The organism is Paracoccus acridae, from assembly GCF_014642735.1.
GTDB classification, from domain to species: Bacteria; Pseudomonadota; Alphaproteobacteria; order Rhodobacterales; family Rhodobacteraceae; genus Paracoccus; species Paracoccus acridae.
The window spans coordinates 282,184-393,080 of sequence record NZ_BMIV01000002.1 but is presented as its reverse complement, the minus strand read 5'-3'; the positions used below and the strand labels follow the sequence as shown (position 1 = coordinate 393,080).

116 protein-coding genes, 5 tRNA genes, 1 other RNA gene and 1 pseudogene (2 of these 123 only partly in view) are annotated in these 110,897 nt (G+C 65.7%); 63 read left to right on the top strand and 60 right to left on the bottom strand.

Annotated elements, in window-relative coordinates; genetic code table 11:
- A protein-coding gene (locus IEX25_RS05095) for a multidrug effflux MFS transporter (RefSeq protein ID WP_229665048.1) crosses the window boundary here: on the top strand, positions 1–162 show its final stretch. 1,053 nt of this gene lie to the left of the window's left edge; only the last 162 of its 1,215 coding nucleotides appear in the window; its start codon lies off the left edge, out of view; it ends in the stop codon at positions 160–162.
- On the opposite strand, the gene IEX25_RS05090 is transcribed toward IEX25_RS05095, so the two are convergent.
- The 4 genes from IEX25_RS05090 to IEX25_RS05075 form a co-directional block, all read right to left on the bottom strand.
- Entirely contained in the window at positions 121–723 is a 603-nt protein-coding gene (locus IEX25_RS05090) for a nucleoside/nucleotide kinase family protein (protein ID WP_188714274.1), read from the bottom strand. The genes IEX25_RS05095 and IEX25_RS05090 overlap by 42 nt on opposite strands.
- A gap of 77 nt (positions 724–800) precedes the next feature.
- Positions 801–1,574 carry an ATP-binding cassette domain-containing protein gene (locus IEX25_RS05085; RefSeq protein WP_229665047.1) on the bottom strand — a complete coding sequence of 258 codons (774 nt, stop codon included), beginning with the start codon at positions 1,572–1,574 and terminating at the stop codon, positions 801–803.
- The gene (locus tag IEX25_RS05080) at positions 1,571–2,626 is read right to left on the bottom strand and encodes an ABC transporter permease (protein WP_103172787.1); all 1,056 of its coding nucleotides are present in this window, start codon (positions 2,624–2,626) and stop codon (positions 1,571–1,573) included. The genes IEX25_RS05085 and IEX25_RS05080 overlap by 4 nt, the downstream gene beginning before the upstream one ends.
- 59 nt (positions 2,627–2,685) lie before the next feature.
- Entirely contained in the window at positions 2,686–3,714 is a 1,029-nt protein-coding gene (locus tag IEX25_RS05075; protein WP_188714273.1) for a sugar ABC transporter substrate-binding protein, read from the bottom strand.
- Positions 3,715–3,833: 119 nt separating this feature from the next.
- Here IEX25_RS05075 and IEX25_RS05070 point away from each other — a divergent pair, with 119 nt between their 5' ends.
- The 5 genes from IEX25_RS05070 (at position 3,834) to IEX25_RS05050 (ending at position 9,238) form a co-directional block, all read left to right on the top strand.
- Complete coding sequence (locus tag IEX25_RS05070; RefSeq protein ID WP_188714272.1) at positions 3,834–4,940, top strand: ROK family transcriptional regulator; 1,107 nt, start codon at positions 3,834–3,836, stop codon at positions 4,938–4,940.
- Between the two features lie 139 nt (positions 4,941–5,079).
- A complete protein-coding gene (gene rpsD, locus IEX25_RS05065) occupies positions 5,080–5,700 on the top strand; it encodes a 30S ribosomal protein S4 (RefSeq protein WP_103172790.1) in 621 nt (206 codons plus the stop codon).
- Between the two features lie 191 nt (positions 5,701–5,891).
- On the top strand, positions 5,892–7,130 hold the full coding sequence (locus tag IEX25_RS05060) for a Hint domain-containing protein (protein WP_188714271.1): 1,239 nt from the start codon (positions 5,892–5,894) through the stop codon (positions 7,128–7,130).
- A gap of 99 nt (positions 7,131–7,229) precedes the next feature.
- Complete coding sequence (gene hisC, locus IEX25_RS05055; RefSeq protein WP_188714270.1) at positions 7,230–8,321, top strand: histidinol-phosphate transaminase; 1,092 nt, start codon at positions 7,230–7,232, stop codon at positions 8,319–8,321.
- Complete coding sequence (locus IEX25_RS05050) at positions 8,318–9,238, top strand: prephenate/arogenate dehydrogenase family protein (protein ID WP_188714269.1); 921 nt, start codon at positions 8,318–8,320, stop codon at positions 9,236–9,238. The genes hisC and IEX25_RS05050 overlap by 4 nt, the downstream gene beginning before the upstream one ends.
- Here IEX25_RS05050 and IEX25_RS05045 read toward each other — a convergent pair.
- On the bottom strand, positions 9,222–10,184 hold the full coding sequence (locus tag IEX25_RS05045) for a DUF2125 domain-containing protein (protein ID WP_188714268.1): 963 nt from the start codon (positions 10,182–10,184) through the stop codon (positions 9,222–9,224). The two genes, IEX25_RS05050 and IEX25_RS05045, sit on opposite strands and share 17 nt — an antisense overlap.
- Before the next feature lie 81 nt (positions 10,185–10,265).
- Between IEX25_RS05045 and IEX25_RS05040 the strand changes: the two genes are divergently transcribed.
- From IEX25_RS05040 to IEX25_RS05030, 3 genes are all read left to right on the top strand, one after another.
- Complete coding sequence (locus tag IEX25_RS05040) at positions 10,266–10,823, top strand: gamma-glutamylcyclotransferase (RefSeq protein ID WP_188714267.1); 558 nt, start codon at positions 10,266–10,268, stop codon at positions 10,821–10,823.
- Positions 10,824–10,899: 76 nt separating this feature from the next.
- Positions 10,900–12,264, top strand: a complete 1,365-nt coding sequence (locus tag IEX25_RS05035) for a hypothetical protein (protein ID WP_188714266.1) — start codon at positions 10,900–10,902, stop codon at positions 12,262–12,264.
- A gap of 3 nt (positions 12,265–12,267) precedes the next feature.
- Entirely contained in the window at positions 12,268–13,947 is a 1,680-nt protein-coding gene (locus IEX25_RS05030; protein ID WP_188714265.1) for a peptidoglycan -binding protein, read from the top strand.
- Between the two features lie 10 nt (positions 13,948–13,957).
- Here IEX25_RS05030 and IEX25_RS05025 read toward each other — a convergent pair whose 3' ends face one another.
- On the bottom strand, positions 13,958–14,980 hold the full coding sequence (locus tag IEX25_RS05025; RefSeq protein ID WP_188714264.1) for a YihY/virulence factor BrkB family protein: 1,023 nt from the start codon (positions 14,978–14,980) through the stop codon (positions 13,958–13,960).
- A gap of 24 nt (positions 14,981–15,004) precedes the next feature.
- Entirely contained in the window at positions 15,005–15,718 is a 714-nt protein-coding gene (locus tag IEX25_RS05020) for a hypothetical protein (RefSeq protein WP_188714263.1), read from the bottom strand.
- A 145-nt stretch (positions 15,719–15,863) separates the two neighbouring features.
- On the opposite strand from IEX25_RS05020, the gene purB reads away from it, so the two are divergent.
- The 4 genes from purB to gap all read left to right on the top strand — a co-directional run bounded on the left by purB (position 15,864) and on the right by gap (position 19,549).
- Entirely contained in the window at positions 15,864–17,177 is a 1,314-nt protein-coding gene (purB, locus tag IEX25_RS05015) for an adenylosuccinate lyase (protein ID WP_188714262.1), read from the top strand.
- A gap of 69 nt (positions 17,178–17,246) precedes the next feature.
- Positions 17,247–18,257: a FliG C-terminal domain-containing protein gene (locus IEX25_RS05010; protein ID WP_188714261.1), complete on the top strand. Its 1,011-nt coding sequence runs from the start codon at positions 17,247–17,249 to the stop codon at positions 18,255–18,257.
- A 40-nt stretch (positions 18,258–18,297) separates the two neighbouring features.
- Positions 18,298–18,441: a hypothetical protein gene (locus IEX25_RS05005; protein ID WP_188714260.1), complete on the top strand. Its 144-nt coding sequence runs from the start codon at positions 18,298–18,300 to the stop codon at positions 18,439–18,441.
- Positions 18,442–18,529: 88 nt separating this feature from the next.
- Positions 18,530–19,549, top strand: coding sequence for a type I glyceraldehyde-3-phosphate dehydrogenase (gap, locus tag IEX25_RS05000; protein WP_103172801.1), 1,020 nt, complete (start codon positions 18,530–18,532; stop codon positions 19,547–19,549).
- 32 nt (positions 19,550–19,581) lie between these two features.
- Here the strand turns inward: gap and IEX25_RS04995 are convergent.
- Both IEX25_RS04995 and IEX25_RS04990 read right to left on the bottom strand, forming a co-directional pair.
- Positions 19,582–20,334, bottom strand: a pseudogene (locus tag IEX25_RS04995) (SDR family oxidoreductase).
- 54 nt (positions 20,335–20,388) lie between these two features.
- On the bottom strand, positions 20,389–20,688 hold the full coding sequence (locus IEX25_RS04990) for an antibiotic ABC transporter (RefSeq protein WP_103172803.1): 300 nt from the start codon (positions 20,686–20,688) through the stop codon (positions 20,389–20,391).
- Positions 20,689–20,822: 134 nt separating this feature from the next.
- Here IEX25_RS04990 and pyrC point away from each other — a divergent pair, with 134 nt between their 5' ends.
- The 4 genes from pyrC to IEX25_RS04970 all read left to right on the top strand — a co-directional run bounded on the left by pyrC (position 20,823) and on the right by IEX25_RS04970 (position 24,477).
- Positions 20,823–21,866 carry a dihydroorotase gene (gene pyrC, locus IEX25_RS04985; protein WP_188714259.1) on the top strand — a complete coding sequence of 348 codons (1,044 nt, stop codon included), beginning with the start codon at positions 20,823–20,825 and terminating at the stop codon, positions 21,864–21,866.
- Entirely contained in the window at positions 21,863–22,534 is a 672-nt protein-coding gene (locus IEX25_RS04980) for an orotate phosphoribosyltransferase (protein ID WP_188714258.1), read from the top strand. The genes pyrC and IEX25_RS04980 overlap by 4 nt, the downstream gene beginning before the upstream one ends.
- Positions 22,535–22,642: 108 nt before the next feature.
- Positions 22,643–24,130, top strand: a complete 1,488-nt coding sequence (locus tag IEX25_RS04975) for a replicative DNA helicase (RefSeq protein WP_103172806.1) — start codon at positions 22,643–22,645, stop codon at positions 24,128–24,130.
- Positions 24,121–24,477 carry a DMT family protein gene (locus tag IEX25_RS04970; RefSeq protein WP_188714257.1) on the top strand — a complete coding sequence of 119 codons (357 nt, stop codon included), beginning with the start codon at positions 24,121–24,123 and terminating at the stop codon, positions 24,475–24,477. The genes IEX25_RS04975 and IEX25_RS04970 overlap by 10 nt, the downstream gene beginning before the upstream one ends.
- A gap of 175 nt (positions 24,478–24,652) precedes the next feature.
- On the opposite strand, the gene IEX25_RS04965 is transcribed toward IEX25_RS04970, so the two are convergent.
- The gene (locus tag IEX25_RS04965) at positions 24,653–24,961 is read right to left on the bottom strand and encodes an ETC complex I subunit (protein WP_103172808.1); all 309 of its coding nucleotides are present in this window, start codon (positions 24,959–24,961) and stop codon (positions 24,653–24,655) included.
- 121 nt (positions 24,962–25,082) lie between these two features.
- Here IEX25_RS04965 and IEX25_RS04960 point away from each other — a divergent pair, with 121 nt between their 5' ends.
- Complete coding sequence (locus tag IEX25_RS04960; protein ID WP_188714256.1) at positions 25,083–25,607, top strand: superoxide dismutase family protein; 525 nt, start codon at positions 25,083–25,085, stop codon at positions 25,605–25,607.
- A gap of 1 nt (position 25,608) precedes the next feature.
- Here IEX25_RS04960 and IEX25_RS04955 read toward each other — a convergent pair whose 3' ends face one another.
- Positions 25,609–25,911, bottom strand: a complete 303-nt coding sequence (locus tag IEX25_RS04955) for a hypothetical protein (protein ID WP_188714255.1) — start codon at positions 25,909–25,911, stop codon at positions 25,609–25,611.
- Positions 25,912–25,984: 73 nt separating this feature from the next.
- Between IEX25_RS04955 and IEX25_RS04950 the strand changes: the two genes are divergently transcribed.
- On the top strand, positions 25,985–26,260 hold the full coding sequence (locus IEX25_RS04950; RefSeq protein ID WP_188714254.1) for an I78 family peptidase inhibitor: 276 nt from the start codon (positions 25,985–25,987) through the stop codon (positions 26,258–26,260).
- Positions 26,261–26,266: 6 nt separating this feature from the next.
- Here IEX25_RS04950 and IEX25_RS04945 read toward each other — a convergent pair whose 3' ends face one another.
- The 3 genes from IEX25_RS04945 to rpsB all read right to left on the bottom strand — a co-directional run bounded on the left by IEX25_RS04945 (position 26,267) and on the right by rpsB (position 28,754).
- A complete protein-coding gene (locus IEX25_RS04945) occupies positions 26,267–26,851 on the bottom strand; it encodes a (d)CMP kinase (RefSeq protein WP_188714253.1) in 585 nt (194 codons plus the stop codon).
- 121 nt (positions 26,852–26,972) lie between these two features.
- Entirely contained in the window at positions 26,973–27,884 is a 912-nt protein-coding gene (tsf, locus tag IEX25_RS04940; protein ID WP_103172812.1) for a translation elongation factor Ts, read from the bottom strand.
- An 84-nt stretch (positions 27,885–27,968) separates the two neighbouring features.
- Positions 27,969–28,754 (bottom strand): 30S ribosomal protein S2, encoded by a 786-nt coding sequence (gene rpsB / locus IEX25_RS04935; RefSeq protein ID WP_103172813.1) that lies wholly within the window; start codon positions 28,752–28,754, stop codon positions 27,969–27,971.
- 238 nt (positions 28,755–28,992) lie between these two features.
- On the opposite strand from rpsB, the gene trhA reads away from it, so the two are divergent.
- From trhA to IEX25_RS04920, 3 genes are all read left to right on the top strand, one after another.
- Positions 28,993–29,643, top strand: a complete 651-nt coding sequence (trhA, locus tag IEX25_RS04930; RefSeq protein WP_188714252.1) for a PAQR family membrane homeostasis protein TrhA — start codon at positions 28,993–28,995, stop codon at positions 29,641–29,643.
- 98 nt (positions 29,644–29,741) lie between these two features.
- On the top strand, positions 29,742–30,386 hold the full coding sequence (eda, locus tag IEX25_RS04925) for a bifunctional 4-hydroxy-2-oxoglutarate aldolase/2-dehydro-3-deoxy-phosphogluconate aldolase (protein ID WP_188714251.1): 645 nt from the start codon (positions 29,742–29,744) through the stop codon (positions 30,384–30,386).
- Between the two features lie 2 nt (positions 30,387–30,388).
- A complete protein-coding gene (locus tag IEX25_RS04920) occupies positions 30,389–31,591 on the top strand; it encodes an MFS transporter (RefSeq protein ID WP_229665046.1) in 1,203 nt (400 codons plus the stop codon).
- 74 nt (positions 31,592–31,665) lie between these two features.
- On the opposite strand, the gene xseA is transcribed toward IEX25_RS04920, so the two are convergent.
- Positions 31,666–33,228 (bottom strand): exodeoxyribonuclease VII large subunit, encoded by a 1,563-nt coding sequence (xseA, locus tag IEX25_RS04915; protein WP_188714250.1) that lies wholly within the window; start codon positions 33,226–33,228, stop codon positions 31,666–31,668.
- A 62-nt stretch (positions 33,229–33,290) separates the two neighbouring features.
- On the opposite strand from xseA, the gene purD reads away from it, so the two are divergent.
- On the top strand, positions 33,291–34,547 hold the full coding sequence (gene purD, locus IEX25_RS04910) for a phosphoribosylamine--glycine ligase (protein WP_188714249.1): 1,257 nt from the start codon (positions 33,291–33,293) through the stop codon (positions 34,545–34,547).
- 61 nt (positions 34,548–34,608) lie between these two features.
- Here the strand turns inward: purD and IEX25_RS04905 are convergent, their stop codons facing one another.
- Positions 34,609–35,628: a ribose-phosphate pyrophosphokinase gene (locus IEX25_RS04905; protein WP_229665045.1), complete on the bottom strand. Its 1,020-nt coding sequence runs from the start codon at positions 35,626–35,628 to the stop codon at positions 34,609–34,611.
- A gap of 87 nt (positions 35,629–35,715) precedes the next feature.
- Between IEX25_RS04905 and IEX25_RS04900 the strand changes: the two genes are divergently transcribed.
- On the top strand, positions 35,716–36,315 hold the full coding sequence (locus IEX25_RS04900) for a 2-hydroxychromene-2-carboxylate isomerase (protein ID WP_188714248.1): 600 nt from the start codon (positions 35,716–35,718) through the stop codon (positions 36,313–36,315).
- Positions 36,312–37,088: an alpha/beta fold hydrolase gene (locus IEX25_RS04895; protein WP_188714247.1), complete on the top strand. Its 777-nt coding sequence runs from the start codon at positions 36,312–36,314 to the stop codon at positions 37,086–37,088. Before IEX25_RS04900 ends, IEX25_RS04895 begins: the two co-directional genes overlap by 4 nt.
- A gap of 75 nt (positions 37,089–37,163) precedes the next feature.
- Here IEX25_RS04895 and IEX25_RS04890 read toward each other — a convergent pair whose 3' ends face one another.
- Complete coding sequence (locus IEX25_RS04890; RefSeq protein WP_229665044.1) at positions 37,164–37,514, bottom strand: YraN family protein; 351 nt, start codon at positions 37,512–37,514, stop codon at positions 37,164–37,166.
- A gap of 92 nt (positions 37,515–37,606) precedes the next feature.
- A complete protein-coding gene (gene rsmI, locus IEX25_RS04885; RefSeq protein ID WP_188714245.1) occupies positions 37,607–38,512 on the bottom strand; it encodes a 16S rRNA (cytidine(1402)-2'-O)-methyltransferase in 906 nt (301 codons plus the stop codon).
- 89 nt (positions 38,513–38,601) lie between these two features.
- Here rsmI and IEX25_RS04880 point away from each other — a divergent pair, with 89 nt between their 5' ends.
- Genes IEX25_RS04880 through murJ form a run of 3 tightly spaced genes read left to right on the top strand, consistent with a single transcriptional unit; the run spans position 38,602 to position 44,130 of the window.
- A complete protein-coding gene (locus IEX25_RS04880) occupies positions 38,602–39,810 on the top strand; it encodes a penicillin-binding protein activator (RefSeq protein ID WP_188714244.1) in 1,209 nt (402 codons plus the stop codon).
- Between the two features lie 29 nt (positions 39,811–39,839).
- Positions 39,840–42,596, top strand: coding sequence for a [protein-PII] uridylyltransferase (locus IEX25_RS04875; protein ID WP_370463834.1), 2,757 nt, complete (start codon positions 39,840–39,842; stop codon positions 42,594–42,596).
- A gap of 4 nt (positions 42,597–42,600) precedes the next feature.
- Complete coding sequence (murJ, locus tag IEX25_RS04870) at positions 42,601–44,130, top strand: murein biosynthesis integral membrane protein MurJ (RefSeq protein WP_188714243.1); 1,530 nt, start codon at positions 42,601–42,603, stop codon at positions 44,128–44,130.
- Here murJ and IEX25_RS04865 read toward each other — a convergent pair.
- Positions 44,127–44,828 (bottom strand): rhomboid family intramembrane serine protease, encoded by a 702-nt coding sequence (locus tag IEX25_RS04865; protein ID WP_188714242.1) that lies wholly within the window; start codon positions 44,826–44,828, stop codon positions 44,127–44,129. The genes murJ and IEX25_RS04865 overlap by 4 nt on opposite strands.
- A 75-nt stretch (positions 44,829–44,903) precedes the next feature.
- Between IEX25_RS04865 and trpS the strand changes: the two genes are divergently transcribed.
- The gene (trpS, locus tag IEX25_RS04860) at positions 44,904–45,938 is read left to right on the top strand and encodes a tryptophan--tRNA ligase (RefSeq protein WP_188714241.1); all 1,035 of its coding nucleotides are present in this window, start codon (positions 44,904–44,906) and stop codon (positions 45,936–45,938) included.
- A 72-nt stretch (positions 45,939–46,010) separates the two neighbouring features.
- Here trpS and IEX25_RS04855 read toward each other — a convergent pair whose 3' ends face one another.
- The 4 genes from IEX25_RS04855 to rplU all read right to left on the bottom strand — a co-directional run bounded on the left by IEX25_RS04855 (position 46,011) and on the right by rplU (position 48,447).
- Positions 46,011–46,991 (bottom strand): LLM class flavin-dependent oxidoreductase, encoded by a 981-nt coding sequence (locus IEX25_RS04855; RefSeq protein ID WP_188714240.1) that lies wholly within the window; start codon positions 46,989–46,991, stop codon positions 46,011–46,013.
- 146 nt (positions 46,992–47,137) lie between these two features.
- Positions 47,138–47,719, bottom strand: a complete 582-nt coding sequence (locus IEX25_RS04850) for a GNAT family N-acetyltransferase (protein WP_229665043.1) — start codon at positions 47,717–47,719, stop codon at positions 47,138–47,140.
- A gap of 80 nt (positions 47,720–47,799) precedes the next feature.
- A complete protein-coding gene (rpmA, locus tag IEX25_RS04845; protein WP_103172829.1) occupies positions 47,800–48,072 on the bottom strand; it encodes a 50S ribosomal protein L27 in 273 nt (90 codons plus the stop codon).
- A gap of 12 nt (positions 48,073–48,084) precedes the next feature.
- Positions 48,085–48,447, bottom strand: coding sequence for a 50S ribosomal protein L21 (gene rplU, locus IEX25_RS04840; RefSeq protein ID WP_103172830.1), 363 nt, complete (start codon positions 48,445–48,447; stop codon positions 48,085–48,087).
- A gap of 262 nt (positions 48,448–48,709) precedes the next feature.
- Between rplU and IEX25_RS04835 the strand changes: the two genes are divergently transcribed.
- A complete protein-coding gene (locus IEX25_RS04835) occupies positions 48,710–49,684 on the top strand; it encodes a zinc-binding metallopeptidase family protein (protein WP_188714239.1) in 975 nt (324 codons plus the stop codon).
- Here IEX25_RS04835 and IEX25_RS04830 read toward each other — a convergent pair.
- On the bottom strand, positions 49,681–51,489 hold the full coding sequence (locus IEX25_RS04830; protein ID WP_188714238.1) for an ABC-F family ATP-binding cassette domain-containing protein: 1,809 nt from the start codon (positions 51,487–51,489) through the stop codon (positions 49,681–49,683). The genes IEX25_RS04835 and IEX25_RS04830 overlap by 4 nt on opposite strands.
- Before the next feature lie 112 nt (positions 51,490–51,601).
- On the opposite strand from IEX25_RS04830, the gene IEX25_RS04825 reads away from it, so the two are divergent.
- On the top strand, positions 51,602–52,540 hold the full coding sequence (locus IEX25_RS04825) for a nucleoside hydrolase (protein ID WP_103172832.1): 939 nt from the start codon (positions 51,602–51,604) through the stop codon (positions 52,538–52,540).
- Here IEX25_RS04825 and IEX25_RS04820 read toward each other — a convergent pair.
- The 8 genes from IEX25_RS04820 to pyrH all read right to left on the bottom strand — a co-directional run bounded on the left by IEX25_RS04820 (position 52,512) and on the right by pyrH (position 61,082).
- Entirely contained in the window at positions 52,512–53,174 is a 663-nt protein-coding gene (locus IEX25_RS04820) for an OmpH/Skp family outer membrane protein (RefSeq protein ID WP_188714237.1), read from the bottom strand. The genes IEX25_RS04825 and IEX25_RS04820 overlap by 29 nt on opposite strands.
- Complete coding sequence (gene bamA / locus IEX25_RS04815) at positions 53,174–55,486, bottom strand: outer membrane protein assembly factor BamA (RefSeq protein WP_188714236.1); 2,313 nt, start codon at positions 55,484–55,486, stop codon at positions 53,174–53,176. Before bamA ends, IEX25_RS04820 begins: the two co-directional genes overlap by 1 nt.
- A 104-nt stretch (positions 55,487–55,590) precedes the next feature.
- Positions 55,591–56,922, bottom strand: a complete 1,332-nt coding sequence (gene rseP, locus IEX25_RS04810; RefSeq protein WP_188714235.1) for an RIP metalloprotease RseP — start codon at positions 56,920–56,922, stop codon at positions 55,591–55,593.
- On the bottom strand, positions 56,919–58,076 hold the full coding sequence (dxr, locus tag IEX25_RS04805; protein WP_188714234.1) for a 1-deoxy-D-xylulose-5-phosphate reductoisomerase: 1,158 nt from the start codon (positions 58,074–58,076) through the stop codon (positions 56,919–56,921). The genes rseP and dxr overlap by 4 nt, the downstream gene beginning before the upstream one ends.
- A gap of 3 nt (positions 58,077–58,079) precedes the next feature.
- Positions 58,080–58,925 carry a phosphatidate cytidylyltransferase gene (locus IEX25_RS04800; RefSeq protein WP_188714233.1) on the bottom strand — a complete coding sequence of 282 codons (846 nt, stop codon included), beginning with the start codon at positions 58,923–58,925 and terminating at the stop codon, positions 58,080–58,082.
- Positions 58,922–59,656, bottom strand: a complete 735-nt coding sequence (gene uppS / locus IEX25_RS04795; protein ID WP_103172838.1) for a polyprenyl diphosphate synthase — start codon at positions 59,654–59,656, stop codon at positions 58,922–58,924. Before uppS ends, IEX25_RS04800 begins: the two co-directional genes overlap by 4 nt.
- 9 nt (positions 59,657–59,665) lie before the next feature.
- Positions 59,666–60,229: a ribosome recycling factor gene (gene frr / locus IEX25_RS04790; protein WP_103172839.1), complete on the bottom strand. Its 564-nt coding sequence runs from the start codon at positions 60,227–60,229 to the stop codon at positions 59,666–59,668.
- Positions 60,230–60,347: 118 nt separating this feature from the next.
- Positions 60,348–61,082, bottom strand: coding sequence for a UMP kinase (pyrH, locus tag IEX25_RS04785; protein ID WP_188714232.1), 735 nt, complete (start codon positions 61,080–61,082; stop codon positions 60,348–60,350).
- Between the two features lie 92 nt (positions 61,083–61,174).
- Between pyrH and miaA the strand changes: the two genes are divergently transcribed.
- Both miaA and IEX25_RS04775 read left to right on the top strand, forming a co-directional pair.
- Positions 61,175–62,068, top strand: a complete 894-nt coding sequence (miaA, locus tag IEX25_RS04780) for a tRNA (adenosine(37)-N6)-dimethylallyltransferase MiaA (RefSeq protein WP_188714231.1) — start codon at positions 61,175–61,177, stop codon at positions 62,066–62,068.
- 78 nt (positions 62,069–62,146) lie between these two features.
- Positions 62,147–63,139: a helix-turn-helix domain-containing protein gene (locus IEX25_RS04775; protein WP_188714230.1), complete on the top strand. Its 993-nt coding sequence runs from the start codon at positions 62,147–62,149 to the stop codon at positions 63,137–63,139.
- Here the strand turns inward: IEX25_RS04775 and IEX25_RS04770 are convergent.
- Both IEX25_RS04770 and IEX25_RS04765 read right to left on the bottom strand, forming a co-directional pair.
- On the bottom strand, positions 63,127–63,870 hold the full coding sequence (locus IEX25_RS04770; protein WP_188714229.1) for an RlmE family RNA methyltransferase: 744 nt from the start codon (positions 63,868–63,870) through the stop codon (positions 63,127–63,129). The two genes, IEX25_RS04775 and IEX25_RS04770, sit on opposite strands and share 13 nt — an antisense overlap.
- A gap of 1 nt (position 63,871) precedes the next feature.
- Positions 63,872–64,993, bottom strand: coding sequence for a Ppx/GppA phosphatase family protein (locus IEX25_RS04765; protein WP_188714228.1), 1,122 nt, complete (start codon positions 64,991–64,993; stop codon positions 63,872–63,874).
- A 132-nt stretch (positions 64,994–65,125) separates the two neighbouring features.
- Here IEX25_RS04765 and IEX25_RS20050 point away from each other — a divergent pair, with 132 nt between their 5' ends.
- The 4 genes from IEX25_RS20050 (at position 65,126) to gnd (ending at position 68,571) form a co-directional block, all read left to right on the top strand.
- A complete protein-coding gene (locus IEX25_RS20050; protein WP_229665060.1) occupies positions 65,126–65,806 on the top strand; it encodes an MOSC domain-containing protein in 681 nt (226 codons plus the stop codon).
- Positions 65,803–66,639 carry a pyridoxal kinase gene (gene pdxY / locus IEX25_RS04760; protein WP_229665041.1) on the top strand — a complete coding sequence of 279 codons (837 nt, stop codon included), beginning with the start codon at positions 65,803–65,805 and terminating at the stop codon, positions 66,637–66,639. Before IEX25_RS20050 ends, pdxY begins: the two co-directional genes overlap by 4 nt.
- Before the next feature lie 12 nt (positions 66,640–66,651).
- On the top strand, positions 66,652–67,101 hold the full coding sequence (locus tag IEX25_RS04755; RefSeq protein ID WP_229665040.1) for a PaaI family thioesterase: 450 nt from the start codon (positions 66,652–66,654) through the stop codon (positions 67,099–67,101).
- A 69-nt stretch (positions 67,102–67,170) separates the two neighbouring features.
- A complete protein-coding gene (gene gnd, locus IEX25_RS04750; RefSeq protein WP_188714226.1) occupies positions 67,171–68,571 on the top strand; it encodes an NADP-dependent phosphogluconate dehydrogenase in 1,401 nt (466 codons plus the stop codon).
- A 49-nt stretch (positions 68,572–68,620) separates the two neighbouring features.
- Here the strand turns inward: gnd and IEX25_RS04745 are convergent, their stop codons facing one another.
- Positions 68,621–68,878, bottom strand: coding sequence for a PepSY domain-containing protein (locus tag IEX25_RS04745; RefSeq protein ID WP_103172848.1), 258 nt, complete (start codon positions 68,876–68,878; stop codon positions 68,621–68,623).
- 54 nt (positions 68,879–68,932) lie between these two features.
- Between IEX25_RS04745 and ssrA the strand changes: the two genes are divergently transcribed.
- Positions 68,933–69,287: a transfer-messenger RNA gene (ssrA, locus tag IEX25_RS04740) on the top strand.
- A gap of 131 nt (positions 69,288–69,418) precedes the next feature.
- Positions 69,419–69,886 carry an SspB family protein gene (locus IEX25_RS04735; RefSeq protein WP_103172849.1) on the top strand — a complete coding sequence of 156 codons (468 nt, stop codon included), beginning with the start codon at positions 69,419–69,421 and terminating at the stop codon, positions 69,884–69,886.
- A 29-nt stretch (positions 69,887–69,915) separates the two neighbouring features.
- On the opposite strand, the gene IEX25_RS04730 is transcribed toward IEX25_RS04735, so the two are convergent.
- Positions 69,916–71,511 carry a peptide chain release factor 3 gene (locus tag IEX25_RS04730; RefSeq protein ID WP_188714225.1) on the bottom strand — a complete coding sequence of 532 codons (1,596 nt, stop codon included), beginning with the start codon at positions 71,509–71,511 and terminating at the stop codon, positions 69,916–69,918.
- Between the two features lie 77 nt (positions 71,512–71,588).
- Positions 71,589–71,663, bottom strand: a tRNA-Thr gene (locus tag IEX25_RS04725).
- A gap of 123 nt (positions 71,664–71,786) precedes the next feature.
- Here IEX25_RS04725 and IEX25_RS04720 point away from each other — a divergent pair.
- From IEX25_RS04720 to IEX25_RS04695, 6 genes are read left to right on the top strand one after another with little or no spacing between them, the layout of a single operon-like run.
- Positions 71,787–71,951, top strand: coding sequence for a hypothetical protein (locus IEX25_RS04720; RefSeq protein WP_188714224.1), 165 nt, complete (start codon positions 71,787–71,789; stop codon positions 71,949–71,951).
- Positions 71,952–73,220, top strand: a complete 1,269-nt coding sequence (murA, locus tag IEX25_RS04715; RefSeq protein ID WP_188714223.1) for a UDP-N-acetylglucosamine 1-carboxyvinyltransferase — start codon at positions 71,952–71,954, stop codon at positions 73,218–73,220.
- A 3-nt stretch (positions 73,221–73,223) separates the two neighbouring features.
- Positions 73,224–73,700 (top strand): DUF2948 family protein, encoded by a 477-nt coding sequence (locus IEX25_RS04710; RefSeq protein ID WP_188714222.1) that lies wholly within the window; start codon positions 73,224–73,226, stop codon positions 73,698–73,700.
- 60 nt (positions 73,701–73,760) lie between these two features.
- On the top strand, positions 73,761–75,074 hold the full coding sequence (gene hisD, locus IEX25_RS04705) for a histidinol dehydrogenase (RefSeq protein WP_188714221.1): 1,314 nt from the start codon (positions 73,761–73,763) through the stop codon (positions 75,072–75,074).
- Entirely contained in the window at positions 75,071–75,550 is a 480-nt protein-coding gene (locus IEX25_RS04700; RefSeq protein ID WP_103172854.1) for a UPF0262 family protein, read from the top strand. Before hisD ends, IEX25_RS04700 begins: the two co-directional genes overlap by 4 nt.
- Before the next feature lie 2 nt (positions 75,551–75,552).
- Positions 75,553–76,038, top strand: coding sequence for an arsenate-mycothiol transferase ArsC (locus IEX25_RS04695; RefSeq protein WP_188714220.1), 486 nt, complete (start codon positions 75,553–75,555; stop codon positions 76,036–76,038).
- Between the two features lie 69 nt (positions 76,039–76,107).
- On the opposite strand, the gene IEX25_RS04690 is transcribed toward IEX25_RS04695, so the two are convergent.
- Positions 76,108–76,335: a DUF1127 domain-containing protein gene (locus IEX25_RS04690; RefSeq protein WP_188714219.1), complete on the bottom strand. Its 228-nt coding sequence runs from the start codon at positions 76,333–76,335 to the stop codon at positions 76,108–76,110.
- A gap of 134 nt (positions 76,336–76,469) precedes the next feature.
- Here IEX25_RS04690 and IEX25_RS04685 point away from each other — a divergent pair, with 134 nt between their 5' ends.
- The gene (locus IEX25_RS04685; protein WP_188714218.1) at positions 76,470–77,339 is read left to right on the top strand and encodes a LysR family transcriptional regulator; all 870 of its coding nucleotides are present in this window, start codon (positions 76,470–76,472) and stop codon (positions 77,337–77,339) included.
- Positions 77,340–77,376: 37 nt separating this feature from the next.
- Here IEX25_RS04685 and IEX25_RS04680 read toward each other — a convergent pair whose 3' ends face one another.
- Positions 77,377–77,907, bottom strand: coding sequence for an NF038132 family protein (locus IEX25_RS04680; protein ID WP_188714217.1), 531 nt, complete (start codon positions 77,905–77,907; stop codon positions 77,377–77,379).
- A 97-nt stretch (positions 77,908–78,004) separates the two neighbouring features.
- On the opposite strand from IEX25_RS04680, the gene trpA reads away from it, so the two are divergent.
- From trpA to recR, 6 genes are all read left to right on the top strand, one after another.
- A complete protein-coding gene (gene trpA / locus IEX25_RS04675; protein ID WP_188714216.1) occupies positions 78,005–78,802 on the top strand; it encodes a tryptophan synthase subunit alpha in 798 nt (265 codons plus the stop codon).
- On the top strand, positions 78,802–79,320 hold the full coding sequence (locus IEX25_RS04670) for a GNAT family N-acetyltransferase (protein WP_229665039.1): 519 nt from the start codon (positions 78,802–78,804) through the stop codon (positions 79,318–79,320). Before trpA ends, IEX25_RS04670 begins: the two co-directional genes overlap by 1 nt.
- Positions 79,321–79,364: 44 nt before the next feature.
- The gene (locus tag IEX25_RS04665; protein WP_229665038.1) at positions 79,365–80,090 is read left to right on the top strand and encodes a molecular chaperone DjiA; all 726 of its coding nucleotides are present in this window, start codon (positions 79,365–79,367) and stop codon (positions 80,088–80,090) included.
- A gap of 66 nt (positions 80,091–80,156) precedes the next feature.
- On the top strand, positions 80,157–81,926 hold the full coding sequence (locus tag IEX25_RS04660; protein WP_188714215.1) for a DNA polymerase III subunit gamma/tau: 1,770 nt from the start codon (positions 80,157–80,159) through the stop codon (positions 81,924–81,926).
- A gap of 4 nt (positions 81,927–81,930) precedes the next feature.
- The gene (locus tag IEX25_RS04655) at positions 81,931–82,275 is read left to right on the top strand and encodes a YbaB/EbfC family nucleoid-associated protein (RefSeq protein ID WP_188714214.1); all 345 of its coding nucleotides are present in this window, start codon (positions 81,931–81,933) and stop codon (positions 82,273–82,275) included.
- A gap of 2 nt (positions 82,276–82,277) precedes the next feature.
- Positions 82,278–82,877, top strand: coding sequence for a recombination mediator RecR (gene recR, locus IEX25_RS04650; RefSeq protein ID WP_103172861.1), 600 nt, complete (start codon positions 82,278–82,280; stop codon positions 82,875–82,877).
- On the opposite strand, the gene IEX25_RS04645 is transcribed toward recR, so the two are convergent.
- Entirely contained in the window at positions 82,874–84,457 is a 1,584-nt protein-coding gene (locus IEX25_RS04645) for a lysine--tRNA ligase (protein WP_188714333.1), read from the bottom strand. The genes recR and IEX25_RS04645 overlap by 4 nt on opposite strands.
- Positions 84,458–84,552: 95 nt before the next feature.
- On the opposite strand from IEX25_RS04645, the gene IEX25_RS04640 reads away from it, so the two are divergent.
- A complete protein-coding gene (locus tag IEX25_RS04640) occupies positions 84,553–84,975 on the top strand; it encodes a tellurite resistance TerB family protein (protein WP_103172863.1) in 423 nt (140 codons plus the stop codon).
- Here the strand turns inward: IEX25_RS04640 and dacB are convergent, their stop codons facing one another.
- The 5 genes from dacB to lgt are packed head-to-tail and all read right to left on the bottom strand — an operon-like array spanning position 84,976 to position 89,605.
- Entirely contained in the window at positions 84,976–86,337 is a 1,362-nt protein-coding gene (gene dacB, locus IEX25_RS04635; protein WP_188714213.1) for a D-alanyl-D-alanine carboxypeptidase/D-alanyl-D-alanine endopeptidase, read from the bottom strand.
- Positions 86,334–86,924, bottom strand: a complete 591-nt coding sequence (locus IEX25_RS04630; protein WP_188714332.1) for a nicotinate-nucleotide adenylyltransferase — start codon at positions 86,922–86,924, stop codon at positions 86,334–86,336. Before IEX25_RS04630 ends, dacB begins: the two co-directional genes overlap by 4 nt.
- Positions 86,924–87,688: a peptidoglycan editing factor PgeF gene (gene pgeF, locus IEX25_RS04625; RefSeq protein WP_188714212.1), complete on the bottom strand. Its 765-nt coding sequence runs from the start codon at positions 87,686–87,688 to the stop codon at positions 86,924–86,926. Before pgeF ends, IEX25_RS04630 begins: the two co-directional genes overlap by 1 nt.
- Complete coding sequence (locus IEX25_RS04620) at positions 87,672–88,730, bottom strand: class I SAM-dependent methyltransferase (protein WP_188714211.1); 1,059 nt, start codon at positions 88,728–88,730, stop codon at positions 87,672–87,674. The genes pgeF and IEX25_RS04620 overlap by 17 nt, the downstream gene beginning before the upstream one ends.
- A complete protein-coding gene (gene lgt, locus IEX25_RS04615; protein WP_188714210.1) occupies positions 88,727–89,605 on the bottom strand; it encodes a prolipoprotein diacylglyceryl transferase in 879 nt (292 codons plus the stop codon). The genes IEX25_RS04620 and lgt overlap by 4 nt, the downstream gene beginning before the upstream one ends.
- Positions 89,606–89,765: 160 nt before the next feature.
- Here lgt and IEX25_RS04610 point away from each other — a divergent pair, with 160 nt between their 5' ends.
- Entirely contained in the window at positions 89,766–90,014 is a 249-nt protein-coding gene (locus IEX25_RS04610; protein WP_103172868.1) for an accessory factor UbiK family protein, read from the top strand.
- On the opposite strand, the gene IEX25_RS04605 is transcribed toward IEX25_RS04610, so the two are convergent.
- Positions 90,005–90,310: a DUF6476 family protein gene (locus IEX25_RS04605; protein ID WP_188714209.1), complete on the bottom strand. Its 306-nt coding sequence runs from the start codon at positions 90,308–90,310 to the stop codon at positions 90,005–90,007. The genes IEX25_RS04610 and IEX25_RS04605 overlap by 10 nt on opposite strands.
- Between IEX25_RS04605 and IEX25_RS04600 the strand changes: the two genes are divergently transcribed.
- The 4 genes from IEX25_RS04600 to IEX25_RS04585 all read left to right on the top strand — a co-directional run bounded on the left by IEX25_RS04600 (position 90,309) and on the right by IEX25_RS04585 (position 93,629).
- On the top strand, positions 90,309–91,331 hold the full coding sequence (locus IEX25_RS04600; RefSeq protein ID WP_188714208.1) for an RluA family pseudouridine synthase: 1,023 nt from the start codon (positions 90,309–90,311) through the stop codon (positions 91,329–91,331). The two genes, IEX25_RS04605 and IEX25_RS04600, sit on opposite strands and share 2 nt — an antisense overlap.
- Positions 91,332–91,472: 141 nt before the next feature.
- A complete protein-coding gene (gene rpoH / locus IEX25_RS04595; protein ID WP_103172871.1) occupies positions 91,473–92,381 on the top strand; it encodes an RNA polymerase sigma factor RpoH in 909 nt (302 codons plus the stop codon).
- A gap of 89 nt (positions 92,382–92,470) precedes the next feature.
- Positions 92,471–93,493 carry a hypothetical protein gene (locus IEX25_RS04590; RefSeq protein ID WP_188714207.1) on the top strand — a complete coding sequence of 341 codons (1,023 nt, stop codon included), beginning with the start codon at positions 92,471–92,473 and terminating at the stop codon, positions 93,491–93,493.
- Between the two features lie 59 nt (positions 93,494–93,552).
- Positions 93,553–93,629 (top strand) — tRNA-Arg (locus tag IEX25_RS04585).
- A 374-nt stretch (positions 93,630–94,003) separates the two neighbouring features.
- Here IEX25_RS04585 and IEX25_RS04580 read toward each other — a convergent pair.
- The gene (locus IEX25_RS04580; RefSeq protein ID WP_188714206.1) at positions 94,004–94,294 is read right to left on the bottom strand and encodes a hypothetical protein; all 291 of its coding nucleotides are present in this window, start codon (positions 94,292–94,294) and stop codon (positions 94,004–94,006) included.
- Positions 94,295–94,444: 150 nt separating this feature from the next.
- Between IEX25_RS04580 and IEX25_RS04575 the strand changes: the two genes are divergently transcribed.
- Positions 94,445–94,522 (top strand) — tRNA-Arg (locus tag IEX25_RS04575).
- A 72-nt stretch (positions 94,523–94,594) separates the two neighbouring features.
- A complete protein-coding gene (ade, locus tag IEX25_RS04570; protein WP_188714205.1) occupies positions 94,595–96,289 on the top strand; it encodes an adenine deaminase in 1,695 nt (564 codons plus the stop codon).
- A 33-nt stretch (positions 96,290–96,322) separates the two neighbouring features.
- Here ade and IEX25_RS04565 read toward each other — a convergent pair.
- Positions 96,323–96,397, bottom strand: a tRNA-Gln gene (locus tag IEX25_RS04565).
- Between the two features lie 94 nt (positions 96,398–96,491).
- Between IEX25_RS04565 and IEX25_RS04560 the strand changes: the two genes are divergently transcribed.
- Positions 96,492–97,664 carry a BaiN/RdsA family NAD(P)/FAD-dependent oxidoreductase gene (locus tag IEX25_RS04560; protein ID WP_188714204.1) on the top strand — a complete coding sequence of 391 codons (1,173 nt, stop codon included), beginning with the start codon at positions 96,492–96,494 and terminating at the stop codon, positions 97,662–97,664.
- Here the strand turns inward: IEX25_RS04560 and kdsA are convergent.
- The 3 genes from kdsA to IEX25_RS04545 are packed head-to-tail and all read right to left on the bottom strand — an operon-like array spanning position 97,661 to position 100,861.
- A complete protein-coding gene (gene kdsA, locus IEX25_RS04555; protein WP_188714203.1) occupies positions 97,661–98,503 on the bottom strand; it encodes a 3-deoxy-8-phosphooctulonate synthase in 843 nt (280 codons plus the stop codon). The two genes, IEX25_RS04560 and kdsA, sit on opposite strands and share 4 nt — an antisense overlap.
- On the bottom strand, positions 98,500–100,224 hold the full coding sequence (locus IEX25_RS04550) for a KpsE/RkpR family capsule polysaccharide export protein (RefSeq protein WP_188714202.1): 1,725 nt from the start codon (positions 100,222–100,224) through the stop codon (positions 98,500–98,502). The genes kdsA and IEX25_RS04550 overlap by 4 nt, the downstream gene beginning before the upstream one ends.
- Positions 100,208–100,861: an ABC transporter ATP-binding protein gene (locus IEX25_RS04545; protein WP_188714201.1), complete on the bottom strand. Its 654-nt coding sequence runs from the start codon at positions 100,859–100,861 to the stop codon at positions 100,208–100,210. The genes IEX25_RS04550 and IEX25_RS04545 overlap by 17 nt, the downstream gene beginning before the upstream one ends.
- 138 nt (positions 100,862–100,999) lie before the next feature.
- On the opposite strand from IEX25_RS04545, the gene IEX25_RS04540 reads away from it, so the two are divergent.
- Together IEX25_RS04540 and IEX25_RS04535 are read left to right on the top strand one after the other, a co-directional pair.
- Positions 101,000–101,587 (top strand): uracil-DNA glycosylase family protein, encoded by a 588-nt coding sequence (locus IEX25_RS04540; RefSeq protein WP_188714200.1) that lies wholly within the window; start codon positions 101,000–101,002, stop codon positions 101,585–101,587.
- Between the two features lie 70 nt (positions 101,588–101,657).
- On the top strand, positions 101,658–103,328 hold the full coding sequence (locus IEX25_RS04535; protein ID WP_188714199.1) for a formate--tetrahydrofolate ligase: 1,671 nt from the start codon (positions 101,658–101,660) through the stop codon (positions 103,326–103,328).
- Here IEX25_RS04535 and IEX25_RS04530 read toward each other — a convergent pair.
- The 9 genes from IEX25_RS04530 to IEX25_RS04490 form a co-directional block, all read right to left on the bottom strand.
- Positions 103,325–103,906: a hypothetical protein gene (locus tag IEX25_RS04530; protein WP_188714198.1), complete on the bottom strand. Its 582-nt coding sequence runs from the start codon at positions 103,904–103,906 to the stop codon at positions 103,325–103,327. The two genes, IEX25_RS04535 and IEX25_RS04530, sit on opposite strands and share 4 nt — an antisense overlap.
- 525 nt (positions 103,907–104,431) lie before the next feature.
- Positions 104,432–104,521 (bottom strand) — tRNA-Ser (locus tag IEX25_RS04525).
- A gap of 66 nt (positions 104,522–104,587) precedes the next feature.
- A complete protein-coding gene (gene trmB / locus IEX25_RS04520) occupies positions 104,588–105,304 on the bottom strand; it encodes a tRNA (guanine(46)-N(7))-methyltransferase TrmB (protein ID WP_188714197.1) in 717 nt (238 codons plus the stop codon).
- 31 nt (positions 105,305–105,335) lie between these two features.
- On the bottom strand, positions 105,336–105,833 hold the full coding sequence (locus tag IEX25_RS04515; protein WP_188714196.1) for a metal-dependent hydrolase: 498 nt from the start codon (positions 105,831–105,833) through the stop codon (positions 105,336–105,338).
- Positions 105,834–105,839: 6 nt separating this feature from the next.
- On the bottom strand, positions 105,840–107,516 hold the full coding sequence (locus tag IEX25_RS04510) for a ribonuclease J (RefSeq protein ID WP_188714195.1): 1,677 nt from the start codon (positions 107,514–107,516) through the stop codon (positions 105,840–105,842).
- Positions 107,509–108,288, bottom strand: coding sequence for a type III pantothenate kinase (locus IEX25_RS04505; protein WP_103173173.1), 780 nt, complete (start codon positions 108,286–108,288; stop codon positions 107,509–107,511). The genes IEX25_RS04510 and IEX25_RS04505 overlap by 8 nt, the downstream gene beginning before the upstream one ends.
- A 3-nt stretch (positions 108,289–108,291) precedes the next feature.
- Positions 108,292–109,050, bottom strand: a complete 759-nt coding sequence (locus tag IEX25_RS04500; protein ID WP_188714331.1) for a biotin--[acetyl-CoA-carboxylase] ligase — start codon at positions 109,048–109,050, stop codon at positions 108,292–108,294.
- 10 nt (positions 109,051–109,060) lie between these two features.
- On the bottom strand, positions 109,061–110,566 hold the full coding sequence (gene nuoN / locus IEX25_RS04495; protein WP_188714194.1) for an NADH-quinone oxidoreductase subunit NuoN: 1,506 nt from the start codon (positions 110,564–110,566) through the stop codon (positions 109,061–109,063).
- A gap of 10 nt (positions 110,567–110,576) precedes the next feature.
- Positions 110,577–110,897 carry the final stretch of an NADH-quinone oxidoreductase subunit M gene (locus IEX25_RS04490; protein WP_188714193.1) on the bottom strand. The gene runs 1,248 nt beyond the window's last position, so the window shows 321 of its 1,569 coding nt (coding positions 1,249–1,569); its start codon lies off the right edge, out of view; it ends in the stop codon at positions 110,577–110,579.

Sequence of the window (110,897 nt, the reverse complement as noted above, 5' to 3'; positions counted from 1 at the left end):
GGCATGGCGGCCTCCATCATCGCCGCCCTTTCGACCATCGCGGCAACCCTGATCGCCGCGCCGGTCGGGCTGCTTTACAACGGCACCGCGATCCCGGCCATGACCGCGACGCTGGTCTGCTCAGCCCTCGCCTGGGTTCTGATGAAGCGCCTGCGGGATTGACAGGTCCGCCCATCTCGACTGGCGCTTAACAAAGCGGGCATTGGCAAGGTCGTTTTCCAGATGTGCCGCAATCTGGTCCGCATCCTTGTCAAAGCCCTGCCATCGCGCGGTCAGCCGCCGTTCCAGTTCCGGCACCGGCACGTCAAGCCAGACCCTCAGGTCGTAACGCAGCCCGTTCCAGGGCGCGCGGTCCAGCAGCAGGTAATTCCCCTCGACCACCACGATGCGGTGGCGGGGGGAAACGACCCCTGCGCCTGCCACGGCAATCTCTCGGCTGCGGTCGAATACGGGAAAGATGACCTCGCTGTTCGGCACCGCCAACCGCTGGACCAGAGAAGCAAAACCTTCCGCATCAAACGTCTCGACCGCACCCTTGCGCGCCAGAAGCCCCCGCGCGGACAACACCCGGTCGTCCAGGTGGAACCCGTCCATCGGCACCAGCACGGCATCCTCCAGCCTGCCGACCAAGGCTTCGGCCAGCGTGGATTTGCCCGACCCCGGAGCGCCTGCGACCGCAACCAGCACCCGCGCGCCATCCAGTGCGCGGATCCGGGCCAGCAATCCCTGTCCATCTTCTGTGTCGAAATATCCTGGGGGAAGTCCGAAGGACTGGGGGCGAAGCCCCCCTTCCCCGCCCGTCATGCCGCGACCCCTTCGGGCACGCGGGCCCCGGTCATATAGGCCACAGCATCGGACATCGTGTGTTCCTTCGGGTTGATCACGCACAGCCGACGCCCCAGCCGGTGGATGTGGATGCGGTCCGCGACCTCGAAGACATGGGGCATGTTGTGGCTGATCAGCACGATGGGGATGCCGCGCGACCGCACGTCCAGGATCAGATCCAGCACGCGGCGGCTTTCCTTGACGCCAAGCGCGGCGGTGGGTTCGTCCAGGATGATGACGCGGCTGCCGAAGGCCGCGGCGCGGGCTACGGCCACCCCCTGCCGCTGGCCGCCCGACAGCGTCTCGACCGGCTGGCCGATGTTCTGGATCGTCATCAGGCCCAGTTCCGACAGCTTCTGGCGGGCGAAGGCATCCATGGCAGGCTTGTCCAGCATCCCGAACCACTTGCCCATGATGCCACCGCGCCTGATCTCTCGACCCATGAACATGTTGTCGGAAATCGACAGGGCGGGCGACAGGGCAAGGGTCTGATAGACCGTCTCAATCCCCGCCCTGCGCGCCTCAAGCGGGCTTGCGAAGCTGACTGGCTGGCCGTCCAGGCGGATCTCGCCCTCGTCGGGCTGGACCGCGCCCGAGATTGCCTTGATCAGGCTGGATTTTCCCGCGCCGTTGTCGCCGATCACGGCCAGGATTTCCCCCGGATACAGATCGAAGTCGGCATGGTCCAGGGCGGTCACGCGGCCATAGCGCTTGACCAGGTTGCGGGCATACAGAAGCGGCTGGGTCATGACGAGATTTTCCTGATCCATTGATCGATGGCGACGGCGACGATGATCAGCCAGCCAGTCGCGAACAGCTGCCACAGCACATCGACGCCGGCCAGCCGCAGTCCCGAATTGAAGACGCCTACGATCAGCGCTCCGATCAGCGGCCCCAGGATCGACCCGCGCCCCCCGAACAGGGATATGCCGCCGATCACCACCGCCGTGATGGATTCCAGGTTCGCCTCGAAGAAGGATGTCGGGCTGACCGATCCCACCCGGCCGATCGACGACCAGGCGGCAAGCGCACAGATCGCGCCCGAGACGATATAGACCGACATCAGCACGCGCTTGGTCTGGATGCCCGCCAGGGCCGCGGCCTCGGGGTCGTCGCCCACGGCATAGACCCGGCGCCCCCAGGCGGTGTGGTTCAGCGCATACCACAGCACCGCGAAGACCAGGATCATCAGCACCACGCCATAGGTCAGCACCGCGCCGCCAAGGCTGAAGCGTTCGCCGAAGAACTTCAGCATCGGCGCCTCGGCGTCCAGGGTCTGGCTGCGGATCGTCTCGCGGTTCGACAGGTAATAATTCAACGCAAGGAAGATATTCCAGGTGCCCAGCGTCGTGATGAAGGGCGGCAGCTTCAGCCGCGTCACAAGCGCGCCGTTCAACGCGCCTGTCGCGCCGCCCACGGCCAGGCCGATCAGGATCGCGATGGGAACGGGGATGCCGAAGTCCACGGACAGCTTGCCCATGATGACCGACACCATCACCATGACGGCCCCCACCGACAGGTCGATGCCCGCCGTCAGGATCACCAGCGACTGCGCCGCCGCCAGCGTGCCCACGACCGCCACCTGCTGCAGGATCAGCGACAGGTTGAAGGCCGAAAAGAAGTTGGGCGATACCAGCCCGAAGACCGCCACCGACAAAAGCAGCACGATGACCGGGACCATCGTGGGAAAGCGGTGCAGGAAGTGCTGCACCCGGTCAAGCGCGCCACGCGAATGATGCTCGAAGCTCGCCACCGTCTCGGACGGGTTTCGCGCGACCACGGGATCGGGAGTGTCAGACATCGGGCCCTCCGAAGTTCAGGAAAGGGCGGCCGCAGGTGCAGCCGCCCGATTGCCGCCGGTCAACCCCAGCACTGGGCCAGGCCGTCCTCGACGCTGATCGAGGCCACGCCTTCGACCGGTTGGTCGGTCACCAGGTTCACGCCGGTGTCGGTGAAATCTAGGCCTTCGGTCGTCTGTGGCTTGGTGCCGTCCTTGGCGAAGGCGGCAATCGCCTCGATCCCCATGGAGGCCATCTTCAGGGGATACTGCTGAGAGGTCGCGCCGATCACGCCGGCCTTGACGTTCTCGACGCCGGGGCAGCCACCATCGACGGACACGATGGTCACGTTGCCTTCCATCCCAAAGGATTTCAGTGCCTCATAGGCCCCGGCAGCGGCAGGTTCGTTGATGGTATAGACCAGGTTGATGCCCGGATCCTTCTGCATCAGCGCCTCCATCGCCTCGCGGCCGCCTTCCTCGTTGCCCGAGGTGACGTCATGGCCGACGATGCGGGGGTCTTCCTCGTCACCGATCACGTTGTTGTCCTTCACGTCGATGCCGAAGCCTTCCAGGAAGCCCTGGTCGCGAAGAACATCGACCGACGGCGCACTGGCGGACAGATCCAGCATCGCGATCTTGGCGTTCTCGGCCTCGGCCCCCATCTTGCCCGCGGCCCAGGCGCCGATCAGGCGGCCCGCCTCGCGGTTGTCGGTGGCGAAGGTCGCGTCGGCCGCGTCGATGGGATCCAGTGGCGTGTCCAGCGCGATGACCAGGATACCTGCATCGCGTGCCTGCCCGACCGATTCCGTGATGGCCTTGGTGTCCGACGCGGTGATCAGGATGCCCTTCACGCCCGCGGCGATGCAGCTTTCCATGGCTTGCTGCTGGGTTTCGTGGTCGCCGTCGATCTTGCCGGCAAAGCTCATCAGCTCGATGCCCAGTTCCTGCGCCTTGGCGGTCGCGCCTTCCTTCATCTTGACGAAGAACGGGTTGATGTCCGTCTTGGTGATAAGGCAGGCCTTGACCGGATCCTGCGCGGCGGCAAAGCCCGCCGAAAGCGCCAGGACCGAAGCGGCCAGCGACAGGCGAAGCGAAGACTTGATGATCATACTGAATACTCCTCCGATTGGCGGCACCTCCTCCGCCTTGCCTTTTCAGAAAGCATGAAGCGTTTCCTCTTGTCAATAAGTCAATCATGTTGATTAATTCATTTCAGGAGGCGGTATCCATGCTGAATGACTCCCGGAACTGGCTGGATCTCAGCCGCAATGAACGGTTGATCCTGTCGCTGATCCGCAGGCGCGGGCCTTTGCCCCGCGCGGCCCTGGCCCAGGCGACCGGGCTGTCGGCGCAGGCGATCACGAACCAGACAAGAAAGCTGATCCAGAACGGTTTCCTGGACGAGGGCGCGGTCGTGCGCGGCAAGGTGGGTCAGCCGTCAACGCCGCTTTCCCTGGCCCCCGATGGGGCGTTGTTCCTGGGCCTGAAACTGGGCCGCCGGCTGGTTGAACTGGCCCTGGTGGATTTTACCGGGGCCATAAAGATCCACCGGCAAGAGATATATGCCCATCCGACCCCCGACCGGATCATCGCCTTTGCCCGCCATGGCATCGCCACGATCCTGTCCTCGGTGCCGGATCCGGGGCGAATCGCCGGGCTTGGCGTGGCCACCCCTTTCCGCCTGTGGGACTGGGGCGCCGAGATGGCGGACTGGCACGGCTTCGACCTGGCAGGCCGACTGGCCGAAGACCTGCGGTTTCCGGTTTTCCTGGAAAACGACGGCAGCACCGCTTGCGCGGCCGAGCTGATCTTCGGGCGGCTTTCGCTGCCGCTGGATTTCGTGCATCTTTATATTGCGCATTTCGCGGGCGGCGGCGTGGTCCTCGACGGCCGGCTGCGGGTCGGGCCCGCCCGCAATGCCGGGGCGCTTGGATCCATGCCGGTGCCGGGCGGGCGGCAACTGCTGGACGTGGCCTCGGTCTCGACCCTCGAAGCGCGCTTGGGCCATTCGCTGCCGCCGGACGATTCCGGCTGGGTGGTTCCCGCCGAGATCGAGGGACCCTGGATCGCGGAAGCCGCCAAGGCCCTTGCCTTTTCAGTCTTGGCCGCGACCGCGCTTCTGGATATCCCCGTGGCGGTGGTCGATGGCGCCGTGCCGGCGTCCACCCGCCGCCTGCTGGTCGATGCGACCCGGGCCGAGATTGCAACGCTTCCCGCAGCCGGCATCGACCGGCCGCTGATCCAAGAAGGCAGCTTGGCCCGCAGCGCCCGCATCCTAGGGGCCGCCGCCCTGCCCTTGGCGCATTTCTTCGAACCGGACGGATCCTTGACTTGACAGGGCCGCACCCGCGTTTATAAGCGCCGCTTCCATTGGTGTTGGTGGACCCCGCAAGGGGAAACCTGTCGGGCCCCGGACTGCAAGTCCCTGGCCAAAGGACAACGCCCTTCGAAGCATTGAATGAAGGAGATCAGCGGTGACGAAACGCACCTCTGCCAAGTACAAGATCGACCGTCGCATGGGCGAAAACATCTGGGGCCGTGCCAAATCCCCGGTCAACCGTCGCGAATACGGCCCCGGCCAGCACGGCCAGCGCCGCAAGAACAAGCTGTCGGACTTCGGCACCCAGCTGCGCGCCAAGCAGAAGCTCAAGGGCTATTACGGCGACCTGACCGAAAAGCAGTTCCGCCGCATCTATGCCGAAGCCGAGCGCGTCAAGGGCGACACCGGCGAGAACCTGATCGGCCTGCTGGAGCGCCGCCTGGACGCCGTCGTCTATCGCGCCAAGTTCGTGCCGACCATCTGGGCCGCCCGCCAGTTCGTGAACCACGGCCACATCACCGTGAACGGCCAGCGCGTCAACATCGCGTCTTATCGCGTCAAGGAAGGCGACGTGATCGCCATCCGCGAACGGTCGCGCCAGTTGGCCATCGTGCTGGAAGCCGTCGCCCTGACCGAGCGTGACGTCCCGGACTATCTGGAAGTCGACCACAACAAGATGACCGCCACCTTCGTGCGCACCCCGGCCCTGGGCGACGTGCCCTATGCCGTCGTGATGGAGCCGAACCTGGTCGTCGAATACTACGCCAAGAACTGATCCATCCGGTTCTGCACAAAGACATGGCCGCATCCTTCGGGATGCGGCCTTTTTCGTTTTCCGGCCGAAAATTCGTTTGCCAAGTCAGACTTGGTCAAGTTTATACAAATTGTACATTTCATCTGTCCGCATGTTTTCGCGCCCCCCTGATCGATTCGGCAAAGATGCCGGGTCTGCAATAGGAAGACGACATGCCCTATACAACACCGGTTCCCGGCAGCCTGATTGATCTGGAAGCCGCGACGCCAGTCCTGACACTCCCCCCCACCTTCGTGCTGAACAACCTGGGTTCCCCAACGCAATTCAACCAATACGATGTCGATGCCACCTCTGCGACCACGCTGGACCAGGGAGATGCCCTGACCCTGGTCAACCAGAACGGCGGCACCGTCGATACCGGCACCTTCGCCGGGACGGCGGAACTGTCCACGGCCTCCGTTGGTGCAACGGTACCTGGCCTCTTGCCGGGCATCCCGCTGGGAAGCCTGTCCCTCCGGCTGAACCCGATCGAAGTCGGGGTTTACGTCGATGAGAATGACCAGGCCTTTCTGCTGTCGGACAATCCTCTGACCGAGGATCACCTGAGCGTCATCATCGACTTCAGCTTGGTCGGGATCAGTTTGCCACCCTTGACGGTCCCCATCAGCGGCATTGCCGATGCCTTGGCGGATATTCCGCTTCTAGGAGGGATCGTGGGGCCGGTGACGGATGTTGCCACCGATCTGGCGCAGCAAGTTCTGGATACCGCTGTCCTGTCCCTCGACTATGATCCCGCAGGCACGCTGCCCTTGGACGCCGATGATGTCGTTCCTTGCTTCACGCGCGGCACGGTCATCCTTGCCGCCCACGGCGCTGTGGCGGTCGAGGATCTGGAAGTTGGCACAATGGTGGTGACCCGCGACAACGGCCATCAGCCGATCCGCTGGATCGGCCGGGTCACCCTGTCGGCGAAACGGCTGCGCGCCCAGCCGAACCTGCGCCCGATCCGGATCGCGGTTGGCGCCCTTGGCCCGAACCTTCCGGCGCAACCGCTGGTGGTGTCACCACAGCACCGGATCCTGATCCGGTCGGCCATCGCGCAGCGCATGTTCGGCGCGCCCGAGGTTCTGGTCGCCGCCAAGCAGCTGTTGCCGCTGAAGGGGATCGACATCGCGGACGACCTGGAAACGGTCGAGTATTTCCACATCCTGTTCGACCGGCACGAGATCGTCTTCGCCAACGGGACCGAGACCGAGTCGCTTTATACCGGACCGCAGGCGCTTCGGGGCGTCGGCCGCGCCGCCAAGGCAGAGATCTTCGCCCTGTTCCCGGAACTGGAACGCACGGCCAGCCTGCCGCCCTCGGCACGCGAACTGGCAAGCGGCCGCATGGGGCGCAAGCTGGCAATGCGCCACCTGCAGCACGGCAAGCCCTTGGTGGCGATGCACTGACCCGATGAGATCCGGCGGCCACGGCTGCCGGATTTCCCGCGCATGACACTTCCTCGGCGCGCCGCGATCGACTAGACGGGGCGCGCAAAGGATAGGAACATGACGCAGATCACCCCCAAACCCGGCATCATGGACATTGCGCTTTATGTCAGCGGCGAAAGCAGGCTGGCGGGGCGCGACACGGTGCTGAAGCTGTCCTCGAACGAAAACCCGCTGGGTTGCAGCGAAAAGGCGCGCACGGCCTATGCCGCGGCGGCGGCCGATCTGCATCGCTATCCGAACACCGACCACGCCCCCCTGCGCCGCGCCATCGGCGAGGTTCACGGCCTGGACCCCGACCGGATCATCTGCGGCGTGGGCTCGGACGAGGTCTTGCAGTTCGTGGTCCACGCCTTCGCGGGCGCGGGCGACGAGGTGATCACGACCGAGCACGGCTTTTCCATGTATCCGATCCTGGCGCGGATGGTCGGCGCGACCCCCGTCACCGTTCCCGAAGTCGATCGCCGCATCGACGTGAACGCCATCCTGGTCGCCGTGACGGAACGGACGCGCGTGGTCTTCATCGCCAATCCCGCCAACCCGACCGGCACGATGCTGACCCCGGAGGAGGTTCAGCGCCTTGTGGACGGGCTGCCGCAAACCGTGCTGCTGGTCCATGACGGCGCCTATACCGAATTCGCAGCCGGGGCCGATGGCGGCGCGACACTGGTGGACCGGCATCCGAACGTGATCATGACCCGCACATTCTCCAAGATCCACGGACTTGGCGGGCTGCGGATCGGGTGGGGCTATGCCAGCCGCCAGATCATCGACGTGCTGAACCGCATCCGGCAGCCCTTTAACCTTTCGAATGCCCAGATGGCCGCCGCCGAGGCCGCGATCCGCGACACCGCCTTTCGCGACCATTGCGCCGACCTGAACGCCCGGATGCGCGAACGGCTGCGCAATTCGCTGATCCAGATGGGAATCGGCTGCGACGAAAGCTTCGCGAATTTCGTGCTGGCCCGCTTTGCCGACGCACCCGAGGCCGAGGCCGCCGATGCGGCCCTGCGCGAGGACGGTATCCTCGTGCGCCGCGTGTCCAGCTATGGCCTGCCAGCGGCCTTGCGCATCACGGTCGGCGACGAGGACGGCGTGACCCGCGTGATCGACAGCCTGGGCCGCTTCATGGCGGATCGGAGGGGCGCATGACCGTCATCTATGACCGCGTGGCCCTGATCGGGCTGGGCCTGATCGCCGGGTCCATGTCCCATGCGATCCGCGAAAAGGGACTTGCACGCGAGGTGGTGGGCTTTGCCCGCAGCGCCGGGACGAGAGAGGTCGCCCGGGACATCGGCCTGTGCGACCGCATCACCGACTGCGCGCCTGATGCCGTGGCCGACGCCGATCTGGTGGTGCTGGCGGTGCCCGTGGGTGCGATGGGGCCGGTGGCGGCCGAGATCGCGCCGCATCTGAAACCCGGCGCGACCGTGACGGACGTGGGTTCCGTCAAGCAGTCGGTGATCGACGCGGTGGCGCCCCATATTCCGGCGGGTGTGCATTTCGTGCCCGGCCATCCCTTGGCGGGAACCGAACATTCCGGGCCGCGCGCGGGCTTTGCCAGCCTGTTCCAGAACCGCTGGTGGCTGCTGACCCCCCTGCCCGACACCGATCCCGCCGCCGCCGCCCGCCTGTCGGATCTGGTCCGTGCGATGGGTGCCAAGACCGACACCATGGAACCGGCGCATCACGACCTGGTTCTGGCCGTGACCAGCCATGCGCCGCACCTGATCGCCTATACGATGGTAGGCGTCGCCGACCACCTGCGCCGCGTCACGGACGAGGAAGTGATCCAGTATTCCGCCGCCGGTTTCCGCGATTTCACCCGGATCGCCGCCAGCGATCCGACCATGTGGCGCGACGTGTTCCTTCACAACAAGGAGGCCACGTTGGACATCCTGGGCCGCTTCACCGAGGAACTGTTCGTCCTGCAGCGTGCGATCCGCATGGGCGACGGGCAGCAGTTGTTCGACTATTTCACCCGCACCCGCGCCATCCGCCGCGGCATCATCGAGGCGGGCCAGGATACGGCGGCGCCCGACTTCGGCCGCGTCAGCCCTGCACGCTAGGGTCCGGCCAGACCGGCGCAGGGCCGATCTGGATCCCGCCCAGATACATCTGTCCGTCCCGCATCTCGACCGGGATGCGCAATTCTCCCTGCGGCGCTGCCGGCATCGGGGGCTGACCGGGAATGGGCGGGCCAGAGAAATCCGCCTGGCCGATGCGGTTCAGCATCGCCCTGACCAGCAGTCCGACCTGCGGAGGCAGTACCCCCTGCTCGGCCGCGCTTTCCAGCATGGCACCGGCATCGCTGGCATAGATCGCCAGCCGCCCCTCGACCCGGCCATCGGCCCCCTTGAGGATCAGCCCCACCACCCGCAGCCGAAAGCGGCGGGCATCGATGTCCAACCCTTCGGTCAACACGCGCTGCACCACCGGTTGCGCATCCGCATTGGACAGCCCGATCGGCCGGTCCAGCCAAAGGCGCAATCCGCCCGATAGCGCCGCAAGCTGTGGGAAGTGCAGATCGGGCAGGTCGGGATGGATGTTATAGGCCACGCCTTCTGCCCGGTCATCGGAAACGGCCTGCAGGGTGATCCCGCCTTGTCCCGACAAGGGCGTGCCATCCAGTCCGACGCCCGCGAACCGGGTTTCAAGATGCCGAAGGCGACCGCCGATCGGTGACAAGCGAAGGCTGGCCGTCGCGTCGGACAAGTCCAGCCGCTGTTGCCCATCTGTCGTGTCCAGCAAGGCCGTAGGGGGGAGGATCGCACGGGCGGTTAGGGGCGCCCAGGGGGCCACCCAAGCGTCCAGGCGCGGCAGCGTCAAAGCACCCGCCTGCACCGGCACCGTCAGGCCTTGCAGCGCCAGTCCCAGCCGCAACGGGCCTGGCTGCCCGTCCACAGTGTCCGCCTGCACATGCCTACGGGCTTGCGAGACCAGCAGAGGCTCGGCCACCAGCCACCCCCCGGCCAGCAGCAGCACGATCAGCATCGGCAGTCTTGCCCGTCCCATCAGCCCGCCATTTCGCCTGCGGCGCCCTTTTATCCTGATACACGCTATCCTAACCTGCGGTGAATGGACGGGTTCGAGCGGATGCGAAAGATTGATTGGGTCTTCGGCTACGGATCGCTGATCTGGGATCCGGGCTTTGCCCCGGCCGAGGCGGTGCGGGCCTGGACGACCGGCTATGCCCGCAGCTTCTGCCTGCGGTCGATCCAGCATCGCGGCACCAGGACACGGCCCGGCCTGGTGCTTGGCCTGGACGAACAACCAGATGCCGAATGCGGCGGCCTGGCCCTGCGCATCGCCGATCACGACCATGACGAGGTGTTGGCCTATCTTCGCGCGCGCGAACTGGTGACCGATGCCTATCAGGAAGCGATCCTGCCCCTGCGTCTGGAAGACGGCCGCCGGGTCGAGGGTCTGGCCTATGTCATGCGCCGCGACCACGTTCAGTATGCGGGCGGCCTGTCCCTGGCCGAACAGGCGCGGATCATCGCCCATGCGCATGGCGGGCGGGGTCCGAACGCCGAATACCTGTTCAATACCGCAGCCCATCTGACGCAGATCGGGCTTGGCGATGCGACGCTGGATCACCTGACGGGCGAAGTGCGCAAGCTGCTGGAAAGGGACGGAAACCGCAGCACCTGACGTTCGGATCGCTTGGCAAGCGAAAGGCCGCACCCTACACTTGGCCGAACAGTCTCGGCCATGGGAAGGCGACCAGTTGAGCGAACCATCCAGCAGCCATGGGCGCGACGCGTCCGGCCTTGGGCAACGGATCGGCCCGGCGCATCGTCGGATCACCGCCACGCGTTCCCACCATGCCGGGCCTTCCAATCCGCACTTCTCGCAGCCCATCCGCCAGATCGTGATGATGGTCACGGTTCTGGCCCTGGTGCTGGCAGGCGGCTGGGTCGCCTATGGCCGGATCCTTCCGATCTTCCAGGCGAACCTCTGGCTGAACGGGGTGATCCTGGGCGTCTTCGCGATCGGCGTGCTGGCCTGTTTCTGGCAGGTCGGCCAGTTGATCCGTTCGGTCAGCTGGATCGAACGCTTTGCCGAGCGCAGGCACCGCGCCGTCGAGAAAGGGATCGCCGCGCGGGGCGAGGCCGATACCAGCGACCAGCCGCCACGCCTTCTGGCACCGCTGGCCGCCCTGCTGGGCACGCGCGGCCCGGCGGGGGGGGTGATCTCGACCGGGGCGGCCACCTCGATCCTGGATTCCGTCGCGACGCGCATCGACGAACTTCGCGACATCACCCGATACCTGTCCAACCTGCTGATCTTCCTTGGCCTGCTTGGAACCTTCTATGGCCTTGCGACGACCATCCCGGCCGTCGTGGAAACCATCCGCAGCCTGGCCCCGCAGGAAGGCGAAAGCGGCATCCAGGTCTTCGACAAGCTGATGAGCGGGCTGGAAGCGCAGCTTGGCGGCATGGCCACGGCCTTTTCGTCATCGCTGCTGGGACTTGCCGGATCGCTGGTGGTGGGCCTGCTGGAGCTGTTCGCCACCCATGGCCAGAACCGTTTCTACCGCGAGCTTGAGGAATGGATGTCGGGCTTTACCCGCGTCGGCATGGCCGGGGCGGAAGGCGACGCGGTCGATCAGGCCGCCTTGGCCGGCTTCCTGGAACACATGGCGGGCCAGATGGACCGCCTGCAACAATTCCAGGCCGAACGGGATCTGCAGCGCGACGAAGCCGCCGCAATGGCAGACGAACGCGTGGTGGTGATGGCCCAGGCGGTCGAGGCCCTGATCCAGCGCGGCGAAACGGAACGCGAGTCGTCCTTGTCCCGCACCGCATCGTTGACCGAGGCGTTGTCGCGCCTTGCCGAAGGCCAAGACCGGTTGGTCGATCTGGCGCGGGCGCAGGCCGAACGCCCGGTGTCGCAGCCCCTCGACATGTCGGGGATCGAAGCTGCCCTGAACCGTCTTTCCGTCGATCTGACCGAAGGGCGCGATGAAATGGTGGCCGAACTGCGCTCCGATATCCTGGTCCTGACCCGCGCTGTCCGCGCCGCACGCTTCAACGATCCGTTCCGCGACGACCTGCTGCGCGATCCCCTGGTCTCTCGCGAGAGGAGTTGAGGCATGGCATTGCGCCGCGCCGCTACGGGGCACCGCTTCACCAGCAACATCTGGCCGGGTTTCGTGGACGCCCTGGCCACGCTGCTGATGGTGCTGGTCTTCGTGCTGACCATCTTCACGGTCATGCAATCGGTGCTGCGCGATCAGATCACCGACAAGGACGACACCATCACCGAACAGGGCGAGACCATCACGAAACAGGGCGCGGTGATTTCCAGCCAGGAACAGCGGCTGGAAGAACTGGGCCGGCAAGTCGCGGCCCTGGGTCAGGCCCTGACCGCGTCCGAGGATCGGGAAACCACCCTGCAAGACCGTCTGGACGATGCCGAAGCCGAAGCCCGCGACAGGGCGGCCCGGATCACCCGGCTGTCCACGCAACTGGAAACCAGCCAGGGCGAACTGGCACAGGCTCGGTCCCGCCTGACGGATTTCGAGGCCGAGGTGGCGGCCCTGATGGCCGCGCGCGTGGCCGACCGCGAACAGGCCGAGGCACGTCAGCGTCAGATGCAGACGCAACTGACGGAACAGCAGAACCGCGCCAGCGCCGCGGAACTGGCCGTGGCGGCGGCACGGCAGGAAATCGACGCCCAGGCCGAACAGGCCCGGCTGGCCGCCGCGAGGAGAGAGGCGCTGGAGGCGCTGACCGCCGACCTGCGCCGGCAAAACCAGGAGGCAACGACGCGGGCCGAGGCCTTGCAAGCCGAACTGACCGAAGCCGAGGCCATGCGCCTGACCGATGCCGAGGCGGCGCGCGCCTTGCGCGAACGTCTGGAACGCGCCGACGCCGAACTGACCGCGATGACCCTGTCGCTGGAAGAAAGCCGCAAGCGCGCCGAGGAAACCCTGACCCTGCTGGCCGCTGCCGAGGCGGCGCGCGATCAGGCGACCGCCCAGGCCCAGCAGAACCTGACCGAGGCACAGCGTCAGGCCGCCCTGCTTGCAACGGCACAGAAGGCGCTGAGCGACCAGACTGCCCTGTCCGAGGATGGGCAGCGTCGGGCCGCCCTGCTGAACGAGCAGGTGGCATCGCTGACGGCGCAACTGGGTTCCTTGCAGGCGCTTCTGGATGCTGCGGGCGACCAACAGCGACAAGCGGAACTGCGGGTCGAGGACCTGGGGCGGCAACTGAACGCCGCGCTGCTGGTGGCTGCTGAGGAAAAGGACCGCCGCCTGACGCTTGAGGAACAGGCCCGCCAAAAGGCCGAGGAGGAAGCGCGCGATCTGGCCCGCTATCGGTCCGAATTCTTCGGGCGCCTGTCCGAGATCCTGTCGGGGCGCGAAGGCGTGCAGGTTGTGGGCGACCGCTTCGTCTTCCAGTCCGAAGTCCTGTTCGCACCGGGCGAGGCCACGCTGTCACCGGCGGGCCAGGACCAGGTCGCCCGCGTGGCGCGGATGCTGTCCGAGATTGCGGATGAAATCCCCCCCGAGATCGACTGGATCATCCGCGTGGACGGCCATACCGACAGCACCCCGCTCTCAGGAGCAGGCCGGTATCGGGATAACTGGGAACTCAGCCAGGCGCGGGCACTGGCCGTGGTGCGCTATATGGTCGACCGGCTGGGCTTTCCGTCGAACAGGCTTGCGCCGGCAGGCTTTGCCGATACCCGCCCCATTTCTTCCGGGAACACGCCCGAGGCTCTGGCATCCAACCGCCGGATCGAACTGAAGCTGACCGAACGCTGAATCCGTCCCGTCAGGCGGGTTGCTTGTGCGCGGCAGGAACGCCCGCCAACCGCTTCATGTGGTGTTCGATTTCCGCATTCACCTCGGCCCCGACCAGGACGATGGTGGCCGCCAGCCAAAGCCACATCATCAAGCCCACGACCGCCCCCAGCGATCCGTAGGTTTCATTGTAGTTGGCGAAATTCGCCGCATACCAGCTGAACAAGACCGAGGTGATGACCAGCGTCACGGCCGCCAGCACCGCGCCGGGCGATATCCATCGCCAGCGGGGATCGGGTGCCGCAGGTCCCCAGCGATACAGTGCGGCAAGGGCCAGGATCAACACTCCGAACATGATGGGCCAGCGGATCAGTCCCACCCAGCTTCGTGTCGATTCGGACAAAGGCAGCATCTCCAACAGGATCGGGATCACCGCAATCGTGCCCAGCATCAGCACGACCATGATCAATCCTCCCAGGGTGAAGCCCATCGCAACGACGTTCAGGCGCAGGAATCCACGGGTTTCGGACTTGTAGAATGCCAGGTTCAGGGCCGACAGCATCGCCTTCATTCCGCCATTGGCGGAATAGAAGGCGATCAGCAGCCCCCCGATCCCGGCCAGCGACAAGGCCGTCCGGGGCGAGGACGTGATCGCATTGACCTGATCGCGGATGATGCCCAGTGCCTCTTGGGGCAGGAAGCTTTCCAGCATGTCCAGATGCCCGGCGATCGTCGCGGGATCGGCCACAAGGCCATAGATGGACACGAAGGCCGTCAATGCGGGAAACAGCGAAAGCAGGCAGAAGAAGGTTATCCCTCCTGCGACGGCCGTCACCCTGTCAACGCCGATCTGGGTCACCGTCGCTTTCGCAATCGCCACGACGTCGGCCCATTGCAGATCGCGCAGGCCGACATCCTTGCCCGCCAGCCGCGCGGCTGGCGGCTCGGGGACGGCCGTGTTCAGCGGGTCTCCCTTCATTCCGAAGCGCTGACGGGTCGGATCGTCCAAATCCCCGAACAACGCGTCAAGAACGCCGGGCGTATTACTTTGCATCACACACCCCGCCTTGTCAGGGGATCAGAGCCGGTGGGTCCGGTCGTCACCACCCGAATGCCGAGAATGACCGGGCTGTTCACCCCGCAAGGCAGACCGCAACTGATCGGCCGCACCGGCAAATTCATGGACGATCTCGGTCGCCTGGCCTGCCACGCCGCGGAAGCTCTCGACCGCGATGGACATGGATTTCGCAACGTTTTCGAGACTTTCGGACAGCTTTGTCGAGGTCTCGATCAGGCTTTCCGCGAAATTCTTCTTTCGCACCTTCGGCTTGGATGAGGACGGGGGAGACCGGCGCTGCGAGGCGTCTGCCCGCAGGCGGGCGATCTCTTGCCGGTCATCGCGTTCCTGGGCGCGGACCCGGCGGCGCATCGCCTCGCGCTCGTCCTCGTCCATGCGGGCGATATGCGGCGGGGTGTGGTGGCGCGTCTGGCCGGAGGATGAGTCGTCCGACATCGCCTCGGCGATCTTGCGGACGGCCAGCACGGCCGCGGCGGTCCCGCCTGCGACGCCAAGGGCGATTCCGCCCCAGACCGCGATCTTCGTTCCCGTCGCCGGGCTGGGATAGGCCGATCGCCCGTCCGGCGAAACGCGGCCCGACGGAATCACCCGGCGGGCATGAGCCGTCCCATGCGGCACATGATGGCCCTTGGGGACGGGACGCGGGCCAAAGCGGGTTTCGCTGGTGTGATCGGCTTCGGTCATGGGACGGTTGTCGTTATCGGTCGGGTGCATCGCTTCTCTCCGGTCTTGTCGGATTGATCTGTTCACCAACAGCCTGCACAGCGGGAATGTTCCCCGCCATGGCGCCAGGCCCATCGAAAACTTGCCCCCGCGTCATCAGCCCGCTATGCCCGCCCCAACCGGAAAAGAGGCCCTCATGATCCCCCGTTATGCCCGCCCCGAGATGACCGCCATCTGGTCCCCCGAGACCAAGTTCCGCATCTGGTATGAAATCGAGGCCCATGCCTGCGACGCCCAGGCCGACCTGGGCGTCATCCCGCGCGAAAGCGCCGAAGCCGTCTGGCGCGCCAAGGACGTGGAATTCGACGTGGCCCGCATCGACGAGATCGAGGCCGTCACCAAGCATGACGTGATCGCCTTCCTGACGCACCTGGCCGAGCATGTCGGCGCCGAGGAAGCGCGCTTCGTCCACCAGGGCATGACCAGCAGCGACGTTCTGGACACCACGCTGAACGTCCAGCTTGTCCGCGCCGCCGATATCCTGCTGGCCGACATGGACCGGGTGCTGGAAGCGCTGAAGCGCCGCGCCTATGAACACAAGGACACGGTCCGCATCGGCCGGAGCCATGGCATCCATGCCGAACCCACCACGATGGGCCTGACCTTTGCCCGCTTCTATGCGGAAATGGACCGCAACCGGACGCGGCTGGAACAGGCCCGGCAAGAGGTCGCGACCGGCGCGATTTCCGGCGCGGTCGGCACATTCGCCAATATCGACCCGGCGGTCGAGGAACATGTCTGCGCGAAACTGGGCCTGCGCCCGGAACCGATCAGCACGCAGGTCATCCCGCGCGACCGCCATGCGATGTTCTTCGCCACCCTGGGCGTCATCGCATCAAGCATCGAAAACATCGCCATCGAGATCCGCCACATGCAGCGGACCGAGGTGCTGGAGGCCGAGGAATTCTTCAGCCCCGGCCAGAAAGGGTCGTCCGCGATGCCCCACAAGCGCAACCCGGTCCTGACCGAGAACCTGACGGGCCTTGCCCGTCTGGTGCGCATGGCGGTCGTTCCGGCGATGGAGAACGTGGCGCTGTGGCACGAACGCGACATCAGCCATTCCTCGGTCGAACGCGGCATCGCCCCGGACGCGACGATCACGCTGGACTTCGCGCTGAACCGTTTGGCAGGGGTGATCGAGAAACTGGTCGTCTATCCCGAAAACATGCTGAAGAACATGAACAAGTTCAAGGGCCTGATCATGTCGCAGCGGGTTCTTCTGGCATTGACCCAGGCAGGGGTCTCGCGCGAGGACGCCTATCGTCTGGTACAAAGAAACGCCATGAAGGTCTGGGAACAAGGCGCTGATTTCAGGGAAGAACTGCTTGCCGACCCCGAAGTGACGCGCGCTCTTTCCCCCGCAGTGATCGAAGAACAATTCGACCTGGGCTATCACACCAAGCATGTGGACACGATCTTCCGGCGCGTGTTCGAAGACGGCCGGACCTAGGATCGCGTAAACCGGATATTAGGAAAGCCCTGCCAGATTGGCCGCATGGACGGTCGATCTGGTGGGACCATGACGATACATACGGGATTGAGCCAGCGGCAAAAGGCGGCGGTGATCGTGCGCCTGCTTCTGGACGACAACGAGGCATCCAGCCTGTCGCGGCTGGACAGCGAAAGCCAGACCCTTCTGGCCGAGGAAATGGCGGGGATGGAGCTGATCGACCGCCAGACGCGCGACGCCATCATCACCGAATTCTGCGACCGGCTGGAATCGGTCGGCGTGACCTTTCCGGGCGATCTGGACGGAACGCTTGCCATGCTGGGCGCGCAGTTGTCCGAGGACAGCACCGACCGCCTGCGGCGACGCGCGGCCGTGTCCGGGCGCGGCGATCCCTGGCCCCGGATCGCGGCCCTGCCCGCCCCGGCCATCGAAGCCCTGGCCAAGTCCGAAGCGGTCGAGATGGTGGCCCTGATGCTGTCGAAACTGCCGGTGGAGCGCGCCTCGGAACTGTTCGTGGGGCTGCCCCGCGAACGGGCGCGGGCCGTGGCGCAAGCCATGTCCATGACGGCGGGCGTGACGCCCGAATCGCTGCACCGCGTCGGTCTGATCCTGCTTCAGGCGGCCGAGGCCCTGCCGCGACCCGCAATCCCAACCCCGGCCACGGACCGCATGGGGGCGATCCTGAATTTCGCGACCGCTGACCTGCGCGACGACGTGCTGAACAGCCTCGACACTCATGATGCGGATTTCGCCGGCAATGTGCGCAAGGCGATCTTCATCTTCGCCCATATTCCCGCCCGCATCCTTCCCCGCGACGTTCCCCGGATCGTGCGCGAGGTCGAACAGCCGGTCCTGGTCCGCGCCCTGGCCGCACAGGACGAGGCCGACGCCGCAGCCGCCGAATTCATCCTGTCGAACCTGTCGCAGCGCATGTCCGACGGCCTGAGAGAAGAGCGCAACGATCTGGGCAAGCTGCGGGCATCGGATATCGAGGAAGCCATGACCGAGGTCGTCAGCGCCATCCGCCGTCTTGAGGAAGCCGGAGAGATCACGCTGATCCTGCCCCAGGATGAGGATTGAGTGCGCTTGCACGGATGCCCCGCCCGTCCGATAACAGGCCATGACCAATGCCATCGCCATCCTGATCGTGCTTGCGGTTCTGGGTCTGATCGTCGCCGATCATCTCTGGCTGCAGTGGCAGGTGCCCTTGGCGATGGCCAGGACGCTGGACGGGTTCATCGAATATCTCAGCTTCTGGCGCTAACACGAAGGCTTCATGCCGCAGGGCATTTGCATCAGCCGGAACTGCGCGATACGAGGGGCGCAACGTCACTTGGTCGGGAGAGAAAACCATGGCTGTCAAAGTTGCGATCAACGGTTTCGGGCGCATCGGGCGCAACGTGCTGCGCGCGATCATCGAATCCGGCCGCACCGATATCGAGGTCGTCGCGATCAACGATCTGGGTCCGGTCGAGACCAACGCGCATCTGCTGCGCTATGACAGCGTGCACGGCCGCTTCCCGGCCGAAGTCAAGGTCAACGGCGATTCCATCGACGTGGGCCAAGGCCCGATCAAGGTGACGGCGATCCGCAACCCGGCCGATCTGCCCTGGGGCGATGTGGACGTGGCCCTGGAATGCACCGGCATCTTCACCAGCGGTGACAAGGCCGCAGTCCACCTGCAAAACGGCTCGAAGCGCGTTCTGGTCTCGGCTCCCGTCTCGGGCGAATGGTCGACCGACCGTGCGCTGAAGACGATCGTCTATGGCGTGAACCACCAGACCCTGGAATCCGAGGATCACGTCGTCTCGAACGCGTCCTGCACGACGAACTGCCTGTCGCCCGTGGCGCAAGTGCTGAACCAGGCGATCGGCATCAATCGCGGCTTCATGACCACCATCCACAGCTATACCGGCGACCAGCCGACGCTGGACACGATGCACAAGGATCTGTACCGCGCCCGCGCCGCCGCCCTGTCGATGATCCCGACCTCGACCGGCGCGGCCAAGGCCGTGGGCCTGGTTCTGCCGGAACTCAAGGGCAAGCTGGACGGCGTGGCGATCCGCGTGCCCACGCCCAACGTCTCGGTCGTGGACCTGACCTTCGAGGCAAGCCGCGACACCTCGGTCGAGGAAATCAACGCCGCGATCAAGGCCGCCGCCGACGGTCCGATGAAGGGTATCCTGGGCTATACCGAGGAGAGCCTGGTTTCGTCGGACTTCAACCATGATCCGCATTCCTCGATCTTCCACATGGACCAGACCAAGGTCATGGAAGGCCGGCTGTGCCGCATCCTGACCTGGTACGACAACGAATGGGGCTTCTCGAACCGCATGTCGGATACGGCTGTGGCCATGGGCAAGCTGATCTGAACCTTCGGGCGGCGGGGACACCCCGCCGCCCGTCAGTCCGTATAGATCAACCGCGCGGCCATCCCGCCGTCGATGACAAAGCGTTGTCCGGTGATGAACCCCGCATCGTCCGACGCCAGAAAGGCAACCAGCCCCGCGATATCCTTTGGGTCGCCGATACGACCGACCGGGTGCTGAGCCTTTTCGGCTTCCGTATGCTTGGGGATGCTGCGGTTTTCCTTTTTCTGGTAAGCCGCCGTTTCGATCCACCCGGGCAGGATGCAGTTGACCCGGATGTCCGGGCCAAGGCTGACCGCCAGCGCATGGGACATAGCCAGCAGCGCCCCCTTCGACGCGGCATAGGCTTCCGTTTCCGGCTCGGACTGCAAGGCCCGGATCGAGGATATCAGCACGATCGACCCGGTCGCCTTGCGAAGCAAAGGCACACCTTCGCGCACCACAAGGAACGCGCCTGTCACATGGCTGTCCAGCATCCGCCGCCAGTCATGCAGTGAAAGATTTTCGATGGGACCGTTCTGCGGGTCGGCAATTCCGGCATTCGAGACAAGAAGATCAAGACCGCCGTCCCCCAGCTAGTCCTTCAACTGCTCGAAACCCTTGCGAACCGAACCCTCGTCCGAAACATCCACAACAGCCGCAAACAGCGCTGGATCGTCGGCCTTCGCTTCTGCCACGGCTTCCTTGTCCAGATCGAACAAGGCGACGCGCCAGCCATCCGCCCTCAGCCTTTGAACGATTCCCTTTCCGACACCCTGCGCCCCGCCCGTGATCAGCGCCGATTTCATCCCATGCTCCTGCCTTGACGGAGAACAACGGGGCTTTGGCCGGGATCGTTCCGCCTAGCGGACCTTGGTCAGGCGACGCGAGTTGGCGCGGGTCCGTTTGCCATAGGGGCGCAGGGCGGCCGACATCACGCGTTCGGCGCTTGCACCCCGGCCCGCAGCCTGGGCCATGGCGAAAAGCGATTCGGTGGCGGCAGCCTGCTTTTCCGCGACCATTCGGAAGGGTTCGCCCGGAGCTTGGGCCATCATGCCCATCATCCCCGCCGTGCGAAGGCCGATCACGGTCTGTGCTTCTATGGCCATCCGGGCGAACTGCGCCCACAATCGAACGGGGTTCTTGGGCATCATCGGAAACATGGGTTCATCCTTTGGATCGTTCGTTCAATCTGGGCTGACGCCCGCGTCAACACAAGTACGACCTTGATCCATGTGTCCGGTATTTTAGACATCGCCGCTTGGCAACCTTGCCTTGCCATGTATAGAGGCAGGCCATGACCGACCGCATCACCCTTCGCCGCCCCGACGACTGGCACCTGCACCTGCGCGACGGCGCGATGCTGGCGGCCATGGCGCCCCATTCCGCGGCTTTCGGCCGTGCGATCATCATGCCGAACCTTGTGCCGCCGGTGGTCACGGGCGCCCAAGCCGCGGCCTATCGCGACCGGATCCTGGCAGCCCTGCCCAAAGGCGCGGCGCTGCAGCCGCAGATGACGCTGTATCTGACCGACACAACCGATGCCGCCGACGTGGTGGGCGCGTTCCGCGCGGGCATCATCCGCGCCGTGAAGCTGTATCCCGCAGGCGCCACGACGAATTCGGCCAGCGGCGTCACCGATTTCGACCGCGTCCAGCCCGTGCTGGAGGCCATGGCCGAGGCGGGCGTCACGCTTTGCGTCCATGGTGAAGTCACCGATCCGGCGGTGGACATCTTCGACCGCGAGGCTGTCTTCATCGACCGCGTGCTGGATCCGCTGCGTCGCCGCACCCCCGGCCTGCGCGTGGTGATGGAACATATCACCACCAGCGAGGGCGTGGCCTATGCCCGTGTGGGGGGCGACGACTTGGCCGCCACGATCACCACGCATCACCTGGTCATCAACCGCAATGCGATTCTGGCTGGGGGCATCCGGCCCCACTACTATTGCCTGCCTGTCGCCAAGCGCGAATCGCACCGCCTGGCGCTGCGCGAGGCTGCGACCAGCGGCGAGGCGCGCTTCTTCCTTGGCACCGACAGCGCCCCCCATGCGGACAGCGCCAAGCTGCAACCCTGCGGCTGCGCGGGCTGTTTTACCGCGCCCAACACCATGTCGATCCTGGCTCAGGTATTCGAGGATGAGGGCGCCCTGGACCAACTGGAGGCATTCGCCAGCCTGAACGGCGCCGCCTTCTATCGCCTGCCCCCGAACGACGACCGGATCACACTGACCCGGCGCGACCAGCCTGCCGAATACCCGGCCCAGATCGCTGCGGGCGGCGAGACCGTCACCGTTTTCGACCCCGGCTTTCCCCTTTACTGGCACCTGGAGGACAAATGAGCCTGCCCTTCCCCGCGCGCGAGGAGATCGCCCGACTGTCCGCCCGGATGCTGCTGGAAATCAAGGCCGTGGACTTCAACGCGGCCCAGCCCTTCACCTATGCCTCGGGCCTCAAGGGGCCGACCTATGTGGACTGCCGCCGGATCATCAGCTTTCCGCGCGTGCGTGCGACCCTGATGGACTTCCTGGCCGCGACCGTGATGCGCGACGCGGGTTTCGAGGCCTTCGACAACGTGGCGGGTGGTGAAACCGCAGGTATCCCCTTCGCTGCCATGGTGGCCGAACGTCTTGGCCTGCCCATGACCTATGTGCGCAAGAAGCCCAAGGGTTATGGACGCAACGCCCGGATCGAAGGCGCCATGACCGAGGGTCAGCGGGTCCTGCTGGTCGAGGATCTGACGACCGACGGCGGCAGCAAGCTGTCCTTCGTGGATGCGATTCGCGACACCGGTGCGACCTGCGCCCATACCGCGGTGATCTTCTATTACGGCATTTTTCCCGAAACGACGCAGCGGCTGGGTGACCATGGTGTAACGCTGCATCACCTCTGCACCTGGTGGGACGTGCTGGCCGAGGCCCGCGCGCAGCAGGCATTCGATCAGCATACCCTGGCCGAGGTCGAGACGTTCCTGACCGACCCTCGTGCATGGCAGGCCGCGAACGCCTGACTTATCCACAGCCGATCCACAGATCGGCCCCCGGAAATCGCACGGCGCGCCGTTCCCCGCGCAGGGCTTCGGGTGTAGAACGGATCCGAAGACCAAAGGGGGCAGTCCATGACCAATCTGCGCGCCATCATTCCGGGCCAGCCCGTCAGCGCCGAGGAAACGCCCTCGATCCCCTTCTCGCTAGAGGCTGAGCAGCAGCTTCTGGGCGCGCTGCTGACCAACAACGACGTCTTCGACCGGGTCAGCCAGATCATCAAGCCGGACCACTTCTATCACCCGGTCCATGCCCGCATCTTCGAGATCTGCGCGGAACGGATCCGCAAGAACGCGCTTGCCAGCCCCGTCACCATCAAGGCCTTCCTGGAACATGACGAAGGACTGAAGGAACTGGGCGGACCCGCCTATCTGGCGCGGATGGCGGGTGCCGCCATCAGCGCCTATGCCGCGCGCGACTATGCCCAGATGATCCGCGAATTCGCCCTGCGCCGCGAACTGATCCAGTTGGGCCAGGACATCGCCGCCCGCGCCGCCACTGTCGAGGTGGGCGACGAGGCCGAGGAACAGATCAAGGCCGCCGAACAGACGCTGTACAAACTGGGCGAGGCTGGCACGGCCGAACGCGGCTTCCAGTCCTTCCTCAAGGCCGTGACAGGCGCCGTGCAGGCCGCCAACGCCGCCTATCAGCGCGACGGCAAGCTGTCGGGGATCTCGACGGGGCTGATCGACCTTGACGGCAAGATGGGCGGGCTGAACAACTCGGACCTCATCATCCTGGCGGGCCGTCCCTCGATGGGGAAAACCTCGCTTGCGACCAACATCGCCTTCAACATCGCCAAGGCGCACAAGACGGGCGAACGCCCTGATGGCACCATCGGCACGGTCGAAGGCGGCGTGGTGGGCTTTTTCAGCCTTGAGATGTCGGCCGAACAGCTTGCCGCCCGGATCCTGTCCGAAGCGGCCGAGGTGCCGTCCGAACGCATCCGCAGCGGCAACATGGACGAGGCCGAGTTCCGCCGCTTCGTCGAGGCCGCGCATGCGCTGCAGAACTGCCCGCTTTACATCGACGACACGCCCGCCCTGCCGATCAACCAGCTTGCCGCCCGCGCCCGCAAGCTGAAGCGGACGCATGGGCTGGACGTGCTGATGGTGGACTATCTTCAGCTTCTGAAGGCCGCATCCGCCAAGGACAGCCGCGTGAACGAGGTGTCCGAGATCACCCAGGGCCTCAAGGCCATCGCGAAGGAGTTGAACATCCCGGTGATCGCTCTGTCTCAGTTGTCGCGCCAGGTCGAAAACCGTGACGACAAGCGCCCACAGCTGTCGGACCTGCGCGAATCCGGGTCCATCGAACAGGACGCCGACATCGTGATGTTCGTGTTCCGCGAGGAATACTACAAGGAACGCGAGAAACCGTCCGACAGCGACCTGGATGCCATGGCCAAGTGGCAGCAGGTGATGGAACAATGCCATGGCAAGGCCGAGGTCATCCTGGGCAAGCAGCGCCATGGACCCATCGGCACGGTCGAGCTGTCCTTCGAGGGCCAGTTCACCCGCTTCGGCAACCTGGCGAAGGACCGGCAGTCGCAATGGGACTAGGGCTGCCTGTCCCCGTCGTCACCATCGGGTTGCTGATCGCCTCCAACGTGTTCATGACGGTGGCCTGGTATGGGCATCTGAAGTTCAAGACCGCGCCGCTGGTGACGGTCATCGCGATCAGCTGGTTCATCGCGCTGTTCGAATACATCCTGCAGGTGCCCGCCAACCGCATCGGCCACGGGCATTTCAGCGCAGCGCAGCTCAAGACCATCCAGGAAGTCATCAGCCTGTCGGTCTTTGCGCTGTTTTCCTGGCTTTATTTGGGTGAGCGCATCGGCTGGCAGCACGGCGTGGGCTTTGGCCTGATCTGCCTGGGCGCCTGGTTCATCTTTCACGACTTCGGCTAGCCGTCAGGCCTTGACCGCTTGGTCGGGCAAGGGCCTGCGTGCCGCGCCACCCTTCGCGACAAGACCAATCCCATGCCATGCACGACGCGGGCCTAGGCGGCAGCCGCACCTGTTGCGCTTGGTAGCCTCGGCTTTCCAGAAGCTTGAACCACAGGCACCGGACCTGCCCGGCTTGTCAGTGCGTCCAGGGCCCGCGGCGGTCCGTCGCGAAGTTTTCGCCGTAACCGCGGGGACGGATGTTGGCTGCACGGCGATGGGGCGGCTGGACGATGTAGTCCAGGCCATTCTCGCGGCAGTAATCCTCGGCCTGCTGCAGGGTGTCGAACCGCAGGCGGACCTGGCTTTGCGTGTCGTCGGCGCTGATCCAGCCCATCAGCGGGTCGATCTCGCGCCCGACGGGTGGGAATTCCAGCACCCATTTCCTGGTCCGAGCCGTGCCGGACTGCATGGCATTTCGGGCGGGTTGATAGATGCGAGCACGCATTCGAAACTACCTTTCAGGCGGATGTCGCGCGACTTATCGCCAATAGCGCGGCGCTGATCAAGGGTCGGAACGCCTTTGTGCCCCCGGCGTTGGGCGGGGACAACCATAAGGAGGATCTTAGATGGCATTCCGAACCGCCGCTGCCCTGGGGCTGCTGATGGCCCTGCCCGCTGCCGCCCAGGACGCCGCACCGTCCCAGGACCAAGCCTCGATGATCGCCGAGATCAAGACCGCCGAGGGCGAAAGCCTGGGCACCGCAACAGTCGCGGCCACGCCGTCAGGCATGATGCTGGTGACGCTGGAACTGCAAGGCGTTCCACCGGGCATCCACGGCGCGCATATCCATGAAACCGGCGAATGCGCGCCGCCCGACTTCGAATCGGCAGGCGGCCACCTGGCGGGGGACAAGGAACATGGCATCATGGCCGAGAACGGCCCCCATCCCGGCGATCTGCCCAATATCCATGTGCCGGACAGCGGCACGCTGATGGTGGAATATTTCGCCGCCGGTCTTACGCCGGAACTGATGAACGATGACGACGGATCGGCAATCATCATCCACGAACAGCCCGATGATTACGTGGGCCAGCCTTCGGGCCATGCCGGTGGCCGCATCGGCTGCGGCACCTTCGCCCAGACCCAGTAACCTATTCTGCCGGCGCGGCGTCCGCAAAGGGCGCCGTGATCTCTACAGCTTGGCTGCGCTTGTCGAAGATGCAGATCAGGCGGTCCTGGCCGTCTTTTCCACCAACCGTCACCAGTGCCGCCCCATAGCTTTCCGATCCGAAGGGATTGACCTCGACCGTCACGGAGGCAGTTTGCGGGGCCTCGACCGCCGCCTTGCAGGCACTTTCGACCGCGGCGCGGAAATCGTCCCAGGCTTCTTCGCTGGAGGCAAGGGCCGCCACGGGCAGGACAGTCAGGATGGCCGCAATAAGTCGTTGTTTCATCTGGCATCTCCGTCAACGGCAGGGAACACTTGGGCCCCCTGCATCGTTTGGTTCTAAACACAAAGGTGATCCGATGCCATCTTCGCTGCGCATGATCCTGCCTGTCGTCGCCCTGGTTCCCTTGGCGGCCTGTTCCACCGGCTATGCCCCCACGGTCTCGGCCACCCGCTGCGATCCCGCGCGGCATCAGGCATTGGTCGGCATGAACATCGGCGAGGTCTATCTGCCGCAGCAACTTCGCTATCGGGAAATCAGCCCGGGCCAGGTCGTGACGCAGGAATATCAGCCGGAACGGCTGAACATCTTCCTGGATCCGAAGGGATGGATCGCGCGGGTCAGTTGCGGCTGACGGGGTTCAACCGCGAACCTTGTTCACCTGCGCGATGGCCTGCGCAATCGCTTCGGGAATGCCCAGGTGGGTTGTGTCCAGAAGAACCGCGTCGGGCGCGGGTTTCAGGGGCGCAGCGGTCCGTTCGCTGTCGCGCCGGTCTCGTTCCTGCAACTGCGCCAACATTTCCTCAGGGTCGGCGCCAAGTTCGGCCGCCCTGCGCCGTGCCCGCACCTGATCCGAGGCCGTGACATACAGCTTGACCGCAGCATCGGGGCATATCACCGTGCCGATGTCGCGACCATCCAGAACGGCACCCGGTTCCTGCGCGGCGAAGCGGTGCTGGAAATCGACCAGAGCCGCACGCACTTCGGGAATGGCGGCGATGCGGCTGGCAGCCTGGCCCGCCTCGGCACTGCGCAGGTCGGCGCGGGCCAGGTCGCTGGCGTCCAGCGATAGCGCCGCCGTGACCGGGTCGCCACCCTTGGCCCCGGTGGCCCGATAAAGCAGGCCGGTATCCAGGTGATGAAAGCCGAAATGGGCAGCAAGCGCGCGGGCAATGGTGCCCTTGCCGGATGCGGCAGGACCGTCGATGGCAATGATGAATGGCATGGTCACGCCTCACTGGTTTCCCGCCACCCATTGCATGACAGGTGGCGCAAGGTCCACAGCATGGGACAATGAAAAACGCCGGACCTGAAGGGTCCGGCGTTCGACATTCCGAAAGAAAGGATCAGGCGTTGCCGAGGGTCTTGGCGACCTCTGCCGCGAAATCCTCTTCCTTCTTCTCGATCCCCTCGCCGACGGCGACGCGGGCATAGCCGGTGATCTCGACCCCGGCTTCCTTGGCGGCCTGTTCGACCGTCACGTCGGGATTGATCACGAAGGCCTGGCCCATCAGGGTATTTTCGGCCACGAACTTCTTCATCCGGCCGGGGATGATGTTGTTCTGGATCACGGCTTCGGGCTTGGGCTTGGCGGAAGAGGCGTTTTCTTCCAGGGCCTTGGCGGTCTGCACTTCCAGTTCGCGCGCCAGCATGGCCGGATCCAGCGTAGCTTCGGACAGCGAAACCGGGTTGGTCGCGGCGATGTGCATCGCGAACTGCTTGCCGATGGCCTGCGCCTTGTCCTTGTCGCCTTTCAGTGCGACCAGGACACCGATCCGGCCCATGCCTTCGCCTGCGGCGTTGTGGACATAGGACACGACAGTATCGCCTTCCAGCAGATGCATCCGGCGCAGGGTCATGTTTTCGCCGATGCGCGCGATGGCGTCGGTAAGGACCTCGGATACGGGCTTGCCGTTCAGGTGGGTGGACTTGAGAACCTCGACGTCGCCCGAGGTGCTGAGCGCGATGTCGGTGATGTCACGCACCAGCTGCTGGAAGTCGGCGTTCTTGGCAACGAAGTCGGTTTCCGAATTGATCTCGACGGCGACGCCGCGGCCATCGGTCACCTGCACGCCGACCAAGCCTTCGGCGGCGACGCGGTCGGCCTTCTTGGCGGCCTTGGCCAGACCCTTGGTGCGCAGCCAGTCGATGGCGGCGTCCATGTTGCCGTCGGTTTCCGTCAGCGCCTTCTTGGCGTCCATCATCCCTGCGCCGGTCGTCTCGCGCAGCTCTTTCACCATCGCGGCGGTGATTGCCATGATCCGTCTCCTCTTTGATCAACGCGTCAGGCGGGGCATACCCCCGCCTGACCACAGTTCCGTGAATGTCAGATGGCAGCCGGATCAGGCGTCTGCGGTTGCCTGTTCTTCGACAGCAGGTTCGTCCAGCAGCTCTTCCGGGGCTTCCGCCAGGGCGCCCACGTCGACGCCGGCGGCGCCCATCTGGGCCGACATGCCGTCAAGCGCGGCGCGGCTGGCCAGATCGCAATACAAGGCGATGGCGCGGGCGGCGTCGTCGTTGCCGGGGATGATGTAGTCCACGCCTTCGGGCGAGCAGTTGGTATCGACCACGGCCACGACCGGGATGCCAAGCTTCTTGGCTTCCAGGATCGCCAGGTCTTCCTTGTTCACGTCGATGACGAACAGCAGGTCCGGCAGGCCGCCCATGTCGCGGATGCCGCCCAGCGAGGCCTGCAGCTTCTGCTGCTCGCGCTCAAGCTGCAGACGCTCTTTCTTGGTCAGGCCCTCGGCCCCGCCGGCCATCGTCTCGTCGATGGCTTTCAGGCGGCTGATCGACTGGGACACGGTCTTCCAGTTGGTCAGCGTGCCGCCCAGCCAGCGATGGTTCATGTAGAACTGGGCCGACTTTTCGGCTGCGTCCGCGATCGGCTTCTGTGCCTGACGCTTGGTGCCGACGAACAGCACGCGGCCGCCCTTGGCAACGGTATCGCGCACGACCTGCAGCGCGGCGTCCAGCATCGGCAGGGTCTGGGTCAGATCAAGGATGTGGATGCCGTTGCGGTCCCCATAGATGAATTCCGCCATGCGCGGATTCCAGCGCTGCGTCTGGTGACCATAGTGAACGCCAGCTTCCAAGAGCTGACGCAGATTGAATTCGGGAAGCGCCATTCCATGTCCTTTCCGGTTTGCGCCTTGGCAGGGGATTCAGGGCAGATGCCCCAACCGGTGGACCTTTTGCGGATTTCTCCCGCAAGGGCCCGCCCCTGCCTGTGAAGTGTGGCGCAAATAGACCTGTTGCGCCCCATTTGCAAGACCCGGCACGCCAAGAGACCGATAAAAGCTGACGGAACTGTCAGTTGCCGGGTTGGGTCCGGTCAGGCAAGCTGAAATCAACACAGGGTTTGCCATGACTGACATCCGCTTCCGCTTTGGACGGCAATACGATTTCTACGAACTGCTTGCAGACGGGATCGTCCACGGGGTCGGCGTGGTCCTGGCTCTGATCGGGGTGACGGCCCTGATCTTCCATGCCTCGATTTCCGCCGGCGGGGCCGAGGTCGTGGCGGCGGTGATCTATGGCACCGGGCTGATCCTCGCGCTGGGGATGTCCTTTGCCTATAACATGCTGCCGCATTCGCCGTTGAAATGGTATCTGCGGCGGGCCGATCATTCGGCGATCTTCGTCCTGATCGCGGCGACCTATACGCCGTTCCTGCACAAGGCCTCGTCCGATCCGGTGGCCTTCGGCCTGCTGGTCTGCATCTGGACCGTGGCCGCGCTTGGCATTGCGCTGAAATGCCTGCTGCCGGGCCGGTACGACCGGCTGGCGATCCTGCTCTATGTTCTCATGGGGTGGAGCGGGCTTGTCGCCTTCCGTCCCATTGCGGAACACCTGCCCCCGTTGTCCGTCCTGCTGATCGTGGCGGGGGGCGTCGTCTATACGGCAGGCATCGTCTTTCATGTCTGGGAAAGGCTGCGCTTCCAGAACGCGATCTGGCACGGCTTCGTCGTGACAGCGGCGGCGATCCATTACATTGCGGTGCTGTCCGCGATCTAGTTAGCGATACCAGGATCTGCGCCCAAGGGCGGCAAACCGCTTGCATCGCCCTCCGCCAGCGGGCAGTTTGCCCGCAATCGCGGAACGGAAGGTGCGGCATGACCCCTGAAATCCAATCGCAAAAAACACGCGCGCTGTGCAGCCTTGCCCCGGTCATTCCGGTGATCGTGATCAAGAACGCCGAACGCGCGGCGGGACTGGCGCAGGCCCTGGTGTCGGGCGGGTTGCCGGTTCTGGAAATCACGCTGCGGTCGGATGCGGCCCTGGACGCCATCCGCGCGATGTCGGGTGTGTCGGGCGGCCATGTCGGGGCGGGAACGGTGCTGACGCCGGACGACGCGAAACGCGCCAAGGATGCGGGCGCGACCTTTGCCGTATCGCCGGGCTTGACCGATCGCCTGATCGCCGCCTGCGAGAACCTGGAGTTGCCCCTTCTGCCCGGCACCGCCACCGCGTCCGAAGTGATGCGCGCGGCGGATGCGGGCTATGACATGTTGAAGTTCTTTCCGGCCGAGGCGATCGGGGGCGCGCCTGCGCTGAAATCCCTGGCGGGTCCCTTGCCGAAGATCCGCTTTTGCCCAACGGGCGGCATCTCGACCGCGAATGCCGGTGACTATCTGTCCTTGCCGAATGTCGTCTGCGTGGGCGGAAGCTGGATCGCTACCGATGCGGATGTCAGCGCCGAAAATTGGGGCGCCATCCAGGAACGTGCCCATGCCGCCGCCCGGCTGAGCCGGGGCTGATCTTGCCCGCCGATCTGGCGCAGGCCCGGCGCAATGTGATCGTGCTGGTCGCGGCCCAGGCGATCCTGGGCGCGCAGATGTCGGTGATCTTCATCGTCGGCGGACTTGCGGGCCAGATCCTTGCGCCGAACCCCTGCATCGCCACCCTGCCCTTGTCGATGATCGTCCTGGGATCGGCCTTGACCGCGCGTCCCTTGGCGCGGTTCATGCAGCATCGCGGCAGGCAGGCGGGGTTCCTGCTGGCGGTCCTGGCGGGCGCCCTGGGTGCGGCCTTCGCAGCCTGGGGGCTGTGGTCGGGATCCTTCTTGCTGTTCATGGCCGGATCGCTGCTGACGGGCATCTATATGTCGGCCCAGGGGTTCTATCGCTTCGCAGCCACCGACCTGGCGCCCGAGGATTACGCCCCTCGCGCGATCAGTTGGGTCATGGCGGGCGGTCTGGCATCCGCGATCATCGGTCCAGCCGTGGTGCGTGCGACGGACGGGCTTACGGCGGTGCCGTTCCTGGCGACCTATCTGGCCGTGATCGGGCTGAACGCCCTGGGTCCTTTCCTGTTCGCTTTCCTGCACAGCCCCCCGCCCGCGCCGCTCCACGAAGACCGGCGCCCCGGACGCCCGGTGGCCGAACTGCTGCGCCAGCCGCAGATCGCGGTGGCGATGATCTGTGGAATGGTCGCCTATGCGTTGATGAACCTGGTGATGACCTCGACCCCTTTGGCGGTGGTGGGTTGCGGCTTTGCGCCGACGGACGCCGCCAACATCGTCAGCGCGCATGTGCTGGCGATGTTTGCGCCAAGTTTCTTTACCGGTCATCTGATCGCCCGGTTCGGTCCTGAACGGATCGTCGCGGTTGGGCTGTTCCTGCTGGCCATGGCCGGGGCTGCAGCCTTGTCAGGGGTGGAACTGACGCATTTCTTCGCGGCGCTGATCCTGCTGGGGATGGGCTGGAACTTCGGTTACATCGGGGCGACAACCATGCTGACGCGCGCGCATTCGCCCGAGGAAAGGGGCCGGGTCCAGGGCCTGAACGATGCTGTGGTCTTTGGCGGCGTGTTCCTGGCCTCGCTATCGTCGGGCGGGTTGATGAACTGCAGCGGCGGGTCCACCGTTGCGGGCTGGAATGCGGTCAACCTGGCCATGCTGCCCTTCCTGGTGCTGGCGGGCGGTGCGCTGATCTGGCTGATGCTGCGCCCGAGAGAGGCATAGAAGCGCGGCCTTGACCCCTCGCCGCTTGGTTCCCGAACCGACGGCGCACCCCGGGTTTTCGACCAGAATGAAGGTCAGAAAAGGGACTTCTGTTCCGGCTGGCGGGGCTTCCGACTTTGCCTGGGCGGGGCACCTTCGGGCCGAACCGGCAGTTTCTGATCATTGGCAAACTGAAGTTCCAGCCGGGCATGGTGCCGCGCATCTTCGATCGACGTGATAACGCTGTCTTCCGGTCCCCGGACGATCACGAAGCCACGCTTCAGGGTTTCCTCGTGGCCCAGCGACTGCCGCATCCGGTCCACGCGTTGCAGGGCATCGTTGCGGCTGCGGACGGCGCGCTGCACGGCCAGATCCAGCCGCCGCGACAAGTCGGCCAGCTTCTGGTCCTGGACGGTGATCGCCCGCCGGGTCGTCGCCATGACCCGCGCCAGCGAGGCATCCAGGCGTTCCTGCAGCGCTGTCATCCGGTCGCGCCGCCGTTCCAGGCGGCGCGTTGCCGCGGCGTCCAGCCGATGCTCCAGCCGGTGCAGCGTGTGGCCCTTGCCGTCCATGAAGCGGCGCAGCAGCGCGACCGGCATCGGCCGGACCGCCAGTTGATGCCGGCGCGCCCGGATCAGCCCCTGCAACGCCGGGTCCAGCCGCCCTGCCCACAGGTCCAGCCGCTGCCGTGCGCCTTCGGTCAGCGCGGCGGGCCGCCCAAGCGCCCGGGCAAGGTCGCGCAGACGTTGGCGGGGCCGTTCGACGTGAACCGTTGCGCAGCGCGTCAGCCGAGCCTGTGATTCTGCCAGCCGGGCGGCCAGGTCGGCCAGCACCGGGACAGCCATCTCGGCCGCCGCAGTCGGTGTCGGCGCCCGGCGGTCGGACGCGAAGTCGATCAGCGTCGTGTCCGTTTCATGCCCCACGGCGGAAATCAGTGGGATCCGGCTTTCGGCGGCGGCGCGAACCACCGCTTCCTCGTTGAAGCCCCACAGGTCTTCCAGGCTGCCGCCTCCGCGTGCGACGATCAGCAGATCCGGGCGCGGGATCGGCCCGCCCACGGCCAAGTCGTTGAAACCCCGGATCGCGGCGGCCACCTGGGGGGCGCACCCCTCGCCCTGGACGGCCACAGGCCAGATCAACACGCGGGTGGGAAAGCGGTCGCGCAGCCGGTGCAGGATGTCGCGGATCACCGCCCCGGAAGGCGAGGTCACGACCCCGATCACCCGCGGCAATGCCGGCAGCGGGCGCTTGCGCCCTTCGTCGAACAGCCCCTCGGCGGCAAGCGCCTGGCGGCGCTTTTCCAGCATCGCCATCAGCGCGCCAAGGCCCGCAGGCTCGATCTGGTCCACGATCAACTGGTATTTCGACTGGCCGGGAAAGGTGGTGATGCGGCCCGTGGCGATGACCTCCATCCCCTCCTCTGGGCGTTGCGCCAGCTTGGCCGCCTGTCCCTTCCAGGTCACTGCGGTCAGCACCGACCGGTCGTCCTTGAGGTCGAAATACAGGTGCCCCGAGGACGGCCGCGACACGCGCCCGATCTCTCCGCGCACGCGGACGCGGCCGAACTGATCCTCCAGGCTGCGCTTGACCGCCCCCGACAGTTCGGAAACCGTGAATTCATGGGCGTTGCTGCCCGGCGCGTCTTCCAGCAAATCCATGCGGCTTGTTCCCTTCGCCGCGCCACACTAGAACGCCGCGACCAGAAGCGAAAGGGCGGCCCATGAACATCCTGATCCTCGGCGGCGGCGGGCGCGAACATGCGTTGGCCTGGGCGATCCGGCAGAACCCGAAATGCGACCGCCTGATCGTCGCGCCGGGCAATGCGGGCATCGCCAATGTCGCCGAATGCGCCGACCTGGATATCCTGTCTCGCGCCGAAGTCCTGGAATTTTCGCAAGAAAACGCCATCGACTTCGTTGTGATCGGACCCGAGGCACCCCTGGCCGCCGGCGTGTCCGACGCCCTGCGCGATGCGGGCTTCCTGGTCTTCGGGCCCTCCCAGGCCGCCGCGCAACTGGAAGCCTCGAAGGCCTTCACCAAGGAAATCTGCGATGCCTGCGGGGCGCCCACGGCCGCATGGGCTCGCTTCACCGATGCAGCCAGCGCTCGCGATTACGTCACCGCCCAGGGCGCGCCCATCGTGGTCAAGGCCGACGGCCTGGCCGCTGGAAAGGGCGTCACCGTGGCCGAAACAGTCGACCAGGCGCATCAGGCCATCGACGCCATCTTCGACGGCGAATTCGGCGACATGTCGGTGGTCATCGAGGAATTCATGGCGGGCGAGGAAGCCAGCTTCTTCATCCTGTGCGACGGCACCGACTGCCTGCCCATCGGAACCGCGCAGGACCACAAGCGCGTGGGCGATGGCGACATAGGCCCGAACACCGGCGGCATGGGCGCCTATAGCCCCGCCCCCGTCCTGACCCAGGCGCTGCAGGACCAGGTGATGGCGCTGATCGTGCGCCCAACCGTCGCGGAAATGGAACGTCGCGGAATGCCCTTCCAGGGCGTCCTCTATGCCGGGCTGATGATCCGGGACGGGCAAGCACGGCTGGTCGAATACAATGTCCGCTTCGGCGATCCCGAATGTCAGGTCCTGATGATGCGGCTGGGCGCGCAGGTTCTGGACCTGCTTCTGGCCTGCGCCGAGGGGCGCCTGTCCGAAACATCGGTCAACTGGGCCGACGACCACGCGCTGACCGTGGTCATGGCGGCAGAGGGATATCCGGGCTCCTACCAGAAAGGCAGCACCATCAAGGGACTGGACAGCCTTTCCGAAACCAGCTTCGAGATGACCTTCCATGCAGGGACCGCCGCGAAGGACGGGCAGATCATCGCAACCGGCGGCCGCGTCCTGACCTGCACGGGGCGCGGCCCCACGCTTGCCGAAGCCCATCGCCGTGCCTATGCCCAGGTCGATGCGATCGACTGGCCGCAGGGTTTTTGCCGCCGCGACATTGGCTGGCGCGCGCTCTGACCCATCTTCTGTGCCCAAATATCCCCGCCGGAGGCATCCGACGGGGCAACAGGCGCCAGCCTCACAGACTGGAATACAGTCCTTCATAGATCGGCAGCAGGGTATCCGTCTCGAACAGGCTGCTGACCGACGTGCCGTTCCAGATGTTCAGGATGGCCTGCGTGAACATCGGTGCGGTCGGCACGATGCGGATGTTCGGTGCGGTTTTCACGGCATCGGTCGGCTGGATCGAATCGGTGATGACCAGCGATTTCATCACCGACTTGCTGACCCTCTCGACCGCGGGGCCGGACAGGACGCCATGGGTGATATAGGCGTGAACCTCGGTCGCGCCGCTGTCGGTCAGGGTCTGCGCGGCCTTCACCAGCGTGCCCGCCGTGTCGCAGATGTCGTCCACGATGATGCAGGCCTTGCCCTCCACGTCGCCGATCACGGTCATCTCGGCGACCTCGCCTGCCTTTTCCCGGCGTTTGTCCACGATCGCCAGCGGCGCTCCGATCCGGGTCGCCAGTTCGCGCGCACGCGCCACGCCGCCGACGTCGGGTGACACGACCATCAGGTCCCCCATCCGTCCCCGGAAATGATGCTGGACGTCCAGGGCAAAGACCGGCGCGGCATAAAGGTTGTCCACCGGGATGTCAAAGAAGCCCTGGATCTGGGCTGCGTGCAGATCCAGCGTCAGGACCCGGTCGATCCCGGCCTCGGTCAGCAGGTTCGCCACCAGCTTGGCGCTGATCGGCGTGCGGGCCTTGGCGCGGCGATCCTGCCGGGCATAGCCGAAATAGGGAATCACCGCCGTGATCCGCGCGGCCGAGGACCGGCGCAGCGCGTCGGCCATGACCATCAGCTCCATCAGGTTGTCGTTGGCCGGGTTCGAGGTGGGCTGGATGATGTACATGTCCTCGCCGCGGACGTTCTCATAAACCTCGACGAAGATTTCCTGGTCGTTGAACCGCTCGACCCGCGCATCGCAGAGGCTGACATTCATGCCCCGGTGCATCGACATCCGCCGCGCGATGGATGCGGCAAGGGTCCGGTTTGCATTGCCGGAAATCAGCTTGGGTTCGGTCATGACGGGCATGGATGGGGCCTTTTTCGGGGGATTCGCCAGATTGCGCCCGCCTTACCACCCGGTTAGCCTGCGGGCAAATCGCGAAGGACCGTCTTCATGGCCAATATCGACTACTATCTGGGGACGATCAGTCCCTTCGCCTATCTGGCGGGCGACCGGCTGGAGCGGATCGCTGAACGGCACGCCGCAACGATCACCTACAAGCCGCTGGACATCCTGCAACTGTTCGATCGCACGGGCGGGGTTCGCCCGGCCAATCGCCATGCCAGCCGTATGGAATACCGCGCCCAGGAACTGTCCCGCTGGTCAGACCATCTTGGAATGGCGCTGAACATCAAGCCCGCCTTCTGGCCGGTGAACATGGCGCCGTCATCCTATGCCATCATCGCGGCGCAGAAAACGGGCGGCGGCGATCTGGGCGGACTGGTGCAAGCCATCCTGCGCGCCGTCTGGGCCGAGGATCGGGACATCAGCGATGACGGCGTGCTTCGCGATATCCTGGGCCGGCACGGCTTCGATCCGGCCCTGGTCGACAAGGGCCTGTTCGTGGGCGCCGAAACCTATGGCCGCAACCTGGAACAGGCGGTGGAAGCCGGGGTCTTTGGTTCCCCCTTCTATGTCGTGCAGGAAAGCGGGCAGAAGTTCTGGGGACAGGACCGGCTGGATTTCCTTGATCGTCACCTGGCCGCACTATGACCGGCATTCACAAGCGGCACTGGTCCGGGGACAAGGATCGCCCGGCCTTGGCCTTGCATTGCATGATGGGCAACGCGGCCTATTGGGGACCGATCGCCAAGCGGCTTAACGGCCGTGTCGACCTGACGGGCTTCGACATGCCCGGCCACGGCCGCAGCGGTGCCTGGACGCCGCAGGCCGACGGCACCGATTTCCACACGGCCGTGACGCGGATTGCCGCCAGCTTCATCGACCGACCGCTGGATCTGATCGGCCACAGCCTGGGCGCGACGGTCGCCCTGCGCATCGCGGTCGCCGCGCCTGATGCCGTGCGCAGCTTGACGCTTATCGAACCCGTTCTGTTTGCCGCCGCCCCGGATGCCGAACAGGAAGCCCGTGACAATGTCATGTCCGATCACCTGATCCATGGGCGGGCCAGCGATGCCGCACGCGGCTTCATCGACATCTGGGGCGCCCAGCCCTTCGATACCCTTCCGCCCTCTGCGCAGCAGACCATGACCGAACAGATCGGTCTGGTGGTCGATACGGATGCGACTTTGGCCAAAGACCGGGCAGGCATTCTGCGCGAGGGTGGGCTGGAGTCCATCGATGCGCCGGTCTTGATCATTGCAGGCGAGAAATCCCCTGGGGTCATCCACCGCATCGCCGATGCCTTGGCCGCGCGATTTGCGGATGTCGGACGGGCGGTCGTGCCGGATGCAGGACACATGCTGCCCCTGACCCATCCCGATCAGACCGCCGGGCTGATCGGCTTGAACCTGGATCGCGCCTGAAGACGCCGACCTTGTGCATTGTTCCTGACCCACCGGACACCTTCGGCATCTTGGCGTTTCGGAACCCGTACTGCGTCAGGCAAAGCTTTCCTCGAAAGCACCCTCGATGATGTCCACGCGGCCCTGACCATCGACCAGTGCCGCATCGAAGCGCAGGTCCGGCAGCAAGTCCCAGCCCGCCTTGTCGCAGTACTCCAGTGCCGCACGCATGATGCGGCCCTGTTGCGCCGAACCCAGCCGCAGGGCAGCCTCCTCGTGAGTGGCCGACTGCTTGACTTCGACGAACACCAGGCAAGCCCCCTGGCTGGCGACAAGGTCGATTTCCCCCGCCTTGCCCCGCCAACGCCGCGCCAGAATCGTCATTCCCCGCCCTTCCAGCAGCCGCGCCACGCTGTCCTCGGCCATGACCCCAGACAGGTGTGCCATACGGCCCCTTGTCCTGCGCGCCGATGATACCTCTTGGGGCTGCACCGGCACTGTGCACGGCAAGTTCAGCGATCTGACGACATGACCCATCTTCAATCCCTGCCTTCGTCCAGGCCAAGCGCGATCTGATAGACATCGCGCCTTGCCATATCCAGTTCCGCCGCCACTTCCCGAACGGCATCCTTCACCGTCATCGCCCCAAGCCGCGCCTGCAGCGCCCGCCGCACCGCATCTTCGTCTGCGACGACCGCGCCGGGTCGATCGACCAGCATCACCACCTCGCCCTTCAGGGTGGCCATGCGGGGATCCTGCGCCAGTTCGGCGGCGGTTCCCCGGATCACCTCCTCGAACTTCTTGGTCAGTTCCCGCGCCACCACTGTAGGGCGATTCGCATCAACCTCGCACATCTCTCTCAATGTCTGGTTAACGCGCCTAGGGCTTTCGAACAGGATCAGCGTCGCATCGACCGCCATCCAGTCGCGCAGCCATGTCAGCCGCGCCCCCTTGGTCGATGGCGGAAAGCCCAGGAACAGGAAGCGGTCGCTGGGCAGCCCCGAGAGGCTGAGCGCGACCAGCGGGGCCGAGGGGCCGGGCAGCGCATGGACCCGGTGGCCTGCCTCGGCGGCCTCTCTGGCGAGGCGGTATCCCGGATCGGCCACCAGCGGCGTTCCCGCGTCCGAGGCATAGGCGATGCTGGCACCCTCGGCCAGGGCCGCCATCAGCCCCGGCCTGGCGCGTTCGCCGTTGTGGTCGTGATAGGGGATGATCCGCCTGCCCCGAAGCGGAATGCCGTGAATGTCCAGAAGGTGCCGTAGCACGCGCGTGTCCTCGGCCGCCAGCACATCGGCGGCGTTCAGCACATCCAGCGCGCGCAACGTGATGTCCCGCGCCGTGCCAATGGGCGTCGCCACCAGATAGAGACCGCCCTCCAGCCGCGGCGCCTCGACATGGGCCGAAAGACGATGGGCCGGCTGTGGATCGTCGCGTTTGTCGGTCATCGTCCTCTCCTTCCGACTGATTGCCAAGCAGGTCTATTGGTCCTAGGCTGCCGGCACCTCGCCGATACCTTACAGCAGGGAAGTTTCATATGGTCGTTTCCGCCACAACCCGGCCCGCCACCGGATTGCGCCGCGTCGTCACGGGTGCCGCCGCCATTCTCTCCGCCTTCGTTCTTGCGGCCTGCGACCCGGTCGGGGGATCGCAGCAGGCCAGCGGCCCGGCCATCGGCCCCCTGATCAATCCCGGAGAACCGGTCCGGGTTGCCCTGCTGGTGCCGGGCGGCAGCGGATCGGCCGATCTGGAATGGCTGGCGCGCAGCCTCAGGAACTCGGCACGGATGGCTGCGGCGGACGCACAGGGCGCCAGCGTCGATCTGCGGGTCTATGATACCGGCACCAGTACCGAACAGGCGGTGGCCCAGGCCAACTCCGCGGCGGACGCGGGAGCGCAGATCATCGTCGGCCCGCTGTTTGCCGAAGGCGCCAATGCCGTCGGCAACGCCATGCGGCCGCGCAACATCAACGTGCTGACCTTCTCGAACAACGCCGAGATCGCGGGCGGCAACGTCTTCATCCTGGGCAACAGCTTCGCCAACATTGCCGACCGGCTTGTCGGCTATGGGGTGCGCCAGGGCAAGCGCAACGTCTATGTCGTGGCCGAGGACGACATCGCGGGCCAGCTTGGCGGGCGGGCCATCGAAACCGCCGTCGCCCGCAATGGTGCGCGCATGGCCGGACGCATCAACCATCCCGTATCGGTCACCGGCATCGACGCCGTGGTTCCGCAGATCGCCAATGCGGCGCAGTCGGGACAGGTCGATGCGGTGTTCATGACCGCCAACAACCAGGCCGTCCTTCCCTATCTGACGGAAAAGCTGGCCGCTGCGGGCGTCCGGTCGCCGGTGACGCAGATGATGGGACTGACCCGCTGGGACCAGCCCCCGGCCCGTGCCAGCCTGCCGCAGTTGCAGGAAGGCTGGTTCGCGATCCCCGACCAGGGCCTGCGGGCACAGTTCGACGCACGCTATCGCAGCGCCCATGGCGAACAGCCGCATGAACTGGCAAGCCTTGCCTATGACGGGGTCGCAGCCATCGCGTCCCTGGTGCGCGGCGGACAGCGCAATGCCCTGACCACCACCGGCCTGACCCAGCGGGCGGGCTTCTCGGGCGTGGGCGGCGTCTTCCGGCTGCGGCCGGACGGCACCTCCGAACGCGCCCTGGCGGTGGCCACCCTGCGCGGCAACCGGCTGGTGATCCTGGATCCAGCACCGCGCGGCTTTGGCGGCGCCGGGTTCTGATCTTGGCCGACCGTTCCGATACGGCAGTCCTGCAAAGCGCCCCGGCCCTGTCCGGGGCGCATCCCATCTTTGACCCCCTTACGTTCCTGCCCATGCTGGACGCCGCGCTGCACGGGCTGACGGACCGCCGCGAAATCCGCGCCCGCGCTGTCACCGCCTTGTCCGAGGCCCGTGCCGAGGCCATGCGCGCGATCGAGGCGGGCCTGACCAGCCATCCCCGCGCCGCGCGCGAAACCGTCCGCGCGATCGCCACCTTGACCGACGGCATCGTCATTGCCACCCATCATGTCGCGACGGCCTGGCTGCACCCCCAGCAATCCCTGTCCGAGGCCGAGCGTCTGGCCGTGCTGGGCGTCGGCGGTTACGGCCGGGCCGAGATGGCGCCCGCGTCGGACGTGGATCTGCTGTTCCTGACGCCCTGGAAGATCACCGCCTGGGCCGAAAGCGTGGTCGAATCCATGCTGTACATCCTGTGGGATCTGAAGCTGAAGATCGGCCATTCGATCCGCAGCGTCGAGGATTGCATCCGCCTGGGCGCCGGCGACATGACCATCCGCACATCCTTGGTGGAACACCGGCTGGTCGCCGGGCACGCCCCCTTGGCCGAGGAACTGCGCGAACGGCTGTGGGTGGAACTGTTTTCGAAGACCGTGCCCGAATTCATCGAGGCCAAGCTGGAAGAACGCTCGGCCCGGCATCAGCGGCAGGGCGGGCAGCGATACGTCCTTGAACCCAATGTCAAGGAAGGCAAGGGCGGGTTGCGCGACCTGCAGACGCTGTACTGGATCGCGAAGTACATCCACCGGGTCGATCGCGCGGTGGAACTGGTCGATCTTGGCGTCTTCACGCGCGAGGAACACCTGGCCTTCTGGCAGGCCGAGGATTTCCTGTGGGCCGTGCGCTGCCACCTGCACCTGATCGCGGGGCGGCCCGTGGACGTGCTGTCCTTCGACATGCAGGTCGAGGTCGCGAGGCGCATGGACTATCGCGATACCTCGGCCCGGCGCGGCGTCGAATACTTCATGCAGGATTACTTCCGCCACGCCACCCATGTGGGCGAACTGACCCGGGTCTTTCTGACGGAACTTGAAGCGCGCCATGTCCGCAGCGCCCCGTTCCTGGGCCGCCTGTTCCGCCGCCGCCGCAAGGTAAGACCCGGCTTCACCGACAATCACGGCCGCCTTTGCATCGCGGATGATGCCGAATTCCTGGCCGACCCCCTGAACATCCTGCGCCTGTTCGAGGAAGCGCTGCGCACCGGCCTGCTGATCCATCCCGACGCGATGCGGCTGGTCGCGGCCAACCTGGACTTGATCGACGACAAGGTGCGATCCGACCCCGAGGCGAACCGCATCTTCATGGATCTGCTGCTGAAGCACGGCAATCCCGAACGGGGGCTGCGGCGCATGAACGAACTGGGCGTTCTGGCCGCCTTCATCCCCGAATTCGAACCCGTCGTGGCAATGATGCAGTTCAACATGTATCATCACTATACCGTCGACGAACATTCCATCCAATGCGTCGCCGCCCTGGCCGAGATCGAGCGAGGCGAGCATCCCGAGGATCTGCCCCTGTCCAGCGAGATCATGGAAAGCGGCGTCAACCGCCGCGTCCTGTATCTGGCAGTGCTGCTGCACGACATCGGCAAGGGCCGGCGCGAGGATCATTCGATTCTTGGCGCCCGCCTGGCGCGTCGGATCGCGGCCCGCTTCGGCTTTCCGCAGGACGACATCGACACGGTGGAATGGCTGGTCCGCAATCACCTGCTGATGTCGGACGTGGCGCAAAAGCGCGACATCGGCGACCCGCGCACCCTGCGCGACTTCGCCAAGGCGGTGAAGACCCGCAGGCGGCTGGACATGCTGCTGGTGCTGACCGTCTGCGACATACGCGGCGTCGGTCCCGGCACCTGGAACAACTGGAAGGCCGCGCTGCTGCGCAAGCTGCATACCGAAACCGCCCTGGTGCTTGAAAACGGGCTGGAGGAACTGAACCGCGACCGCCGCCAGAACGAGGCCAAGCGCAGCCTGCGCCACCTGCTGGTCGCCAAGGGGTGGGAGGCCAGGACGATCCGGGCGGAACTGGGCCGCCATTACGACAACTACTGGTCGGGCCTGCCCACGGAAACGCAGGCGACCTTCGCCGAACTGCTGGGCGACATCGGCCCGGACGAGATCCGCATCGACCTCTGCGCCGACCACGACCGCGATGCGACCCGCGCGGCCTTTGTCCTGGCCGACCATCCGGGCATCTTCTCGCGCCTTTGCGGGGCGCTGACCCTGATGGGTGCGAACGTGGTGGATGCGCGCACCTATACGACCCGCGACGGCTTTGCGACGGCGGTGTTCTGGGTGCAGGATCCCGACGGCCGCCCCTTCGCCGAGGATCGCCTGCCCAAGCTGCGCCAGACGATCCTGCGCACCCTGAAGGGCGAGATCGTCGCGCGAGAGGCCTTTGCCAGCCGCGACAAGCCCAAGAAGCGGACGCGCGAATTCAAGTTCCCCACCCATGTCACCTTCGACAACGAAGGCAGCGACATCTATACCATCATCGAGGTCGATACCCGCGACCGTCCCGGCCTGCTTTACGACCTGACGCGGACCATGGCTGCGAACCACATCCAGATCGTCAGCGCCGTGATCGCCACCTTCGGCGCGCAGGTGGTGGACAGCTTCTATGTCAAGGACATGTTCGGCCTGAAGCTGCACAGCGAGGCCAAGCGCGACGCCTTGGAAAAGAAGCTGCGCGCGGCTATTGCCGACGGGGCAAAACGGGCAGAGGCTTGAAATCATGAAATCGGGACTGGTGCGCGGATTCCTCTCGGTAGGGATCTGGACCTTCGTGTCGCGTTTGTCGGGATTCGTGCGCGACATCCTGATGGCCGCCTGGCTGGGCAGCGGGGCTGTCGCCGACGCCTTTTTCGTGGGGCTGTCGCTGCCCAACATGTTTCGCCGCTTCTTCGCGGAAGGCGCCTTCAACACGGCCTTCGTGCCGATGTTTTCCAAGAAGCTGGACGACCGCCCGGACGCGCAACGCTTTGCGTCAGAAGCGTTTTCGGGCCTTCTGATGACCGTGCTGCTGCTGTCTGCCGTCGCGATGGTGTTCATGCCGGTGCTGGTCTGGCTGATGGCAGCGGGATTTGCAGGGGACGAACGGTTTCCGCTGGCCGTGCAATACGGCCGGATCATGTTCCCCTATATCCTGCTGATCTCGCTGGCTTCGATGATCTCGGGCGTGCTGAACGCCAATGGCCGCTTCACGGCCGCCGCTGCCGCGCCGGTGCTGCTGAACCTGCTGTTCATCGCGGCCATGGCGATTGCCTGGTGGCGCGGCTGGGACGTGGGCCTGACGCTGGCCTGGGCCACGCCCATCACGGGCATCGCGCAGCTTGCGCTTGTCTGGTGGGACGCCCGTCGCACGGGCTGGTCCTTCCGACCGCAGCGCCCGCGCCTGACGCCTGACATGCGCCGGTTGCTGGCCGTGGCCCTGCCTGCCGCCTTCGCAGGAGGCGTCGTGCAGATCAACCTGCTGGTGGGCCGCCAAGTCGCCAGCCATTTCGAGGGCGCGATTTCCTGGCTGTCCTATTCCGACCGCCTTTATCAACTGCCCCTGGGGGTGGTGGGCGCAGCGGTGGCCGTGGTCCTGCTGCCGGAACTGGCGCGCCGGTTGCGGGCGGGCGATCACGCGGGCGGACAGTCGGCCTATTCCCGTGCGACAGAATTCGGGCTGTTCCTGACCCTGCCCGCCGCCTTCGCCATCGCGGTGATCGCCGAACCCATGGTCCGCACCCTGTTCGAACGCGGCGAATTCACCGCCTATGACACCACCCAGACCGCCCGCGCGCTGATCGTCTATGCCTTCGGCCTGCCCGCCTTCGTGCTGCAGAAGATCCTGCAACCGCTGTATTTCGCGCGCGAGGACACGAAGACCCCCTTCCGCTATGCCCTTTGGTCGATGGTGGTGAACGCGCTTGTCGCCTTTGGACTGATGCCCGTCCTGGGCTTTCTAGCAGCGGCCCTTGGCACCACCATTGCCGCCTGGATCATGGTCGCGCAACTGTGGTGGGGCACACGGGCCATGGGCGACGCGGCCCGCGCCGACGATCGCCTGCGCCGCAAGACGCCGCTGATCGTGCTGTCATCGGCGCTGATGGCGGGCGCGTTGTGGCTGATGACGGGCTGGCTGGATGATGCGGGCATCGGTCGCGTGCCGAGCCTGGCGATCCTGGTCTTCGGCGGGGCCGCGATCTACTTCGCGCTCAGCTTCGTGACGCGAGCCTATCGGCTGTCGGACCTGAAGGCCGCGGTCCGGCGCGGCTAGCGCGCCCGGATCTGGCGCAGCACCCGCTGCACGCCCCCGTCCACCAGCACGAAGCTGAGAAGGAAGCCCGCGCCAAAGCCCGCGATCTCGGCGATCCAGCCATAGCCCGCGCCGCCGAAGACGATCCCGAAGACAAGCTGGAAGGCCAGCAGCATCCCGATCAGCGTGAAGGCCCGCATCCGGTTGGCGTGGACCGCCCCCAGCCGCGACCACAGCAGGAAGGTGAAGGCCCCCACCAGCCCATAGACCGCCGGATAGCCGCCGATCAGCGGCCCCGGCCGCCCCGGCAGGACCGAGATCGCCGCCGTATAGACCAACGCGCCGCCGATCGCCGAACCCAGGAACAGCGCGACGACTGCCCAGGCGCGGAACTCTCGCGCGATCATGTTGCCAAGCGCAAGCGTGAAGACGACCACAAACAGCGCATGAGTGAAGGACGAGTTGACGAAGCTATAGGTCAGGATGCGATAAGCGTGGTCCCAATCCACCGCGCCAAGCTGCCACATGCGCTGCACCATCTCGGGAGCAAAGCGGGTCATCTGCATGGCCGACAACCGCAGGCCGACGCCCTGCGCCCCGCCGATCAGGCCCGTCTGGCCCAGCAGGAACACGATCTCGCCCGCGATGGCCGGCAGGGCCAGGGCCCAAAGCACGACGGGCAGCGGGTTGAGGGGCGAGGTGGGCATGGCCTGGCGCATCGGGATTCCTTCGCGGTTGCGGTCGCTTTGGGCAAGGGCTAAGCCACTGGCAGCAAAAATCCAAGCAGGCCCGACATGACCGAGACGACGAAAACCCGTTTCAAACCGCGCATCTTCTCGGGCATCCAGCCCTCGGGCGGGCTGACGCTGGGCAATTATCTTGGCGCCCTGAAACGCTTCGCGGCCCTTCAAGGGGGCGAGGCCGAGACGATCTATTGCCTTGTGGATCTGCACGCGATCACCGTCTGGCAGGAACCCGAGACCCTGCGCCGCAACATCCGCGAGGCGGCAGCGGCCTTCATGGCCGCAGGCGTCGATCCGCAACAGTCGGTCCTGTTCAACCAGAGCCAGGTTTCCGCCCATGCGGAAATGGCCTGGCTGTTCAACACCGTGGCGCGGGTCGGATGGATGTACCGGATGACCCAGTTCAAGGACAAGGCGGGAAAGAACACCGAAAACGTCAGCTTGGGCCTGCTGGCCTATCCGGCGCTGATGGCCGCCGACATCCTGACTTATCAGGCGACCGCGGTGCCAGTGGGCGAGGATCAGAAGCAGCACCTGGAACTGACCCGCGACATCGCCGCCAAGTTCAACCACGACTACGGCGTCGAGCAGTTCCCGATCACCGAACCCTTGATCGAGGGCGTGGCGACCCGCGTCATGTCGCTGCGCGACGGCAGCAAGAAGATGTCGAAGTCCGATCCTTCGGATGCCAGCCGGATCAACCTGACGGACGACGCGGACGCAATCGCCCAGAAAATCCGCAAGGCCCGCACGGACGCGGACCCCCTGCCGGGCACGACCGAAGGATTGAAGGACCGGCCCGAGGCGCGCAACCTGGTCAACATCTATGCCGCCCTGGCCGACCAGACCCCCGACGCTGTCCTGTCGCGGTTCGAGGGCCAGGGCTTCGGCGCCTTCAAGCCCGCGCTTGCCGATCTCGCCGTCTCCTCGCTGGAACCGATTACGAAGCGGATGAACGACTTCATGGCCGACCCTGCCGAGATCGACCGCATCCTTGGCGAAGGCGCGATCCGTGCGGACGAGATCGCGACCCCGATCCTGGAACGCACGAAAGAGATCATGGGCCTGCTGCGCACGCGCCCCTGACGCAAGAAGGCCGCCCCGTCGCATGATCGGGGCGGCCTTTCCTGGTCGACTTTTCCGGTGCAAGCCGGTCCGCTAGATCGCCTTCATCACATCGGCCGCAATCTCGAAGCTGCGCAGCCGGGCCTGCTGGTCATGGATCTGGCCGGTCAGGATCACCTCATCCGGGCGATAGGTGGCGATCAGGTCGCGCAACTGGACGCCAACGTCATCGGCATTGCCCACCGCGCTGATCTTCAAGGCCTCATCGACCATCCGGCGCATCTGCGGGCCGATCTCGGCATCCAGATCACGCACGGGACGCGGCAACTTGCCGGGCATCCCTGTCCGCAGGCGTGCGAAGGCCAATTGCATCGAGGTGCGCAGATACCGCGCTTCCTCGGCATCGTCGGCTGCGAAGACGTTGATCGCCAGCATCACCTGCGGCCGGTCGTTCCACGGCCCCGGCCGGAACCGCTCGCGATAGATCGCGATGGCGCGGTCCAGATCACCGGGTGCGAAATGGCTGGCAAAGGCATAGGGCAGGCCCAGATGCGCGGCCAGCTGCGCGCCGAACAGGCTGCTGCCCAAGATCCAGACCGGCACGTTCGTGCCCTCGCCCGGCAGTGCGCGGACGGCGGCGCCGGGGCGTTCCGGCCCAAGGTAATCCAGAAGTTCGACCACATCCTGCGGAAAGCTGTCCGCCATCGGGTCGCGCCGCAGGGCACGGATGACGGCACCATCTCCGCCCGGCGCCCGGCCCAGCCCCAGGTCGATCCGATCCGGGAAAGCGGTGGCCAGGGTACCGAAAGCCTCGGCCACGGTCAGGGGCGCATGGTTGGGCAACATGATCCCGCCCGCACCGACCCTGATCCGCGATGTCGCCTGTGCCACCAGCCCGATCAGCACCGCCGTCGCCGCACTGGCGATGCCCGGCATGTTGTGATGTTCCGCCAGCCAGAACCGGCGATAGCCCCAGCCCTCTGCCTTGACGGCAAGTTCCAGCGTGTTGCGGATGGCGTCGCGGGCTTCAGAACCCTCGGGCACCGGCGATAGATCGAGAAGGGAATACGGCATGCTCATGCAGCCGAATTATGCTCTCGTCGCATGAATGCAAGCGGGGCAGATGCAGATTCTGCAACCGGCTTCCTCTTCACGAAAATAACCTTGGGCGGTGAATGGCCCGCGGCACGCCACAAGGGGGCGCAAGCGCCCCCTGTGCTTCAGCCCATCTTGCGCAGATAGGTCCAGGTCGGAACACGGGCATTGCGGGCAACCGACCAGCTTTCGGCATCGCCGAGATAAACGAAACCGCAATTGGTCAGAACCCGTGCCGATCCGGGGTTGTCCTGGAACACCTCGGCGAACAGCGTGCGGGCCTTGTGGGGGTTGGCCTTGACCAGGGCATCCACAGCCTCGGTCGCGAAGCCGGTGTTCCAGAAGCCCGCGCCGATCCAGAAGCCCAGTTCGGACTGGTCGCCTTCCATCCGTGTCAGGGACACGACGCCCAGAAGTTCGGCCAGCTTGTTGGCGGACCCGTCGATGGCCCAGACATCCTCGGTCCGCTCGGCCGACAAGGCGCGGGCCACAAAGGCTTCGGACGCGCCGGGCGGCAAGGGATGGGGAATGGCGCGTGTGCCTTCGGCCACTCGCTTGTCGGCGGTGTAATGGGCGATCATCCCCGCATCCGAAGGACGCAGGGGGCGCAGGATGAACCGTTCCGTGGCGATGACGGGCTGGTTCAGCGCGGCCTCCGAAATCTTCAGGTCGTCCAAACGCGTCCCCTCCCGCATGGGTGCTGACATGACCATCTTCCCTCCCCGGAAAACAGGCGGGGGACCGGCTTTCGCCGATCCCCCTGTAACAGCGAAATGTTAAGCTCGGGTTACTCGGCCGCTTCAAGGGTCGCGGGGACCACCGAAATGAAGGTGCGGCCCTTCAGGCCCTTCTTGAAGGTGATCTGCCCATCGGTCAGAGCAAACAGGGTATGATCCTTGCCCATGCCGACATTGGTGCCAGCCCACCATTTCGTGCCGCGCTGGCGGACGATGATGTTGCCGGCGACGGCTTCCTGGCCGCCATACAGCTTGACGCCCAGACGGCGACCGGCCGAATCGCGACCGTTGCGGGACGAACCGCCTGCTTTCTTGTGTGCCATGGCTCAGTCTCCTTACGCGTTTTCTTTGGTGCGCGCGCCGACGGCGGTCTTCACGCCGGTCGATGCCGCGCCTTCGGCCAGGACGTCGGTCACACGCAGCAGGGTCAGTTGCTGGCGATGCCCGCGCGTGCGCTGCGAGCTGTGCTTGCGGCGGCGCTTGACATAGGTGATGACCTTGTCGGCCTTGATCTGGTCGATCACTTCGGCCTGCACGCAGGCGCCGTCCACCAGGGGCGCGCCCAGGGTCGAGCCGACCATCAGGATTTCGTTGAACTGGACCTTGTCGCCAGCCGCGGCATTCAGCTTTTCAACGCGCAGGACGTCGCCCGCCTGCACCTTGTATTGCTTGCCGCCCGTCTTCAGAACCGCGAACATCGCTTCTTTTCCTTCGTTGCCGCGTCCTTCGGCCCCGGATCAAGCCGGCGTTCGGGTTTCCCCGCCTTCGGACAGCGCATCCCCGGCAAGGGGATGTCATTGAAAATAACTCACCGGCCAAGGGCAGTCGCCCGGCCGGTTGGCGGGGATATGGCGGATTTCCCCCCACAAGTCAAGCATCGCACAGCCGCGAAATTCCCGTGGATGCATGGAACCTTGGACGATGATGCGGTTTTGTCCCCGGCCACCTAGGAAACACATCATGCAGAGTTTCACCTGCCCGGACTGCAACGCCCGCGTCTATTTCGAGAACCTGTTCTGCGCCTGCGGCGCCTCTCTCTATTACGAGCCCGAATCTCGGGCCATGCTGAACCAAGGGGAACCCTGCGCGAACCGCGACACCATCCAGTGCAACTGGGTCGCCGCGCCGGGCCAGGCGCTTTGCCGGTCCTGCGCCATGTCGGATGTGGTCCCCGCCTTGAATGTCGGCGACAACCAGCAGCTTCTTGAAAGGGCCGAGCGGGCGAAGCGGTGGGTGCTGGCCAATCTGTCGAACTGGCAATGGTTCACCGACGCGGATCAGGGGATGCGGCCCCGCTTCCAGATGCTGTCGGAAAACACCGGCGGCGGCCGGGCCGTGCAGATCATGATGGGCCACGACAACGGCGAGATCGTCATCAACGTGACCGAGGCGGATGAACTGATCCGCGTTCAGCGCCAGCAGCAGCTGGGCGAACAATACAGGTCGATGGTGGGGCATTTCCGGCACGAACTGGCGCATTTCCTGTTCGACCGCCTGACCGTCGCGCCGGGCTTCCAGGACGAATTCCGGCCCCTGTTCGGGGATGAAACCCAGGACTACAACGCCGCGCTCCAGGAACATTACGCCAATCCCAAGGATCCGGGCGAGGATTTCATCACCGCCTATGCGACCTCGCACCCGCACGAGGATTGGGCCGAAACCGTGGCGCATCTGCTGCACATGGTCGATTTCACCGACAGCTTCATCAACGCGGGATTGTTGATGAAGAACGTTCCCGACGGGTATCAGCCCTATGCCGAAACGGACGCAGACCATCTGCTGAACATCGCCGCCGAGGTCGCAATCGCCATCAACGACATCAACCGCGCGCTGGACAACTCGGACCTGTATCCCTTCATCCTGACGCCGAAGATCCGGGAAAAGATCAAGTTCGCGCATGGCTGGATCAGCAACCATGCCGCGCGGGGCGCCTAGGTCGAGGCCTTCTCCTCCAGCGCGAGCCATTCATCCTCGGCCTCTGACAAGGCCTGCTGCCGTTCGGCCAAGGCCTCGGTGGCCTTCTGGAACTTGGCGGGGGCGGTCGTGAACAGGTCGGGCTGGGCCAGGAATTCCGACAGCTTGGCGATCTCGGCCTCAAGACGCTCGATCACGGCGGGCAGCGCCTCAAGGCGATGTTGCTCGGTGAAGGACAGGCCCGATTTGGCAGGTTTCGGCCTGTCCGGCGCGGTCTCGGCCTTTCGGGGGGCGTTGTCCGTGACGGCAGGTGCGTCCTCGCCCCGCTGGGCGCGGTAATCGGACCAGCCGCCCGCATAGACGGTCGCGCGACCATCCCCTTCCATCGCCACGGTGGTGTCGGCCACGCGGTCGATGAAATCACGATCATGGCTGACCAGCAGGACGGTGCCATCGTATTCGCCCAGCAGATCCTGCAACAGATCCAGCGTTTCCACGTCCAGGTCGTTGGTCGGTTCGTCCAGCACCAGCATGTTCGAAGGCCGCGCCATCAGCCGCGCCAACAGCAGCCGCGCCTTTTCGCCGCCCGACAGGCTGCGGACAGGCGCACGGGCCTGCGCGTCGTCGAACAGGAAATCCTTGAGATAGGCCACCACATGCCGCGGCTGGCCCCGCACCATGACCTGATCGGCCCGCCCCGACACGCGCATGTCAGGATCGCCCGTCAGCGATTCCCACAGGGTCTGGTCCGGGTTCAGCGCCGAACGGGTCTGGTCGAAGACCGCCAGTTCCAGGTTGGTGCCCAGCGTCACCGTGCCCTGGTCCGGCGCGATTTCCCCGGTCAGCATCTTGATCAGCGTGGTCTTGCCCGCGCCGTTCGGCCCGACAAAGGCGATCCGGTCGCCCCTGTTCACCAGCAGGTCGAAGGGCCGGAGGATCTCGCGGCCGCCGAAGGACTTGGCGATGCCCTTGGCCTCGATCACCTTCTTGCCCGATTGCGGTCCCGAATCCAGCGCCATGGCGGCCGTCCCCTGCCGCCGGATCTGGGCACTGCGTTCGGCGCGCAAGGCGGCCAAGGCGCGCACGCGGCCCTGGTTGCGCTTGCGGCGCGCGCTGATCCCCTCGACGGCCCAGCGGGCCTCGGCCTTGATCTTGCGGTCCAGCTTGTGGCGGGCGTCATCCTCGGCCGCCCAGACGGATTCGCGCCAGTCCTCGAAGCCCTCGAAGCCCTTTTCCTGGCGGCGAACCTCGCCCCGGTCGATCCACAGGGTGGCGCGGGTCAGGCGACGCAGAAAGGCGCGGTCGTGGCTGATGATGACATAGGCCGCGCGGGTCTGTGACAGGTGATCCTCCAGCCAGCCGATCGCCTGGATGTCCAGGTGGTTGGTCGGCTCGTCCAGCAGCATCAGTTCCGGCGCCTGCGCCAGAAGACGAGCCAGGGCGGCGCGGCGGCGTTCCCCGCCCGATGCGGTGGCGACAGGACGGGCGGGATCGAACTTCAACCCCTCGGCCGCCATCTCGACACGGTAGGCTTCGGCCTCGGGCAGACCCGAGGCCGCGAATTCGCCCAGGGTCACAAAATCCGACAGGTCGGGATCCTGTTCCATATAGCCGGTGGTCACCCCCGCACCGGCCACGACTTCGCCCCGGTCAGGCTCGACCAGGCCTGCCATGACCTTCATCAGGGTTGATTTCCCCGACCCGTTGCGCCCCACCAGGGCCACGCGGTCGCCGGGCTGGATTGTCAGGGACAATCCGTCGAAAACGGGATTTCCGCCAAAGGTCAGCGAAATGTCGGACAGTTGAAGAAGGGGTGCGCGTGCCATGATGCGGCCCCTATCGCGGGGCGGGCGGCCGGTCAATGGATCCCCGCCCAATGGGGGGCTTGCACCGCCGGACATTCCCTTTCACAACGGCGCGACGCCGCAGGAGGTTCGCATGGCCCGCAAGATCATCATCGACACCGATCCCGGTCAGGACGACGCGGTGGCGATCCTTCTGGCCCTAGCCAGCCCCGAACTGGAGGTGCTGGGCCTGACAGCGGTTGCCGGCAACGTGCCCTTGGCGCTGACCGAACTGAACGCGCGCAAGATCCTGGAACTGGCAGGCCGGACCGACATCCCGGTCTTTGCCGGCTGCGACCGGCCGCTGGTCCGCCCCCTGGTCACGGCGGAACATGTCCACGGCAAGTCGGGCCTTGACGGCATCGAACTGCCCGCGCCCAGGATGGCGCTGCAGCCTGGGCACGCGGTCGACTTCATCATCGACACGCTGCGCCGCGAACCCGCCGGAACGGTGACGCTGGTTCCCATCGGCCCCCTGACCAACATCGCCCAAGCCTTCCGGCAGGCCCCGGACATCATCGGGCGCATCCAGGAAATCGTCCTGATGGGCGGCGCCTATTTCGAGGTGGGCAACATCACCCCTGCCGCCGAATTCAACATCTTCGTCGACCCCGAAGCCGCGGCCGAGGTTTTCGCGGCAGGCGCCCCCCTGGTGGTGATGCCCCTGGACGTGACGCACGAGGCGCTGACATCGCGCGACTGGATCGGCCGGATGCGCGCCCTGCCCGGCCGCTGCGGCCCCGCCATCGCAAGCTGGACGGATTTCTTCGAACGCTTCGACAAGGGAAAGTACGGAAGCGAGGGCGCCCCGTTGCACGATCCTTGCGCCATCGCCTGGCTGCTGCGCCCCGACCTGTTCACCGGGCGACACATCAATGTGGAAATCGAAACGGCAGGTCAGTTCACGACCGGGATGACGGTTGCGGACTGGTGGCGCGTGACGGACCGACCGGCGAATGCCACCTTCATCCGGCATGTGGACCGCGACAGTCTGTTCACGCTGCTCAGCGATCGCCTGGCGCGCCTGCCCTAGGCTGTTTTCCGTCAAGGACCGGCAGGGGCACGGTGCCAGAGCCGTCGCCCAGTTCCGCGTTCAGCCGCTTGACCAGATCCTGCGTCATGTCGATGGCATCCATGGACACGAACAGCGTGCGGCGGTCCAGAACGGCCACCGCATTGCGTTCCTGCATCATCTCGCCCATCAGGGGCAGCGCGGCGCGATAAAAGGCGGCACGGTCGGCTTCGGCCCAGGCGTTCAGATCCTGGACGACCTGTGCGCGCTGGCGGCGCACTTCGGTCGCGCGGGTATCGAAGGCCTCGGCCAGCCTGCGGAACTCGGCGGGATCCAGCGTGCCGCGCTGTTCGGTCAAGGTCGCTTCCTCGGCCGAAAGCTGGGCTGCAAGCCGCTGGTTCTCGGTCTCGATCTTGCTGCCTTCCTGTTCCAGCACGCGCTGCGTCCGGTTGCCCCAGTCGGACGTTGCAAAAAGGACATCCTGATCGACGGTCAGGATCGGCGCTGTCAGCGGCTTGGCATCGGCTGGCGTCTGGATCGTACGCGAGGGCAGTTCGGGCGCGGCCGGCTGTTCCTGTTCGGGAATTTGCTGGCTGATGGCGCCGCCTGGCAGGGCAAGCAGCGCGCATAGTCCGATCCAGCCGAGGATCCGCATCAGAACCGGGTCGAGATGGTCAGGTCGAAGTTCTGTTCCTCGTCATAGTCTTCCTTCTTGACCGCCTTCGAGAAGTTGAAGCGCAGCGGACCGATGGGCGTGGTCCAGAAGATCGAGGCCCCGACCGATGCGCGGATGGCCATGCTGTCGTCTATGTTGATCCTATCACCGGCATCATTCTCATAGCTTGTCGTATCCAGGCCCCAGATCGACCCGACATCGGCGAACAGACCGCCGGAAATGCCGTATTCCTCGGGCAGGCCGATGGGGAACTGCGCCTCGGTGCGGACCACCCAGAAATAGTTGCCGCCCAGGCCGTCGTCGTTCTCGGCCGCCAGGTCGCGCGGGCCGATGCCGTTGGGTTCGAACCCGCGGATGCGCGTGCCGCCGCGATAACGGTCCAGGATCCAGGTGGAATAATCGTCATAGGAATGGATCGCGCCCGCCTCGAATTCGGCGCGCAGGGTCACTTCCTCGCGCCAGGCATTGCTTTCCACCCCGGCAAGGCCGCTGGTCGTGACGGTCTTCGTGTCGCCGCCAAGACCCGCGAAATCCTGCGAGAAGCGCAGCTTGTAGCTGGTCAGCGGATCAAGCCCGGTGATGCGCGTGTCCCACAGATAGCTGTAACCCAGGGCCGAGGTGGTGCGCTGCCCTTCCTCGGCCTGGAGCAGCTGCGAGCTGTCCTCCTCGACCCCGCCCAGGGTTTCCTTGGATAGGCGATAGCGCAGTTCCAGCCGCCCGTTCTGCGAGATCGGGAATTCGATCGACGGCCGCACGCCCACGGACCGGGTATTGTAATCCGAATTCAGGCTTTCGGTGACGTTGTAATAGGTGTTGAAGCCGAAGCGCAGGTCGCGTCCCAGGAAATAAGGCTCGATAAAGGTCAGCGACGAGGACTGGTCGCCATCGGCGGTCGAGATCGACAGCCCGACCGTCTGGCCCCGGCCCAGGAAGTTGTTTTCCTGCAAGGACGCGTTCAGGCCCACGCCCGAGGCCACGCCATAGGACGCGCCGAAGGACAGCGACCCGGTCGGCTGTTCTTCCACGTTCACATCGACGATCACCTGTTCGTCGCTGCTGCCGGGGCGGCTTTCGACCTGCGCGTCGCTGAAATAGCCAAGCGCGCGGATACGTTCGGCTGCGTTGCGGATTTCGCGCGGGTTGAAGGGATCGCCCTCGACCGTGTTGAACTGGCGGCGGATCACCTGGTCCAGCGTGGTCGTGTTACCCTCGATGTCGATGCGTTCGACAAAGACGCGCGGGCCGCGCGTCAGGGCGAAGGTCAGGTCCAGCGTCTGGTTCTGCGGGTTGCGCGTCACGCGGGGCTCGATGTTGACGAAGTTCAGTCCCTGCTGCAGCGCAATGGTCTCCATCCGGCGGATGGTGTTGTCGATGGCGGCGGGGTTATAGACATCGCCCCGGCCCACGCGGTTCTGCGCGGCAAAGGGCGCCGCATCGACACCCGGGATTTCCGACACGGTGTTGACCTGCGCGAAACGATAGCGCGGGCCTTCCTGGATGTTGAAGGTGATATAGAAGGCGTCGCGTTCCCGCGCGATTTCCGGCGCCACCGCCTGCACCCGGAAATCCGCATAGCCGCGCGAGCGATAGAAGTCGGTCAGAAGCTGTTCGTCCAGTTGCAGCCGTTCCGGCGCGAAGGTGTCGCGGCGGATGAAGGTTCGCAGGATGCCCGCCTGCTTGGTGTCCAGCACGTTGCGCAACCGGCGGTCGCTGAAGGCGCGGTTGCCGGTAAAGCCGATGCGCTCGATCTCGGTCACGTTGCCTTCACGGACCTCGAACACCAGATCGACGCGGTTGTCGCTGCGGCGGATGATGCGCGGATCGACGCGGGCAGCCAGGCGGCCTTGCGCGGCATAGGCCTGGGCGATGTTGTTGGCGTCCTGGATGGCCTGGCTGGGCTGATAGACCCGGCGCGATTGGCTTTGCACGACCTGGGCAAGCTGTTCGTCGTTGATGCGGCGATTGCCCTCGAAGCTGATCTGGTTGATCGTGGGGTATTCGCTGACGCGGATCACCAGGACATTGCCCTGGGGCACGATCTCGACCGTCTCGAACAGGCCGGAATTCTGCAGCCGTTGCAGCGCATCGTTCAGCTCTCCCGCCGACACGTCCTGGCCGCGCGCGATGTTGGCATAGGACAGCACGGTCGCCGGTTCGACCCGCTGCGACCCCTCGATCCGCACGTCGTTGAACACATAGGCCGAAGCCGCCGCGGGGATCAGTGCCGCCGGGGCCGCAATCGTCAAGGCCGTCACCAGGGCGACCGCGCCCCTGCCCAGTTTCCGTGTCATTGCTGTCCCTCTTGTCGTCAGCCTGAAACGGCACCCTTTTCGGCGCCTTCTTTTGTGTCAAGCTTGTGCATCAATCCGCCTGCCCTGTCAAAACGCATCGCGCGTCAGGGGCAGAAAAGATCGTTGGTCAGGCCGAAAATCATCAGCGACAGCACCGCCGCCATGCCCATCGCGGTCAGCAGGTTCAGGGCCTTGTCCGAGGGCGGACGGCCGGTCACGGCCTCCCATGTGTAGAACATCAGGTGCCCGCCATCCAGGACCGGGATCGGCAACAGGTTCAGAAAGCCGATGGCCGCCGACAGGACGGCGATCCACCACAGGAAATTGCCGCCCCCCGCGCTTGCCGCCTGGCCCGTGCTTTCGGCGATGCTGATGGCGCCGCCAAGATTGCAGCTGTCGATCTGGCCCGAGATCATCGCCCACATCCCCGACAGGGACGAGGCGATGATCCCCCAGGTCTGCTGGACACCCAGCCACAGCGATTCCAGCGGCCCCGCGCTGCGGGTGGCGGGCGTGAAAAAGCTTTCGCCCCCGGTCACGCCGATCAGCCAGCGCCGTTCGTATCCGCCACCCTCGGCGGGCAGGTCCTGCATCTTGGGAACCAGCGTGTAATCCGCGACGCCCTGGCCGGGGCGCCAGACCTGCAAGGCAAGCGGCTGGCCCTCGGCCGCCTCGACCGCCTGGCGCATCTGGGTGAAGCGGCTGACCGGCTGGCCGTCGATGGCCATCACCACATCGCCCGCCCGCAGCCCGGCATCGGCCGCGGCGCTGCGCGGGGCCACGCCGCTGATCCGGGCGGGCATCGGGTCGGGACCGCGCACGGTCAACTCCGCGCCATCGCGCCGAACCGTCCAGTCCTGGTGGTCGGCAACCGGCAGGGTTTGAGCGATCCCGCCGATGTCGCGCCAGCTTTCGACCGGCTGGCCGCCCAGGGCCAGGATCCGGTCGCCCGGCTGCAATTCGTTGACCACGCCGGGCGGCGCCTCGGCGATGGTGCCGACCTGCGGCTCGTCCGTCGGAAGACCCTGGAACAGCGCGAAACCGCCGAAGACTAGGATCGACAGGATGAAATTGAAGACCGGTCCGGCCAGCAGCGTGGCGAAGCGTGCCCACAGCGGCGCGCCCGTCAGCGTCTGGCGCCGCAAGGCCGGATCGACCGCCCGGCCCGGCCCCGCGCTTGCGGCATTGGCATCGCCCAGGAACCGCACATATCCGCCCAGCGGGATCGCCGCCAATTGCCACAGCGTTCCCCGCCGGTCGCGGCGCGAGATCAGGCGCGGACCGAAGCCGACCGAGAAGACCTCGGCCCGGATGCCCGACAGCCTGCCGATATAGTAATGGCCGAATTCATGGACCGTCACGATCACCGCAAGGGCAATGAAGAACGCGGCCAGCGTCCACAGCGTGCCTCCGAATTGCGGGATCAGGTCGGTCATGCGGCGGCTTCCTTGCGTGCTTCGCGGTCCCAGTGAAGAACCGTTTCCAGATCGGCCGGATCATGGCCGAAACCATCCCGCGCCGACAGGGCCTGCAGGGTCATTTCCACGCGAGGCGCCATCTGCGTGAAGCCGATCCGCCCCGCGATGAAGTCGTCAAGCGCCTGTTCCTTGGCTGCATTGAACACGGCGCCTGCCATGCCGCCTGCCGCCATCACCTCTCGCGCCAGGCGCAGGGCGGGCCAGCGAACCTCGTCCGGGGCGCGGAAGGTCAGGCTGCCAAGCGCGGCCAGATCCAGGGGCGCGACCGGCAGGGGCGCACGATCGGGCCAATGCAGCGCGTAACCGATGGCGTGGCGCATGTCGGGTGCGCCCAGATGGGCGATGCTGCCCCCGTCCACATGGCTGACCATCGCATGAATGATGGATTCCGGGTGGACCAGAACCTTGATCTGGTCGGAACGGAGGCCAAAAAACTCCTTTGCCTCGATGACCTCCATCGCCTTGTTGAACATCGAGGCGCTATCGATGGTGATGCGCTGCCCCATAGCCCAATTGGGGTGGGTCGAAGCCTCTGCCACGGTCGCAGCGGCCAGCCGTTCCAGCGGCCAATCCCGAAAGGCGCCGCCCGATGCCGTAATGGTCACATCCTTGACGGATTCGAGCTTTTCAGAGCCAAGTGCCTGGAAAATCGCGGAATGTTCTGAATCGACCGGCAGGATTCTGGATCCGCTGGTCGTCGCGGCATGGCGCAGCAGCGGACCGGCGCAGACCAGCGATTCCTTGTTGGCAAGTGCCAGGATCCCGCCCTGAGCAAGCGCCGTCAGTCCCGGCATCAACCCTGCCGCGCCGACGATGGACGACAAGACCCAGTCCGCAGGACGACTCGCGGCTTCGACAAGGGCCTGCGGACCCGCCGCTGCCTCGACCCCGCTGCCCGCAAGGGCCGCACGCAGATCATCCAGCAGTTCGGGATGCGCCGTCACCGCGATCTCGGCGCGCAGATCGCGAGCCATCTGCGCAAGACGCCCGATGTTGCGCCCGCCGGTCAGCGCGACCGTGTGATAGGCGTCAGGCCCCCCCGCGCGGCGGATCAGGTCAACGCCGTTCGCGCCCACGGACCCGGTGGCCCCGAAAATCGAAATCCGCCGCATGGGTCAGTTCACCGAAGGTAATGCCGTCAGCAGCCCGATCAGCATGGTTGCCAGCACCGCGCCCGTCACGGCGTCAAAACGATCCATGAAGCCGCCATGGCCGGGGATCAGGTTGGAGCTGTCCTTGACCCCTGCCCGGCGTTTCAGCCAGCTTTCGGCAATGTCGCCCATCTGCCCCGCAAGGCAGACGATGGGCGAACACCAGATCAGCATGGCATCGCCGCGCCCCAGCCGCCACAGCAGAACACCCAGCAGCAAGGCTCCGATCCAGCCTGCCACGGTGCCCGACCAGGTCTTCTTGGGGCTGAGCGAGGGCCAGAACTTCGGCCCCCCGATCATGCGGCCGAAGAAATAGCCCGCCGTGTCCGAGATGATGACGATCCCCATCAGCCACAGCACGAAATTCAGGCCGTAATTTTCCCGAAAACCGACCAGGCCATAGGCGACCAGCATGATCGCCGCACCGAACAGCGCATAGGTCCAGCGGTCGCGTGGCGCCGCGCCGGGGATCCCCGCAATCAGCGGGAACAACAGGGCCAGGATCGCCAGGGGATGATCGAAGCCCAAGGCGATGACCTGCGACATGAAGGCGATCAGGGCCAGAGCGATGGGCCGCCAGGCGCCGAAGATGCCAGGATGCAGGCGCGGATTGCGCCAGCCGGTCATCGCCGCCAGTTCCCAGAAGGTGATCGCCGATATCAGCGCCATCGACAGCCGCAGCCACACCCCCGTCGCCACGGCCAGCATGATGCCGATCCCCAGCAACACCAGGGTCGAGGCGACGCGGCGTGACAGGTCCGCCCACTTGCCGGGTGGGGGTTTTGCTACCCCAAGGCGCCCGGCGCTCATGCGCCCCCGAAACGCCGGTCCCGCATCCCAAAGCGGTCCAGGATCTGCGCAAGATGGTCGGGCGTGAAATCGGGCCACAACACGGGCGTGAATTCATATTCCGCATAGGCCGCCTGCCAGGGCAGGAAGTTCGAGGTCCGCGTTTCCCCGGACGTGCGGATCACCAGGTCGGGATCGGGGTGCCCGGCCGTGTCCAGGCAGGCGGCCAGATCGGCCTCGGTCGGGGTCTCGACCTCGCCCCGCGCGATCTTCTGGGCCAGCCTTGCGGATGCGCGGGTCAGTTCGTCCCTGCCGCCGTAATTGATCGCCACGGTCAGGTTCAGGCGGCAATTGCCCGCCGTCCGCGCCTCGATCGAGGACATCAGCGCCTGAAGCTTGTGGTCCAGCCGTTCGCGCCCGCCGATGAAGCGCAGGCGCACGCCTTCGGCGGCCATGCCCTCGGCCTCGTACTGGATATAGCGGCGGAAGATCTTCATCAGACCCAGGACTTCCTCGGTCGTGCGCTTCCAGTTTTCGGTGGAAAAGGCATAAACGGTCAGCCAGTTCACGCCCAAGTCGGGACAGGCGCGAACGATTTGCTTGACGCGTTCTGCCCCCCGCCTGTGGCCGACAAGGCGGGGCCAGCCCTTGTTGGTGGCCCAGCGGCCATTGCCATCCATGATGATGGCGACATGCCGGGGCCGCTGATCGACCCCGCCGGTAGTCAGCAGCGGTGCGGTTTCAGCGGCCATGTTCGTCCCTCAGACCTGCATGATTTCGGCTTGCTTGCCTTCAAGCGCCTGATCGACATTGGCGATCATCTTGTCGGTCAATTCCTGAACGGCGGTTTCCCAGAACTTCTGGTCGTCCTCGGGCATGCCATTGGCCTTGCCCTTCTTGATCTGGTCCATGCCGTCGCGGCGGACGTTGCGGATCGCCACGCGGGCGCTTTCGGCATATTGGGCGGCGACCTTGGTCAGCTCGCGGCGGCGTTCCTCGTTCAGTTCGGGGATCGGCAGCATGATGATGGTGCCGTTCGTCTGCGGGTTGATGCCCAGGCCGGATTCGCGCAGCGCCTTTTCGACCTTGCCGACCATGCCCTTGTCCCAGACGTTGATCGTGACCATGCGCGGTTCGGGGACGTTCACGGTGCCAAGCTGGTTGATCGGGGTCATCTGGCCATAGGCCTCGACCTGCACCGGGTCGATCATCGAGGCCGAGGCACGCCCCGTCCGCAGGCTGGAGAATTCGTGGCGCAGGCTGTCCATCGCCCCCTTCATCCGCCGTTCCAGATCGTCGATGTCGATTTCGATGTCCTCTGCCATGGGGAACTGCCTTTGCATTGAATTTTGATTGCTTGTAACGAGAGATGCATACCTTGGCAAAGACTTTGCCCCGCTTTCAGGCAAGCCTTCGCCAGCGCGCCTGCGGCCGGGTGGCGGCCTAGTTGTGGACCCTCGTATAGGTGCCGCGGCCTTCCAGGATGCCCCGGAACCCGCCCGGTTCGTCCAGCGAGAAGACGATGATCGGCAAGCGGTTGTCGCGGGCCAGCGCGATGGCCGACGCGTCCATCACGCCCAGGTGCTTTTGCAGCACCTCGTCATAGCTGACCTCGCCATAACGCTTGGCGTCGGCGTGCTTCTTGGGATCCTTGTCATAGACGCCATCGACCTTGGTCCCCTTGAAGATCGCCTCGCAGTTCATCTCGTTCGCGCGCAGGGTCGCGGCGGTGTCGGTGGTGAAATAAGGGTTGCCGGTGCCCGCCGCGAAGATCACGATCCGCTTCTTTTCCAGGTGCCGGATGGCGCGGCGGCGGATGTATGGCTCGCAAACCTCGTCCATGCGGATGGCGCTGATGACGCGGCAATGCAGGCCCTTCGCTTCAAGCGCGGATTGCATGGCAAGCGCGTTCATCACCGTGGCCAGCATCCCCATATAGTCGGCCGTGGTCCGTTCCATCCCCTGGGCGCTGCCTTGCAGCCCACGGAAGATGTTGCCGCCGCCGATCACCATGCAGACCTCGACCCCCATCTTCTGGACCGATTCCACCTCGTCGGCGATGCGCGCCACGGTGGGGGGATGCAGGCCGTAACCCTGATCGCCCATCAGCGCCTCGCCCGAAATTTTCAGCATCACCCTGCCGTATTGCGCGGGTGCTACGCCCTGATGATCGGTCATGTTGGTTCCTTCGTGTCCGCGCCGGTCGCTTTCATCGCGGCGCAAAATGTCGCAAAAGGCGGGCGTGTTCAACCGCCCGAAAGACGCCTGCCTTGATCCCCTTGGACCAGATCGATCCCGCGCGCCACCTGCTGATCGCAGGCCCGACCGCCAGTGGCAAATCCGCGCTGGCGCTGGCGGTCGCGCAGGCCCAGGGCGGGCTTATCGTGAACGCCGACGCGCTGCAAATCTGGTCCTGCTGGCGGGTGCTGACCGCCCGTCCCGGCTCGGCCGAGGAAGCAGCCGCGCCCCATGCGCTGTATGGCCATGTCGCGCCGGGCGCGACCTATTCGGTGGGCGACTGGCTGCGAGAGGTGGCGGGGCTTCTGGACCGCCGCCTGATCGTGGTGGGCGGGACCGGCCTTTACCTGACGGCGCTGACGCAGGGGCTGGCCCCGGTTCCCCCCGTTCCCGCCGAGATCCGGGCAGACGGGGATGCCCGACTGGCCCAGGAAGACGGTCTGGCGCGCATGGTGGCCGATCTTGACGCCCGGACACGCGCCGGCATCGACATCCGCAACCCTGCCCGCGTCCAACGCGCGTGGGAGGTCTGGACCGCAACAGGCCGGGGTTTGGCCGACTGGCAGGACGATACGCCGCCACCCCTGATCGCACCTGCGGATGCCCAGAGGATCCTTGTGACGGCCGACCGCGACTGGCTGGCCCGGCGAATCGCGGACCGCTTCCACATGATGATGCAGCAGGGTGCCCTGGACGAGGTTCGGACCATGCTGCCCCACTGGGATCCTTCCCGGCAATGGGCGCGCGCCATCGGCGCACCCGAACTGGTGTCCCATCTGCGGGGGGAAATCGACCTGAACACGGCCACCGAACGCGCGATCATCGCCACCCGGCAATATGCCAAGGCGCAGCGCATCTGGTTCAGAGGGCGGATGAAGGATTGGTGGCATCTTCCGGCTGATGCAGGAAGCACACGCGGGGATTGATCCTTACCCGTCCCGATTGAATATGATCCTGACTTCGGCAATAATCCGCTTATGTGGTGATGTGTCAGGCGGTTTTTCATGTCGGCGTTCGGGCATTCGCGGTGGAACGGCTTTCCCTTCTCGGCCAGCCGGATCAGGACCGGGCGGCAGGACGCGGATGTGAACGCGGCATCCATCCCCGATGCCTCCGCCCCGCTTCCTACCGATCGCGCTGCGGCCCCCGTCTTGCCGGTGGCCAGCCCGGCCGCCATGCAACCATTCCCGCGCGGCGGGCGTCCCATCGGGCGCAGGCAGGGGATACGGCTTCTGCCCCTTGCGGCTTTCGTCTGGGGCAACCGCGCCATGCCGCCGCAACCGCGCACGCGCCCCGACCATGTCCTGATCTGGGTGACCGATGGCCGGGTGCAGCTTGATTTCCCGCGCGCCCACTTTGTCCTGCGTGCGGGCGATGTGCGCTACATTCCCGCGGGAACGGCCTTTGCCGCGATGCCTTCCGCCGGGTCGCACGGGCATGTCGCGCTGATATCGCCCAGCCTTGCAGCCGGGGCGGAACCGCCGTTGCCGGATCGGGGGCTGGCCGCGCAAGCCGGTTCCCATGCCGCGCAGCTGGAAGCGACGCTGCACGAACTTGCCGTCGAGGCTGCCAATCCCGATGCCGGAACGCTGTCGTGCCTGATCAACCTGCTGGCGCTGCGGCTGGGCCAGCTTCAGCCCGGCCGCGCCCCGGACGTCCCCGAAACGACGCCGCCCGATCTTCCGCTGATCGAGCGATTTGTGGCGCTGGCAAGGCAGCGGCTGGGATCGACGCGATCGGTCCCCGAATTGGCCGCTGAACTGCACAGCACCACGGCGGTCCTGGACCAGGCCTGCCAGTCCGCGCGGGGCAAGCGGGCGGTGGAGTTGATCCACGACCTGCAACTGGAAAGCGCGGCGGACCTGTTGCGCAATACCGACCTGCCCCTGTCGCGCATCGCCGCCGATCTTGGCTATTCCAGCCAGGCCCATTTCATCCGCGCCTTCGTGGCCGCCACGGGACGCAGCCCCGATGCCTTCCGGGCTCAGTCCCGCTGATCGGGCTGCCTGCCGCGAAAGCCGGTGGCGACGACGAATTTCTCGGATGAATCGCTGCGGCTGGCGGGCGGCTTGACGTTCGCGACCTTGTCGAAATTGCGCTTCAGCATCGCCTGCATCTCGGCTTCCGCCCCACCGGCCAATACCTTGGCGACGAAAGTTCCACCGGGTTCGAGGATGTCGAAGGCCAAGGCTGCCGCAGCCTCGACCAGGGCCACGATGCGCAGGTGGTCAGTGCCCTTGTGGCCCGATGACGACGCCGCCATGTCCGACATTACTACATCGGCGGGACCGCCCAGCCATTCCTTGACCTTTTCGTCCGCGCACTCGGACAGGAAATCAAGCTGGTGGATCTCGGCGCCCGCGATCGGATCGACCTCTTGCAGATCGACCCCCAGAACCTTGCCCACCGCCTTGCCGCCCTTTTCGCCAAGCGCATTCACGCGGTCCACGGCGACCTGGCACCAGCCGCCGGGCGCGCAGCCCAGGTCCACCACCCGCGCGCCGGGCACCAGGAAACGATACTTGTCGTCCAGTTCCAGGATCTTGTAGGCCGCGCGCCCGCGATAGCCCTCGCGCTTGGCGCGGGCGACATAGGGGTCGTTCAACTGCCGTTCCAGCCACAGCTTGCTGGACAGCTTGCGGCCCTTGGCGGTCTTCACCCGCACCCGCAGGTCGCGCTGACCGCGCCCGCTGGATTTGCCCGCGCGGCTGGTGGGCGTCTTCGTCATCTCATGCCACTCCGTTCAGTCCTTCCGCAGCCAGCACCCCATCGCGCACCATCTGGGAATAAAGCAACCCCTCTCGCAGGCCGCGATCGGCCACCGACAGCTTGCTGGTCGGCCAGATCCGCATCAGGGTCTGCAGGATCGCCGCGCCCGACATGATCAGCGCGTGCCGTTCGCGCCCGATGCGCGGATCGGCACGGCGCCCGTCGGGACCAAGCTGCAGATAGGAATGGATCACCCGGTCGATCTGGTCGCTGGTCATTTCCAGCCCGTCCACCTTGGTCCGGTCATAGCGGCGCAAGCCCAGGAAGCTGGCCGCGACCGTGGTTACCGTCCCCGAGGTGCCGATGATCTGGAACCCTTCGTCGGGCGACCCTTGGGCATAGGGGGTAAAGCCCGACAGCATTTCCTCGAAATACCAGGACATCAGGGCGAAGCGGCCCTGGTCGTCCTCGACATCCGCGAACTGGTCGCGCAGCGTCGCCACGCCCAACGGAACGCTGATCCAGTCCACGACCCGCGCACCGCCCGGCTGCGGATTGCCGAAACCGTCCGACAGCCGCATGATCGCGCGGGGCCGTTCCTTCGGTTCGACATCCTCAAGGTCGATCCAGACAAGCTCGGTAGATCCGCCGCCGATATCGACGACCATCAGCGTCTCGGTCTTGTGGCTGACCAGCGGCGCGCAGGAAATCACCGCCAGCCGGGCTTCTTCCTCGGCACCGATGGTTTCGATCTGCAGCCCGGTTTCGCGCCGGATGGTGCGCAGCAGGTCGCGGCTGTTGCGCGCGCGGCGACAGGCCTCGGTCGCGACCAGGCGCATGTTGCGCACGCGGTGCTGTTCCAGCTTGCGCCGGCAGACCTGCAAGGCATGGACCGTGCGCGCCATCGAACTGCGCGACAATCGCCCAGACGCTTCCAGCCCCTGGCCAAGCTGCACCGGCTTGGAGAAGCTGTCGATGACCTGGAACTGACTGCCCTTCGGTCGGGCAATCAGCATCCGGCACGAATTCGTGCCCAAGTCGAGGGCAGCATAAAGCGCCCCCTCCTCGGGTTGGCGGGCGGCGGACGGCTCTACCGCAGTTTTCGGGAACGCGTCCGCACCCGCAGGACGCTTGGGCGTCATGACAACACGCCCTCCGATATCAAGTTGAATAAAACGTAACGCGCGCCCCCTGCCCGATCAAGGGGCGGCGAAAGGGTGATTGCCCAGGGCGTGACAATCGGTTGATAAGTGACGCAAGTTTACGCGCGGAACATCATGCCGATAACCCTGCTGACCGGATCTGTCGCGCCCCTTGCCGGAAGCCCGGCAACAAGCGCCATCGCCAAGACCCCTGCCGCATCCCCCTTGTGGCTGGGGACCGACGGGTTGCAGGGCGACGCACAGGCCGACCGGCGGGTCCATGGCGGACCGGAAAAGGCCGTTCATCATTATCCCCTGGATCATTACACGGCCTGGCGCACCGACCTGGGCGCATTGCCCCTGCTGGATGCGCCTGGTGCCTTTGGGGAAAATATCTCGGACCTCGGCATGACCGAGGACAGGGTGGCCGTGGGCGACATCTTCCGGCTGGGCGGCGCGCTGATCCAGGTGTCCCAGGGGCGCCAGCCCTGCTGGAAGCTGAACCACCGCTTTGGCGTGCCGGACATGGCGCGGCGCGTGCAAGGGACGGGGCGGACGGGGTGGTATTATCGCGTGTTGCAGCCGGGCATGGTTGCACCGGGCGACGATCTGCAATTGATCGACCGGCTGGCCCCGGAATGGACGCTGCGCAGGCTGTGGCGGGCGATGTATGTGGACCGCCTGAACCGTGCCGAACTGGAAGGCATCGCCGCACTGGACGTGCTGGCCGAAGGCTGGCGGCGTCATGCCCGGCGCCGCCTGGACAGCGGCCGCGTCGAAGACTGGCGCCCCCGGTTGGAGGGCCGGACGTGACGCCGCCGCTGGTGATCTCTGTCCAGAGCCAGGTCGTCCACGGCCATGTCGGCAATTCCGCCGCCGTCTTTCCGATGCAGGCGGCGGGGCTGGCGGTCGCGGCCATTCCAACGGTGATCTTTTCCAACACGCCCGACTATCCGACGCTGCGCGGCGCGCCGCTGCCGCCCGATCTGTTCGCCGACCTGCTGCTGGGGGCCGAGGAACGCGGGCTGCCGCAGCGCGCGGACTGGCTGATGACGGGCTATATCGGCTCGGTCGAGGTGGGGCGGCTGGCCGCCGATTTCGTCGCCCGCTGCAAGGCCGCCAATCCGCGCCTGCGTTACCTGTGCGACCCGGTGATGGGCGATGACGGACCCGGCCTTTACGTCCCTGCGGAACTGGCGCGCATCATCGCCGACAGGCTGCTGCCCCTGGCCGATCTGGCGACGCCGAACACCTTTGAACTGGGCTTCCTGACCGGACAGCCCATCAGGGACATGGACGACCTGCAAGCCGCCGGGACCCGTCTGCGCATGGCGCCAGGCGCCTCGCTGATCGCCACGGGCTGCGTGCTGGAGGACAGTCCGGCCGATCATCTGGAAAGCGTGATCCTTGGACCCGCCGGGGCAACGCGGCACCCGACGCGCCGCCTGCCCGTGGCCCTTCCCGGCACGGGCGACCTGTTCGCAGGGCTGATCGTGGCGTCCCTGGCCAAGGGCCGCGACCTGACCTTTGCGGTCGAGACAGCGCAGGATCTGACATCGGCGGCGCTTGCCCACGCCAGCCGCATCGGCGCCCGAGAGGTCGTGCTGTCCGATCCGGACTTCCGCGCCTCCCTTCTGACCCTGTAAACCCAAGAGGACATGATGGACATTGGCAGCGACCTGCCCCAGGCAACGGTGGACCGCATCCGCGACAGCTTTGCCCGACAGGGGCTGATGTCCCTGCTGGGCGCTGAACTGGGCCAGATCAAGGCGGGCCTGGTGACGATCCGCCTGCCCTTCCGGCAGGAACTGACCCAGCAGCACGGCTATTTCCACGCGGGCGGGACGGCATCCATCGCGGATTCGGCAGGCGGTTATGCGGGCTTCACGCTGTTTCCCGAAAACACGTCTGTCCTGACGGTCGAATTCAAGCTGAACCTTGTGAACCCCGCCCAAGGCGACTGGCTGGAGGCGGAGGGCCGCGTCATCAAGCCGGGCCGCACCCTGACGATCTGCCAGCTTGATGTCTGGGGCGTTACTCCCGAACGCCGCACCCATGTGGCAACGGGACTTCAAACGCTGATCCGTGTTCAGGACAAGTCCGCCTGACCCCGGCGTGACAACCCCATGCCGTTAGCGTAAACAGCCGCAAACATGGATTTGCGGGAAGGATCGCGCATGGAACAGGCACGGATCGGGCTGATCGGCTTGGGAACGATGGGATCGGCGCTGGCGCTGAACATCGCGGAAAAAGGCTTTCCCATCGCGGTCTGGAACCGCACCATCCAGGTGACGCGGGATTTTGCGGCAGGCGCAGGCGAACTGGCACCGCGCATTGTCCCGACCGAGTCGCTGGCCGACTTGGTGGCCGCTATCGCACCGCCACGCGCGATCATCCTCATGGTGCCTGCAGGCCAGCCGGTCGATGACCAGCTTGCCGCCCTGGCACCCTTGCTGGATGTCGATGATCTGGTGATCGACGCGGGCAATGCCGATTTCCACGACACCAACCGCCGCAATGCCGCCCGCCTGCCCTTCCGCTTCCTCGGCATGGGGGTTTCAGGCGGAGAGGAAGGGGCGCGCCACGGTCCCGCCATCATGGGCGGGGGCGACGCCGCCGATTGGGACCGCGTGGCCGATGTGATGACCGCCATCGCCGCGCGGGCCGAGGATGGCACCCCCTGCGCCGCCCGGATGGGCGATGCGGGGGCGGGACATTTCGTCAAGATGGTCCACAACGGCATCGAATATGCCGACATGCAGATGATCGCCGAGGTTTATGGCCTGCTGCGCGACGGCATGGGCATGGATGCCGCCGCGGTCTCGGGCATCTTCGCCCGGTGGAACGGGGGCGTTCTGAAATCCTATCTGGTCGAGATTTCGGCGGCGGTGACCGCTGCCATCGACCCCCATACCGGCAAGCCGATGGTGGACGTGATCCTGGATCGCGCAGGCCAGAAAGGCACCGGCCGCTGGACCGCGATCGAGGCGCAGCACCTGTCCGCCCCCATCCCGGTGATCGAGGCCGCGGTGATGGCCCGCAATGTCTCGGCCCGTCTGGACGAACGGCTGGCCGGCCAGGCGCTGTTCGGCCCGGCCCCGCAGCCCTGTTCCCTGCCGCCCGAGGTTCTGGAACAGGCGCTGATCGCGGGCAAGATCCTTTGCTATGCCCAGGGCTTCGCGATGATCGCGGCGGCGTCGGAACGATTCGGCTGGACGCTGGATCTGCCCGAGATCGCGCGGGTCTGGCGTGCAGGCTGCATCATCCGGTCCGCCATGCTGAACGACATGGCATCGGCCCTGGCCGAGGATCCAGCCCGCAACCTGATCATGGCGCCCTTCTTCGCCGACCTGATCGAGACCGCCATGCCGGCCCTGCGGCAGGTCGTGTCCCAGGGTGCGGCGGCCGGGCACGCGCTGCCTGCCTTGGCGTCGGGGTTGATGTGGTTCGACCTGATGCGCACCGGGCGCAGCACGGCCAACATGATCCAGGCACAGCGCGACTTCTTTGGCGCGCACGGCTTCCAGCGCCTGGACGGCATCGACGATCCGCATGGCCCCTGGGGCCGGATCGCATAAGCAAAAAGGGGCAGCGATGCTGCCCCCCTTCGCGGAAAAGCCGGGCCGCTTACTGGCGCACTTCGCCGGTGGCGGGATCCACGCGGATCTCGACCTCGCGGTTTTCGGCGTTGTGATACTCGACCTCCCAATAGCCGTCGTCGTCCCAGGACACATCGGTGATGTGGCCCAGTTCGCCCGCGAGGTCGGTTTCAAGCTTGGTCACCAGCTGCGACAAGGGCATCGAGCCTTCGGGCGGGGTATCCTGCGCCATCAGCGCGGTGGGGGCGGCAATCAGCGTGGCCAGGGCAATCATGCGAATCGTCATGGGTAAACTCCTTGCGTTGCGGGACCCAACGACTTGTCCTGCCCGGGGTTCCGGGGTCTTGCGGCGGGCAAGGCGCGGTCCTATATTCGACCTGTCCGGGGCAACTCGGACTATGGACATAAACGCGCATGGAATAAGCGGATCGGACCCGGGGGCGGTACCCGGCGACTCCACCAGATCACCCTCGTTGGGGGGCCTTGGGGTCGAAACAGGATCGACGAACGTCTAAAGATGTTTGCTTTGTCTCGGTGAGCCACCACCGTTATCGGTGCAAAATGTACAGTTGCCAACGACAACCGTGCTCCGGTTGCTCTGGCTGCGTAAGCAGTTCGAGTGATCGAAACCTAAGCCCTTGCGCCTAGCAGCGTAAGGCGGGGCCCGCAGGAGCCTGGCAACAGAATCCTGCACCTCCAACCCATTATTTCCCCTGCTTCCCATCCGTCCCGTGAAGCTGCGCGTGTTTCTTGCCCATGCGCGGGACGCCCCCCTTTTCATCGTCCGTCATATGCCTATGCTGGCCCGAAATCGAAGGGGACGGGCATGGCGCGATCGGGAATCGACTATGGCGGAATGATGCATCGCGCGATGCAGGCTTTGATCGCGGATGTGCTGGAACGCGTCGCCGAACACGGTCTGCCGGGCGATCATCATTTCTTCATCACCTTCGACACGCGCGACGAAGGCGTCGAGATGGCCGACTGGCTGCGAGAGCGTTACCCCGAGGAAATGACCATTGTCATCCAGCACTGGTTCGACAACCTGACCGTGGACGACGAAGGCTTCACCGTCACCCTGAACTTCGGCAACTCTCCCGAACCGCTGCGCATCCCCTTTGACGCGCTGCGCACCTTTGTCGATCCGTCCGTCGAATTCGGCCTGCGCTTCGAAACGCAGGAATCCGACGATGATGAGGAGGATGACGAAGACGGTGAAGACGGCGACGACAATCCCGACGGTGCCCCGAATGGCGGCGGCGAGGTCGTGCAACTGGACCGCTGGCGGAAATAGCAGAAGGGGCGCCTGAAGCGCCCCTGTTTTCACACCATCATTTCCTTTGTCGCGGTCAGTCGCAATTCAGGATGATCGCGGCTCACGCGGTCGATGTCCCATTGCAGACGGGTCAGATAGACCATGTCGCCGTCATGGTCCTGGGCGATATGGCCCTTGTTGACCTGGACAAAGGCATCGACCTTGTCCTTGGGCCCAGCGACCCAGCGGGCACTGGTGAACTGGGACGCCTCGAAGCGGACGGGGATGCCGTATTCGATCTCGATCCGACTGGCCAGGACCTCGAACTGCAGGGCGCCCACGACGCCGACGATGAAGCCGGACCCGATCATGGGCTTGAAGACCTTGGCCGCGCCTTCTTCGGCGAATTGCATCAGCGCCTTTTCCAGGTGCTTGGCCTTCATCGGATCGGTGGCGCGCACCGATTGCAGCAGTTCCGGCGCGAAGGACGGAATGCCGGTGAAGCGCAGCGCCTCGCCTTCGGTCAGGGCGTCGCCGATGCGAAGCTGGCCGTGGTTCGGGATGCCGATGATGTCGCCGGCCCAAGCCTCCTCCGCCAGTTCGCGGTCAGCGGCCAGGAACAGCACGGGGTTCGTCACCGCCATCGGCTTTTTCGACCGCACATGGGTCAGCTTCATCCCGCGTTCGAAATGCCCGCTGGCAAGGCGCACGAAGGCCACCCGGTCGCGGTGCTTGGGATCCATGTTGGCCTGCACCTTGAAGACAAAGCCGGTCACCGGCTTCTCCTCGGGCGCGATCTCGCGGTCGGCGCTGTTCTGGGGCTGCGGCTGGGGGCCGAATTCGCCGATGCCGACCATCAGTTCCTTGACGCCGAAGCTGTTGATCGCACTGCCGAACCAGATCGGCGTCATGTGCCCTTCCAGGAAGGCCTTGCGGTCGAAGGCGGGCAGCAGCTCGCGCGCCATCTCGACCTCCTCGCGCAGCTTTTCAAGCTGGTCCGCGGGGATATGCTCGGCCAGCTTTGGATCGTCCAACCCGCTGATCTTGATCGAGTCGGCCACCCGGTTGCGGTCGGCCCGGTCCATCAGTTCCAGCCGGTCATGCAGCAGGTCATAGCAGCCCAGGAAATCGCGCCCCGACCCGATGGGCCAGCTTGCAGGCGCCACGTCGATGGCCAGGTTTTCCTGGATCTCGTCGATGATCTCGAAGGTGTCGCGGCTTTCGCGGTCCATCTTGTTGCAGAAGGTCAGGATCGGCAGGTCGCGCATCCGGCAGACCTCGAACAGCTTGCGGGTCTGCGATTCGACGCCCTTGGCCCCGTCGATCACCATGATCGCCGCATCCACGGCGGTCAGCGTGCGATAGGTGTCTTCCGAAAAGTCGCTGTGGCCCGGCGTATCGACCAGGTTGAAGCGATAGCGGTCGAAGTCGAAGGACATCGCGGACGCGCTGACCGAAATGCCCCGATCCTGCTCCATCTTCATGAAGTCCGACCGCGTGCGCCGCGCCTCACCCTTGGCGCGCACCTGCCCCGCCATCTGGATCGCCCCGCCGAACAGCAGGAACTTTTCGGTCAGCGTGGTCTTGCCGGCATCCGGGTGCGCGATGATCGCGAAGGTGCGGCGACGGGCGATTTCGGGGGGAAGATCGGGGCGGTTTGTCATGGGCGGCCTGTAGCCTGCGAAACGGAAATGCGCAATCGCCAAGGGCTTTGCGGCATGGTCGGAGGCATTCTGGAAGATGGTGCTGTGAGAGAGGATTGAACTCTCGACCTCACCCTTACCAAGGGTGTGCTCTACCACTGAGCTACCACAGCATCTTGAGGGGGCGTTTAGACAAAGCGGCGGCCCCGCGCAAGGGGGGTCGGCGGAAAAATCCGACCTGGCGTTCCTGTCACCTTTGCTGGACTGCGGGTGCAACCAAGGCTAACAGGATGCGGATGAGCGACCGGCCCGACGACAGCAAGAAGCAGAACAGCCGCGACGAACGGCTGCGCGCTGCCCTGCGCGCCAACCTGCAACGCCGCAAGGCACAGGCGCGCGCGCGGGCGGTCGATGAGGCGGACGGGCCGCAGGACAGCGATACAGGCAAGGACGACAGCTAGATGGACCAGATCATCGTTCGCGGGAACGGCCCGCTTCAGGGCGAAATCCCGATTGCGGGGGCCAAGAACGCCTGCCTGACGCTGATGCCCGCGACGCTGCTGACGGACCAGCCGCTGACGCTGACCAATGCGCCGCGCCTGTCGGACATCCGCACCATGACCGCCCTGCTGCAAAGCCTGGGGGCCGAGGCCGCTAGCCTGCAGGACGGCCAGGTTCTTGCCATGTCCAGCCATGCGCTGACCAGCCACCGCGCCGATTACGACATCGTGCGCAAGATGCGCGCATCCATCCTGGTGCTGGGTCCGATGCTGGCCCGCGATGGCCGGGCCGAAGTGTCGCTGCCCGGCGGCTGCGCCATCGGGGCGCGGCCCGTGGACCTGCATCTGAAGGCGTTGGAGGCGATGGGGGCGGAACTGGATCTGCGCGACGGTTATGTCCATGCCAAGGCGCCGACTGGCGGGCTTCGCGGGGCGGTGGTCGATTTCCCGCTGGTATCCGTGGGCGCGACCGAGAACGCGCTGATGGCCGCGACGCTTGCCAAGGGCACGACGGTCCTGAAGAACGCCGCACGAGAACCCGAGATCGTGGACCTGGCCCGGTGCCTGCGCGCCATGGGGGCGCAGATCGAGGGCGAAGGCACCAGCACCATCACCATCCAGGGCGTCGATGCCCTGCACGGCGCGACCCATCCCGTCGTGACCGACCGGATCGAGCTTGGCACCTATATGCTGGCCCCCGCCATCTGCGGCGGAGAGGTCGAATGCTTGGGCGGCCGGATCGAGCTGCTGTCGGCCTTTTGCGAAAAGCTGGACGAGGCCGGGATCGACGTCACCGAAACCGCGCGCGGGATCAAGGTCAGCCGCCGGAACAGCATCCGCGCCGTCAATGTCACGACCGAACCCTTCCCCGGCTTCCCGACGGATCTTCAGGCGCAGTTCATGGCGCTGATGTGCGTGGCCGAAGGCACCAGCGTGCTGGAGGAGACGATCTTCGAGAACCGCTTCATGCACGCCCCCGAACTGACCCGCATGGGCGCAAGGATCGAGGTTCACGGCGGCCATGCAACCGTGACCGGGGTTGACGGGTTGCGGGGTGCGCCGGTGATGGCCACGGACCTGCGCGCCTCGGTCAGCCTGATCCTTGCGGGGCTTGCCGCCGAAGGCCAGACCACGGTCAGCCGGGTTTATCACCTTGACCGGGGCTATGAACATGTCGTGCGCAAGCTGCGCGGCGTGGGAGCCCATATCGAACGCGTGAAAGAGGAATAAGCCATGCCACAGGACGCCCGCTTTGCCGATGCCGATCCCGCGCCCCTGGCGCTGATGGCCGAGGACGAGCAGGATCTGCGCATCCTCTCGGCCTTGCTGCAGGACGCGATCCTGCCCGCATCCGAGATGTCCTATGACCACCGCGGGCGGTCCTTGGCCCTTTTGCTGAACCGGTTCCGCTGGGAAGACGCCGAACAGGCCGCATCCGAGGGGCGCGATTATGAACGCGTCCGGTCGGTCCTGCTGATCCGCGACGTGCAGCGGGTCCTGTCGGACGGGATCAGCCGGGATGCCGACACCGTCCTGGAACTGCTGGCGATGGTCTGGCAACCGGGCGAGGACGGCACGGGGCGGCTGTTGCTGGAATTCGCGGGCGACGGCACCCTGGTGGCCGAGGTCGAATGCATCAACATCGACCTTCGCGACGTCACCCGGCCCTATCGCGCAGTGTCCGGCAAGGCCCCCGTCCACCCCGACTGAAGCGCGGCTTGAGGCGCCGCCGGCTTGCGGCTAACAAGGCGTGACGCCAGGGGAAAGACCATGCCGGTAACGCTTCACACATCGCAGCCCGACTTTGAATCCCGCTTCGCCGACATGCTGTCGGCCAAGCGCGAGGATTCGACCGATGTGAATGACGCGGTGGCCGCGATCATCGCCGATGTGCGCAAGCGGGGCGACGCCGCGCTGTGCGACCTGACCCGGCGCTTCGACAGGCTGGATCTTCCCGCCGAGCGCCTGCGCTTCTCGCCCGAGGAGATCGCGGCCCAGGTGGCCCATGTCCCGGCCCAGGACCGCGCGGCCCTGACGCTGGCCGCCGACCGCATCCGCGCCTATCACGAACGCCAGATGCCCCAGGACGCCAGTTGGACCGACCCCCAGGGCGCGACCCTGGGCTGGCGGTGGACGCCGGTTTCGGCGGCGGGGCTGTATGTGCCGGGGGGCCAGGCCGCCTATCCTTCATCCGTCCTGATGAACGCCATCCCGGCGCGGGTCGCTGGGGTGGAACGGCTGGTGATCTGCGTGCCGACACCGGGTGGTCACATCAATCCGTTGGTGCTGCTGGCCGCGCAACTGTCGGGCGTGACGGAGATCTATCGCATCGGCGGCGCGCAGGCCGTGGCGGCGATGGCCTATGGCACCGACACCATCGCGCCGGTGGACAAGATCACCGGGCCGGGCAACGCCTATGTCGCCGCCGCCAAGCGGCAGGTCTTTGGCCGCGTCGGCATCGACATGATCGCTGGCCCGTCCGAGGTCCTGGTCATCGCCCAGGGTAACCAGCATCCCGACTGGCTGGCGCTGGACCTTCTGGCGCAGGCCGAACATGACGCGGATGCCCAGTCGATCCTGATCACCACCGACGCGGCCCTGGGCCATGCGGTCGCAGGCGCGGTGGACCGCATCCTGCCCACCCTGCCCCGCGCCGCCATCGCCGGGGCAAGCTGGCGCGACTATGGCACCATCATCGTGGTGCGCAACCTGGACGAGGCGGCAAGCCTGTCGAACCGCATCGCGCCCGAACATCTGGAACTGTGCGTGGACGACCCCGAGGCCCTGGCCGCGAAATGCGTCCATGCGGGCGCGATCTTCCTGGGACCGCACACGCCCGAAGCCGTGGGCGACTACGTCAGCGGACCCAACCACGTCCTGCCCACGGCGCGGTCGGCGCGGTTCTCCTCGGGGCTGTCGGTGCTGGATTTCCTGAAGCGCACGACCATGGCCCGCCTGACGCCGGGCGCGCTGAACGCCGTGGGCCACGCCGCCATGCGGCTGGCCGCCGCCGAGGGCCTGCAGGCGCATGGCGAATCCATCCGCGTCCGGCTGGAGCAGCTGAACGAAAGGGCGCCGGAATGACCCGGATCATCCATATCCAGATCGACGATTCGCAGGCGCCGCCCGCCACCCCTGAAATGGAGCAGGAGCGCCGCGTCGCGATCTTCGACCTGATCGAGGACAACAGCTTCACCGTGCCGGGGCGCGACGGCCAGCCCGCCTCGCAGGGCCCGTTCAAGCTGGACCTGTGCATCCGCGAACGCCGGCTGGTTTTCGACCTGGCGGGCGAAGGCGGCGAAAAGGTGGCCGAATTCCACCTGTCGCTGGGGCCGTTCAGGCAGGTGACCAAGGATTACTTCCAGATCTGCCAAAGCTATTTCGATGCGGTGAAACGCCTGCCCCCCGCCCAGATCGAGGCGATAGACATGGCCCGGCGTGGCATCCACAACGAAGGCGCGCGGACCTTGCAGGAACGTCTGGAAGGCAAGGCCGAACTGGACATCGACACCGCCCGGCGCCTGTTCACCCTGATCTGCGCCCTGGTGCCCCAAGGCTGACGATGACGCAGAACACGATCCCCGCCTCGGTCCTGTTCTGTTGTGATCACAACTCCATCCGGTCGCCCATTGCCGAAGGCATGATGAAGAAGTTCTATGGCCGGACGGCCTATGTGCAATCGGCGGGCGTCAAGAACGACATGGAGGTGGACGGCTTCGCCATCGCCGTGTGCGACGAAATCGGCATCAGGATCGAAAACCACCGCAGCCGCAGCTTCGAGGAAATGAAGAACTGGGGGGACGATCTGGGCGGCTTCGACCTGATCGTCGCGCTGTCCCCGGCCAGCCAGCGGCAGGCCCTGGAACTGACCCGCGTGTTCCATCTGGACGTCGAATACTGGCCCATCATGGATCCCACCGGCCTGGCAGAAGGGCGCGAAGCCAGGCTGGCCGTCTATCGCCAGACGCGCGACCAGATCAAGGCCCGGATGATCGAACGCTTCGGCCCACCCATCCCGCCGGAAACCCAGGATGCCGACCCCTTGTGACCCGATCGAAAAAACCGCGCCAGCCCATCAAGGGCGGCGCGGCAGTTTGGCAATCCTGATGGGGTAAGATCAGCGACGCCAGTTCGCAGGCACGTCCCAGATCGGACGCGCGATTTCGGTTGCGACATCGTCGCGGGTCAATCCGACGTCTCGCAATTGTTCGTCGCTGAGATAGGCAAGATCCAGGCGCGAGCGACGCAGGCTCAGCATGGTGGTGATGCGCTTGCCCCAGGACGGGCGCGGAGAATGGCCGTGCCCGGCAACAAAGGGAAGCGAAGCGGCTGTCTTGGTGAACATCGTTCGTCTCCGGTGATGAAAAGCATCACCTGACGTGATGCCTTAGGGTTTTTCAATTTCCATGATTGATAGATAGCGCAGCTTCTTGTATCTTTGAAACGAATGTTTTTGATCCTTTTCATCAAGGAACATGAATGATGCGGAACCTCGACATCTCTACTCTCCGCTCGCTTCAGGCGGTGGCTGAATATGGTGCCGTCACCCGCGCGGCCGAGGCGCTGAACATGACGCAGAGCGCGCTGTCGATGCAGATCAAGCGGCTGGACGACCTGTTCGGCGAATCGATGCTGCAAAAGCAGGGGCGCGGCGTGGTGCTGACGGATTTTGCGACGGAACTGTTGATCGAGGCGCGCAAGCTGGTGGCCTTGAACGATTCAATCGTGTCCCGCTTTACCGGCGAACGGCCCGATTCCAGGTTGCGCGTCGGGCTGACCAGCGACTGGCTGTTCACCAAGGTGGCGCAGGCTGTGCGCGCCTTTCGCCAGGCCAATCCGCGGATCGAGTTGATCATCAACGATGGCCGCAGCAAGGACCTGCGCCAGCAGATGAAGCGTGGCGAACACGATGTCATCCTGACCACGGAATTCGAGACGCCGCCGGGTGCGATCCACCTGGCCAAGGTGGATCTGGCCTGGTTCGGTGCGATCGGCGGCAATGCCTGGACCCAGCGGCCGCTGCCTTTGGCGAATTCGCCGCATTGCGCCTATTATCCGGTGGGGCTGACGGCCCTGGACCGGGCGGGCATCGAATGGGTGCAGGCCGTGGCCGATGGCGGCAGCGATACATGGCGGGTCAGCGCGGCGGCCGACCTGGGCATCACCATCCTGCCGCGCGGCATCGCGCAGGCCGGGCTGGAGCCGGTGGAACATGGCGGGGCGCTGCCGCCCCTGCCGCCCACATGGCTGAACGTCTATGTCGCCGACGGTCCGGCACGGCGCGAAGCGGCCGAGTTTGCGGGATATCTCCGACGGGCCGTCTGCGAAGTGGCCGCCATGGCGGCGTGACGGCTGACCCGCACCTTGGCGGATCAGCCGGCTTTCTTCAGGCCTTGGCCTTCTGACGACGGCGAATCACGCCCATGGCGCCGATCCCCGCACCCAGCAGCAGCGCACTGGCCGGCAGCGGGACAGCGGAAGGATCGACCGGCGGCGTGATGATCACGTCGCCGATCTTGGCGCCGGCAAAGGCCATGGCACTATCGAACGCGGCATCGTTCCAGTTGGTCACCCCGAACTGCAACGTATAGGTGCCTGCCTCGGTGATGGCATAGGTCGATTTGACCCATCCCGTCGCGCCGCATCCCTGGCCTATGGCCAGATAGCAGGTGCCGCTGCTACCACCCAGCACGTCCCAGGTCGTCGCACCGTCCTGGATATCGACGGACACGGGATCCAGCGTGGCCGCAGGTGCAGGCATTCCAAAGCCCGGAACGCTGGACCCCGACGGCGTGGTGCGTGCCGTGAACAGCAGGGCGACCTCATCGCTGGTCGTGGCATCCAGAAGCCTGGACCAGCCGTAATCCGCAAAGCCGGCACCGTCGCTGGTCACATAGTTGAAATAGAATTCCAGCACGTCGCCCGCGACGAATTGCGCCCGATCTCATCTGGCGGGACACTTGATCCCGCTGCCGAAGTGGGACACACAGACTGGCGTTCTCAAGAGGATGACCATGACCCGGATCGACGACACCTTTCAGCGCCTTCAGGCCCAGGGGCGCAAGGCCTTCGTGACCTATATCATGGCCTCGGATCCCGACGACGCCACGACGCTGGACATCATGCGCGGCCTGCCGGACGCCGGGGTGGACATCATCGAACTGGGGATGCCCTTCACCGACCCGATGGCCGACGGCCCGACCATCCAGTCGGCCGGGCAGCGCGCGCTTGCCGCCGGGGGCAGCGTCACGCGGACGCTGGCGATCCTGCGAGAGTTCCGCAAGACCGACAATACCACGCCCGTCGTGCTGATGGGCTATTACAACCCGATCTATGCCCGCACGGGCGGGGTCGAGCGTTTCCTGGCCGACGCCAAGGAGGCGGGCGTGGACGGGCTGATCGTCGTGGACCTTCCGCCCGAGGAAGACGACGAATTGTGCATTCCGGCCCAACGCGCGGGCCTGAACTTCATCCGCCTTGCCACGCCCACGACCGACGACCGGCGCTTGCCCGCGGTGGTCAAGAACACCTCGGGCTTCGTCTATTATGTCAGCGTGACCGGCATCACCGGCGGCCCCGCCGCCAATGCCGCCGAAGTCGCCCCCGAGGTTGCGCGCATCCGCAAGGCGGCGAACCTGCCGGTCGTCGTGGGCTTCGGCATCTCAACCCCCGAGGCGGCCGAGACGATCGCAAGCGTCGCCGACGGCTGCGTGGTGGGCAGCGCCATCGTCAAGAAGATCAGCGAGGGCCGCCCGGTCCCCGAGGTGCTGGACTTCGTGCGCGACCTCGCCGCCGGGGCGCATCGCGGCTGATGGTCCTGCTGCGCGGTGCCCGGCAGGAAGACGTTCCCGCCATCGCGGCGATCTGGAACCCGATCATCCGGGACACGGTGATCACCTTCTGGCCGACCGAGCGCAGCGAGGCCGAGATCGCCGCCCTGGTCCGCGACCGCCAGTCCGACGGCCGCCCCTTCATGGTGGCCGAGGCCGACGGCGGTATCCTGGGCTTCGCGACCTACAGCCAGTTCCGCAATGGCGGCGGCTATGCCCGCAGCATGGAACACACGATCTATCTTGCGCCCCAAGCCCGCAACAGCGGGACGGGCAGGCTGTTGCTGGCCGCCTTGGAAGATCACGCCCGCACCTGCGGACACCGGCTGATGATCGGCGGGATCACGGCTTCCAACGAAGGCTCGCTGCGCTTCCACGCGCGGGCAGGGTATCAAGAATGGGGCCGCATCCCCTGCGCCGGATGGAAATTTGGTGCCTTCCACGACCTGATCCTGATGGGCAAGGATCTGGACAAAAGCGAACAAACCGCGACACCCTGACACTACCCATGCGCGTTGTTAGGGGATAACCTGAAGGCATGGACATGCGCGCGACCGATACCCCCTGCCCCAGCCTGCCGAAGCCACGCAGCTTCTGGCAGCGCATCGGCGACCGTTTGGCGGCCTTTTTGGGCAGCGCCAAGCCGGCGATTCCGCCTGAACGATCCGTGGCCTTTACCATCGCCGTTATCGCCCTTGGCGCGAAACTTGCCAAATCCGACGGCGACGTTGCCCGGTCCGAGGTCGCGGCCTTCCGCCGCGTCTTCATCATCCCGAGGGCCGAGGAAAAGAACGCCGCACGCGTCTTCGACCTGGCGCGGCAGGACGTGGCGGGCTTCGACGCCTGGGCGCGCCGCATCGCCGCGATGTTCCCGGCAGGCGATCCGGTCCTGGCCGACGTGATCGAAGGCCTGTGCATCATCGCCGTAGCCGACGGCGGGATGCACGAGAACGAGATCCTGTTCATCGACGAGGTGGGCCGCATCTTCGGCCTGCCCGCCGAACGCGTGGCCGCGATCCGCCTGCGCCATGACCGCCAGACCGACTGCCCGCCCTGCGACGTGCTGGGCATCCCGCTGGACACCCCCATGCCCGAGGCACGCAAGCGCTTCCGCGCCCTGATCCTGGAATCCCATCCCGACCGCGCCATCGCCCGCGGCCTGCCGCCAGAGGCCGTGCGCCTGGCCGAGGCCCGCACCCGCCGCCTGAACGAGGCGTGGGAGAAGTTCCGGCAGATGCGTCGCGGATCGGTCCCTCAGCCTGCCGAGTGATCCGCGGCCCTTGCCGCGCCGGGTGCCAGCGACTAGGTTCGCCCTGACCCTGCGACGGACCCCGTGATGCCCCAAGACGCTGCACCTGTCTATCAGGTCCTGGCCCGAAAGTACCGGCCCGAGACCTTCGCCGACCTTGTCGGCCAGGACGCGATGGTGCGCACCCTGAAGAACGCCTTTGCCGCCGACCGGATCGCGCAGGCCTTCATCATGACGGGCATCCGGGGCACCGGAAAGACTACCACCGCGCGCATCATCGCCAAGGGCATGAACTGCATCGGCCCCGACGGCCAGGGCGGTCCCACGACCGAACCTTGCGGCGCCTGCGAACATTGCGTCGCGATCAGCGAAGGCCGCCATGTCGATGTTCTGGAGATGGACGCGGCATCGCGCACCGGCGTGAACGACATCCGCGAGATCATCGAAAGCGTGCATTACCGGGCGGCTTCGGCGCGCTACAAGATCTATATCATCGACGAAGTCCACATGCTGTCCACCAGTGCCTTCAACGCGTTGCTGAAGACGCTTGAGGAGCCCCCCCCCCATGTGAAGTTCATCTTCGCCACCACCGAGATCCGCAAGGTGCCGGTCACGGTCCTGTCGCGCTGCCAGCGCTTCGACCTGCGCCGGATCGAGCCCGAGGTGATGATCGCCCTTTTGCGCCGCATCGCCACGGCCGAGGGCGCGCAGATCACCGATGACGCGCTTGCGCTGATCACCCGCGCGGCGGAAGGCAGCGCCCGCGATGCGACCAGCCTGCTGGACCAGGCGATCAGCCATGGCGCGGGGGAAACCACCGCCGAACAGGTCCGCGCGATGCTGGGCCTTGCCGACCGTGGCCGCGTCATCGACCTGTTCGAGATGATCCTGCGCGGCGACGCGGCGGCGGCGCTGACCGAGTTGCAGTCGCAATATGCCGACGGCGCGGACCCGGTGGCCGTGCTGCGCGACCTGGCCGAGATCACGCACTGGATTTCGGTGGTGAAGATCACGCCGGATGCGGGCGAGGATCCGACCATCGCGCCCGACGAACGCGTGCGCGGGCGGGAATTGGCCGAGAAGCTGGCGATGCGGGTGCTGACCCGGCTTTGGCAGATGCTGCTCAAGGCGCTGGAGGAAGTGTCGGCGGCGCCGAACGCGATGATGGCTGCGGAAATGGCGATCATCCGCCTGACCCACGTGGCCGACCTGCCCGACCCCGAGGCGCTGATCCGCCGGGTCCAGCAGGCGCAGGCGGCGGGCGATTTCGCGCGCCAGGGCGTCCCAGCCGCGCCTTCGCAGGCCCCACGGGCCGCGCGTCCCGCGCCGGTGATCGCGCAGCGGTCGAGGGCTGCGACGGCGCTTGCCGTCAGCCCCGACGCCTTCGCGGCCTGGCCCGACTTCGCCTCGGTCCTGGAGCTGATCCGGCGGATGGGCGACATGCTTCTGCTGGTGCAGGTGGAACGGCATGTGGGATTGGTCCGCTACAGCCCCGGTCGGATCGAGTTCGAGCCGAAGGGCAACGCGCCCCGCGATCTGGCGCAGAAACTGGCCGAGCGCCTGCGCGGCTGGACGGGCGGACAACGCTGGGCCGTCACCGTCACGAACGAAGGTGGCGCGCCGACCATTGCCGAACAGCAGGCGGCGGAACAGCGCGAACGCGAGGAACGGGCCATGCAGCTGCCGATTGTGCAGCAGGTGCTGGCGACATTTCCAGGCGCGAAACTGCGCGACGTGCGGCGCGTTGCCCCCGAGGTCGAGGCCGTCGAGGCGGAAGGCGCGGCCAACCCGCACGAACTGACCCAGGGCCCCGTGGCCGAGGTCGAGGAATGGGATCCCTTCGAGGACGAGGAATAGAGACATGATCAAGGGTTTGGGCGGCTTTGGCGACATGGCCAAGATGATGAAGGCCGCAAAGGAGATGCAGGACCGGATGGCTCAGGTGCAGGCCAGCCTGGACACCATCACCGTGACCGGCGAGTCCGGCGCGGGCCTGGTCAAGGCCACCGCCACCGCCAAGGGCGAGTTGACCGCGCTTGACATCGACCCGTCGATCTTCGTGCCGTCCGAAAAGGAAGTGGTCGAGGATCTGATCCTGGCCGCGATCAAGGACGCGCAACGCAAGGCGCAGGACAGGATGCAGTCCGAAATGGCCCGCGTGACCCAGGAACTGGGCCTGCCCGCCGACATGAAGCTGCCCTTCTGAGCATGGCCGACGGCAGCGACGACATCCAGGCGCTTGTCGGCTTGATGGCCCGGCTGCCGGGGCTTGGCCCCCGGTCGGCCCGGCGCATCGTGCTGCACCTGATCCGCAAGCGCAGCGGGCAGATGTCCCAGCTTGCCGGGCTGCTGGACCGCGTGGCCGTCAATTCGCGCGAATGCGTGACCTGCGGCAACATCACCGACCGCGACGAATGCGCGATCTGCACCGATCCCGCCCGCGCCACGGGCGAATTGTGCGTGGTCCAGGATGTGGCCGACCTTTGGGCCATGGAACGGGGCCGCGCCTTCGGCGGCCGCTATCATGTGCTGGGCGGCACCCTCTCCGCCCTGGACGAGATCGGGCCGGACGACCTGGGCATCCCGTCCCTGATCGACCGGGTCGAGCGAGAGAAGATCCGCGAGGTCATCCTGGCGCTGAACGCCACCGTGGACGGCCAGACGACGGCGCATTACATCGCCGACGCACTGGCCGAAACCGGCGCCGCCGTGACGGGACTGGCGCAGGGCGTGCCGATCGGCGGGGAGTTGGATTACCTCGACGACGGCACGATCAGCGCGGCGCTGCGCGCGCGGCGGCGGCTTTAAGCCGCCACCAGTTCCCCTGCCAAGGCCTTCTCGATCAGCGCGCGTGTCTCCTCGATGCCGTACAGCGCGATGAAGCCGCCAAAGCGCGGCCCTTGGTCCGCCCCCAACAACACCTGATAAAGCGCGGCGAACCAGTCGCGCAGCGGCTCGAAGCCGTGATCCTTGCCGATGGCGAAGACCATCGACTGCAAGGCCTCGGCATCCGCCGGCTGGTCCCAGGCGGCCAGGTGGGCTGCCAGATCCTCCATCGCGCGGCGTTCGACCTCGGTCGGTTCGCGGAACTGGCGGGTGGGGGCCACGAAGTCGGTGAAGTAGCGCACGGCAAAGCCCGCCGCCTGGTCCAGCCCCGGATGCGTCTCGGGCGAGGCTTCGGGCGCATAGCGGCGGATGAAGCCCCAGAGGCCGTCCTTGTCCTTGGCCCCCGCGACCGATGCCAGGTTCAGCAGCATCTGGAACGGCACCACCATGTCGGATGCGGGAACCTCGCCGCCGTGGATGTGCCAGACCGGGTTCGCAAGCTGCTGGTCCGGCGTCTGGTCGGGATAGGCGCGCAGTTGCTGGTGATATTCATCGACGGCCTTGGGGATCACGTCGAAATACATCCGTTTGGCCGTCTTGGGCTTCTGATACATGAAATAGGACAGGCTTTCGGTCGCCGCATAGGTCAGCCATTCGTCGATGGACAGCCCGTTGCCCTTGGACTTCGATATCTTCTGGCCGTGCTGGTCCAGGAACAGTTCATAGGTGAAATGTTCCGGCGCCCGCCCACCGAGAATGCGGCAGATGCCGTCATAGATCGGCGTGTTGGTGGAATGGTCCTTGCCATACATCTCGAAGTCAACGTCAAGCGCGGCCCAGCGGGCGCCGAAGTCGGGCTTCCATTGCAGCTTCACCTGCCCGCCCGTCACCGGCAGGGTCAGTTCCTGCCCATCCTCGTCGTCGAAGGTGATGGTGCCGTTCTTCGCGTCCACATGCTTGATCGGCACATACAGGACCTTGCCGGTCTTGGGGCTGATCGGCAGGAAGCAGCTATAGGTCTGCTGGCGTTCCTCGCGCAGGGATGCCAGCATCACCTCCATGATCGCGTCGTAACGCTCGGCCGCCAGCAGCAGCGTGTCGTCGAACCGGCCGGACTTGTAGAATTCCGTCGCGCTGATGAATTCGTATTCGAAGCCGAAGGTGTCCAGGAAGCGGCGCAGCATGGCGTTGTTGTGGCTGCCGAAGCTGTCGTATTCGCCGAAGGGGTCGGGCACCGTGGTCAGCGGTTCCTGCAGATGCTGGCGCAGCATGTCCTGGTTCGGGACATTCTCGGGCACCTTGCGCATCCCGTCCATGTCGTCCGAAAAGCAGAACAGCCGGGTCGGGATGTCGCTGATGATCTGGAACGCGCGGCGGATCATCGTCGTGCGCGCGACCTCTCCGAAGGTGCCGATATGGGGCAGGCCGGATGGGCCATAGCCCGTCTCGAACAGGACATAGCCCTTTTCGGGATCCTTCTTTTCATAGCGTTTCAGCACCCGGCGCGCCTCCTCGAACGGCCAGGCCTTCGATTGCATTGCGGCGTCGCGCAGCGTGGTCATCGCATACTTCTCCTGTTCCAAGGCTTGACGCCTTATTGAAAGCAGGGTGAATGGTCAATAATTTGCACCAGATGCCGACTGACACAGGACCAGACATGACCATCGACCTGCCTTCGTTCTCGCCCTGCGATGCCTTGGTGGCGGTGATGGTTGCCGTGTCGGCGTCCGACCAGACCTATCGCACCTCGGAACTGGTGGCGATCCAGCGCAGCGTCGATCATTACCCGGTTTTCGCATCCTATGACGACGACCGCATCCGTGCGATCAGCCAGACGGTCATAACCCTGTTCGAGCATGAGGACGGCATCGACGCCCTGTTCGGCCTGATCCGCGACGCCTTGCCGGAAAAACTGTATGAGACTGCCTATGCCTTGGCCTGCGACGTGGGCGCGGCGGATGGACGCCTGTACGAAGGCGAGGTCGCGATGCTGGCCGAGATCCGGCACCAGTTGAACATCCCGCGCCTGCACGCCGCCGCGATCGAGCTTTCGGCCCAGGTCCGCCACCGCGTCCTGTAGTCAGGACCACAGGTTCAGGATGTCGCGCTGAAGCTGCTTGGCATCGCGCGTCCAGGTCAGAACGCCCGCCGGCAGGTCCTGCCCTGCCGTCGCAGCCTGCCGCTGCGCATCCGCCGTCAGGATCGCGAAGGCCGATTGCGTCCCGTCCGGGCGGCGAAGATAGCCTGCAAGGTTCGACACGAAGTTCAGCGTGCCGGTCTTGGCGCGGATCTGCGCCGCCCTTGCGGGGTCGCGGCCCAGATCCTCGTCCAACGGGTTCAGCTTCAAGAGATCGGGCAGACCCGCCGCGACTCCGGGGCCTGCCAGCAGGCGGGCCATGCCCTGCGCCGTGACGCGGCTGTCGGACGACAGGCCCGAATGATCCGCCAGGATGAAATCCGCGCCATGGCCTTGGGCGGCAAGCCATGCCTGCATCGCCTGGGCCGAGCTTTCCAGATCCCGCGCCCCGCTGGCATGAAGGCCCACCGCCTCGGCCGTCAGGTTGGTCGAGAAATACAGCATCCCGCGCAGGATTTCGCGCAGGGGCGGACTGGAATGGCTTGCGACGACTTCGCCCTGCGGCAGGGTCTGGATCACCTCGGGGGTGGGCAGGACAAGCCCCTTGGCCCGGCACAGCGTCTGGAAGACATCGCCCGCGTAAAGTTCGGGCTTGCGGACGGGAAGCCAGCGGCTGCCGGGGCTCCTGACGGCCGCGCGCGCGACGGTCCAGCTTTCACGATCATCCTCGGCGCGATAGGAAAACAGGTCCGACTGATCGCCGGGCGCGGCGGTGATCGTATAGGCGCGGGGCGAATGATCCGCAGCCCTCGCCTCCAGCGACATCTGCGACCCGCCCTGACGCCATCCCAGGTGGACGCGGTTGAAGTTCAGCATCATGCCCGAAAGCGCGGGATTATAGGCAAGGTGGTCGGCCTGGGGCGGGGCGATCTCCTCGAACCGGGGCAAGGCGCCGCCCCAGACGGCAAAGCGCGCGGGCGCAGGCTGTCCCGTCGCCGCAAGATCGGCGGCCAGCCGGGCAAGATCGTCCGTGGACAGGACCGGATCCCCGCCCCCCGCCAGGACCAGCATGTCGCCCGCGCGGATCACCCGTGTCGCGAAGGTCCGGCCACCGCCAAGCCGGGCGAGCGCGTAAAGCGCCGTCACCGCCTTCAGCGTGCTTGCGGGCATCATCGGCGCATCCGCCAGCGCGGCATCGGCAAGGCCCACGCCCTCCGCGTCGAGCCGCGCATAGGCGACGACGCCCCGCAGCTTGCCCAGGGCGACGGCCTGCCCCGCCTTGAAGCGGGGCTTTTCCGGCGGCCTGCCCCAGGCGGCCGCAGGCAGCGCGGCCAGTCCGGCCAGCAGGGACCGGCGGGCGATCATCGCCCCGCCCTCAGCGCGGTCGAGGATTGGGGCGACATCGGCAGGTTGACCAGCACCCAGGCAGGCGGCCTGCGCAGGGCCAGCGTTCCAGCCTGCTCTTGCGGCAGGCGCGCCTGTGCCATGGCTTGCGCGGCGACCGAATGGCGCGCGGCGGTTTGCGATCCCGGCCGGGCCAAGACGCCGATGGGGACAGCCGCCGCGATCCGCTTCCAGCGGTCCCAGCGGTGAAACTGCACCAGGTTGTCCGACCCCATCAGCCAGACAAACCGCACGCCGGGATAAAGACGGCGCAAGGCGGCAATGGTATCGGCCGTCATTCGCGTGCCCAGCCGCCGTTCGATATCCGTGACAACAACCCGGGGATCGTCCAGCAATCGCCGCGCATGGGCAATGCGTTCCGGCATCGGCGCAGGCCCCCGCGCCTTCAACGGATTGCCGGGCGACACCAGCCACCAGACGCGATCCAGCCGGAACCGGCGCATCGCAGCCTGGGTGATCGCCAGATGGCCTTCATGCGCGGGATCGAAGGATCCCCCCAGCAGGCCGACGCGCATCCCCGGCACGGCGACGGGAAGCCCTGCCCGGATCACAGCCTGATGGCCGAGATCAGCCTGCCGTAATCGGCCTTGCCTTCATGCGTGGCGCGTCGATAGCTGAAGAACTTGTCGGGGTCGGAATAGGTGCAATGCCCGGACCATTCCGCCTCTACCCCGGCATCGCGCAGCCGCATCAGGCCGAAGGATGGCAGGTCGAACATCGGCCGCCCGTTCGGCCCGCCGCTGAAAAAGCGGTCGTAAGCCTGATCCTCGGCCAGGAAGCTGTCCATGAAGTCATGTCCGACCTCATAGGCGCGCTGGCTGATGGTGGGGCCGATCACCGCGCGGATCCGGGTGGCGCCAAGGTCGCGCATGGCACCGACCGTGGCCTCGATGATGCCGTCCAGCGCGCCGCGCCAGCCTGCGTGGCAGGCACCGATCACGCCCGCATCCGTGTCGGCCAGCAGGATCGGCTGGCAATCCGCCGTCAGCACGGCAAGGGCGACGTCGCGGCGGGCGGTGACGATGCCGTCGGCTTCGGTATTGGCGACGGTCGGGATGTCGTCGCCATCCCGCAGCGTGATCACATCGGCGGAATGGACCTGCTTCACCGTTGCCAGCGCATCGGCGGAAACGCCCATGGCGGTTGCGACGCGGGCGCGGTTCAGGGCCACCATATCGGTCTGGTCGGTGGACCGGCGGCCGCAATTCAACCCCGAGAACAGCCCCGATGACGCGCCGCCCTTGCGGGTGAAGAACCCGTGCTTGACGCCGTGAAGATTGGGATGGGTCAGGATCTCAAGCGTGGTCTGCATGAAGCCTCAGCGCGTCAAAACCGGGCACCGGGGGCGCCCCTTTCGGCCAGATGGCCATGGCCTTGAACAGGTGACCCATTTCATCCGGGTGGGTCAAGCGCCGAAGCGCCGTCATCGCCCCCCCGTCCCCTGCGGCCGCCAGCCGTTCCGCCCGCTGCCCCGCCCCCAGCGACATCAGCCAGTCGCCCTGGTGGATGGGGCGCGAGGCGACCGCGCCTGCCCGGATCGCCGCTGCGGCAAGGGGCGCGAAATCGACATGGGCGGTCAGGTCGGCCTCGCCCGGATGGGCCAGGGGATCCTCGGGTCGGTGGTCGCGAAGCGCCTGGAATGTGTCGCCATAGCCGTTCCAGCCCCCGTAATCGACCAGGATCGCCGCCCCGCCATGAACGGCGATCCGGCGGGCGATGGCTTCGACGATGGCGGGGGCTGCGGGACATTCCTCGACCACGTCGCCGGGCCGACCGTCACGCGGCAGGTCCACCACCGGGCCAAGGCCAAGGCGCAGCCCGTCGTCGGACAGGCCCACCATGCGTTCGCACCAGCCATCCGGGCCGCGCTGATATTGCCGGATCGGCAGGGCATCGAAGAATTCGTTTGCAACCAGGAACAAGGGCTTGCCGGGCAGATCCTCGACGCCATCCAGGTGATTGATCGCGCCCAGCCGGTCGCGCTGAACCTGGCGCAGATGGGGGGATGCCTCGATCAGCGCGACCTCGGCTGCCTCGGTCATGCCGGGGGCCTTGCGGATCGCGCGCAGCATGTCGGCCATCAAGGTGCCGCGTCCCGGCCCAGGCTCGGCCAGGGTGAAGGGCGCCGGGCGCCCCTGGTCCATCCAGGCCTGCGCCAGGGCAAGGCCGCACAATTCGCCGAACATCTGGTGGATTTCGGGTGCCGTCGTGAAGTCGCCGCGAACGCCGAAGGGATCGCGCGTGGCGTAATATCCGTATTGCGGATGCAGCAGGCAGATCTCCATGTAATCCGCCAGCGTGATCGGACCCGTCGCCCGGATCCGCCCCGCGATGATTTCCGCCAGGGGTGTCATCTGGCGGCAGGGCGGCGCAAGGCGCGCAGGACCAGGAACAACCCGATCAGCACCATGGGCAGCGACAGAAGCTGACCCATCGTCAGCCCGACCACCGGCCCGCCGATCACATGACCCAAGGGGTTGTCGGGCGTGATGAATTGCGCATCCGCCACACGGAACAGTTCCACGAACATCCGCGCCAGCCCGTATCCGGCCAGGAAGACGCCAAAGGCCAGGCCGGGACGGCGCAGCCCGCCCGCGCGGACCAGGGCAAACAGGATCAGCCCCAGAAGCAACCCTTCCAGCCCCGCCTCGTAAAGCTGGCTGGGATGGCGGGCGCAGGGTCCGACAACGCCCGGACAGGACTGCGCGGCCTGTCCGGGGAAGATCACGCCCCAGGGCAGGTCGGTCGGGCGGCCCCACAGTTCCGCATTGATGAAGTTCGCGATGCGGCCGAAGAAGATGCCGATGGGCGCCACGACCGCCATCGCATCGGCCAGCCGCAGCGTGGGAATGCCGTTCGCGCGGCAAAAGGCCCAGGTCGCGACGATGACCCCGGCGAAACCGCCGTGAAAGCTCATCCCGCCCTGCCAGACCTTGATGATCTCGGCCGGGTTCGACAGGTAATATCCCGGTTCGTAGAACAGCACGAAGCCCAGCCGCCCGCCCAGGATCACCCCCAGGATCACCCAGGTCAGCAGGTCGTCCACCCGGTCCGCCGCCATGGGCGCGCGGTCGCCCCAGATCGGGTCGCGCCGCATCATCGCCACGATGATCCGCCAGCCGATCAGCAGCCCCGCCAGATAGGCAAGCGCATACCAGCGCAGCGACAGCGTCAGGCCGCCAAGATTGATGGTGAAAATCTCGGGGGCGATGTCGGGAAAGGGGATCATGGGGCCTCGGGCTTGTGCGCGGCGCACGCTAGCGGCCGGCGGCGCGGTGTCAACATGGCGGCAGCCGGCCTCCATCGTGCATTCGCGCATGGCCCGCATTGAACCCCGGCGCGGCCCGGCCCATATAGGACGCCAAGCACGTATCAGGGGCGAAGGCCAAATGACCACGCAAAACAAGTTCTTTGACGACATCTCGAAGCTGATGACCAATGCCATGGGCGTGGCCCACGGCGCCAAGTCCGAGGCCGAAACCGCCATGAAGGGCTGGATCGACCGCTGGCTGGCGGATCGCGACTTCGTGACCCGCGAGGAGTTCGAGGCCGTGCGCGAGATGGCCATCAAGGCCCGCACCGAAAATGCCGAGCTGAAGGCCCGGCTGGACGCGATGTCTGCGGGCCGTCAGGGCTGAAGCCGGTCGCGCAGCGCGCCGGAACGGTCGTACAGCAGCACCTCGCCCGCGTCGGTGACGACGACGATCCAGTCGCGGGCGAAGGTCACGGCCTGGGCCTGCGCGCCGTCCGGCAGAGCGACCGCGTCAGGCAGGTCGGGCAGCGTCGGCTGTCCCAGCCGCAGCCACAAGAGCGCGACGATTGCGATCATCCCCAGGCCCATGACCAGGGCCAGACCTGACACCAGCCACCGCAGCAGCCGCAGTTCCGGCACCGCTTTCGCAGCCGTTTTCCAGTCTCTATCATCCTGATCCATGTCGAACCTTGTCGTCACAATCCCGGCCGATCCGCCAGACCGTCTTGATAAGGCGCTTGCCCTTGCGGTGCCAGAGGCGGCGGCCCTGTCGCGGTCGCGCCTGGCGCGACTGATTGCCGATGGCGCGGTCAGCGGCCCCGACGGCGTCGTCCGCGACGGCAAGGCCCGAGTGGCCGAGGGGCAGGACTATCTGATCCGGATCCCGGAACCCGAACCCGTGGAAACCCGCCCCGAGGCGATCCCCCTGGTCATCGCCTTCGAGGATGACGACCTGATCGTCATCGACAAGCCCGCAGGCATGGTCGTCCACCCCGCGCCGGGATCGCCCAACGGCACGCTGGTCAACGCGCTTCTGGCCCATTGCGGCGATACGCTGTCGGGGATTGGCGGCGAAAGGCGGCCGGGCATCGTGCATCGGATCGACAAGGACACGTCGGGCCTGCTGGTGGTCGCCAAGTCCGACCGCGCCCATCACGGTCTGGCCGCACAGTTCGAATCGCATACGGCACAACGCCGGTATCTTGCGCTTGCACATGGGGTGATCGATGGTGCCGACCCGCGCCTGCGCGGCACCCCGGGCGTCAGCTTCGAGGATGGCGGGGTGCTGAAGATCACGTCGCGCCTGACGCGCCATGCGACGGACCGGCAACGGCAGGCGGTCTATTTCGACAAGGGACGGCACGCGGTAACACGGGCGCGGATGCTGGAACGGTTCGGGACTCCTCCGTCCGCGATGCTGGTGGAATGCCGCCTGGAAACCGGGCGAACCCACCAGATCAGGGTCCACATGGCCCATGCGGGATTGGGGTTGATCGGCGATCAGGTCTATGGCGGGGCACGCCGGGCATCCGCCAAGGCGCTCGGGCCCGCTGCGACGGATGTCGCGGCCTTTCCCCGCCAGGCGCTGCACGCGGCGCATCTGGGTTTCGATCACCCCGTCAGCGGCGAGCCATTGTCATTCGACAGCCCCCTGCCCGCCGATATGCAGGGGCTGCTGAACCTGTTGCGGACGGCATCATGACGCAATCGTGAAGCTTCGGTGCTGGCCCGTTCACGATTTCAAACAGAATGATACCACAAGCGTTGCCTGGGGTTGCACCCGCAAGCCGGAACCCTGCACTTTCAGGGCGCGTTCCCCGCATAGTTGCGAAAGGCCCGAACCATGGCGAATTATGGAAATCTTCCCGCCCCAAGCCCCGAACAGGGGCTGAACCGCTATTTGCAAGAGATCCGCAAGTTCCCCCTGCTTGAGCCGGAAGAGGAATACATGCTTGCGAAGGCCTGGGCCGATCACCAGGACAGCGAGGCCGCGCACAGGCTGGTGACGTCCCACCTGCGCCTGGCCGCCAAGATCGCCATGGGATATCGCGGATACGGCTTGCCCCAGGCCGAGGTGATTTCCGAAGCCAATGTGGGCCTGATGCAGGCCGTCAAGCGGTTCGATCCCGAACGGGGCTTCCGGCTGGCGACCTATGCGATGTGGTGGATCCGGGCGTCGATCCAGGAATACATCCTGCGGTCCTGGTCGCTGGTGAAGATGGGCACGACCAGCGCGCAGAAGAAGCTGTTCTTCAACCTGCGCAAGGCCAAGTCGCGCATCGGCGCGCTTGAGGAAGGGGATCTTCGCCCCGAAAACGTCGCCCAGATCGCCAACGACCTGAACGTGACGGAACAGGAAGTCATCGACATGAACCGCCGCCTTTCGGGTGGCGACGCGTCCCTGAATGCCACCGTCGGCAGCGGCGAGGGCGAATCCGCGTCCCAGTGGCAGGACTGGCTTGAGGACGAGGACGCCAACCAGGCCGAAGCCTTCGCCGAATCTGAGGAATTGGATACCCGGCGCCAGATGCTGATGCAGGCCATGGACGTGCTGAACGACCGGGAAAAGGACATCCTGATCGAACGTCGCCTGCGCGACGATCCCCTGACGCTGGAAGACCTGTCGTCGCGCTATGACGTGTCGCGCGAACGCATCCGCCAGATCGAGGTGCGCGCCTTCGAGAAGCTGCAGGACCGGATGCGCGTCTTGGCCCGCGACAAGGGCATGAGGGTGCCCGACACCGCCCTCTAGGATCGGGCATCCTGCCGCGGCCCGGCAGGCGCGATTGACCTGCCGTGCGCGGTCGCTATGGTCCAAGGCAGGCTGGCAGATCAAACAACATGACCGCGCTTACGGATTTTCAACGGCTCGAAGCCCAAGGCTCGTGGCGCTCTGCGCCCGATGCGCCGTTGCGCGAGGTGATCGTGTCGGTGGGCGAGGCGACGCTGGTCCTGTCCGACCCCAAGACCGACCGGCCATTGTCCCACTGGTCGCTGCCCGCCGTGGTCCAGTTGAACCCCGGGAACATGCCGGCAATCTATGCCCCCGGCCTTGAAGGCGCGGATGAAACCGTGGCCATCGACGATCCGCTGATGATCCAGGCGATCACCCGCGTTCAGGGCGCGGTCGCCAGCCATCGGGCCCACCGGGGGCGGCTGCGCGGCGGGTTGATCGTGCTGGCGATCCTGGCTGCGCTTGGCTGGCTGGCCTTCTGGCTTCCCGGCGCCCTGGTCACCCATGCGGCCCGCATCGCGCCACCGGCCCAGGCACGCGACATGGGCATGGCGATCCTGGCCGACCTGGAACGCGAAGCGGGTGCGGTCTGCCGGCGCAATTCGGGTCAGGCGGTGCTGGATTGGCTGGCGCCCCAACTGCTTGGCGCGGAAGCCGCGATCCGCGTGGTGCCCGGACCCGTCGGCGGGGCCCGGCGCCTGCCTGGCCAGGTCTATGTCATGGGCAGCGACCTTCTGCGAACCGCGCCCGGCCCCGAGGCCGCAGCCGCGCATCTGATTGCCGCGAAACTTGCCAGCGCCGACGAGATGTTGCGGCAGGCTGCGGTGCATCACGCGGGGCTTCTGGCATCCTTGCGGCTGATGACGCTGGGCCATTTGCCGGCGGACGCGATGCAGGGCTTCGGGGCAATGCTTCTGCGTGAACCGGCGCCCCGCCCTGACGATACCGACTTCCTGGAAGCCCTTGCGGAACGCGGCATCCCGGCGGAGCCCTATGCCCGGACCATCGACCCGACCGGGCAGTCGGTGATCCCCCTGATCGAGGGCGATCCGTTCCGCAACACACCCCCTGCCCGTCCCCTTCTGACCGACGAGCAATGGCTGGCCTTGCAACAGATCTGCGCGGGCTGACAGCGCCATATCGTTTTCGCCGTTGCGCCCCGCCCCGGCTGCGGTTATCACCGCCCCAGGCACCCGTAGCTCAGCTGGATAGAGCGCTGCCCTCCGAAGGCAGAGGCCAGGGGTTCGAATCCCTTCGGGTGCGCCATCACCTTCAATGAGATGGTCACGTTCCTTCGAGAGATCATTTCTCGTCGGTCCTGTTATGGTGCGGAAAACGTCCTTTCCAGGCCTCTGGTTCATCGCATCGACTGCTGACCGTTGATGATTCGGGCTGTGGTGCGCATGGACTTTCTCGATGGTCTCGACGCTGGTCGGGAAGTGGCCGGCGGAGCCCGGATCGAGGCACCACGCTGCATGGCCCATATGATCGCCGTAGGCTTCAGGACATGCGGCATTACTTCTAGCAGGTCGATCTCGACCCCTTCCTTCGATCATCGACGACATAGAGGCGGCCGTTCTCGGTCGGGCCACCGCGCAGGCCGCTGCCTGCGCCCGGTCGGCAGGTCATCACGGCCGGTCCTAGCCCATAAAGACACTCGACGGCTTGAGGTTTTCCAAATAGCCCGGTGACAGCCAGTCCGACAAATCCAGGCTGGTCAGCCTTGCGGTTTCCTTGATGTCATCTCGGAACAAGTCATCCAGTTGGGCCCGGACCGAAGATGAGAGAGGACGATGATCCTCCAAGGCGCCCGAGGTCGCCTTGACATAGGACCCGTCAGGCGCGGTGCTGATGGCCTGTTCGACATCCAGGAACTGCTCGACTTTTCCTAGAGCCTTGCCGGGAGTGGACCACAGATCATCGACCCGCATGAAGAGGACCCGGAACCGTGAGAACAGGTCGAGCAGTCTGGCGACTTGCGGAGCGTAGCAGCTGCGTTCGATGTAGGAGAAGACCCGATGGGCGCCATTCAACGCTGCTGCGACGCGCCGCCTGCCTTGCGGTGATAAGTCGCGAACACCGCGAGATTGTGAACATGGACTTTGTCCATGCCCTCCGAAGGCAAAGGCCCGAGGTTCGAACTCCTCGCGGGTGCGCCAGCCTTCCTCGCATCCCCCCTCTGGACGCCGCCTGTCGGGTCAGGTCATGTGACCCGAACGAATGGAGGCATCATGGACGATCTGGAACGGCGCATTGCGCAGGCACGTGGCGATGAACCCGCCGATCTGGTGCTGCGGGGCGGGCGCGTCTTCGACCTGATCACCGGCACGCTGATGGTGGGCGACGTGGCGATCTGCGGCGACCGGATCGCGGGGGTGGGCGATTATGAAGCGCGTCAGGTGATCGACGTATCGGGGCTGGTCCTGGTGCCCGGCTTCATCGACACGCATCTGCATGTGGAAAGCAGCCTGGTCACGCCGCATGAATTCGACCGTTGCGTCACCCCCCGGGGCGTCACCACCGCCATCTGCGACCCGCACGAGATCGCGAATGTCATTGGCCCCGACGGCATCCGCTGGTTCCAGAAGGCCAGCGAATGCCTGTTGATGGACCTGCGCGTGCAGTTGTCGTCCTGCGTGCCCTCGACCGAGATGGAAACGGCGGGCGCCCGGATCGAGGCAGAGGAACTTGCGCCCCTCATGGGTCATCCTTCGGGGATCGGCCTGGCCGAATTCATGAACTATCCCGGGGTGATCCACCGCGATCCCGCTGCCATGGCCAAGCTGCGGCTGTTCGCGGGCGGCCATATCGACGGCCATTGCCCGCAATTGTCGGGCCGCGACCTGTCCGCCTATGTCGCGGCGGGGATCCGCACGGAACACGAAGCGACCACGGCGGATGAGGCGCTGGAAAAGCTGCGCATGGGGATGCGGGTCCTGATCCGCGAAGGATCGGTCAGCAAGGATCTGATCGCCTTGCAGCCGGTCCTGACCGACATCACCGCGCCTTATATGTGCCTTTGCACGGATGACCGGAACCCCCTGGACATCGCGGAGCATGGTCACCTTGACCACATGATCCGCGAACTGATCCGGCGCGGCAGCCCGCCGCTGGCGGTTTATCGCGCCGCCTCTCTGTCGGCGGCCGAGGCGTTCGGGCTGAAGGATCGGGGGCTGATCGCCCCGGGGATGCGGGCCGACATCGTGGCGCTCGACAGCCTGGAAAGCTGCCGGGCACAGATGGTGGTCTGCGGCGGGCGTGTGGTGGATGACGCGGCCTTCGCCGCGCGAAAGCCGCTGGATCCGGTGGGCCGCGCCTCGGTCAAGGCACCGAAGGTCAGTGCCCAGGATTTCCGCTGTGCCGGAAACCGCAGCGAGACCCCGGTGATCGGCATCCTCGAAGGCAAGATCATCACCGAACACCTGACCTGCGACATTGCCCCCGTGGACGGCGACAAGCGCCCCGATCCCACCCGCGACTTGGCCCGCATCGCAGTGATCGAACGGCATGGCCGGAACGGCAACATCGCGACCGGTTTCGTGCAAGGCTTTTCCCTCCGGCGCGGCGCCATCGCCTCGACGCTATGTCACGACCATCACAACATCGCGGTTGTCGGTGTGGACTACGGCGACATGGCCCTGGCCGCGAACCACCTGTCACTGATCGAGGGGGGATTCGTGGTGGTAGAGAGTGGACGCGTGATCGCCGACCTGCCCCTGCCGGTCGCCGGCCTGATGAGCCTTGATCCCTTCGAAACCGTGCGCGACCGGCTGATCCTGCTGCGCAAGGCCGCCCGGACCTTGGGCGTGACGCTGGAAGAACCGTTCCTGCAACTGGCCTTCCTGGCCCTGCCGGTCATTCCCGCGCTGAAGATCACCGACCGGGGAATGGTGGACGTCACCCGGTTCGAGATCATCGCAGGATGATCATCGTCCTTGGATCAATGCTTTGGATGATGTTGGCTGGGGCGGTAGGATTCGAACCTACGGTACACGGTACCAAAAACCGATGCCTTACCACTTGGCCACGCCCCAACTGTGTGGGGGTGAATAGCCAAGCCCGCGGGGGGGTGCAAGTCGAAAATTCACGAAACTTGTTTGTCTTGCGGCGGCGCTTTATGCCGCCCGGATGGAACAGGTGGATCTTCTGATACTGGGCGCCGGGGCGGCGGGATTGTTTTGTGCGGGATCCGCCCTGAGGCAGGGACGGCGCGTGATGGTGATCGACCACGCGCGCGATCCGGGCGAAAAAATCCGAATCTCGGGGGGCGGGCGATGCAATTTCACCAATCTGGCAAGCGCCCCGGATCGCTTCCTGTCCCGCAATCCCCGCTTCGCCGCCAGTGCCTTGGCCAGGTTCACGGCTTCCGATTTCGTCAGCCTGGTGGATCGCGCAGGGATCGCCTGGCATGAAAAGACGCAAGGGCAGCTTTTCTGCGACGGCAAGGCCACGCAGATCACCCGGATGCTTCTTGACCGGATGCGGGGGGCGGACCTGCGCATGCAGATCCGGCCCCAGTCGGTGACCCATGACGGAAACGGCTTTGTGGTAAACACCGAACAAGGCGCGATCCATGCCGCGCAACTGGTCGTGGCCACGGGTGGCAAGTCGATCCCGAAGATCGGTGCGACCGGCATCGCCTATGACATTGCGACTCGATTCGGGTTGCGGCTGGTGGACACGCGTGCGGGCCTTGTGCCGCTGACCTTTGCCGAACAGGAGCTGGCCCTGTGCCGCCCTTTGGCCGGGGTTTCGGTCAAAGCCCGGATCAGCCACAGGGGTGGGCAGTTCCGCGACGCGCTGCTGTTCACGCATCGCGGCCTCAGCGGGCCGGTGATCCTGCAAATCTCAAGCTTCTGGCAGCCGGGAGACAGCTTGCAGATCGACCTCGCCCCCGGTCACGACGTCGCGGCGGACCTGAAGGCCGCACGGTCAGGGGCCGGGCGCGCGTCCGTTTCATCCATCTTGGGCCGCAGTCTGCCCACGCGGCTGGCCGCGGCAATCTGCGAGGAGATGGGACTGGCACAGGCGCGGCTGGCCGATCAGCCGAACACCCGGCTGGATGCCATCGGCGCGCGGGTGAACCGCTGGCAGGTCCGCCCCGTGGGTACCGAAGGCTATCGCACGGCCGAGGTCACGCTGGGCGGCGTCGATACCCGCGATCTTGATGCGCGCAGCATGCAGGCGCGCAAGGTGCCGGGACTGTTCTTCATCGGCGAATGCGTCGATGTCACAGGCTGGCTGGGCGGCTATAACTTCCAATGGGCCTGGGCATCGGCCGATGCGGCGGGTCGGGCCTAGCCCATCACCGGATCGGCCTTGGCCAGCCGGTCGAACGCCATCAGCGAGGAGATCAGCGCGGGCATCTGGTCCAGCGGGATCATGTTCGGCCCGTCGGACGGCGCGCAGTCGGGATCCTCGTGCGTCTCGATGAACACGCCCGCCACCCCAAGAGCCACCGCCGCCCGCGCCATCACGGGCGCGAATTCGCGCTGACCGCCCGACGATCCGCCCTGTCCGCCCGGCTGCTGCACGGAATGGGTGGCGTCCATGATCACCGGATATCCGGTCCGCGCCATGATCGGCAGCGACCGCATGTCGGCAACCAGGGTATTGTAGCCGAAGCTGGCCCCGCGCTCGGTCAGAAGGATGTTGTCGTTCCCGGTCGAAGCCACCTTGTCCGCGACATTCGCCATGTCCCAGGGCGCAAGGAACTGACCCTTCTTGATGTTGACGACCGCGCCCGTCCTGCCTGCGGCCAGCAGCAGGTCCGTCTGGCGCGACAAAAAGGCCGGGATCTGGATCACGTCCGCGACCTGCGTGGCGCGAACCGCCTGGTCGGCATCATGCACATCGGTCAGCACGGGGCAGCCCAGCCGGTCACGGACCGTGGCGAGAATTTCCAGCCCCTCGTCGATCCCAACCCCCCGACGGCCGGAAAGCGAGGTGCGATTGGCCTTGTCATAGCTGGCCTTGAAGACATAGCCCGCGCCAGCGCGCGCACAGGCCTCTGCCATCCGTTCGCCGATCATCAGCGCATGGTCCAGCGTTTCCAGCTGGCAGGGTCCGGCGATCACGACCAAAGGCAGATCGTTGCCGCAGGACAGATCGCGGATGCGGATATGCTTGGGCGGGGTCATGTGGATACCTGTTCGCGAAGAATGGACGCCGTCAGCGACAGCATCAGATAGATACCCGAAAAGATCAGAAAGGCCACCAACGTATTCTGGAAGGCCTTGGGATAGGTCGCCTCGTCCGGGGCGACGGGGGCCACCGACAGCGACAGGTAACGCACCTGCTTGTTGGCCTCTATCCGGGCGGCCTCCATCTGCGCCGCAGCCGTCGCCAGCAGTTCCTGGCGCGTCAGCAGGTCGCTTTCGGCGATGCGCAGTTCGCCCGAGATCAGCGCAAGGGAATTGCGATCCTCGCCCCCCTGGGTCAGTTGCTGGCGGGTTTCGGCGATCATCTCCTCAAGCCGGGTGATGTCGCCGCGCAAGGCGGCCACGCGGCTTTGCAGGGGCTGGGGATTGGACAGCAACTGGCCAAGTTCCAGCCGCTTGGTCGCCAGTTGCGTTTCCAGGGCCGACACCTGGTTCATCACCACGGTCCCTTCCGCCACCGGGTCCAGGACGCCCAGCGTCTGCTGCAATTCCTGCACGCGGCGCTGCGCCGCCAGAACCTTGGCTTCGGCGTCCTGATAGATCGCGATGGCCCCTTCCATCTGGTCGTCCCGCAGCCGAGAGGTCATCCGGTCCACCTGCTCCTCGGCATAGGCGATCAGGGCCAGCGAGAAGTCGTGGCTTTGCTGCGGATCGGGTGCGATCACCTCCATGTCGATCATGCCTTCGGTCGGGTCATAGCCGATCTTGACCGATTTCTTGTACAGGTCGAACATCTCCTCGTTCGTGGCGTCGGGGGCCAGACGCTTGACGGGATCTATGGCGGGATCCTGGAAGGCCTGCCGAAAGCCCTTGTCTGCATCCAGCCGCAGCATTGCATCGCGCGATGTCAGATAGCTTTGCACAGCGACGGAATCGGTGTTCGTCGCCAGTTGCGATCCCCCAAGCAACCCGCCCAACCCGCCTGCCGACGCGCCGCCCTGGCCTTCGGCCGACTGGATGCGGAACTGCGACACGGTGGCATAAAGGGGCGAGGCCACGCGGAAGTAATACCACCCGGCCAAGGCCGTCGGCAGGATGACAAAAGCCAGAAGACGCAAGGCCAGCAAGGCCATCCGACGCCGTCTGCGCCGGGCGATGTCCTGCTGGATGCGAAAGATTTCGGCCGCGCGCTTTTCCTCGGTCAGGACTTCGCGCGAAGGAAGGTCGGGGCGCGGCGGCGCCACCTGGGTTCCGGGCTGCGGCACCGGGGCGGCCTGCTTGCGCGGCATGATCGCGGGCGTGTTCGCGGCGGGCTTGGCCTGGGCGCGGCTTCCCTCGCTGGACAGGATCTGGCTCAGGGCTGCGCGATGCGAGGGGTCGATCCCGCGTTGGCGCAGGCGCAGCACGGCTTCCTCGTCCGAGGCAGCCTCGATCTGGTGCAGCGCGGCGATGCGCCGGGCGATGCGCAACTGGCGGTCGGACAGGTTTTCCTTGCGTATCAGGGCAAGCTGCGCGTCCAGATCACCGTCGGATGCCTTGTCTTCGGCAGGGGCCGGGCCGACATGCGACAGCCCGTCATCGACCGGATCGGTCCGCATCAGACGTTCGCGTTCGTCATCCTGCGCGGCGTTCGCCACGCGCTTGCGGACCGTGACGCGGATCTTGGCATCGGCCGAGGGCTGCGCGCCATCCTGCGCCGAGGGCCGGACGGATTCGGCGGCCGAGGCGTGATAACGGCGGACCTTAGGCGGTGTAGTCATAATACTGTTTCGCTTCAGCAAGGGATTCGAAATGGTAAAGCCGCCCGTCTCGCAGGATGGCGGCGGACCGGCAGAACTTCTCGATCGTGGCGGGCAGGTGGGACACGATCACCACGGTCGAGGTCTTCAGCCGGTCGTAAAGCACCGCCCCTGCCTTGCGGTTGAATGCCGCATCGGTGGTCTGCGGCATCCCTTCGTCGATCAGATAGATATCGAATTCCAGCGCCAGCAACAGCGCGAAGGTGAACCGTTGCCGCATTCCCGCCGAATAGGTGCCCACCGGCATGTCGAAATATTCGTCGATATCGGTCAGCCACCGGGTGAAGGCGGACACATAGTCGGGATCCAGGCCATAGATCCGGGCGATATAACGGGCGTTTTCGTTGGCCGAATGCTTCGTGACCACGCCGCCCATGAAGCCAAGGGGGAAAGAGATGCGGCAACTGCGCCGGATCGTGCCCTCATCGGGCTTTTCCAGCCCGCACATCATGTTGATCAGCGTGGTCTTGCCGGCGCCGTTCGGCGCCAGGATGCCCAGGGAATTGCCAAGTTCGACCCGGAACGAGGCGCGGTCCAGGATCACCTTGTGCCGTGTTCCCGTCCAGAACGACTTCGAGACGTTGTCGAATTCCAGCATTCGCCCTTCCTGCCGCCGCGCGAGCCCTTCAACCCTTATGGGCAGGCGAGTGCGCTGTCCAGTTTTCCCCTTCGTGATGCATGTTCCACATTTGTTTGTCACCCTTCATTCCCGGCGCATTTTCACTATCTCTGCCTCATGTCGCTGCTCGAACGCTCCATTCAGGACTGCCGCCTCTGCGCGCCGCGCTTTGCGGCCACTGCCACGGCGCATGAACCCCGCCCCGTGACCTGGTTCCAGCCGGGCGCCCGCATCCTGGTCGTGGGGCAGGCGCCAGGGATGCGGGTGCATCTCAGCGGCCGACCTTTCACCGACCGATCGGGCGACCGGCTGCGCGACTGGATGGGGATCGGGGAACCGGTCTTCTATGACCGTGACCGCATCGCCATCGTGCCCATGGCCTTCTGCTTTCCGGGCTATGACGCGCGCGGGTCCGACCTGCCGCCCCCGCCCGTCTGCGCACGGACCTGGAGAGCCAGCGTCATGGCCGAATTGCAACCCCGGCTGACGCTTCTGGTCGGCGGCCATGCGATCCGCTGGCATTTGGGGCTGCGCGACGTGACGGGCGCGGTGGCGTCCTGGCGGGATCATGCCCCATCGGTCTTTCCCCTGCCCCATCCGTCCTGGCGCAACACCGGATGGCTGCGCCGCAATCCCTGGTTCGCGGCCGACCTGCTGCCGGAACTGCGCGCCGCCGTCCGGGCCGAACTGACGCGCAACGACTGACCCCGGTCTTTGGTAAGATACCGGCGTGGAGCCGGTTGACAGGCGATACGGGCCGGGCCATGCCCGGTCCATGACAACCGACATCCAGATCGCCCGCGCCGCGCACAAGCTGCCCATCACGGACATCGCCGCCAAGTTGGGCCTGGCCGAAGACAATATCCTGCGATACGGCCCCGACAAGGCCAAGATTTCGCACCAGACGCTGGACGGGCTGGCATCCCGTCCGCGCGGCAATCTGGTGCTGGTGACGGCCATCAACCCCACCCCGGCGGGCGAGGGCAAGACCACCACGACCGTCGGCCTGGGTGACGCACTGAACCGCATCGGCAAGCGCGCGACGGTCTGCATCCGGGAAGCCAGCCTGGGCCCGAACTTCGGCATGAAGGGTGGTGCAGCGGGTGGCGGCCATGCCCAGATCGTGCCCATGGAGGAGATGAACCTCCACTTCACCGGCGATTTCCACGCGATCACAGCGGCCCACAACCTGCTGGCGGCGATGATCGACAACCACATCTATTGGGGCAACGACCTGGACATCGACACGCGGCGCATCACCTGGCGCCGCGTCATGGACATGAACGACCGCGCGCTGCGCGACATCGTCTTGGGCCTTGGTGGGGTGTCGAACGGTTTTGTGCGCCAGACCGGCTTCGACATCACCGTCGCGTCCGAGGTGATGGCGATCCTGTGCCTGTCGCGCGACCTGGACGACCTGCATGCCCGCCTGGGGCGGATCGTCGTTGCCTATACCCGCGACCGCCGTCCGGTGACCGCGCGCGACCTCAAGGCCGACGGCGCCATGACCGTGCTGCTGCGCGATGCCTTGCAGCCGAACCTGGTGCAGACGCTGGAAAACAACCCCGCCCTGGTTCATGGCGGGCCCTTCGCCAATATCGCCCATGGCTGCAACAGCGTGATCGCCACCGACGCCGCGCTGCGCCTGTCTGATTATGTCGTCACCGAGGCAGGCTTCGGGGCCGATCTGGGGGCCGAGAAGTTCTTGGACATCAAGTGCCGCCTGGCTGGGCTTTCCCCTGCCGCTGCGGTGCTTGTGGCGACCGTCCGCGCGTTGAAGATGAACGGCGGCGTGGCCAAGGACAACTTGGGGACCGAGGATGTGGACGCAGTCCGGCGTGGCTGCGCCAACCTGGGCCGGCATATCGAGAACCTGCGCAGCTTCGGCGTGCCGCTGGTCGTGGCGGTCAACCATTTCCACGGCGACACCTCGGCCGAGATTGCCGCCCTTCAGGACTATTGCAGCCGTCACGGCGTGACCGCGATCCTGTGCCAGCATTGGGCCAAGGGCGGGGCGGGTGCCGAAGACCTGGCCCGTCATGTCGTGACCCTGGTCGAGAAGGGACAGGCCGACTTTCATACCCTTTATCCCGATTCGATGCCCCTGTGGCAAAAGATCGAGACCATCTGCACCCGCATCCACCGCGCCGCCCATGTCGAGGCCCTGCCCGGCATCCGTGCCCAACTGGAAACCTGGGAAGCCGAGGGTTACGGCCACCTGCCCGTCTGCATCGCGAAGACGCAGTATTCCTTTTCGACGGATCCCGACCTGCGCGGCGCCCCGGAAGGCCATGTCATTCCGGTCCGCGAAGTCCGGCTGAACGCAGGTGCGGGCTTTGTGGTGGCGATCTGCGGCCAGATCATGACCATGCCGGGCCTGCCCCGCCATCCCGCCGCAGAAACCATCGGCCTGAACGACCTGGGACAGATCGAGGGTCTGTTCTAGGCAGCCAACCGCAGATTGGGCCGCGGCGTGCGCCAGCAGCGATGGATGGCCATGTGCAAGGCCACGACGGTGGCCAATGTCGGCCGCAGCGCCTCGTCTTCCTGGTCCGCCGTTCCGAAACCGATGCGGGCCGGGAATGATCCGTCCGGCCGCTGGCTGGAGATGACATCGGCCAGCATTTCCCTGACATCATGGTCGGGGTCGATCAGGCAAAGGCAGAAGATCATCTGCACCAAGGGCAGCAGCTTGCCCTTGCGCTGCGCCCAGTCCGCAAGACGCAGGCAATTGGCAAAGGCATCGCCATAGCTGCGCGCACTGGCAAAACGCGGCCTTTCTGCTCCGAACCGATAGGCAAGGGACAGAACCGTGGCATAGGTGTCGATCATGCCCTCGTCCAGCCGGTCGTCCGGGATGGGCTGTCGCAGAAAGGCCTCTGCCTGTTCGGGCAGCAAGGCCTTGGGCTTGCCGGTCATGGCCGGCGCAACTGCGGTCGTCTGGACGTCGGATGCGAGGGTCGAAGAACAGAAATCGTCCGAGGCGGCCAGAAATACCGCGTCTCCGAAATTCGCGAAGTTCAATTTATTGTTCTGATATCTGCCAAGAAGATTATCAAATTCATCATCTGAAATTCGACTGCGGAGAAAGGTTCTCAAAGGCGTTTCAGCACCGCGAAGTCCCGTGCAGACATGTGCCGCAATCGCGATATCCGCCAGCCGATCCAAGGATTCGGGACCGCTTGCCATCAGTTCGATCCGGTTGCGAAGCCATTGCTGGCCGCGGGCGGCAATCAAGTTCAGCAACTGCGCATAGGCGGAGTCTTGCAGCATGATTGTTTTCCTCTCCGAAAGTCGTAGTTGGATTAGAAAGCCAGATTAACGGATTGGCAATAAATTCGATTGCATCCTGCCAACCTGATTGCTGCAAATGCATGGAAAACACGGTGAAAAACTATTTAAAACTGGTCGATACTCCGGCATCGGCCGGATCAGCGACCAGATATTGGGAAAGCGAACAACCGCCGAAAGCGGGACAGGTTCCCGCAACTTGCAAAAAATTCACGCGCCGCAACTGGGGCGGGATCATGTGCTACGAAATGGACAGGATGGCGGAGTGGAAGGGATTCGAACCCTCGAGACGGTTTCCCGCCTGCACCCTTAGCAGGGGTGTGCCTTCGACCACTCGGCCACCACTCCGCCGGCCGGTATAGGGATGGCCCGGGGTGGTGACAAGAGCCTTTTTTGGCCCCGTCACCCCCGCCTTCAGCCCTTGCGGCGGAAGGTGGCGTAATGCGGCACGCGGCCCTCGCGCAGGGCCTTCTGTTCATAGCGGGTGCTGAGCCAGTCGTCCCAGGCGACCGGGCTGTCGCCGACCAGATCAAAGCCCGCCTGCGGCACCTCCTCCAGCGTCTGGCGCATATAGTCGGGGATGTCGGTCGCCACGCGGAACTCGGCGCCGGACTTCATCACGCGGGCCAGGGGGATCAGGTGTTCGGGCGTGACAAAACGGCGGCGGTGATGGCGCGCCTTGGGCCAGGGGTCGGGATAGTTCAGGAAGGCCCGGCTGATCGAGGCATCCGGCAGCACATCCATCAGGTCGCGCGCGTCCCCTGGATGAACGCTGACATTCGTGACGCCCGCGTTGCGGATCTTGCCCAGCAGCATGGCGACGCCGTTGATGAACGGCTCGCAGCCGATGATGCCGATATCGGGGTATCGGGCGGCCATGTGGACCATGTGTTCGCCCCCGCCGAAGCCCACCTCCAGCCAGATGGGGCGGTCGTCGCCGAAGATGGCGGCCGGGTCGATGGGGCGCCGGTCCGGGTTGTCGCCCACGGTGATGCCGCGCGGGCGCAATTCGCCCAGATCCTCGGACAGATAGCCCTTCTGGCTTTGGCGCAGGGTCTTGCCATGCCGCCGCCCATAGAAGTTGCGGCGCGGCGGGTTCGGGTCGAAGGCGGATTTGGGTGTGTCGGACATGGCGGGGGATTGCACCGCGCTGCCGGCCGCGTCAAGGCCGCGCCACCTGCCTTCGGTTTCGCGCAAAAACAAAGGCAGCCCATCCGCAGATCGCCAGTTCCAGCAAGAAGGTCCAGTGCAGGACAAAGCTCTGGACCCACCAATCGTAGCGGGCCGGGACGACCACAAGATTGATCTGGGCATCGCTGAAGGGCATCAGCCAGCCGATTCCGGCTGCTACGCTGTCCAGGACCATGTGAAGCAGCAGGCTGGCAAGTGCTACGCCGATGAACGGAAAAGCCTGACGCCAGCCCAGTCCTTTCGAGATCAGCGACAGGATCAGCGCCAAGGCCGCCCAGAACAGCGGCCAGTGAAAGACGAATTCATGATGAAGGTTCTGCCGATCATTGACCAGATAGAACCACACCAGATCAAGGTCGGGCAGGACGGACGCGACCAGCCCTGTTGCAATCAGCCCCGCTGCGGCACGATGCCCCCTGCCCAGTCTTTCGCCTATCAGATAGCCGGCGGGAAGATGGGCGATCAGCACCCTGCCCTATTCCCCCATCAACCGGCTGATGATGACCGTCACCTCGGGCTTCTTGCCGATTTCCTCCATCGCGACCTGGCGGGTGATCTTGCGAATCGCCTCGTCCATCTTGGCGTCGTCGCGCACCACGCGGGCGTCCGCGCCTTCCAGGAACTCGGACAACTCGCCCTCGATATGCGCGCCCAGATTCTCGCCGCCCCGGGTGCGGCCGGGCAGGCCCATCAGTTCAACCCAGGCGTCGGGCAGGACGTTGTCATCCTCGTCCACGATCACGCTGACAAGCGCGTGGCCGTTCAGCGCCATGCGGATGCGGTCGCGGACCACGCCGTCCATGGCGCCGATCAGCACGGTGCCGTCCAGATACAGCCGCCCGGTTTCCACCTGGTCCACCACGCGCGGCGCATCGCCGGTCAGGTCTAGCATGGTGCCGTTGGTCGCGATTTCGGCCGCGATCCCCTTGGCGCGGGCCATCATGACATGCTCGCGCAGGTGCAGATGCTCGCCATGCATGGGGATCACGATCTGCGGCTTCAGAAGCTCGTGCAAAGCCGCGATGTCCGGCCGGTTGGCGTGCCCCGAGACGTGATAAAGCCCGTCATCGGCGTCATACACCTCGACCCCCAATTCGCTGAGCGAATTCATGATCCGCCCGACAGAGCGTTCGTTGCCGGGGATGGTCTTGGAACTGAACAGGAAGCTGTCTCCTTCCTTCAGCATCAGCCCCAGGTAACGCCCGCGGGACAGTTGCGCGCTTGCGGCACGACGTTCGCCCTGGCTGCCGGTTGCCAGCAGCATGACCTGGTTGCGCGGGAGGCTGGCGGCTTCCTCGGGGCCGATAGTGTCGGGGAAATCCGTCAGGACGCCGGTTTCAAGACCCACCGCGACCATCTTGCGCATGGCCCGGCCCAGCAGGCAAACCTTGCGGTTCGCGGCAATGGCGGCATCCGAAAGGGTCTTCAGCCGCGCGATGTTGCTGGCGAAGGTGGTGGCGACAACCATGTTCTTCTGCGCCACGACCCATTCAAGGATCGGATTGGCCAGCATCGCCTCGGACCGGCCGGGATGGGTCGAGAAGATGTTGGTGCTGTCGCAGGTCAGGACCTTGATGCCCCGCCCCTCGGCAGCGATGTGGTGCCAGGCGATCGGATCGAAGGGATCGCCCACCACCGGCGTTCCGTCCAGCTTGAAATCGCCCGTATGAACGACCCGGCCCGCGGGCGTGTCAATGATCAGCGCGGCGCTTTCGGGAATGGAGTGGCTGACAGGGACGAACTGCACGGTGAAGGGGCCGACCTGCGTCACCTCGGGGCGCGCGCCCACGATGTTGACGACCGAGGGCGAATGCCCCTGTTCCTCCAACTTCAGGCGGACCAGGGCACCGGTGAACTGCCGGGCATAGATGGGAACGTTCAGGCGTCCATACAGGTGCCCCAGGGCGCCCAGGTGATCCTCGTGCCCGTGGGTGACGAAGATCGCCTCCAGCCGGTCGCGGTTCTGTTCCAGCCAGGACAGGTCGGGCATGATCAGGTCGATGCCCGGGCTACTGTCCATGTCGCCGAAGCTGACGCCCAGATCGACCAGGATCAGCCTTTCGCGCCCAGGCGTGCCATAGCCATAGACATAGGCATTCATGCCGATTTCGCCCGCGCCGCCCAGCGGCAGATAGATCAGGCGCTCAGCCATTGCCCATCTCCTTGTTGTAATCGTGAATGAGCCGCAGCCCGTGCATCGTCAGATCGTCTTCGATTGCGTCGAACAGGTCAAACCCCTGATCGAACAACGGCGCAAGCCCTCCGGTTGCAATGACCTTCATCGGGCGGTCCCGTTCCGCCCGGATCTGGCGCACGACCCCGTCCACCAGACCGATATAGCCCCAGAAGATCCCCGACTGGATGCAGGCGACGGTGTTGGTGCCGATCACGCGGGCGGGCATGGTCACATCGACATGCGGCAGGCTGGCCGCGCCCATGTGCAGGGCTTCCAGCGACAGGTTCACGCCGGGCGCGATCACCCCGCCGATATAGGCGCCGTCCACATCCACCACGTCGAAGGTGGTCGCCGTGCCGAAATCCACGACGATCAAATCCGGCCCGTGACGCGCAAAGGCCGCGACCGTGTTGACCAGCCGGTCGGGACCAACCACGGTGCCTTCGTCCACGCGCGGATCGACCGGCAGCAGGCAGTCGGGCTTGCCCACCACCAGCGGCCGGGTGTCGAAATAGCGGTTGCACAGCACGCGCAGGTTGAAGACCACGCGGGGCGCCGTGGAGCTGATGATGCAGGCGTCGATGTCCAGGCCGAACTTCTGCCCTTCGATCAGCGTGGACAGCCAGACGAAGTATTCATCCGCCGTCCGCCGATGATCGGTCGAGATGCGCCAATGCGCCAGGAAACGCCCGCCGTCCCAGATCGAGAAGACCGTGTTGGTGTTTCCGGTGTCGATGCACAGAAGCACGGGTCATACCCCCGCAAAATAGATGTCGGCCGCTGGGATCGCCTGCCTGCCCCTCGGGCCGGAGAGGATCAGCGCGCCTGTTTCGTCGATCCCGTCAAAGCGCCCGGTCGTCTCGGTCGTGCCGGTGCGGGCGATGATCGTCTCGCCCAGGCGGGTGGCGCGGGCCTGCCATGCCTCGCGGATGGGGCCGAAGCCATAGGTCCGCATCTGCCGGTGCCAGTCGTCGAAGGCGCGGGCAAGCGCCGCCAGGAAATCGTCGGGGCTGACGGCCAGGCCAGTTTCACCCAGCAGGCCGACCGGCCGGGTCGCGCCGGGTTCCAGCAGGCCCGTCTCCGGCGCGGCGGCCAGGTTGACGCCGATGCCGATGGCCAGGGCTTGGATCGCGCCGCCGGACCCGATGCTTTCCAGCAGGATGCCCGACAGCTTGCCGCCGTTCAGCAGCACGTCGTTCGGCCATTTCAGCGCCACGTTCAGCTGCGGCCCGCAAAGCTGGCGCAGGGCGTCATGCACGGCAAGCGCCGCGACAAAGGACAACCGCGCGGCATCCGCCGGACCGCCTTCGGGACGCAGGACCAGGGTCGCCGCGAAATTGCCGGGCGGATCGGTCCAGGCCCGGCCCCGCCGGCCGCGGCCCGCCGTCTGGCGGCGCGCCATGATCCAAGTCGGACCCGACAGCGCGGGCGCCATCCGCATCGCTTCGGCATTCGTGCTGTCAACCTGTTCCAGGACGTGGCGGGCCACGCCCTGGGGCCAGACCGACAGCGAGGTGCCGCTACTCAACGGCAGGAGTCTCGGTCGAGGTGTCGGGAAGAAGCGCCGCATCGGCAGGCACGGTGGTCATGGCCACCAGCGAGTCCGCCGCCGTCGCCGCAGCGGTATCGACGCCCCACATGGACACCGCGCCGATCAGCAGCATCGCGGCCGGGACGATCAGCGCCAGATACTGCACCGCGCCCATGCGGCTTTCCACGCCCTCGCTTTCGGCCCCGAACCACATGTAATAGACGATGCGCAGGTAATAGAACGCCCCGATGACCGATGCGATCACGCCCAGGATCGCCAGCCAGGACATGCCCGCCTGCACAGCCGCTGTCAGCACGCCATACTTGGCGAAGAAGCCAAGGAAGGGGGGCACGCCTGCCAGGCTGAACATCAGGAACAGGACCGCAAAGCCCTTGACCGGATGGACCTGAGCGAAGCGGTTCAAGCTTTCCAGATCCGTAATCGGCCGCCCGTCGCGTTCCATCGACAGGATGAAGGCGAAGGTGCCCACGTTCATTACCGCATAGATCGCCATATACAGCAGCATCGACTGCACGCCGAAGGCCGTTCCGGCCGCAAGCCCGACAAGGGCAAAGCCCATATGCGCAATCGAGGAATAGGCCATCAGGCGCTTGATGTTGCGCTGACCGATCCCGGCGATGGATCCCAGGAACATCGACAGCACGGCAAGCGCCGCGATGATCTGGCCCCAGTCGCCCGGCACGTTGCCGAAGGCATCGAACATCAGCCGCGCGATCAGCGCCATGGCCGCGACCTTGGGTGCGGTGGCGAAGAAGGCGGTCACCGGCGTCGGCGCGCCTTCATAGACGTCGGGCGTCCACATGTGGAACGGCACCGCCGAGACCTTGAAGGCAAGCCCGACCAGCAGGAAGACCAGGCCGAACAGCAGGCCCACGGACAACTGCCCGCCGACCACGACCTGCACGATGCCGGCAAAGCTGGTGGTGCCCGAGAAGCCATAGACCAGCGAGGCGCCGTAAAGCAGCATCCCCGAGGACAACGAGCCAAGGACGAAATACTTCAACCCGGCCTCGGACGATTTCACGCTGTCCCGGCGCATGGCGGCGGCGACGTAAAGCGCCAGCGACTGCAGTTCCAGCCCCATGTACAGCGACAGAAGATCGCTGGCCGAAACCATCATCATCATCCCGATGGCGGCCAGGGTGATCAGGATCGGAAACTCGAAGCGCAGCAGGTTGTGACGCTCCATATACTCGGCGCTCATCGCCAGGACGGCGGCGGCCGAGATCAGGATCGTCACCTTGGCAAACCGGGCGAAGGCATCGTCGGTGAACATGCCGAAAAAGGCCACCTGCGCCGGGCGATCGGCAAAGCCGACGTAAAGCCCGACCACCAGCAGCGCGGCAACGGTGGCCCACAGGATCGGACGCGCGATCGCGTCCTTGCCGAAATAGGCGCCGGCCATCAGGGCCGCCATGGCATAGATCGCCAGCACAAGTTCCGGCAGGATGGTCGAGAAATCGAGCGCGGTCATCGTGCTTTCCTCAATGGCTGGCATCGGCCGCGTCCGCCTGGGCGGTCACGGCCAGCCCGTCGCGTCCGTCATGCGGCAGGGCTTCGTGATAGTTGACCAGCAGCGCCTCGACGGCGGGGCCGGTGATGTCGGTGACGGCGCGCGGATAAACGCCCAGATACAGCGTCATGATGATCAGCGGCGCAAAGATCCACCTTTCGCGCGGGGTCATGTCGGTGATGGTCTTCAGGCTTTCGCGCACCAGGGCGCCCAGCGTCACGCGGCGGTAAAGCCACAGCGCATAGCCCGCCGACAGGATCACGCCGGTCGCCGCGACAAAGGCCACCCAGGT

Coding starts and splice junctions, on each gene's coding strand:
- IEX25_RS05085 (WP_229665047.1), bottom strand. CDS start 1,574: ATGACCCAGCCGCTTCTGTATGCCCGCAACCTGGTCAAGCGCTATGGC.
- IEX25_RS05080 (WP_103172787.1), bottom strand. CDS start 2,626: ATGTCTGACACTCCCGATCCCGTGGTCGCGCGAAACCCGTCCGAGACG.
- IEX25_RS05075 (WP_188714273.1), bottom strand. CDS start 3,714: ATGATCATCAAGTCTTCGCTTCGCCTGTCGCTGGCCGCTTCGGTCCTG.
- IEX25_RS05070 (WP_188714272.1), top strand. CDS start 3,834: ATGCTGAATGACTCCCGGAACTGGCTGGATCTCAGCCGCAATGAACGG.
- IEX25_RS05060 (WP_188714271.1), top strand. CDS start 5,892: ATGCCCTATACAACACCGGTTCCCGGCAGCCTGATTGATCTGGAAGCC.
- hisC (WP_188714270.1), top strand. CDS start 7,230: ATGACGCAGATCACCCCCAAACCCGGCATCATGGACATTGCGCTTTAT.
- IEX25_RS05050 (WP_188714269.1), top strand. CDS start 8,318: ATGACCGTCATCTATGACCGCGTGGCCCTGATCGGGCTGGGCCTGATC.
- IEX25_RS05045 (WP_188714268.1), bottom strand. CDS start 10,184: ATGGGACGGGCAAGACTGCCGATGCTGATCGTGCTGCTGCTGGCCGGG.
- IEX25_RS05040 (WP_188714267.1), top strand. CDS start 10,266: ATGCGAAAGATTGATTGGGTCTTCGGCTACGGATCGCTGATCTGGGAT.
- IEX25_RS05030 (WP_188714265.1), top strand. CDS start 12,268: ATGGCATTGCGCCGCGCCGCTACGGGGCACCGCTTCACCAGCAACATC.
- IEX25_RS05025 (WP_188714264.1), bottom strand. CDS start 14,980: ATGCAAAGTAATACGCCCGGCGTTCTTGACGCGTTGTTCGGGGATTTG.
- IEX25_RS05020 (WP_188714263.1), bottom strand. CDS start 15,718: ATGCACCCGACCGATAACGACAACCGTCCCATGACCGAAGCCGATCAC.
- purB (WP_188714262.1), top strand. CDS start 15,864: ATGATCCCCCGTTATGCCCGCCCCGAGATGACCGCCATCTGGTCCCCC.
- IEX25_RS05010 (WP_188714261.1), top strand. CDS start 17,247: ATGACGATACATACGGGATTGAGCCAGCGGCAAAAGGCGGCGGTGATC.
- IEX25_RS05005 (WP_188714260.1), top strand. CDS start 18,298: ATGACCAATGCCATCGCCATCCTGATCGTGCTTGCGGTTCTGGGTCTG.
- gap (WP_103172801.1), top strand. CDS start 18,530: ATGGCTGTCAAAGTTGCGATCAACGGTTTCGGGCGCATCGGGCGCAAC.
- IEX25_RS04990 (WP_103172803.1), bottom strand. CDS start 20,688: ATGTTTCCGATGATGCCCAAGAACCCCGTTCGATTGTGGGCGCAGTTC.
- pyrC (WP_188714259.1), top strand. CDS start 20,823: ATGACCGACCGCATCACCCTTCGCCGCCCCGACGACTGGCACCTGCAC.
- IEX25_RS04980 (WP_188714258.1), top strand. CDS start 21,863: ATGAGCCTGCCCTTCCCCGCGCGCGAGGAGATCGCCCGACTGTCCGCC.
- IEX25_RS04975 (WP_103172806.1), top strand. CDS start 22,643: ATGACCAATCTGCGCGCCATCATTCCGGGCCAGCCCGTCAGCGCCGAG.
- IEX25_RS04970 (WP_188714257.1), top strand. CDS start 24,121: ATGGGACTAGGGCTGCCTGTCCCCGTCGTCACCATCGGGTTGCTGATC.
- IEX25_RS04965 (WP_103172808.1), bottom strand. CDS start 24,961: ATGCGTGCTCGCATCTATCAACCCGCCCGAAATGCCATGCAGTCCGGC.
- IEX25_RS04960 (WP_188714256.1), top strand. CDS start 25,083: ATGGCATTCCGAACCGCCGCTGCCCTGGGGCTGCTGATGGCCCTGCCC.
- IEX25_RS04955 (WP_188714255.1), bottom strand. CDS start 25,911: ATGAAACAACGACTTATTGCGGCCATCCTGACTGTCCTGCCCGTGGCG.
- IEX25_RS04950 (WP_188714254.1), top strand. CDS start 25,985: ATGCCATCTTCGCTGCGCATGATCCTGCCTGTCGTCGCCCTGGTTCCC.
- IEX25_RS04945 (WP_188714253.1), bottom strand. CDS start 26,851: ATGCCATTCATCATTGCCATCGACGGTCCTGCCGCATCCGGCAAGGGC.
- tsf (WP_103172812.1), bottom strand. CDS start 27,884: ATGGCAATCACCGCCGCGATGGTGAAAGAGCTGCGCGAGACGACCGGC.
- rpsB (WP_103172813.1), bottom strand. CDS start 28,754: ATGGCGCTTCCCGAATTCAATCTGCGTCAGCTCTTGGAAGCTGGCGTT.
- trhA (WP_188714252.1), top strand. CDS start 28,993: ATGACTGACATCCGCTTCCGCTTTGGACGGCAATACGATTTCTACGAA.
- eda (WP_188714251.1), top strand. CDS start 29,742: ATGACCCCTGAAATCCAATCGCAAAAAACACGCGCGCTGTGCAGCCTT.
- xseA (WP_188714250.1), bottom strand. CDS start 33,228: ATGGATTTGCTGGAAGACGCGCCGGGCAGCAACGCCCATGAATTCACG.
- purD (WP_188714249.1), top strand. CDS start 33,291: ATGAACATCCTGATCCTCGGCGGCGGCGGGCGCGAACATGCGTTGGCC.
- IEX25_RS04905 (WP_229665045.1), bottom strand. CDS start 35,628: ATGCCCGTCATGACCGAACCCAAGCTGATTTCCGGCAATGCAAACCGG.
- IEX25_RS04900 (WP_188714248.1), top strand. CDS start 35,716: ATGGCCAATATCGACTACTATCTGGGGACGATCAGTCCCTTCGCCTAT.
- IEX25_RS04895 (WP_188714247.1), top strand. CDS start 36,312: ATGACCGGCATTCACAAGCGGCACTGGTCCGGGGACAAGGATCGCCCG.
- IEX25_RS04890 (WP_229665044.1), bottom strand. CDS start 37,514: ATGGCACACCTGTCTGGGGTCATGGCCGAGGACAGCGTGGCGCGGCTG.
- rsmI (WP_188714245.1), bottom strand. CDS start 38,512: ATGACCGACAAACGCGACGATCCACAGCCGGCCCATCGTCTTTCGGCC.
- IEX25_RS04880 (WP_188714244.1), top strand. CDS start 38,602: ATGGTCGTTTCCGCCACAACCCGGCCCGCCACCGGATTGCGCCGCGTC.
- murJ (WP_188714243.1), top strand. CDS start 42,601: ATGAAATCGGGACTGGTGCGCGGATTCCTCTCGGTAGGGATCTGGACC.
- IEX25_RS04865 (WP_188714242.1), bottom strand. CDS start 44,828: ATGCGCCAGGCCATGCCCACCTCGCCCCTCAACCCGCTGCCCGTCGTG.
- trpS (WP_188714241.1), top strand. CDS start 44,904: ATGACCGAGACGACGAAAACCCGTTTCAAACCGCGCATCTTCTCGGGC.
- IEX25_RS04855 (WP_188714240.1), bottom strand. CDS start 46,991: ATGCCGTATTCCCTTCTCGATCTATCGCCGGTGCCCGAGGGTTCTGAA.
- IEX25_RS04850 (WP_229665043.1), bottom strand. CDS start 47,719: ATGTCAGCACCCATGCGGGAGGGGACGCGTTTGGACGACCTGAAGATT.
- rpmA (WP_103172829.1), bottom strand. CDS start 48,072: ATGGCACACAAGAAAGCAGGCGGTTCGTCCCGCAACGGTCGCGATTCG.
- rplU (WP_103172830.1), bottom strand. CDS start 48,447: ATGTTCGCGGTTCTGAAGACGGGCGGCAAGCAATACAAGGTGCAGGCG.
- IEX25_RS04835 (WP_188714239.1), top strand. CDS start 48,710: ATGCAGAGTTTCACCTGCCCGGACTGCAACGCCCGCGTCTATTTCGAG.
- IEX25_RS04830 (WP_188714238.1), bottom strand. CDS start 51,489: ATGGCACGCGCACCCCTTCTTCAACTGTCCGACATTTCGCTGACCTTT.
- IEX25_RS04825 (WP_103172832.1), top strand. CDS start 51,602: ATGGCCCGCAAGATCATCATCGACACCGATCCCGGTCAGGACGACGCG.
- IEX25_RS04820 (WP_188714237.1), bottom strand. CDS start 53,174: ATGCGGATCCTCGGCTGGATCGGACTATGCGCGCTGCTTGCCCTGCCA.
- bamA (WP_188714236.1), bottom strand. CDS start 55,486: ATGACACGGAAACTGGGCAGGGGCGCGGTCGCCCTGGTGACGGCCTTG.
- rseP (WP_188714235.1), bottom strand. CDS start 56,922: ATGACCGACCTGATCCCGCAATTCGGAGGCACGCTGTGGACGCTGGCC.
- dxr (WP_188714234.1), bottom strand. CDS start 58,076: ATGCGGCGGATTTCGATTTTCGGGGCCACCGGGTCCGTGGGCGCGAAC.
- IEX25_RS04800 (WP_188714233.1), bottom strand. CDS start 58,925: ATGAGCGCCGGGCGCCTTGGGGTAGCAAAACCCCCACCCGGCAAGTGG.
- uppS (WP_103172838.1), bottom strand. CDS start 59,656: ATGGCCGCTGAAACCGCACCGCTGCTGACTACCGGCGGGGTCGATCAG.
- frr (WP_103172839.1), bottom strand. CDS start 60,229: ATGGCAGAGGACATCGAAATCGACATCGACGATCTGGAACGGCGGATG.
- pyrH (WP_188714232.1), bottom strand. CDS start 61,082: ATGACCGATCATCAGGGCGTAGCACCCGCGCAATACGGCAGGGTGATG.
- IEX25_RS04775 (WP_188714230.1), top strand. CDS start 62,147: ATGTCGGCGTTCGGGCATTCGCGGTGGAACGGCTTTCCCTTCTCGGCC.
- IEX25_RS04770 (WP_188714229.1), bottom strand. CDS start 63,870: ATGACGAAGACGCCCACCAGCCGCGCGGGCAAATCCAGCGGGCGCGGT.
- IEX25_RS04765 (WP_188714228.1), bottom strand. CDS start 64,993: ATGACGCCCAAGCGTCCTGCGGGTGCGGACGCGTTCCCGAAAACTGCG.
- IEX25_RS04755 (WP_229665040.1), top strand. CDS start 66,652: ATGATGGACATTGGCAGCGACCTGCCCCAGGCAACGGTGGACCGCATC.
- gnd (WP_188714226.1), top strand. CDS start 67,171: ATGGAACAGGCACGGATCGGGCTGATCGGCTTGGGAACGATGGGATCG.
- IEX25_RS04745 (WP_103172848.1), bottom strand. CDS start 68,878: ATGACGATTCGCATGATTGCCCTGGCCACGCTGATTGCCGCCCCCACC.
- IEX25_RS04735 (WP_103172849.1), top strand. CDS start 69,419: ATGGCGCGATCGGGAATCGACTATGGCGGAATGATGCATCGCGCGATG.
- IEX25_RS04730 (WP_188714225.1), bottom strand. CDS start 71,511: ATGACAAACCGCCCCGATCTTCCCCCCGAAATCGCCCGTCGCCGCACC.
- IEX25_RS04720 (WP_188714224.1), top strand. CDS start 71,787: ATGAGCGACCGGCCCGACGACAGCAAGAAGCAGAACAGCCGCGACGAA.
- murA (WP_188714223.1), top strand. CDS start 71,952: ATGGACCAGATCATCGTTCGCGGGAACGGCCCGCTTCAGGGCGAAATC.
- IEX25_RS04710 (WP_188714222.1), top strand. CDS start 73,224: ATGCCACAGGACGCCCGCTTTGCCGATGCCGATCCCGCGCCCCTGGCG.
- hisD (WP_188714221.1), top strand. CDS start 73,761: ATGCCGGTAACGCTTCACACATCGCAGCCCGACTTTGAATCCCGCTTC.
- IEX25_RS04700 (WP_103172854.1), top strand. CDS start 75,071: ATGACCCGGATCATCCATATCCAGATCGACGATTCGCAGGCGCCGCCC.
- IEX25_RS04695 (WP_188714220.1), top strand. CDS start 75,553: ATGACGCAGAACACGATCCCCGCCTCGGTCCTGTTCTGTTGTGATCAC.
- IEX25_RS04690 (WP_188714219.1), bottom strand. CDS start 76,335: ATGTTCACCAAGACAGCCGCTTCGCTTCCCTTTGTTGCCGGGCACGGC.
- IEX25_RS04685 (WP_188714218.1), top strand. CDS start 76,470: ATGATGCGGAACCTCGACATCTCTACTCTCCGCTCGCTTCAGGCGGTG.
- trpA (WP_188714216.1), top strand. CDS start 78,005: ATGACCCGGATCGACGACACCTTTCAGCGCCTTCAGGCCCAGGGGCGC.
- IEX25_RS04670 (WP_229665039.1), top strand. CDS start 78,802: ATGGTCCTGCTGCGCGGTGCCCGGCAGGAAGACGTTCCCGCCATCGCG.
- IEX25_RS04665 (WP_229665038.1), top strand. CDS start 79,365: ATGCGCGCGACCGATACCCCCTGCCCCAGCCTGCCGAAGCCACGCAGC.
- IEX25_RS04660 (WP_188714215.1), top strand. CDS start 80,157: ATGCCCCAAGACGCTGCACCTGTCTATCAGGTCCTGGCCCGAAAGTAC.
- IEX25_RS04655 (WP_188714214.1), top strand. CDS start 81,931: ATGATCAAGGGTTTGGGCGGCTTTGGCGACATGGCCAAGATGATGAAG.
- recR (WP_103172861.1), top strand. CDS start 82,278: ATGGCCGACGGCAGCGACGACATCCAGGCGCTTGTCGGCTTGATGGCC.
- IEX25_RS04645 (WP_188714333.1), bottom strand. CDS start 84,457: ATGACCACGCTGCGCGACGCCGCAATGCAATCGAAGGCCTGGCCGTTC.
- IEX25_RS04640 (WP_103172863.1), top strand. CDS start 84,553: ATGACCATCGACCTGCCTTCGTTCTCGCCCTGCGATGCCTTGGTGGCG.
- dacB (WP_188714213.1), bottom strand. CDS start 86,337: ATGATCGCCCGCCGGTCCCTGCTGGCCGGACTGGCCGCGCTGCCTGCG.
- pgeF (WP_188714212.1), bottom strand. CDS start 87,688: ATGCAGACCACGCTTGAGATCCTGACCCATCCCAATCTTCACGGCGTC.
- IEX25_RS04620 (WP_188714211.1), bottom strand. CDS start 88,730: ATGACACCCCTGGCGGAAATCATCGCGGGGCGGATCCGGGCGACGGGT.
- lgt (WP_188714210.1), bottom strand. CDS start 89,605: ATGATCCCCTTTCCCGACATCGCCCCCGAGATTTTCACCATCAATCTT.
- IEX25_RS04610 (WP_103172868.1), top strand. CDS start 89,766: ATGACCACGCAAAACAAGTTCTTTGACGACATCTCGAAGCTGATGACC.
- IEX25_RS04600 (WP_188714208.1), top strand. CDS start 90,309: ATGTCGAACCTTGTCGTCACAATCCCGGCCGATCCGCCAGACCGTCTT.
- IEX25_RS04605 (WP_188714209.1), bottom strand. CDS start 90,310: ATGGATCAGGATGATAGAGACTGGAAAACGGCTGCGAAAGCGGTGCCG.
- rpoH (WP_103172871.1), top strand. CDS start 91,473: ATGGCGAATTATGGAAATCTTCCCGCCCCAAGCCCCGAACAGGGGCTG.
- IEX25_RS04590 (WP_188714207.1), top strand. CDS start 92,471: ATGACCGCGCTTACGGATTTTCAACGGCTCGAAGCCCAAGGCTCGTGG.
- IEX25_RS04580 (WP_188714206.1), bottom strand. CDS start 94,294: ATGCGGGTCGATGATCTGTGGTCCACTCCCGGCAAGGCTCTAGGAAAA.
- ade (WP_188714205.1), top strand. CDS start 94,595: ATGGACGATCTGGAACGGCGCATTGCGCAGGCACGTGGCGATGAACCC.
- IEX25_RS04560 (WP_188714204.1), top strand. CDS start 96,492: ATGGAACAGGTGGATCTTCTGATACTGGGCGCCGGGGCGGCGGGATTG.
- kdsA (WP_188714203.1), bottom strand. CDS start 98,503: ATGACCCCGCCCAAGCATATCCGCATCCGCGATCTGTCCTGCGGCAAC.
- IEX25_RS04550 (WP_188714202.1), bottom strand. CDS start 100,224: ATGACTACACCGCCTAAGGTCCGCCGTTATCACGCCTCGGCCGCCGAA.
- IEX25_RS04545 (WP_188714201.1), bottom strand. CDS start 100,861: ATGCTGGAATTCGACAACGTCTCGAAGTCGTTCTGGACGGGAACACGG.
- IEX25_RS04540 (WP_188714200.1), top strand. CDS start 101,000: ATGTCGCTGCTCGAACGCTCCATTCAGGACTGCCGCCTCTGCGCGCCG.
- IEX25_RS04535 (WP_188714199.1), top strand. CDS start 101,658: ATGACAACCGACATCCAGATCGCCCGCGCCGCGCACAAGCTGCCCATC.
- trmB (WP_188714197.1), bottom strand. CDS start 105,304: ATGTCCGACACACCCAAATCCGCCTTCGACCCGAACCCGCCGCGCCGC.
- IEX25_RS04510 (WP_188714195.1), bottom strand. CDS start 107,516: ATGGCTGAGCGCCTGATCTATCTGCCGCTGGGCGGCGCGGGCGAAATC.
- nuoN (WP_188714194.1), bottom strand. CDS start 110,566: ATGACCGCGCTCGATTTCTCGACCATCCTGCCGGAACTTGTGCTGGCG.